The organism is Frondihabitans sp. 762G35, assembly GCF_002074055.1.
Classification (GTDB): Bacteria; Actinomycetota; Actinomycetes; order Actinomycetales; family Microbacteriaceae; genus Frondihabitans.
Map to the genome: position 1 here is coordinate 2,390,385 of NZ_CP014619.1, position 115,343 is coordinate 2,505,727.

A 115,343-nucleotide genomic window follows, 5' to 3' on the forward strand; every position below is an offset into this window, starting at 1 on the left:
ACCGGCTTCCAGACGACCTTCACCGGGATGCCGTCGGACGCGTCGAGGGCGTCGGCGATGGCGCGCGACTGCTCGGCGACCTGGCGGAGGGTCTCCTCGCCGTAGAGCCCCTGGGAGCCGGTGAGGAACCAGACCTCGTAGTGGTCGAGGGTCGTGTCGAGCGTGGTCACTTCTGGACTCCTTCTTCGGTCGGCGTCGGTGCCTGACCATAGACGTTCTGATAGCGGTCGAAGAGAGCGTCGATGCTCTCCTGCGGGATGGGGAGGGGTTCCCCGAGCTGCTTCGCGAGATGGACGGTGCGGGCGACGTCCTCGGCCATGACCGCGGCCTTCACGGCGTCCTTGGCGTCCTTCCCGATGGTGAAGACTCCGTGGTTCTGCATGAGCACGGCCCGCGAGCGGTGCCCCCGGAGGGTCGCGACGATGCCGCGACCGATTGAGTCGTCGCCGATGATGGCGAACGGCCCGACCGGGATCTCGCCGCCGAACTCGTCGGCCATCGCCGTGATGACGCAGGGGATGCTCTCGCCGCGCGCGGCCCACGCCGTGGCGTAGGTGGAGTGCGTGTGCACCACTCCCCCGACCTCGGGCATGTTCCGGTACACGAAGGCGTGGGCGGCTGTGTCGGACGACGGCGACCGCTCGCTGCCCGGCGTCCCCGCGACGACGGCGCCGTCGAGATCGCAGAGGATCTGGTTCTCGGGCGCCAGGTCGTCGTAGGAGACGCCGCTCGGCTTGATCACGAAGAGGTCGGCTCCGGGGACCCGGCCCGAGACGTTGCCGCCCGTCCAGACGACGAGGCCGTAGCGCGTCAGCTCGGCGTGGAGCCGGGCGACGTCGGCACGGGTGCGCTCGATGGCGCGCTCGACCTCCGGGGCGAACGTGGGGGGCGTCGTGCTCACGGTCGAGCTCCTTCTTCGGGGGTTGTGGTGGTGGAGGCCGTGGGAGTCGCCCCGGCGGCGGCCCGCTGGAGCGGAAGGGCCTCCCGGTACCGGTCGAGGTAGGCCGCGAACCCGTCGAGGTCGCGCGGGGTCGGCTCGGCGACGACGGGCGCCGCGGAGGTGAAGACCTCGGCGTCCAGGAACTCCGCGAGCGACAGGGTGTCGGCCCTCTCGAGGTAGGCGGCGAGGACGGCCGCACCCCAGGCTCCGCCCTCGGAGGCGGTGCTCTCGACGGCGACCGGCACGCGCAGCGCGGCGGCCAGGAGTTGCTGGGCGGCACCCGGGGTCCGGAACAGACCGCCGTGGGCCAGGATCCGCTCGACCCGGACGTCCTCGTCGGCGAGCGCCTCCATCCCGATGCTCAGGGTCGCGAACGCGGCGTAGAGCTCGGAGCGGATCAGGTTGCCGAGCGTGAAGCGGCTCTCGGGCGTGCGGATCAGCAGAGGACGACCGTCGTCGACCCCGGTGACGGTCTCCCCGGCCAGGTAGTTGTAGGCGACCAGTCCGCCGGCATCGGGCTCGCTCGCGAGCGCCTCGCCGAGGAGGGTGGCGTACACGTCGTCCATCGGGGTCTCGTTGCCGGAGGCCTCCGCGAAGCGTCCGAAGACGCGCGCCCAGGCGGCGAGCTCGCTCATGCCGTTGTTGCAGTGCACCATGGCGACCGCGTCGCCGGCGGGAGTCGCGACGACGTCGATCTCCGGGTGCAGCTTCTCGAGGGGCTTCTCGAGCACCACCATCGCGAAGATGCTCGTCCCGACGCTGACGTTGCCGGTGCGCTTCTCGGTCGACTTCGTCGCCACCATGCCGGTGCCGGCGTCGCCCTCCGGCGGGCAGAAGCGGGCTCCCGGACGCAGGGTGCCCGTCGGGTCGAGAAGCGCCGCACCCTCTGCGGTGAGGGTTCCGGCATCCTGCCCGGCCACGAGGACCTCGGGCAGGAGCTCGGCGAGCGCCGGGACCGACCCGCCGAGGAGACCCTGCGTGATCCCGAGGAGGCGGGCGTCGTAGTCGTGCGTCGCCGGATCGACGGGGAACATGCCCGACGCGTCGCCCACGCCGAGCACCGCGCGGCCCGTGAGCGCGTGGTGGACGTAGCCGGCGAGCGTGGTGAGCGACGCGATCTCGCGGACGTGGGGCTCCTCGTCGAGGACGGCCTGGGAGAGGTGCGCGATCGACCAGCGCAGCGGGACGGCGAAGTCGAGGGCGGCGCTGAGCCGCTCGGCCGCGGGACCCGTCGACGTGTTGCGCCAGGTGCGGAACGGAACGAGCAGCTCGCCGTCCGCGCCGAGGGCGAGGTAGCCGTGCATCATCGCCGAGATGCCGATCGCGGCGAACGTCTCGGGGACGACCCCGAACTCCGACTTCACGGCGCTCACGAGGTCGGCGTAGCAGGCCTGGAGGCCGGACCGGATCGCCTCGATCGAGTAGGTCCAGCGACCGTCGACGTACTCGTTCTCCCACTCGTGGCTGCCGGACGCGATCGTCGTCGCGCTCTCGTCGATCAGGCAGGCCTTGATGCGGGTCGAGCCGAACTCGATGCCGAGGATCGCGCGACCCTCCGCGATCGACCGACCGCGGTCGGCTCCTTGCGCGGGTGTGGTCATGATGACGTCCTTGTCGTGGCGGAACGGAACCCGCTCATTCTGTCATGTGAGCGCTCACTTCCGAAAGCGCGAATCGCCGCCTCGGTCTCGCGGAGAACGCCCCGGCGGTGACTCAATATCTCGACGACATATTGTGGACGTATGCATTCCGAGAACGCCCCCACGTCATCGATCGACCTGAATCGCCTCTTGGACACCTGCACGGCGAGACTCGACGATCCGTCCACGCGCGTCCGCGCGTTCGCAATCGAGACGGAGCGGGAGCGAGGGATCTGCGTCGACACGGATCGTTCCGAGGCGGTCGACGAGACGACGTTCGTGTGGGTCGGTCACGGATCTCACCCGGATCCCGAGAGGGCATTCGCCGACTTCGACGCGGTCGTCGCGAGTTGCGCGACCTTCGACCGCCGTCGATTCTTCGAACGACTCGCAATCGCGGACCGGGCGATCCCCACCCCGTCCGAGACGGAAGCCCCACTCCTCCGGGGTCGCGACGACATCGTCCCGATGGCGCTCCACGAGGTCCGAGGCGGTCACCCCGCCTGGGTGGGATCGACCGACGGCGCCGTCGTCGTCCTGCGCCTCCTCCGAGGTCCGGCGTCGCGATCGACCATCACCGTCTCGGAACTCGACGATCCGCTCGATCCGGTCCGCCTCTGGCGTCGACGAGTCCTCCGGAGCTGGAATCTATGACATATTGATGTTTCACGTGTTGATCTCGTCTGCCTTGGGAGCCTCCATTGCCTCTTTTCTCGTCCGTCGTCGCGACCACTGCCATCGCCGCGACATCGACGGTCTTCCCTGCGAACCACTCCGGACCGGACCTCGGCGCAACAGTCGTCGAACGTGCCGCGATCACAGTGCCCCTGGTCGCTGAGTGCGCGCGGGTGACCGCGGAAGGGCGCCGGCTCCTGCAGAGACAGGGCATCACGGCCTGCGAGCCCGACGCGCGCGGAGTGGTCAGTGGCAATTGCGGGACGTCGACTGTGTACGTCGACAAGCTCGCCAGCGGTCGCGGACGAGTCAGCTGGGCTTTGTTCGCAGGGGCGGGAAGCACGATGGTCGGCCGCAACATCACCATCACGTGGGGTCCGGCAGGAGGCGGTCAGTTCTGGGATCTCAGCCCCATGGGTTCCCTCTCCTACTCCAACAGCCGTCAGATCTATGGCTCGGGCCGATTCTCCGCGTCGATCCAGGGGTCCGTGACGATGGTCGGCAAGTACCTCTCCTGCAGCATCCCTCGTCACCAGACCAACACGGTCACCCTCTAGGTCACGTGTGTCAAAGGGGGGGGCGATGCAGGCCCGCGTCAGCGGGGGCGGGTCGAGTCGCGGACGACGAGCGTCGGGGCGAGCAGGGCACCCGAAGCGGCGCGATCGGGGGCGCCGAGCAGGCCCTCGAGCGTCGCCATGATCTGCCGGCCGAGGGCGGCGAAGTCCTGGCGCACGGTGGTGAGCGGCGGGATGAAGTGCGCCGCCTCCGGGATGTCGTCGAAGCCGACGACGCTCACCCGGTCGGGCACGGCGATCCCGCACTCGGCGAACGCGTGGAGCAGCCCGAGCGCCATCTGATCGTTCGCGCAGAACACCGCGGTCACGTCGTCGCGGGCGGCGAGCTCGAGCCCCACGCGGTAGCCACTGTCGGGCCGCCAGTCGCCGCGGAAGGGCTCGCGAACCTCGAACCCGCGACTCTCCAGCACGGAACGCCAGCCCCGCTCGCGCTCGCGCGCGTCGGTCCAGTCGACGGGACCGCCGACGTGGGCGATCTCCGTGTGGCCGAGCGCGACGAGATGCTCCGTCGCGAGGACCGCCCCCGCGAACTGGTCGAGGGAGACGGCGACGAGGCCGTCGTGCTCGCCGCTGTCCGCCGTGACGAGCGGCACGGAGATGTCGACCGTCTGCACGGCCTCGATCGCCGCGGAATCCGGGGCGATCAGCACGATCGCCTCGACGTTCTGACCGAGGAGCGCGTCGATCGCACGGCGCATGTCGGTCCGCAGGATCTCGCGGTTCGACTCCGGCAGGGTCGCGATCGACACCTGGTAGCCGGCCTGCCTCGCCGCCCCCTCGAACCCCTGCATGATGCTCGACGGGCCGAAGAGCGGTCCGCCGGCGGAGATCAGCCCGAGGGCCCGGGTCTTACGGCTGGCGAGAGCGCGGGCGGCGGCGCTCGGCCGGTAGTTCAGCTTGGCGATGGCGGCGTCGACGCGCGCTCTCGTGGCGGGGCGTACGTTCGTGTCGCCGTTGACGACGCGCGACACGGTCTGGTGAGACACGCCCGCCTCGGACGCGACGTCGAAGATGTTCGCCACAGGGGCTGAGTCTAGTGAGGCGACGGCCCGCGGTCAGCGCCCGAGGAGCGCGTCGATCTCGTCGCTCCGGGGCGATTCGGCCGGGCCGAGGCGTGTCACGGCGAGGGCCGCCGCGGCGTTCGCCCGCCGGGCGGCGGCGATCGGGTCGTCCCCGCGGGAGAGAGCGGCCGCGAGGACGCCGAGATGGGCGTCGCCGGCCCCGGTCGTGTCCACCGCCACGACGTCAAATCCCCGCACGTGCACCGCACGCCGCCCACCCGACGCGGAGCCCCGCGACGCGTCGACGACCCAGCAGCCGCGGGGCCCGTCGCGCACCACGACGACGGTCGAGCGTCGCGCCGCGATCGCCGTCGCGGCCAGCGCCTCGGAGGCTCGAGCGGGCGACTCCTGCCCCGTCATCAGGCGCGCCTCGCGAGCGTTCGCGGTGACGACGTCCGCGCGCGCCAGGATCGCCGCGAGGGTCCCCGACGGCAGGCTCGCCACGAGCGGCGACGGGTCGACGATCACGGTGACGCCCTCGGCGAGGGAGGCGACCCACCCCGGCAGTGCGAGCGCATTCGCAGGATGCCCGAGCGAGTACCCCGAGACGGCCACGACGTCGCCCCACCGCACCTCGACCCCGTCCAGCGCCGCCCGCGTCAGCCGCCCCTCGGCTCCGGGCACCGTGACGAAGGTCCGCTCCGCCCCGGCGTCGACCAGTCCGATGGCGTAGCCGGTGTCGACGCCCGGCACGGTCGGCCCGAGGCAGGGGATGCCGTGCCCGTCGAGGGCCGCCCGGACGACGTCGGCGACCGGTCCGGTTCCGAGGGCGCCCGCGTAGACGGCGGGGAGGCCGTCGCGCACGGCCGCCACGAGCGTGTTGACGGCGCCGCCGGCGAGGATCCGCGAGGACGACGCCAGGACGTCGCCTCCCCGTTCCGGGAGCGCGTCGATCTCGAGGACGAGGTCGGCGATGGCGTTGCCGACGTGGATCAGGCGGGCGGGACCCGTCACGCCTCGCCGCCCTCGCGGAGCCGGAGAGCCAGGAGCCCGTCGACGACGGGGCCGAGGTCGAGGCCGTTGACTCGGGTGACGGTGTAGACCGCGGCTCCCGGCCACGCGGCCTGCCCGTGGACGGCGCCGAGGACGGCACCGGCCATCGCCGCGATGGTGTCCGTGTCGCCGCCGACGGAGGCCGCGTCGCCGAGGGTGACCCACGGATCCTGCTCGAGGGCGGCGAGGCCCAGGGCGGCGACCACCGACTCCTGCGAGGCCACCGAAGTGCCGACGACCTCGAAGAGGGCGTCGAGCCGTTCGTCGGCGGGCACGCGCGGGAGCCACTCGCGCACCCAGACGAGTCGGGAGGCGATGTCGCCGCCCGAGACCCAGGTTCCGCGTCGGGCACCGAGCCGGGCCGCCTCGACGGCGAGGTCGAGAGCCTCGTCGACGGTGGCGCCGTCGAGGCCCGCGCTGATCGCCGCGGCGACGGCCGAGGCGCCCGCGATGCCGAGGCCGGTGTTGTGCGTGAGGGCGGACGCCGCCTCGACGGCGTCGACCAGGGCGTCGAGGTCACCGGAGGGGGTCGCGATGCCGACGGGGGCGATGCGCATGGCCGCCCCGTTCGTGGTCCCGCCGGAGCCCGCCTCCTCGACGGGGACGCCCTCGAGGAGCCGCTGCACGGCGGCCCGGGTGCTGGGACCGAGGAGGTCGAGGGAGCCGCGCTCGAGCATCCTGCGCTCCCACTCGACGAGCCGCCGGGCGAACACCTCGGGGTCGACCCGGCCGTCGCCCTCCAGCAGCACGTCGGCGAGGAGGAGCGCCTGCTCGGTGTCGTCGGTGACCGTGCCCGCGCGCATCCCGGCGGCGATCCGCTGGTGGGGCCCGGCGTCGAGGAAGGCGGTCACGCGCCCGTGGTCGCTCCGGATGGTGTCGAGCGACAGCGACTGCGTCGGCATCCCCAGGGCGTCACCGAGGGCGAGGCCCACGAGCGACGCCCGCGCCCGGTCGGAGAGCGACGTCGCACCGGTCATGGCCCCATCGTGGCATCGTTGTCCCCGGCGCGACAGGAGATGTCGGCTGGAGCGCCTGGATGCGCAGCCGAGCGCCCAGACCGATGCCGGGAGGCGACCGTGGAACGACCGCCGGACGCCGTCCCCGTCGACGACGTCGTCCGCGAGCTGCGCGCCGCCGGCTCCGTCTTCGCCGAGGAGGAGGCCGCGCTGCTGCTCGACGAAGCCCGGGACGACCGCGACCTGCGCAGGATGCTCGACCGCCGCGTCGCCGGAGTCCCGCTCGAGCACGTCCTCGGCTGGGCCGAGTTCCACGGCCAGCGCATCCGGGTGACCGACGGCGTGTTCGTGCCCCGCCGTCGCACCGCCCTCCTCGTGGAGACGGCGCTGGGCCTCGCCCCGAGGCGTGCGCTCGACCTCTGCTGCGGCTCCGGAGCGGTCGGCCGCGCCCTCGAGGTCGCGCTCCCGGGCTGCGAGGTCTGGGCCGCCGACCTCTCCCCCGCGGCCGTCGCCTGCGCCCGGACAAATCTCTCCCGTCCCGACCGCGTCGTCGCCGGCGACCTCTACGCGGCCCTGCCCGAGGCCCTCCGCGGCACGTTCGACGTCGTCGTCGCGAACGCCCCGTATGTCCCGACCGCGGAGCTCGACTTCCTCCCGCAGGATGCCCGGCTCCACGAACCCGCCTCGGCCCTCGACGGCGGCTCCGACGGGCTCGATCTCCAGCGCCGGGTGGCGTCGGGGGCCCGGGAGTGGCTCCGGCCCGGCGGGTCGCTCCTGGTGGAGACGAGCGTGCGGCAGGCGGAGGCGAGCCGGCAGGCGATGGAGGCGGCGGGGCTCCGGGCGGGCATCCTGCGGTCGGAGGAGCTCGACGCCACCGTCGCGGTCGGGGTATATCCGCTGTCCCCCTGATTGGGGGCATGTCGCATCGGCGTTACGCGGCTGTGCTGGCGTTCGAGCGGGAGGCGACTTGTAGGCTGGCCTGCGCGATTGTCTTTTCCCCAAACCCGAATGGTGGCCCATGGACCCGCACGACTACCTGCACGCTCTCAAGAAGAGTTGGATCGTCATCGTCGCCCTCGTCGTGGTGGGCTTCGTCGTCGGATTCGGCGCGTCGCACGCGCAGCCGGACAGCTACCGCGCGACCAGCAGCGTCTTCGTGTCGTCGTCTCAGGGGACGGCCTCCGACCAGCTGCTGCAGGGATCGTCGTTCAGCCTCGCCCAGGTCCAGTCGTACGCGCAGCTCGCCACCACCCCCGCGGTCCTCGAGCCCGTCATCGCCGACCTCGGCCTCGACGTGACGCCCGCCCAGCTGGCGACCCGCGTGACCGCGTCCGTGCCGCTCAACACCGTCATCATCGACATCACCGCGACCGACGCGTCGCCGAAGCAGGCCGCCGCCATCTCGAACGCGGTCAGCTCGTCGCTCCGCACGGTCACGACCGACCTCACCCCCCAGACCACCTCCGGCTCCGGCGTCGTGTCGCTGTCGATCGTCGCCCCCGCGACCACCCCGACCGTGCCGGCCGGCCCCAACCGCCACCTGATCGAGCTCCTCGCCGCACTCGTCGGCCTCGTCGTCGGCGTGATCTACGCGGTCACCCGCTTCACCCTCGACACGCGCCTGCGCAGCGCCTCGGACGTGGCGAAGCTCACCACCGCGCCGGTGCTCGGCACGGTCCAGCGCCTCGCCCACGGCGCCCCGTACGGCCTGGCCCTGCGCGACCAGCCCGAGTCCGCTTCCGCGGAGGACGTCCGCCGCATCCGCACCACCCTCCAGTTCGCGGTCGCAGGAGCCCCGGCGACCTCCCTCACGGTGGTCTCGGCGCGCCCCGGCGACGGCCGCACCGCGTTCGCCCTGGATCTCGCCCTCGCCGCGGCGGAGCGCTCCGCCCGGGTCCTCGTCATCGACGCCGACCTGCGCTCCGGCGGCCTCGCCGCCCTGGCCCGGACCGAGGGATCGGCCGGTCTCACGACCGTCCTCGACGGCACTCAGACCCTCGCCGACGCCGTGACCGAGGTGCAGCGGGGCGTCTTCGTCCTCCCCGCGGGCCAGCTGTCGCAGGCCCCGAGCCTCGCCCTCGGCTCCCCGGCGTTCGCGTCGCTCCTCGAGGACGCCCGCAAGCACTACGACCTCGTCATCGTCGACACCCCGGCCCTCCAGCCGTACGCCGACGCGCTGTCGGTCGTCGGACACACCGACGGCGCCGTCGTCGTCGCGGCCGCGAAGTCGACGAACCGGGCGCAGCTCTCCTCGACCCTCTCCGCTCTCGAGGGCGTCGCGGCCCCCGTGCTCGGCGTCGTCGTGACCAAGGGGGCACCCGAGGCCCACGCTCACGCACCGGCCCGCTCGCACGCGGCTGCGGCCGCGCCCGCCGCCGCCGGTGCGCAGGCGTCGGTCACGGCGCACGCGGCTCACGCCGCCGAGGCCGCCGCCGACGCCGCGGAGGCGCCGGGCGCGTCCGTCGCCGCGACGGACGAGGACGCCGACACGAACACGGACACGGACACGACGTCGACCGACGCCGACGACACCCCCACCGCCGCCGCCTCCGCGACGCCGCCCCGACGTCCCGGACAGCGACCGACCAGCGCCCGTCCCGCGGCGCGCGGCACCAAGCGCTAGCCGCTCTCTCGGGCCCGCCTCGACCGGCCGGTCGCCGTCGACGGCGTCAGGGGCGGGTCGACAAGCGTCAGCGCCGGTACTCCTGGTAGCGGTAGCCCCAGGCACCGGTGAGGAGCCCCGCTCCCCGCGCGAGGGTGCGCACGCCGCGGGCCCGCTGGCCGATGCGTCGGAGCGCCGTGCCCGCGACCAGGCGCGCCGCGCCTCCTGCGAGCCGGAGAGCTCCCTCGCCGCTGAGGCGGAGCCGGAGGCGCAGGCGCCCCGCCGCCCGGCCGTGCAGGATCAGCGACGTCATGGCCCAGCCGTTGCCGCTCGAGAACGCGCGCTGCACGACCCAGCGCCGCGTGACCCGCGCGGCGGGCACGACGTCGGTGACGACCGCGTCGGCGTGCCAGAGCATCCGGCCCCCGGCGCGCACGATCTGACGGGTGAAGAGGGTGTCCTCCCCGCCGAACGAGCCGAGGGAGACGTCGAAGCGGAGACCGGCGGAGCGCACGAAGCGGAGGTCGAGCAGCAGGTTATTGGTCGCTCCCACGTCGATCGCCGTGCCGGTGGGGAGCTGACGCCGGACGAAGAAGCGCCCCGCCTCGATCCACGCGTCGGGCGCGACCTGGTACTCGGAGACGACGGGCCCCACGACGGCCGCGGCCCGCTCGCGGTGCTGCAGGCCGACGAGGAGCGACAGCCAGCGGGCCGACGGGCGCTCGTCGTCGTCGATGAAGACGAGGAGGTCCTCGGTGGCGCTCTCGTCGAGGGCACGGTTGCGGGCCGCCGAGATCCCCGGCTCCGGTTCGTGCGCGTAGTCGATCTCGACGTCCTCCGACGCGGCGGCGGCCCGCTCGACGGTCTCCCGGGCGGACGCGTCCGGGTCGTTGTCGACGACGAGGACGCGCGTCGCGACGTCACCGGCCACGGCCGCGGCCTGCTCGACGAGCAGAGGCAGGATCGCCTCCAGGTCGTCCTTCCGGCGGAAGGTGAGGACGGCGATGGTGAGGGTCGTCATGACCCCATCCTGCCGTCTTCGACGAGTTCGTCGAGGCTGAGCCCGGCGACCGACAGGGCGAAGCCGGCGAGCCGGTCGACGAAGTGCCGCAGCGTGAGGTCCTCCTCGACGCTCCTGCGGGCCGCCTGGCCGAGGCGGACGGCGAGCGAGCGGTCCTCGAGCGTCCGCAGGAGGCGTTCGGCCAGGGCCTCCGCATCGCCGACCGGCACCAGGAACCCGGTCCGGCCGTCGTCGACGTAGTCCTCGATGCCGGGTGTCCGCGTCAGGACGACCGCGCGACCGACGGCCATGGCCTCGAGGGCGACGACGTGGCCCGAGGCGTGCAGGTTGTCGCCCGTCGCGTTCGCGAAGCACCAGGCGCGGGAGTGGAGGTCACGGAGCTCGTCCGGGTCGAGCCGGTCGAAGGTAGTGACACCCCGGGGCACGGCGGCGCCCGCGGAGCCCTCGTCCTGGACGACGAACTGCGCCCAGGGCATCCGGTCGCGCACGATCTCGACCGCAGCGTAGAGCGTCGCCAGGTCGCGGTGCCGATCGAGGCCCGCGCTGACGACCAGGGGCGCGTCGCCCGAGGGGAACGGTTCCGCGCGGAAGAAGTCGGAGTCGACCCCCGCCCGGAAGTACGCGATCCGCGGACCGTCGTCGCCGACGAACGCGCGGAGGGCGTCGACCTGGCCCCGGCTCGTCACCCAGAGGCCGTCGAGAGCCCGCAGGACCTCGCGCATCCGCCCGGGGTCGCGCCCCTCGCGGACGATGTCGGTGATCCACTGGACGCCCGTCACCATCGTCTGGCGCGGCTCCCTGAGTGCCAGACGCCGGCCCGCGTTCTCGTCCCAGGTGAGGCCGATGCCACCGCGCCGCGCACCGCCGGCGAGCAGAGGTCGGCGCCGGGGCAGGATCCGCCCGCGCACCTTCTCGCCGAGCGTCGGCTCCGAGAGCGAGCCCACGGTGGCGGCGGGGTCGACCTCGCGCAGGGCCTCCAGTCCGTGCGGCCACTCGCCGGGCGTCCTGCCGCGCTGGAACGCGTCGCGCCAGGCGTCCAGGTCGGTCTCGTGGGGGAAGAGGACGTCGAGCATCAGGCGGCCCTCCGCTCGGGGCGCGCGGGAGCGGCCGCAGGCCGACCGGATGCACGCGGGAAAGTAGGATGGGTGCCATCGCACGCCGGGCGCACGGGAGGGGACACCGCTTGGAAGGCCCCCGCAGCACCGCCGTGATCGTCGTCAACTACGGCTCCAGCGCTCTTCTCCGCTCGAACCTCGCGCCCCTGTCGCGGGCCCGTCCGGGCCTCCTCGTCGTGGTGGTCGACAACTTCACCGACGAGCGCGAGGCGGCGGCGCTCGGGGCGCTCGGTCGAGCGGAGGGCTGGGAGGTCGTCCTCTCCCCCGAGAACGTCGGCTTCGGGGCCGGCATGAACCTCGGAGCCGCTCGGGCGCTCGAACGCGGTGCCGGGACGCTCGTGCTCCTGAACCCCGACGCCCTGCTCTCGCCGGAGGCGTTGGACGCGCTCGCGGGCGAGGTCGAGCGGGAGCCCTCGGTGATGGTCGCCCCGCGCATCCTGCGACCCGACGGCTCGGTCTGGTTCGAGGGTTCCGACCTCTACCTCGACGACGGCCGCATCCGGTCCCGGCGCAGGCGCATCGAGGGAGCGCGCGTCGAGGAGTGGCTGAGCGGGGCCTGCGTGGCCCTCTCGGCCGAGCTGTGGAAGCGCTGCGGCGGATTCGACGAGGAGTACTTCCTCTACTGGGAGGACGTCGACCTCTCGCGCCGCGTGACCCGCGCCGGCGGCGCCCTCCGCGTGGCGAGCGACGTCGACGTCGTCCACGCCGAGGGCGGGACGCAGGGCGACGGCGCGGAGGAGACCGGCCAGGCGAAGTCGTCGACCTACTACTACTACAACATCCGCAACCGGATGCTCTTCGCCGCCCGCCACCTCGACGACGACGCCGTGCGGCGTTGGAGCCGTCAGGCGCTGCCGATCGCCTGGGAGGTGCTGCTGCAGGGCGGCCGGAGGCAGCTCGTCACGACGCCGTCGACCCTGCTCGTGGCTCTCCGGGCCGTCCGCGACGGTCGACGGATCGCTCGCGAGGGTCTCCGCCGGACGAACTGATCTCACTCCGCGTCGCTCGCGGAGGCGGGCGCCGCCGCGCGACGCTTCAGGTCGCGCGAGACGTACCAGAGGTCGGGCACGACCTGGCAGATCAGCACCGAGATCGCCGAACCCATGATGGGCCCCGCCGCACCGAAGGGGGCGATCAGGAACCACGACAGCCCGAGGTTCAGCGGCACCATGATGAGGATCGGGATCACCTGGAAGGTGAGCCCCGCCTTGTCGGTCATGTACATGCCGACCGGGTACTTCGCCGCCTGCATGGCCACGAACACGACGAACCAGACCAGGAGCCATGCGCTGAGCTGGATCCGGTCACCCGCGATGAAGTGCACGAGGAACGGCGACACCAGGGCCAGCGCCGTCCCGACCAGCACCGCCCCGAGCGTGAACCAGATCGTCGGCTTGGTCGGCGACTCGATGCGCCCCTGGGAGCGGGCCTTGGCGTAGTGCGGCCACAGGGCGATGCCGGAGGCCGCGATCGTCTGCAGGACGAGCCCGAAGAGCTGCGCGGCGAGGTTGTACTGCGCGAGGTCGTCCTGGGTGCCCGCGTGGCTGAGCAGGAGGCGGTCGGTCTGCAGCGTCAGCGGCATCGCGACGGTCTGGATGAGCATCGGCCACGCCAGGTGGATCGCCTTGACGCCCGGGTACGACCGGATGCGCGGTACGAGGCGGATCGCCTGGCCGACCTGCGGCGAGAGGGCGCGGGCGCCGATGGCGAGGCAGATGACCGACAGGAGGCTGTTCGCCACGTAGGAGACGACCGCGAGGTAGGTGCCTGCGGGCACGTTCAGCATGACGAAGGTGCCGATCACGAGCAGCATCGTGGGCGCGACGACGGCCTGGCTGGCCACCTGCACGTTCGTCTTCTTGAGACCGACCAGGATGCGCTGGCCGACGGTCATCGGGACGACGACCCCGTAGACGAAGAGGCAGAGCCCCGCCGCGATGTTGCCGCCGGGCAGAAGGCCCTTGCCTAGGAGGGCCGGCCACAGCCCCAGGACCGTGATGACGATCGACGCGACCACCATGATCCCGCCGGAGACGATCAGGATGCGGAAGGCGGTGACGATGGTCCGCTTGACCCGGTCGTCGGTGCGGGGCGACGAGGATCCTGCGACCGCGTTGATGACGACGGCCGCCATGCCGAGGTCGGCGAAGGGCAGGAGCGTCGGGAACGTCGAGAGGAGGCCGTACTGCACGTAGGCGCCCGTGCCGAAGTTCTGGAGGATGAGGCGGCTCGTGATGATCCCCAGGATGCCGGAGAGCGCCATCACGAACACCTTGACGGCAGCCGTCGACCCGACCGCGCCCATGGGGCCGCCGGCTCGGGGTCGGGTGGTCTCGGTGGAGGTCTTCGTGTCGGTCATGTTACCGGGGCCTCCACGGAGGAGCCGCGGTGGAGCGCCACGGCCCGGCGGTAGGCGCGGACGTGGTCGGCTCCCGCGACGTCCCACTCGCGGAGGGAGAGGTCGGGTCGGTCGGAGTCACCGAGAGCCGCCGCCCCGTCGAGGGCGGTCTCGATGTCGCGGGCGTCGAGGTCGCCGCGGAAGTGGTGGACCCACGACTCGCCGACCTCGTGGGCGAGGCGGCGCGTCACCTCGTTGTCCGGGACGAGCACGGGGCGGTCGAGGGAGAGGGCGGTCAGCGCCGTGCCCGAGTTGTGCATCTCGCGATAGGGCAGGACGACGAGCTGCGCGCTCGTCACGACGTCCACGAGCTCCGCGTCGTCGAGGAAGCGCGGCACGAGGGCGATCCGCTCGTCGAGGGACGCGAGCGCCGCGAGCTCGGCCTCGAGCTCCGGGGTGCTGGCCCGCCCCGCGGCCACCAGGCTGGCGTCGCTCCGGACACCGCGGAAGGCCTCGAGGAGTCCCTCGACCCCCTTGTAGCGGCGGATCAGACCGACGAACGCGGCCCGGCCCGGCACCCGGTCCTGCCGGGGGATCCCGGCGAACCAGTCGCGGTAGTGGCCGTGCGGGATGAGCTCGAAAGCCCGACCCTCGACCTCGGGAGTGTCGTCGTTGAGACGGATCCACAGCGCGGTGCGCCGTTCGATCAGGGACAGCAGGAGCCGCTCCCGCCGCGAGATCCCGGTGGGGAGCTCCAGGTTGTGCAGCGTCCGCACGATCGGGGTCCGTGTCGCCGCGAGCTTGGCGAGGAGCAGGAGGGTGAGCCCCTGCCGGGCGAGCTTCTTAGCAGGGCTGTGGCCCGAGACCAGGATTTCGGGCCAGTGCACGTGGAAGACGTCGGCGCGCTTCAGGAGCGCGGCGCGGAACGAGAACGTCCGGACGGCGACGCCGGGCTGCGCGGCGACCGCCCGGCCCAGCATCACCAGGTAGGGATTCGTGGTGGGCCGGGGCCGCGGGAAGGACTGCTGCACGATGAACGTGCGTCCTCCCGCGTCCCCGACCCGGCCGCGGATCCTCGTCACGGCTTGAAGGCGCTCAGCTGCGAGACACTCACGACCTGCGGGAGGTTCGTCGCGCTGCCGGAGAGGTAGCCGACCACGCCGACCCCGCCCGGATTCTGCAGGGCCGCGTAGCTGTCGGTGGCCGTCTCGGCCCAGGCCGTGGGCTCCGTGGTCCCGGTCGCCCAGATCTTCGCGCGGACCGTCGTCGGGGAGGTTCCCGTCGCCTGGACGCGGATCGTGAAGCTGGATCCGGCCGTGGCCGAGAGGCCGGCGATGTTCTTCTCCGCGACCAGGGTCGTGGCGGTTCCGCTGGCCTGGTACGAGAGCAGCGAGAGGCCGACGGCACCGTTCGACTGCAGGCGGGCCTGAGCGCGGTACTCGGTGTTCGTTCCCACCGTGCGGGCCACGGCGGAGACGTACGTGCCGCCACCGGTCGGAGCCTTGCTGGCCGCGAAGGTGAACGACAGGTCCGTGTTCGCCTGCGAGACGCCGTTCAGGTAGGCCGCGATCTGCGTCCCGCCGGTCGGCAGCGACAGCGCACCGGAGCCGTTGCTCACGGAGAGGTTCGACGCGCTGCCGACCCTCGTCCACGCGCCTCCGGCGTTCGCCGTCCCCCAGCCGCCCGTGACGGTCCGGGAGAACGCGTCGAGGGCGAAGGGGGTCCCGGCCGGGGCGGTGACGGTGACGGTCTGCGTGGCCTTGTTCGTGGCTCCGCCGTTGTCGGTCACCGTGAGCGTCACCGTGTAGGTGCCGGCCGCGGTGTAGGTGTGGCTGGTCGTCGCACCGGTCGCGGTCGCGCCGTCCCCGAAGGTCCAGGCGTACGAGGCCACGGTGCCGTCGGCGTCGGTGGAGCCCGTGCCGTCGGCGGTGATGGCCAGGTTCGACGCTGCCGTCGTGAACGACGCCACCGGCGGCTGGTTCGGCGCCGGAGCGACGGTGACCGTCTGCGAGGCGGTTCCGGTCGCGCCCTGGTTGTCCGTCACCGTGAGCTTCACGGTGTAGGTGCCCGCCGCGGCGTAGGTGTGGCTCGCCGTGGCTCCGGTGGCGGTCGCGCCGTCTCCGAAGGTCCAGGCGTAGCTCGCCACGGTGCCGTCCGGGTCGCTCGACGCGGTGGCGTCGACGGCCAGGGCCAGGTTGGTGGCGGTCGGCGTGAACGCGGCCGTCGGCGGGACGTTGGCCGGAGGCGCGACGGCCACCTGGGCGGACGAGGCGCCCGTGGCTCCCTGGTTGTCCGTCACGGTGAGCTTCACCGTGTAGGTGCCGGCCGCGGCGTAGGTGTGCGACGGCTTGACGCCGGTGCCGGTCGCGCCGTCACCGAAGTCCCAGGCGTACGAAGCCACGGTGCCGTCGGGATCCGACGACGCGGTCGCGTCGAACGCGGCCCCGAGGTTCGTCACGACGCTCGTGTACGAGGCGACCGGGGGCTGGTTGGCGGGCACGGTCACGGTGACCTGCTGCGTCGAGGAGCCGGTGGCTCCCTGGTTGTCCGTCACCGTGAGCTTGACCGTGTAGGTGCCGGCCGCGGCGTAGGTGTGCGACGGCTTGACGCCGGTGTCGGTCGTCCCGTCACCGAAGTCCCAGGCGTACGAGGCCACGGTCCCGTCGGAGTCGCTCGACGCGCTCCCGTCGAAGGCCACGGCCAGGTTGGTCGGCGTCGCGGTGAAGGTGGAGGTCGGCGCGGCGTTCGCCGGCGTCCCCCCGGCCCCGAGGGCGAAGTGCTGAGCCACCGTGGAGGCGTCGAGGGTGTGGTCGTAGACCGCGACCTCGTCGATCGTGCCCGGGAAGTAGGCGCTCGAGGAGCCCCACGTCGTGTCGCCGCCGACCTTCCAGTAGCCCTGGTAGGCCTGGGCCTGCGTCGTCGGGTTGGTGCCGATGAGGGCGCCGTCGACGTACAGCTTCAGACCGTCGGAACCCTGGGTGGCGACGACGTAGTGCCAGGTGCCGTCGTTGTAGCTGGCCGGGGTGGTGACGGTGTTCGTCTGGCCGGTGTACGTGCCGAAGACGAGCTGACCGTTGTCCTGCATGTAGACGTGGCGGTCGTAGGCGCTCGACTGACCGGTCTGGTTGTTGCCGAAGCCGATGATCTTTCCACCGGTCGTCGTCGTGGTCTTGAACCACGACTCCAGCGCGTACGTCTCCGGGTCGTTGTACGACTGCGAACTCACGACCTGGCCCGACGACCCGTCGAGGGTCGCCGCGTGGTTGGACGTGCCCGCGAGAGCGCCCGGAGCCTGCTGCGTCACGCCGCCGACGTAAAGGCCGTCGGACTGCGTGTTGCTGGCGTCCTTCGCCGTCGCGGAGCCCGCGGCGTCGTCGAGGCGCCAGTAGAGGCTCGGGTTGTCGGTGAAGACCCGGTTGCCGTAGGCGTCGGCCGGGGCCGTGGCGAGCGTCGTCGTGTTCCCGGCGGCGATCCACTGGGCGTCGACCTGGTTGCGCGAGAGCGCGGTCGGGTAGACGGACACGTCGTCGATGGCGCCGGCGAAGAAGTTCGCGCCGTTCCACGAGGAGTCGCCGCCGACCCGCCAGTAGCCCTGGTAGTTCTGCGCGGAGGAGTTCGAGCGCGAGCCGACCAGCTTGCCGTCGACGAAGAAGGTCTGACCGGCGGAGGAGAGCGTGCCGATCACCTGGTGCCAGGTGCCGTCGTTCAGGGCCTTGGGGCTCGTGATGATCTCGGTGTTGCCGTCGTAGACGCCGAAGTTCACCTTGCCGGACGGGTCCATGTAGATGTGACGGTCGTAGTTCGACGAGGTGCCGGTCTTCGTGTCGCCGAAGCCGACGATCTTGCCTCCGGCGGTCGTGGTGGTCTTGAACCAGGCCTCGACCGAGAAGGTCTGCGGTCCCTGGACGGCCGTCTGCGTGGCGGCGAGGCCCGAGGCGTCACCCGAGAACGTCGATCCGGTGCTGCCGTCCGTCGCCGACCCCGCGGTTCCGCGGCTCACGCCCGTTCCCGCGACCAGGTCGTTGTAGCCGACGTTGTCGTAGACCGCGGTGCCGGAGGCCTCGTTGAGGCGCCAGAGCGACGAGGCGCCCTGCGCCTGGACCGTCTTGGTGTAGTTCGACGGCTGCGCGCTGGTGACCGTCGCGAAGGCGGAGTCGCCCTTGACGGTGTTCCCGAAGGAGTCCGTCGCGCTGATCCGGTAGCTGTACTGGACGCCCGGCGTGAGGCCGGTGTCGACGAAACCGAGGTTCGGCCGCTGCCAGAAGTTCGACGTCGCGGTGGTCGTGTAGACGGGGGTGGCCCCGCCGTTGCGGTAGACCTTGTAGGTCAGGAGCGCGTTGTCGCGGTCCCAGTTCGCGGCCCAGCTCAGGCGCACGGTCCCGGAGGAGAGCGACACGGCCGACGGCACGAACGACGAGCCGGTGACCATCGGGCCCTGCTTGTTCGTCGACAGCGACGAGACCGCGAAGCGGGTCAGGCCCTGCTGCGCCGAGCCGTTGACGGTGGTGAACTCGCCGCCGTAGACGACGTACTGCGAGTTCGACGACGCCGCGACGCTCCAGGGGCCCTGCGACTGGCCGGTGAAAGTGCCCGTGTTGAAGTCCGGGTACCAGTTCAGGAGCGACGGGGTCGGGTTGCCGGCGTAGTCGTAGTAGCCGCCGTACGGGTTCGTCGTCGCGGTGCCGGTGGCCGCCTTGCTGAAGGCCAGCGCGCGGTGGAAGGTCCAGGTGGGCTCGGTCTGCGGGAAGCCGCCGACGTTGCCGCAGTAGTGCGGGTGGCCCGCGATGTACTCGGCGTTCGCCGTGGTGGCGACGGAGTACGTGTCACCGTGGCAGTCCTCGACCCAGGTCAGGGTCCCGGTCGCCCAGTCGGCACGGAACGAGCCCTCGAGGTTGCCGCCGGCTCCGAAGACGTAGCCCGAGCCGTAGAGGCCGTCGGCGTCCGAGGAGAGGCTCGTGATGCCGGCCTGCGTTCCGCCGTTGCGGATGAGGGTGTTGACGTTCCAGGGCAGGATCGCGGCCGAGGTCGGGTCGACCGCTGCCAGGCCGTAGCCGGGGTTGCTCGAGCCGTTGAGCGTCGTGAAGCTGCCGCCGACGACGACCTTCGACGAGTCGGGCGCCAGCGCGAGCGACGAGACGTCGCCGCCCTGGGCGTTGGGGTTCCAGGGCTGCAGCGCGCCGTTCGTCGCGGACAGCGCGGCGACCTTGTTGCGCACGCTGCTGCCGACGGAGCTGAAGGCGCCGCCCACGTAGACGGTCGACGCCGTCGCGACTACGGCGTTGACGGTCGCGTTCGGAGTCGGGGCGAAGGTCTTGATCAGGGCGCCGGTCGAGGGGTTGAGCGCGGCGACCCGGTAGGAGTTGGTGCCGTTGACGCTCGTGAAGGCGCCGCCCACGTAGAGCACGCTGCCGTCGGGCGAGGTCGTGATCGACTTGACCTGCGCGTTGAGGACCGGGTTGAACGTCGTGATGAGCGCGCCGGTCGTGAGGTTGTAGGCGAGCAGGTAGGCCTGGCTCGTCGTGTTCGTCCCGGCGGCGGAACCGGCGGGGCGGACCGTCGTCCAGTTACCACCCGCGTAGACGACGTTGCCGACGATCTTCTGCGACCAGACGACGCCGTTGATCTGCGGCGTGGGGAGGGCATCCGCCGTGACCGTGGTCGGCGTCGCCGGCGACGCCGGGTCGACGGGCGCGGAATCCGCCGAAGCGGGCTGAGCGATCAGAAGACTGCTCAGGACGATTGCTGCGGCGGAAACGGCTGCGATGCTCGGAAGGCGCAGGCGATTCGGCACGGATTTCCCCATGGGGTGCCTCATTCGGGTCGGGTAAGCCGTGATTTCGGGTCACGTCTGTGAAACACGTGAATTTCGGGTTCACGAACGCACGACAATTCGGGTATCGGGCGTTATGCCGACTATAACTGTCCCCCGGTCGGGTGCCATACCCCCCTAATGGGGCACGTTCACCCCCCGTTCACCCGCGCGACGGGGGGAGTCAGCGCGGAGCGGCCCCGCGGAACGCGGTGACCGGCGTCCCCGCCCGGTAGTCGACGGTGATCGTGACGTCGCTCCGGGCCGACTCGGCCAGCGTGAAGGTGAACGTCGCCGTCGCCGTCTTCCCGGCCGCGACCGACGCGGGGAACGCCTTGCGGACGCTGACGAGCTCGTTCGCAGGAGTCGCCTCGGGCCCCGAGGTCACGTTGACGACGACCGTGTCGAGCGCGAGCGCGGACGCCCCCTCGTTGCGGAGCTCCACCTGGAACCGGATGGCCGGCCCGGACACCTCGCCGATGCCGGAGGCCTTGCCCTGGACCGCGGCCAGCCCCGCGACCCGGACGACGATGCCCTTGGTCGGCGAAGCCGTCTGGCCGATCGGCGCGGGGGACGCCACGGTCCCGGGGCCCGCGGTCGGCAGCGGCGCAGCCGAAGCGGAGGGCGAGGATCCGGGTGCACCGGAGGCCCCGGGGCCGGCCGAGGCGGACGACCCGGGCTGGCCCTGGGACGACGCCCCGGCCGAGGACGACGGCGAGGTCGCGGGAGCCGGGGCTCCTGCGCCGCGGACGACGAGGACCACGACGAACGCGACGATCAGCGCGAGGACGATCCCCGTGACGACGAGGGCGACGAGTCGGCCCCGCCGGGGGTCGAGGGCGGGAGTGACGGCTTCGGGGCGCCCGTCGGCGCGGTCGTCGGGGTCGAGGTCGGCCATGACGGCTCCTTGGGGGCGAGGGGGCGGGCATCGCGCGGGGAGCCGCGGCGAGCGGTCACGAGCGGGATCGCGACGAGTCCGAGCGCGACGGCCATCGCCCGGTAGCTGGTGAGGAACGGGCCGAAGACGAGGAACCAGATGCTCAGGGCGACGAGGAACGCGCCGACAGCGCTGGTGGAGCGGTGCGCCACCTGGTGGACGAGGCCCCAGACGAGCAGCACCGCGACGACGACCGACAGCACGAGGCCCGCGATCCCGAAGGCCGCCCACAGGTCGCCGAAGACCGAGTGCAGCTCGACCTGCGAGCCGAAGAGGTAGCGCTCGACGTAGCCGTTGTTCGGGGCGTAGCCGATGTCGGCCATTCCGCTCTTCGCCTCGAGGATCTGGTTCGGCGTCAGGCCGACCCCGGCCCCGAACCCGGCGGGATGGTGCGACATCAGCGCGAGCGTGGCCGCGAGCTCCGGCCGTCCGCCGAGGATCAGGGAGCCGGACGTCTCGATCTGCGCGATCGACCTCGCCTGCGTGGCGGCACCGAGGAACCCGCCGAGGATGAGCGCCTGACCGACGTTGTAGACGACGACGGCGAGCACCGCGATGCCGATGAGGAGCCGGACGACGGAGCCGCGCGGGCTCCGGCGCCGGAGCGGGACCTGGACGGCGACGATCACGAGCGCGAAGAAGAGCTCGCCGAAGAGCGAGCGCGAGTCGTGGCCCGCCGAGTAGGCGGCGAGCGCGAGGAGCACCGCGATCTCGACCCACCAGCGCCGCAGCCGCTGGGCGAGAGCCAGGGCCAGCACCGTGAGGGGGAGGGCGAAGGAGAATTTCCACGGGTTGGACGAGAACTGCGCGTCGAGCGGGTAGATGCCGACGACGAGACCGATGCCGAAGGCGATGCCGATCGACGAGGGTCGCAGGATGCCCCGGGCCCAGAGCACCACGCCGATGGCCGTGACGAAGGAGACGAAGACGGCGATCGACGAGATGACGTCCCCGCTCGCGGCCGGGTTCGTCGACCGGTGCGCGAGGAGGAGGACGACGCCCGAGGCGAGGGTCGCGAGACCGAGCGCCACGAGGATCCTGCCGCCTCGGAAGCGGAGGAAGGCCGGAGCCCAGAGGGGCAGCAGCACGACGGCCACGAGCTCGCCCACGGTGACACCCTGCGGCAGCGGGATCCGCACGCCGATGGAGGCGACCGCGACGACGGCGAGGACCTTGACCCAGGTGCGCGTCTCACCCGTCGGCTCGTCGCCCGAGACGGCGGCGGCGAGCAGCCCGCGACGCCGCGGGGGCACCCCGGTCACGGCTCTCTCGGCGACGGTCATGGCGTCAACACTAAGGGTCGGAGGCGGAGAGGCCAGCCCGCGAGCGGGCGCCCCCCGAACGTGGGAGCCCCGAGTGGGGACTGCCGCTGACGCCGACCGCGCTGGAAAATTGCTGATGAACCCGCTTAGAATGCCTCCACTCGCAACAGGAACGAGTTCTCTCGATGCGCTCCACCACCGCACAGCACCGCTCCTCGCGCCGGTTCGCCGCGCTGATCCCCGCGAGTGGCCTGGTGCTCGGACTGGTGCTCGCCGCCGTCGTCCCGGCGCAGATCGCGCACGCCACGCCCTCGGTCGTCGCCTCCGACCAGTTCGGGCGCACGGTGTCGGGCAGCTGGGGCAGCGCCGAGCGCGGGGGCGCCTACTCGGTGATCAAGGACGCCTCGACGAAGCTTCAGGCCTCCAGCAACGTGGGCCGGATCATCAACCTCGGTCGGGCGCGCGCCGTGACGGCGACCCTCCGTCAGGTCCAGGCCCTCAACGTGGACGTCCAGGGCGTGCTCGGTCTCCCGGGCCGGGCGCCGCTCGTCTACCAGGGCTGGGAGATCCGCCGGCAGGCGAACGGCACGGCCTACCGCGGCCGCCTCGACGTGCTCAAGGGCGGCCAGGTCAACCTCACCGTCTCCCGCCTCGATCCCGGCAACGTCGAGCTGTCCATGGCCCGCGTCAAGCTCCCGTTCACGGCCACGACCGACACCCGCATCGCGGCCGAGTTCCAGGTCACCGGCACCAGCCCCGTCACGGTGACGGCGCGCGCGTGGCTCGTCGGCACGCCCCAGCCCGACTGGATGATCACGACCAAGGACTCGACGACCCGCCGGATCAACCACATCGGCAACGTCGGCATCTGGCAGTACGCGAGCGCCTCCAACCCCGGGCCCATCTCGACGACCAACGACTCCCTCGTCGTCACGCGCGACCCAGACGTCACCGTCACGTCGACCCCGACCGCTCCCCCGGTGACCCCGGCACCCTCGACGGCTCCCGCCCGCGGCTCCGTCGCGGTCGGAGCGGCCTCCTACCCCGTCCCCGACGGCTCCCTCTTCGTCTCCCCCTCGGGCGACGACCAGGCGGCAGGATCCGAGGGCGCCCCGCTCCGCACCCTCGCGGCGGCCATCTCCCGCGTCGTCTCCGGCCAGACCATCGTGCTCCGCCAGGGCGTCTACAACGAGCAGGTCAGCGTCCCCGAGTCCAAGCAGAACGTCACGATCGAGAACTACCCGAAGGAGGCCGTCTGGCTCGACGGCTCCGTGCCGATCACGAACTGGCAGCAGACCGGCTCCACCTGGACGACCCCGTGGAGCACGTTCTTCCCGAACACCCTCGACGGCGTGGCCGACAACCCCTACTTCGTGAACACCGGCTCCTACCCTCTCGCCGCCCGCGCCGACATGGTCTTCGTCGACGGAGCGCAGCTGAAGCAGGTCGCCTCGGCCTCGGCCGTCACGGCGGGCACCTTCGCCGTCGACCAGAACGCCAGGACGATCACCATCGGGTCGGATCCTGCGGGCCACGAGGTGAGGGCGAGCAACCTCCAGCAGGCGATCTACGCGAAGTCGACCGGCACGACCCTCCAGGGCTTCGGCGTGCGGCGCTACGCGACGCCCTACAACGTCCGGGGAGCCCTCCGGCTCGGCGGCAAGGGCGAGACCGCGCGGAACATCGTCATCCAGGACAGCGCCACGACGGGCATGAACTTCGAGAACGACGACATCACCCTCGACCACCTCACCGTGCAGCGGAGCGGGATGCAGGGCCTCGGCGGCAACGCGGCCTACAACCTCGAGCTGACGAACTCGATCGTGAGCCAGGCGAACCTCGAGCACTTCAACGAGGCGCCCGTCTCCGGCGGCGTGAAGATCACCCGGTCCCGCGACATCACGATCCGGAACAACGACTTCACGAAGAACTACAGCTTCGGGCTCTGGCTCGACGAGTCCTGCTACGACGCGACGATCGTCCACAACAGCATCACCGGCAACCAGGGACACGGCCTGGAGGTCGAGATCTCCGCCCACGCGCTGATCGCCGACAACGTCGCCACCGGGAACGGGAAGTCGGGCATCCGGCTGCTCGACACGAGCGACTCGCAGATCGTCAACAACGACATCGGCGGGAACGGCGTGTTCGGACTCCAGCTCTCGCAGGATCAGCGCCGCGAGGCCGATCTCACCGTGCCCGGCCACGACCCGAGGCGCCCCAAGCCCGACGCCTCGTTCACCTGGCTGACGCAGAACAACCTCGTCGCCAACAACCGGTTCGGCTCGGGCGGCCAGTTCCAGATCTACGCGCTCGACAACTGGACGGGCATCCCGGTCGACGACTGGAAGCTCACCGTGACCGGCAACCTCTTCACCTCGTCGCAGGCGACGCTGTTCGCCTGGGGCGGGTCCGACAAGGTCACGCTGACCCGGTTCAGCAGCCCCGGCGCCCTCGCCGCGGCCAAGGGATCGTCGTGGACGAACGCGCAGACGTCGACGTCGCAGCCCGTCGAGGCGATGGCGGTCGACATGTCGTCGACCATCGCCCTGCCGCTGCCCGCCGACATCGCAGCGGCCGTGGGACAGCCCACCGGCACGAAGCACATCGGGACGTTCTAGCGGGGCTGCGCTCCGCGCTGGGGCGTCTCACCCGCGAGACTCCACGACACGCCGCTGCCGCGCGAAAGTGAGCGGCGAGTCGTGGAGTCTCGGCGGGGCCGGGCGGACGCGGGCACGCGTCTCCCCCGCGAGACTCCACGACACGCCGCTGCCCCGCGAAAGTGAGTGGCAAGTCGTGGAGTCTCGGCGGGCCGGGCGGGGCGAACCGGGCCGGGGCGGGCCGGGCGGGACGCGTCAGCGGCCGGGCAGGAGCGCCGGGGTCGCTTCGATCGCGTCGGCCGTCCGGTCGAGCTCGCGCTCGGTGCGCTCGAGGAACGCCGTCATCGCGGCCGTGTCGAGATCGCCCGACGCGTCGAGCACCCGGGCCAGAGCGGCCGTGTACTGCTCGTAGATGACGGTGCAGGCGCGTGCGCCCTCGTCGCTGAGGTGCAGGAGGAGGCTCCTGCGGTCGTCGGGGTTCGGGCTGCGCTCGATGAGGCCGGCGCTCACGAGCCGGTCGGTCATGGCCGTCACGGCCCCGGTCGTGATGTCGAGGCTCTGCGCCAGGAGCTTCGGGGTCGTGTGCTCCCCCTGCTCGATGAGCATCACGGCGTTGAACTCCTGGCCGCTCAGACCGACGCTCGCGCTGAGGACGGCGCGCAGGCGACGGTGAGCCGTGTCGGCCCCGGCCATGGCGCGGGCGATGTCGAGGACGACGGGGCTGTCCGACGAGAGGCGGGGCGGCGCGTCGAGCGCCGCGGCCGTCTGGGCGGGGGCTTCGAGTGGCACGGGGTTCTCATCTCGGGAGGTCGGGGGTGATGACGGCGTCGCCCGGGGGGCGTGACTCCATGTTCGCAGCCGACGGGTGTTCGGTTCCGCCCCACTAGTGGGGGTTTCGGTCGATGCGCGAGTTTCCGCATCATTGAGTTGCTTGATCGACGAGTAATCAGTCTACCCCGACAAGCCACCCACAGAGCGGCTCATCGAGACCGACCACCTCACGATCAAGGGATACTCCGAATGTCCAGCACCCTCCACGCCGCGGCCAAGGCCAAGCGTCTCCGTTTCGCTCCCCTCGCCATCGCGACCGGTGTCCTCGGGGCCGTCCTGCTCTCGGTCTCGATGTCCGGCACCCTGTCGGGCTTCGTGGCCTCCATCACGAACTCGACGAACACGGCGGCGACCGGCGCCCTCGTCATGCAGGAGACCAACGCCGGTGCGACCGTCACCTGCACCTCCACCGACGGCGGCTCCGCCTCCACCAACGCGGCCACCTGCTCGACGATCAACAAGTTCGGCGGGTCGACCACGATGATCCCGGGCCAGACCGTCACCACCCCGATCTCCATCAAGAACACGGGCTCCGTCGCCGCGAACACCTTCACGCTCACCCCGGGCACGGCCTGCACGCAGTCGAACAGCGGCGCGATCAACGGCTCCGCCACCGACCTCTGCGCCAAGATGATCGTCGTCGTGACGAACACCACCGCCAACACGACCGTCTACTCCGGCACACTGGCCGGCCTCGCTTCCGCCGGCGCCCTCCCCCTCCCCGCCGCGGCCGCCGGCGCGTCGACCGGCTTCAGCTTCGCCGTGACGCTCCCCTCCACCGCAGGCAACACCTACCAGGGCCTCGCCGCCTCGCTGCCCCTCACCTGGACCTTCTCCAGCTAGCAGCACCGCCCCCAGCAGCCCACCCGGACGGCGAGAGAGTCGACACCATGACGGACGTCACGAGGATCGAAGCGGTCACCCCCACCGCCGAGATCTCAGGAGCCCCGGCTCCCCTGGACCACCCCACCAGGCTTCGTCGCACCGTCCGCCCGTCGACCGTCGCTCTCTGGGTGGGCACGTTGGTCGTCCTCGCGATCGTCGCCGCCGCCCTCGTCTTCCAGGCGCACGGCGGCCGATGGTTCGTCGTGCAGACCCCGTCCATGGGCACGGCCGCCCCGGTCGGGACGCTCGTCCTGACGGTTCCCACGCCGATCTCCGACATCCGCGTCGGCGACGTCGTCACGTTCCGCCCGCCGACCGAGCGCGGCGTCGTCTACACGCACCGCGTCGTGACGGCAGGAGCCCCGGGCCTCGGCACCCGCGGCGACATCAACGGCGCCACCGACCCGTGGACCCTCGCCCAGGGCGACCTCATCGGCCGCGTCTCCCTCGCACTCCCGGTCGCCGGCTGGGTCGCCCGGGCCTTCCCGATCCTCCTCGTGGGGACCGCCTTCGTCCTCTTCGCCACCCGCCTCATCGCGGCTCCGGCCCGCCGGGTGTCCTTCCGGATCCTCGGCTTCTCGATGCTGGCGTCGCTCACGGTCTACGTGCTCCGCCCGCTCGTCGGCCTCGTGGTGCTCACGACGTCGGTGTCGGGGGCAGGAGCCACGGCGCAGGTCGTCTCCACGGGCATCCTGCCCATCCGCGTCTCCGCGAAGGGCGGCTCCTCCGTCGACCTCGTCGCCGGGCAGGTCGGCAGCGTCACGGTGCCCTCCCTCGCCGATCTCGGGCACTACAGCCTCTCCTCGGCCCTGAACCTCACGGTGCCCGAGTGGTTCGTCTTCGCCGCCGTGTGCTCGATCCCCCTGCTCTGGTGCTTCGTCGTCGGGCTGCCCGCCACCCCGGGCCCCGTCGCCGACGAGGACCCGACCGCCTGAGCACCCGCGCCGGAGCGGCGGTGCGCCAGACCGGCGGTGCGCCAGACCGGCGGTGCGTCAGACCGGCGGTGCGTCAGAGCGCGGTGATCTCCCAGGACGCCGCGTGGCTCGCGCCGGGCTCCAGCCGCACGAGGTCAGTGCCCGACGAGAACGCGTCCGGCGGGCACGTCATCGGCTCGACGGCGAGGCCGAGGCGGCTGACGGCGGGGTCGGGACGGTCGGCCGTGTGGATCTGCACCCAGGGCAGCTCCTCCCCCCATGTCATCGACACGCCAGTGCCGGAGGGAGCGGTCACGATGACCGTGGCGTCCCCGCCGGATGTCCGCTCGAGGCCGGTGAACGCGTGGTCGACGAACACGTCGCCCAGCACCCGCGGGGAACGGAAATCGAACTCCACACGCGAGGCGACGTCGCCGAGCGCGGTCGGGATCAGGCGGTCCTCCGTCACGTCGAGGAACCTCGACGCGGGCAGCTCGAGGGTCCAGTCGTCGACGCGGCCCGGACCCGCGACGAGGTAGGGGTGCGGCGCCGTGCCGTAGGGAGCCGCCACGTCGCCCCGGTTGACGGTCTCGACCGTGGTCGAGAGGCCCGAGTCGGACAGCGCGTACGTCACCGTCACGTCGAGCGGGAACGGGTAGCCGTCGCTCGGGACGACCTCCGCCGTGAGCACCACCGACGACGCCGTCGCCTCCTGCACGTCGAACCGGCTCCACACGAGCAGGCCGTGGAGGGCGTGCCCCCGCTCCGGCTCCGTCAGCGGCAGCCGGTGCTCGACGCCGTCGAACGTGTACGTCCCGTCGACGATCCGGTTGGGCCACGGAACCAAGACGGCGCCCCGGTAGGCGGGACGCACCTCGTCCGCGTCGAAGGGCACCACGAGGTCGCGTCCGTCGTACGTCAGGGTGCGGAGCGTCGCCCCCACCGCGGCGATGGTGGCGCTGTAGGGCCCGTGGTCGATGGTGATCTGCCGGCCGCTGAGGGGCCGGGCATCCTGCGTGGTCATCGGAACTCGTCTTTCGTCTCGGGGCTGCCAGGATACGGGGCGCAGGATGCCCGGCCGATGCTCTCAGGCGCGGGCGAGCCGCACCACGTTCCACGACACCGGCGGGAGGACCACGGACAGCACGGTGCCGTCCCAGCTCGTGTCGGGATTCGCCAGGGGCGCGACGGAGTCGGCGGTGTCGACCGTGACCGTGAGGTAGGGATCGGGGTTGCTGAGCTGGGTGGCCTCGACCAGGCGGGACTCGCCGAACGCGCGGGTGTCGATGGCGATGGTGACCGGCTCCGTCAGCGAGCGGTTGACCGCGAAGACGGCGACCTCGCCCGTCTCGGGATCGTGGGTCGCGACCGCGTCGACGCCGGGGACGTCGCCGTACTTCGCGGTCTCGTGCACGGGAGCCGTCAGCTCGACGCGGAGGACGTCCCCGACGGCGAACCGCGAGGCCTGCGCGAACGGGTGGAAGGTCGTCTGCCGCCAGCTCCGCCCGCCCGTCTCGGTCATGATGGGCGCGATCACGTTGACGAGCTGCGCGAGCGAGGCGCTGGCGACCCGGTCGCTGTGCTTCAGCAGCGAGATGAGCAGGCTCCCGACCACGACGGCGTCGGCGACGCTGTACTGGTCCTCCAGAAGAGTCGGAGCGACCGGCCAGTCGTTCTTCGGGGCCTGGCTCGCATCCCCGTTGAGGTACCAAACGTTCCACTCGTCGAACGAGATGTTGATCCGCTTGCTGCGCTTCTTCGCTGCTCGGACGTGGTCGACGCTCGCCACCACGTCCTCGATGAAATGATCCATCTCGACGGCGGAGGCGAGGAAGCTGGCGAGGTCGCCGTTCTCCTCCCAGTAGTAGCCGTGGGCCGAGATGAGGTCGACCTCGTCGTAGGACTCCTCGAGCACCTCCCGCTCCCAGGTGCCGAAGGTCTCGATGGCGGAGCCCGAGCTGCCGCAGGCGACGAGGGTGAGCCGGTCGTCCATCATGCGCATCGCTCGCGCGGTCTCGGCCGCGAGGCGGCCGTATTCGCGCGCCGTCTTGTGGCCGATCTGCCACGGACCGTCCATCTCGTTGCCGAGGCACCAGAACGTGATGTCGTAGGGGTCCTCGGCACCGTTCCGCTTGCGGAGGTCGGAGTGGAACGAGCCCCCGGTGCCGTTGGCGTAGTCGAGGAGATCGACGGCGTCCTGGACGCCCCGCGTCCCCAGGTTGACGGCCATCATCGGCTCGACGCGGGCCTTGCGCGCCCAGCGGACGAACTCGTCGAGGCCGACGGTGTTGGGCTCGGTGGAGTGCCAGGCCAGATCGCGGCGGGCCGGACGCTGATCGACCGGGCCGATGCCGTCCTCCCAGCGGTAGCCGGAGACGAAGTTGCCACCGGGGTAGCGGACCGTGGAGATGCCGAGCTCGCGGACGAAGGCGAGGACGTCGCCACGGAAGCCGTCCTCGTCGGCCGTCGGGTGCCCCGGGTCGTGGATGCCGCCGTAGACGCAGCGCCCCAGGTGCTCCACGAAGGTGCCGAAGGTCTGGCGGGAGACGGGCGCGACCACGAAGGAGGGATCGAGGCTGAGACGGGCGTGGGGCATGGGGCTCCTGTCGGTACATCGTTGTAACGCGTGTGCGGACCAGTCTTCCGAACGCCGCCGCGGGCGTCAAGGCCGGTGCCGCGCGGGCGGCTCCGCCCGCACCGCGGGGGCGCGGGCTCGGAGAGCGGCCCGCCCCGGGGGCAACTCAGGCGTTCTGTCGCGGGACGGCCGCGGGGTCGGCCCACGGCTGCCGCCGCGCGACCGATCCCCTGAGAAGCCGACGCGGCGCACGGCGGCGCGCCCGCACGAACGACGGGAGGCCGACCCTCAGGTCGACCTCCCGTGCAGTGCGCGTGTACGACGCGTCAGACCGTGACGGCCCCGAGAACCTCGTCGAGCAGGGCCGAAGCCTCCTCGTCGGTGGACTTCTGCGCGAGCGCGAGCTCGGAGATGAGCACCTGGCGTGCCTTGAGGAGCATGCGCTTCTCCCCGGCGGACACGCCGCTGTCCTGGTCGCGGCGCCACAGGTCGCGAACGACCTCGCTGACGCTGTAGACGCTGCCGGAGCCCATCTTCTCGGTGTTGGCCTTGAAGCGACGCGACCAGTTGCCGGGCTCCTCGACGTGGTCGCTGCGGAGAACGTCGAAGACGGCCTCGACGCCCTTGGCGTCGATGACGTCACGGACGCCGACCAGATCGACGTTGTCGACCGGCAGCTCGATCATGAGATCGCTGGCGTGGACGTTCAGAGTGATGTATTTCTTCTCGACGCCTTTGATGGTGCGGGTCTTGACCGCGGTGATGGTTGCAGCGCCGTGGTGGGGATACACGACGGTCTCCCCTACTTCGAAAATCATCTAGTAGTGCCTCTGTCCTCATGTGGTGCTTCGACTCGGCCGGGCTGACTCGGGCGGGTCGAAACGTAGACCGTTGCCGGGCATCATCTCGGCAGTCTTACCATTCTACCCGATAAAGGCGTTGTATGATGCCGCGCCCGCGTCCGGGCGGGCGTCCCCCGGCGACGCCGCGGAGGCGAGCCTGCCAGAATGACGGGACCATGGCCATCAGTCGTCGACACCTTCTGGCGGGGTCCCTGTCGGGAGCGGGCATCCTGCTGCTCTCGGCCTGCACGGAGCCGAGCCCCGGGCCCACGGCGTCGCGCGCACCCCAGACCCCCACGCCCACCCCGACGACACCGCTGCCGGGCATCACCCCGACGGCCTTCCGGCGGAGCTCCTGGGGCACGGATCCCTACGCGTACGGCTCGGCGAGCCGCCTGACGGCCTCGTCGACCGACGCCGACCGCACCACTCTCCGCGGCTCCCTCGCCGACAAGCTCTTCTTCGCGGGCGAGGCCGTCGCGGCCACGGAGCCCGGCACGGTCATGGGTGCACGCTCCTCGGGCCTCCAGGCCGCCGCCGAGGTCGCGGCCGTCGCGCAGCCGGGCGAGCGCATCGCCGTGGTGGGGGCCGGCATGGCAGGAGCCACGGCCGCCCGCGACCTCGCCGACCGGGGCTTCGACGTGGTCGTGGTCGAGGCGCGCCACCGCATCGGCGGCCGCATCGCGTCGTACACCGGCGACGAGTGGCCGATCGAGGTGCAGCTCGGCGTCTCGACGCTCTTCGGCGACGGCGCTCGAGCACTCACGACCCTGCTCGAGGCGGGCGGTGTGACCCAGGTCCCGCTCACGGCGACGCAGACGGCACGCGCGGGGTCCACCACCTCCGCGGCTCCCGCCTCCGGATCGGTGCTGCGCGCCCTCGCCGAAGCGGAGTCGTGGGCCGCGAAACGGGGCGGCGTGACGGTGGCCGAGGCCCTGACGTCGTCAGGAGCCGCGGGTCGCCTCTCGAGCACGCCCGACGCCGCGGGTGTCTCCGACCGCGACCGGCTGGCGTTCGTCCTCGACGACCTCGTCCCGGCCCGCTTCGGCCTGCAGCCCGACGCCCTCTCGGGGTCGGTCCTCGACGAGACGCTCGTGCCGGGCGACGCGACCCTCGTCACGAAGGGCTTCGCCGACTACATCACCGCTCAGCTCCGCGATCTGGACGTCCTGCGCGGGAGCAACGTGACCCAGATCGACTACGGCAACGAGGGGGTCGGGCTGCGCCTCGTGACGGGCGAGTCGCTCTCGGCGGACCGCGTCGTGTCGACGATCCCGCTCGGCGTCCTGCAGAAGCGCAAGGTGGTCTTCCGGCCCGCCCTGCCCGACGACCACCTCGCGGCGATCGACGCGCTGGGCATGGGCGTGCAGGACGTCCTGTGGCTCCGCTTCGACCAGCGCTACTGGTCGACCGACGCGTCCGTGTGGGCCGTGCTCGACGAGTCGGCCACCTACCGGACCTGGCTCAATCTCGAGCCCGCCACGGGGTTCCCGATCCTGGTCGCCGTGACCGGGGGCGACTCCGCCGCCGAGACGGAGAAGCTCAGCGACACGGATGCCCGGAACGCCGCCCTCGGCAGCATCGTCGGCTACTTCGACCTGATGCCGGCGACCTCGTCGCCCACACCCGCCCCGACCCCCTCGGGCTGAGTCCCACCCCCGGGGCTCGCCGTCGGCGACGCCGTCCGATGGCGGAGCAGGTGCGACGGCCTCGCCCTGCTCAGCCCGATCAGGGCGGTCAGCACAGCGAGGAAGATGGCCAGGACGATCCCGTTGTAGAGCTCGAACTGCTGCGGGCTGACCTGGGCCGGATCCAGGAAGAAGTAGGGGTACCACCGCACCTGCCGACCCCGGACGACCGTGAAGACGCCCCAGACCACCGGGTAGATCAGGACGAGCCAGAGGGTCCGCCAGCGGACCGGGGTCCGGCCGGGGGCGAGCAACCAGTCGAGAAGGACGTATCCCGAGAGCCAGAAGTGGAGGACCTGGCTCGACGTGGGGAACGCCAGCGAGTAGTGGTGGCTGGCCGACTGGCTGACGATGACGGCGAAGACCACCCCGGAGACGACCACGTAGGTGGTCACGACGGCGTGGACGGCGGCGAACCAGCGCGGGTCGCTCCGGCCCCGGATCGTCAGGAGCCCCGACACGACGAGCACGACGACGTTGGCCATCGCACTCTGCTGGGTGAAGTAGCTGAAGTAGTTCGCCGTGGCGAAGGTGGAGAAGCCGAGGACGTACTGGAAGTTCGCCACGAGGGCGAGGACGGCGACCACGGCGGCCGCGAGCCGGAGCGACCCGAACACGCGGAACGACGCGGTGGACTGCACTCGCCACCTCTTCCGCTCTCGTCGTGTCTGCATCCGGGTCGCGCACCGAGACGACGACGGCCGCGACGACAACGACAGTAGCGAGAAGACCCGGGAGCGCGGTGGTGACGGCGGGTAGGTCCTCGCCGGCCGGGTCAGTCCTCGGCGGCGTTGAACCGCTCGAGCCCGCGGGCGAGGCGGTCGATCTCGTCGTCGGTCCAGTCGGCCAGGCGTCGCTCGAGCGCGTCGTGGTTCGCGCGCAGGGAGCGGTCGAGGAGGTCGCGGCCGCGCGGGGAGATCGCGAGGGCCTGTCCGCGGCCCGGAGCCGCGGCTCCTGCGCCGGGGGGTTCGATGAGGCCGAGTCCCTCGAGATCGGCGAGCTGGCGGGAGACGGTCGAGCGGTTGAGGCGGAGCGCTGCAGCGATGTCGATGGCGCGACAGTCGGGCGTCGCGTTGATGAACGTCAGGAGGGTGTGCTGCACCACGGTGAGCGGCTCGGAGGTCCGGCGGCTCCGCGCGACGGCGCGGCGCGAGATCGCCTCCATCTGGAGGTAGACGGCGCGCATGCGGTCGTCGCGTCGGGGGGCCATGTTCCCGATCGTACCGATCGGGTGTACAGTCGTTTTTTGTTGCATCATGCAACAGTAGCGCGTCGACGCCGACCGCCCCGAACCCACCACCGACAGAGAGGCACCAGGTGTCGACCGAGACCGCCCCCGCCCGCAGCACGCAGCAGCTGGAGCTGCACAGCACCCCGACGACCGACCCGCACGGGCATCCTGCGAGCCACCGCCTGACCTCCGCCTCGCGCCCGGCCGTCCGGACCGTGCTCGGGACCCCGCTCGGCGTCTTCAAGGCCTTCGGCGCCGCGGTGCTCGTGCCGCTCTTCCTGGCGGTCGGCATGTCGCTCGCCTACCTCGGGGCGTTCCACCAGCCGACGCCGCACGAGCTCCCCGTCGCGATCGTCGGCTCGTCGGCCGAGACGCAGGTGTTCGCGCAGACGCTCGCCGACAGGGACCCCGACGGCCTGAGCGTCCGGACCGTCGCGACCGACGCCGAAGCGCGCCGCCTCGTGGCGGATCGCACTCTGACCGCGGCGTACGAGCCGACGAGCGCCTCCGCCACCCTGCTCGTCTCCACCGCGGCCTCGGAGACGAGCGCCAACGTCGCGCAGAAGATCTTCCTCCCCGTGGCCTACTCGCAGAAGCTGCCGTTCACCGTGGTCGACGTCGTGCCGACGGCGACGCACGACTCGACCGGGCAGGGGCTGTTCTTCCTGCTCGTCGGCCTCAGCGTCGGCTCGTACGCCACCGCCGCCGCCGTGGCCGCGTTCGCCGCGCGCCTCGGGATCCGCTGGTCGCTCGTCGTCTCGGCCGTCCTGTCGGCCGTGGTCGCCGGCATCGCCCTGACGGTCGCCGGTCCGATCTACCAGGTCGTCGACGGGCACGTCTGGTCGACCTGGCTGCTCGGCTGGCTCTACTCGCTGGCCATCGTCCTCATCGGCGTGGGCCTCCACCCGGTGCTCCGGCACTGGACGACCGCGGCGCTCACGATGCTCTTCGTGATGCTGAACTTCACCTCGTCGGGCGGCATCTTCGCGGTGCACCTCATGCCGCCGTTCTTCGCCGCCCTCAACGGCTTCTGGAACGGGGCCGCCTGGCTCGACGCGGCGCAGACGCTGCAGTACTTCCCGGGTCGCGCCTTCGGTTTCGACGTGCTCCGCCTCGCGATCTGGGCCGCCGTCGGTCTCGCCCTGACGCTCCTCACGCACCTGCTCAGCCGCCGTCGCGTGCGCCTCGCGAACGAGCGCGTCGCCGTGCGCGAGGAGGAGAACGTGGTCGCCGCCTGACCCCGCTCCACCGAGCGGCGCGGGCCGCTCCGCACCAGTCCGGGAAGGTCTGTCTCGATCAGGATTTCGGGTCGCCGAACAGGCCCGGAACGCTGGCACCGCCGCTCTTCGGCTGACAGGTTGGAGGGGCAAAGCGCCTCTCGCGCGGCCGGATCACCCGCTCCCAGCAGGGCCCGCCGCGTCCGACCGAAGGACCCCCGTGCCCGCCTCTCTCGTCCGCCGATTCCTCCTGTGCCTCGGCCTCGCCGCTCCCGCCCTCGTCTTCCGCATCACGGGGTTCGCCCCGAATCCCGTCCTCGACCTCGTCGTCTTCGGCGTGGCCGTGGTCGCCGCGTCCTTCCTCCTCGCCTGGGCCGCCGAGGCCGCACAGAAGGACATCTCCGGCGCCCTGGCGATCGCGATCCTCGCCCTCATCGCGGTGCTGCCGGAGTACGCCGTCGACCTCTACTACGCGTTCCGCTCCGGCAGCGATCCGGCGTACGAGCAGTTCGCGGCGGCCAACATGACCGGCTCCAACAGGCTCCTCCTCGGCTTCGGCTGGCCGCTCGTCGTCTTCGTCGCCCTGTTCGTCGCCCGCCGCGCGGCCGCGGCTAGCGGCGCGTCCGGCCGGCAGCTCCCCCGCGTCCTGCGGCTGCCCGGCAGCTCGCGTCTCGACGTCGGGGTCCTCGCGATCGTCGCCGTCCTCGCCTTCGTGATCCCCCTCTCCGGCGAGATCGCGCTCTGGTTCGGCCTCGTGCTCATCGCGATCTTCGGCGCCTACCTCTGGAAGGCCGGTCGCGCCGCCGACGACTCGCACGACGAGGAGTTCGTCGGCGCGGCGGCCCTGATCGCCGGTCTCCCCGAGCGCCGTCGCAGGATCACGGTCGTCCTGACCTTCGTCGTGTCGGCGGGCATCATCCTGTCGTCGGCCGAGCCCTTCGCGGACGCGCTCGTCCAGTCGGGCGGGTCGCTCGGGATCGACAGCTACTTCCTCGTGCAGTGGCTCGCGCCGCTGGCGAGCGAGGCTCCGGAGTTCATCATCGCCGTGCTCTTCGCGCTGCGCGGCCAGGGCGCCGCGGCCATCAGCACCCTCATCGCCTCGAAGATCAACCAGTGGACGCTCCTCGTCGGTTCGCTCCCGATCGCTCACCTCCTGGGCGGCGGCGGTTCCGCGCTGCCCCTCGACGGCCGTCAGGTGGAGGAGTTCGTCCTGACCGCCAGTCAGACGGTCCTCGGCGTGGCCATCATCGTGGCGCTGCGCTTCCACCGCTGGGCCGCGATCGCGCTCGTGGCGCTGTTCGCGGTGCAGTTCGTCGTGCAGGGCGAGACGGGGCGCTACGTCCTGAGCGCGGTCCACCTCGTCCTCGCGGCCGCGGCGCTCTGGATCCACCGCCGCGACATCCTGCCGACGCTCCGGGCGCCGTTCGTCCGGTCGTCCCGCCTCGAGCCGGGGCCGGCCGACCGGGACGACGCCGACGCGTCGATGGGAGTGTCGAGCGCGACGCGCTGAGCCCGGCGAGCGCTCGGCTACGCCGGGTCGACCTCGACCCGGATCGCCGCCGCGGCCACGGTCGCGAGCTCCGTCGCGCCGGTCTCCTCCCCGGCCGGCCCGAGGAGGGCCAGCGTGAGGCTCCCGGCGAAGTCGTGGCGCTCGACGACGCGCAGGCGGGTCCCGACGCGGATCGACAGCGTGTCGAGGTAGCGCAGGAGCGCGGGGTCGCTGTCGTGGACGCGGACCACCCGGCCCGAGGCTCCTGCCGCCACCTCGCCGAGTCGGAGCCCGGTCTGGGGCGCGAGGCTTCCGTCGGGGCGCGGGATCGGGTCGCCGTGCGGGTCGCGCTCCGGGTGGCCGAGCTCCCGGTCGAGGAGCCCGAGGAGTCGTTCGGAGACGGCGTGCTCGAGACGGTCGGCCTCCTCGTGCACGTCGCTCCAGGAGTAGCCGTGGTGCTCGACCAGCCAGGTCTCGATGAGACGGTGTCGGCGCACCATCCGCAGGGCGAGCGCACGGCCCTCCGCGGTGAGGGCCGAGCGGCCGTAGGGCTCGTAGTCGATGTAGCCGTCGCGCTCGAGCTTCCGCAGGTTGCCGGAGACACTCGAGGCGGCGACCCCGAGCGTGGCCGCCAGCTCGTTCGTGGTCGGCCCGCGCCCCTCCCACTCGTGCGACTTGTAGATGACCTTGACGTAGTCCTCCGTCATGGTGCCCGCCGAGGGGAGCGCGCCGGGCAGGATCGACTCGCCCATCGGCTCAGTGCACCGCCACCTGGGCGGCGCCGGGCTGCGACACCGGCTTCCGGACGAAGAAGCTCGCCACGAGGGCGACGAGCGAGATGATCGCTCCGGCGAGGAAGGCGGCCTGCACACCGGAAGCCGTCGCCGCCGTCTCGGAGGCACCGCGGGTGAGCTGCGCGGCGGCACCGGTCGAGAGCAGCGTGACGAACAGGGCCGTCCCCACTCCGCCGGCCACCTGCTGGACGGTGCCGAGGATGGCGCTGCCGTGGGAGTAGAGCTCCGGACGAACCGAGCCGAGGGCCGCCGTGAACAGCGGTGTGAAGGTGAAGGCGAGGCCGATGCTCAGCACGACGTGGACCATCGGGATGACGTAGGCGGGCGTGCCCTCGTGGAGCACCATCGTCATCGTCCAGAGCGCGGCGCTGACGAGAGCCGACCCGATGACGAGGAGCACCGTCGGGCCGATGCGATCGTAGATCCGGCCCACGACCGGCGCCAGCACTCCCATGACGATGCCGCCGGGCAGGAGCAGGAGCCCCGTGCCGAGCGTGGTCAGACCGAGGACGCTCTGCATGTAGATCGGCAGGATGATGAGCGTGCCGAACAGGGCGACCATGCTGACCGCGATCATCGCGATGGAGATCGCGAAGGTGCGCGACCGGAAGGTGCGCAGGTCGAGGAGCGCGATGTCGCGGGGCGCGAGGCGCGTCTGCCGCAGGATGAACAGCCCCAGGGCCACCACGCCGACGACCACGGGGACGATCGGGCTGACGGGCTGCGGTGATCCGGACGCCGCCTCCCCGACGCTCGACAGGCCGTAGAGCAGGCCGGCGAACGCGAACGCGGACAGCACGACCGAGAGGACGTCGAGGGGCGTCTTCCGCGTGACGGTGACGTTCTTCAGCAGCACGGCGCCGAGCACGAGCGCGACGACGGCGATCGGGAAGACGATGATGAACATGAACCGCCAGGAGAGGGCCTGCAGGATCAGCCCCGAGATCGTCGGGCCGATGGCCGGCGCGACGGAGATGACGATCGAGATGTTGCCCATCGTCCGGCCCCGGGAGGCCTCGGGAACGAGCATCATGGCCGTCGTCATGAGCAGCGGCATCATGATCGCGGTGCCGCTGGCCTGGACGATCCGCCCCGCGAGAAGAATCGGGAACCCGGGGGCGACCGCCGCGAGGAGCGTGCCGGCGCTGAAGAGCGACATCGCCGCGATGAAGATCGGCCGCGTGTTGAATCGCTGGAGGAGGAACCCGGTGATCGGGATCACCACCGCCATCGTCAGCATGAAGCCCGTGGTGAGCCACTGACCGGTCGCCGCGGTGATCGAGAGATCGGCCATGAGGCGCGGCAGGGCGACGCCCATGATCGTCTCGTTGAGGATGACGACGAAGGCGGACACGAGGAGGAGACCGATGACGACGCGGTTGCGCTTGGCCTCGGCCTCGCTCTGCTGCGGCGCGACGCGATCACTCGCGGTCGAACGCGTCGAGGTGTCAGTCGGGGCCTCGGCCGTCGGCGCCGGCGCCGGCGGGGCCTGCACTGCCGGGGCCTGCACTGCCGGGGCCTGCGCCGTCGTGAGGGTGGTGTCGTTCGTCGTCAAGGTCGTCCTGTCGGTGATCGTCGTGGGCGGTCAGGTGTCCAAACGCTTCCGTTCGATCAGTATTCCCCGCGCCGCCGACATCCGACAGGTCCGGGTCGCGACCGCGCTGACGGCTCCTACCCCTCCACCGTGACGGTGGCGCCGAGCGGGGTCGACGTCACAGAGGTCCCGACGTGGACCTCGTAGGCCCCGGGCTCGGTCTGCCACCCGTCGGCCCAGTGGGCGAACGCCCGGGGCGCGATGCGGAGGGTCACCGTCTCCGTGGCTCCTGCGCCGACGGTCACGACGCCGAAGGCGGCGAGCCAGCGGACCGGACGGTCGACGACCGAGTCGGGACGCGACAGGTAGGCCTGCACGACCTGCTTGCCCTTGCGCTCGCCCGTGTTCGTCACCGAGACGCGCAGGAGGAGGTCGCTTCCGGCGGCCACCGACCCGGGCGCCTCGAGCGAGTCGACGAGCCAGGTCGTGTAGCCGAGTCCGTGCCCGAACTCGAAGGCCGGCCGCGTGCCCGACCGGAGCCAGGCCCGGTAACCGATGTGGATGCCCTCGTCGTAGCGGAGCACCCCGTCGATCGGCGTGACGTCGAGCACGGGCACGTCCGCCAGGGTCGCCGGCCACGTGGTGGGGAGGCGACCGCCCGGCTCGACGTCGCCGAGGAGGACGTCGGCGAGAGCGCTGCCGAACTCCTGACCGCCGAAGTAGCCGACGAGAACGGCCCGCACGTCGTCGCGCCAGGGCAGGAGCACCGGGGATCCGGCGTTCACGACGACGACGGTGTTCGGGTTGGCCCGGACGACGGCCCGCACCAGGTCGTCCTGGCGTCCCGGGAGATCGAGGTCCGCCCGGTCGAAGCCCTCGGACTCGACCCGCGAGTTCGTGCCGACGACGACCACGGCGACGTCCGCCGCCGCAGCGGCGGCAACCGCCTCCTCGATCAGGGCGTCCGGGTTCGACGCGTCGGCCTCGACGCCCATCGAGATCCCGAGGATCCCGGCCTTCGCCGAGTCGCTCGTCGAGAGGTCGAAGCGCACCGCGAGGTCGACGGCGCGCCCCGCCTCGACGTCGATCGGCGTCACGACGGAGGGTGGCGAGAGGAGGGCCGCGCCGAGATCCGGGACGCCTGTCGGCTTCGCCTCCTCCTCGTGCTCGACGCGTCCGTCGACGACGATCTGACCGACACCGATCGCGGCGAACCCGACGAGCACCTCGCCCGAGGCCGTCGGCGTCCAGCGGGTCGAGAGCTCGAGCGTGCGCGCCGACGCCACCGGGGCCTCGCCGCCGAAGTACACGAGCTGCGTGGAGAGGCGATCCTCGCGGAACAGCTCCTCCCCCGCCTCGTCGAGGAAGCGCACGAGGGTCCCCGGCTCGCCGGTCGCGGGGTTGAGCGTCTCGGCGAGCGGCAGTTCGGCGATCCCCTCCTGGACGACGGCGCCGAGCGACCAGGTGACCTCGGCCCCGGGAAGGGCCGCGCGGATGCCGTCGAGCGGCGAGACGACGCGCTCCGGCAGGACCGTCGCGCTGCCGCCGCCCTGCGTCCGCGCGTTCCGGGCGTTGTGGCCGATGACGGCCACGCGGTGGAGGTTCTCCTTCGCCAGCGGCAGGGTGCCGTCGACGTTCGTGAGCAGGACGCTCCCCGCGGCGGCCGCCTCCCGGGCGAACGCGACGCCGTCCTCGACGTCGAGGGGCTCGCTCGCCACCGGGGCGAATCCGTCGAGCGCGCCGACGCGGGCGGCGAGGCGCAGGAGGCGGAGCACCTTCCGATCCACCGCCTCCTCCGGCACGTCGCCCTCGCGCACCGCGGTCACGAGGGCGTCGCCCCAGGAGCCGTCCGGTCCGGGCATGACGAGATCCTGCGAGGCCTTCGCCGACTCGAGGGAGCGGACCGCCGTCCAGTCGCTGACCACGACTCCGTCGAAGCCCCACTCGTCGTTGAGGGGCGTCTCGAGGAGGTCGTTCTCGGTGGCCGTGACCCCGTTGATCCGGTTGTAGGACGACATGACGAGCCAGGCGCGCGACTCGACGACCGCCTTCTCGAACGCCGCCAGGTAGAGCTCGCGCAGGGCCCGCTCCGACACCTCGGTCGACGCGGTGAAGCGCTCGGTCTCGTAGTCGTTGGCGATGTAGTGCTTGGGCGTCGCGCCGACGCCGTTCTCCTGCACGCCGTCGACGTACGCGGCGGCCAGCTCCGCGGTCAGCAGCGGGTCTTCGGAGAACGCCTCGAAGTGGCGACCGCCGAGCGGGGATCGGTGGAGGTTGATGGTCGGGCCGAGGACGACGTCGACGCCCTTGCGGCGCGCCTCGACCGCGGAGGCGGCGCCGTAGCGCCGCGCGACGCCGAGATCCCACGACGACGAGAGCGCCGTCGCGGACGGCAGGTTGAGCGACGGAGAGCGTTCGTCCCAGACCTCGCCGCGGACGCCGGACGGACCGTCGGAGACGAGCATCCTGCGGAGTCCGATCGATTCGAGCGGCCAGGTCGTCCAGAAGTCGCGCCCGGTGAGCAGGAGCACCTTCTCCTCGAGCGTCAGCCGGGCGAGGAGCTCCTCGAGGCGGGCGGTCACCGTGACGTCGTCGTCCATGCTCACTGCTTTCTGTCGTTTCCCGCGACGCTAGCACCGCCGGTGGCACGACGAAGGGCACCGCGCGATCGCGCGGTGCCCTCTGTCGACGTCAGCCGATCAGCTGGGGATGTAGTTGAACTCGTCGGGGTTCGGGCCGGTGCGCTCGTCCTTGTTGAGACCGGAGATCGCGGCGATGTCGGCGTCGGTGAGCTCGAAGTCGAAGATGTCGAAGTTCTCGCGGACGCGCGCCTCCGTGACCGACTTCGGGAAGACGATGTCGCCGCGCTGGACGTGCCAGCGGAGGGTCACCTGCGCGGTCGACTTGCCGACGCGCTCGGCGATCTCCGTGATCGTCGGGTCGTCGAGCACCTTGCCCTGGGCGATGGGCGACCAGGCCTCGGTCGGGATGCCGTGCTCGGTGCCGAACGCCCGGAGCGGCTCCTGCGTGAGGTACGGGTGGACCTCGATCTGGTTGACGGCCGGGACGATGTCCGTCTCGTCGAAGAGGCGCTGGAGGTGGTGCTGCTGGAAGTTCGAGACGCCGATGGCCTTGACGCGACCCGACGCGGAGATCTCCTCGAGGGCCTTCCAGGTGTCGACGAAGTCGCCGACGGCGGGGAGCGGCCAGTGGATGAGGAAGAGGTCGAGGTAGTCGAAGCCGAGGGCCTCGAGCGTGCCGTCGAAGGCCTTCTTCGCGGCCGCGGGGTCGTGGAAGCCGTTGTTGAGCTTCGAGGTGACGAAGATCTCCTCGCGGGCGAGGCCGGAGTCGCGGACGGCCTCCCCGACCTCCTTCTCGTTGCCGTACATCTCGGCGGTGTCGATGTGGCGGTAGCCGACCTCGAGCGCCTTGAGCGTGGCCGCGCGGGTGTCGGCGGGATCGATCTGGAAGACACCGAATCCGAGCTGGGGGATCTCGATGCCGTTGTTCAGGGTGATGGACGGAACAGTCATGGTCTCATCGAACACCCCCAGTTGGAGTGGCATTCCAGATTTGACCTAGCAAAATGGTCGTGGTACCTTTACCGTTGGCGTTCTGAGCGAGACCATCTATCTCTCTCACGCCGACTCAGGAGTTCGTCGTCACAACGGCGATTCTGAACCCGACACGTACCACCCACCGATGTGGGTGCATTCCGAACGAGTCACGCTCCACACCGGAGCATCAGCACGCCGAATCACGGCGTGTGCGAACCGCTTCGCCGAGGCAGGCACTGCCGCCTCCGGCCCGCGAACTCGCCACACAGCATCGAAAGACAGCATCATGACCAACACCCTCTCCCTGATCAGCATCGAGGGGACCGTCGAGACGGCTCCCGTGCTGACGCACGACAACCTCGTGGAGTTCACCGTCTCCGACGACACCCTCCGCCAGTTCGCCGTCCGCCTCCCCCGCACCGAGCTCGGCTCCCACGTGACCCCCGGCGTCCGCGTCGTGGTGACCGGAGCCGAGGGCTGGGTCATCCCCGGCCGCGCCTGGCGCGACGAGCCCTCCCGCACGATCGTGCAGGCGCACGACGTGCAGCTGCGCGACCTCGCCTTCGCGGCCTAGCCCGCAGCAACCTGAAGCGCCGTCCGCCCTCCTGGGTGGGCGGCGCTTCGTCGTGCGGGGTCGGCGGCGCCGGCGGCTCCTCGCGGACGCGCGCACACGCCGGCAGCAGCAGCACCACGAAAAGGAAAATTTGCACAGTCGGCAATAGAGAGGACTAACAGGACACCGGGAATTTCATTAGGTTTCACCCAGAGGCCTTGACCCCCGAACGCGGGGCGCGGCCGACAACCCGTTGAAAGTGGAGGGACACCCGCATGTCACGAAGCACCACCACCTCACGTTCGATCAGAGCGGCCGTCGGCATCGTCGCCACGGCCGCTTCTGTGATCGGACTCTCGATGATCGGCGCCACCGGTGCCTCGGCGGCCACGCGCGTCGCCTACTCGGGCGCCGTCCCGAGCTGGGCGAAGTCGGCGAACGACGCCGGCGCCGCGGCGGCCGACACGAGCGTCGAGGGCGAGATCTACCTTCCCCTCCGCGACAAGGGCGGCGCCGTGGCGCTGGCCACCGCGGTCTCGACCCCGGGCAACCGCCAGTACCGTCACCCGCTGTCGCCCGCCACCTGGATCTCGCGCTACTCGCCGACGCAGGCGACGGTCACCACCGTCGTCGACTACCTCAAGGCGAGCGGGATCACCACGATCACCGTCCCGAAGAGCCGCCAGTACGTCGTCTTCCGCGGCCCCGCCGCCACCGTCGCCGCGGCGTTCCAGACGCAGCTGCACCACTACTCGATCAAGGGCGAGAAGCTCCTCGCGCCGTCGTCGAAGCCGTCGCTCCCGGCATCCATCGCCTCCCGGGTCCAGGGCGTGACCATCGATCAGGGCCGCACCCTGACGCACCCGGACTCCGTGAAGCAGAACTCCGCGACCACCGCGGCCCCGACGGCGCGTTCGCTCGCGACGCCTCTCATCCCGACGACGTGCTCGACCTATGCCGGTCAGTACAAGGTCACGATCCCCGCGGCGTACGGCAAGACGACGTCCGACACCTACCTCTGCGGCTACACCCCGAAGCAGCTCCGGAGCGCCTACGGCCTCGACAAGCTGACCAAGGCCGGTGTCGACGGTCGCGGCCAGACCGTGGCGATCATCGACGCGTACGCGTCGCCCTCGATCGTGCAGGATGCCAACACCTACGCCGCAGCCAACGGCGAGCCCCTGCTCACCGGCAAGACCTACCAGCAGATCGTCCCGACGCCGGCGCAGTTCACCGACCAGGAGCTCTGCGGCTTCCCCAGCGGCTGGCAGGGTGAGCAGACGCTCGACGTCGAGTCGGCGCACGCGATCGCCCCCGGAGCCAAGCTCCTCTACGTCGGCGGCACCAACTGCGGCGGCGGTCTCGACGTGGCCATGTCGAACATCCTCGACAACAAGCTCGCCAACATCGTGAGCAACAGCTACGGCAACACCGGCGAGAACGTCTCGGCGAACGCGCTCCAGGGCACCGTCAACCTGCACCTGCAGGCGGCCGGCGAGGGCATCGGCCTCTACTTCTCGAGCGGCGACTCGGGTGACGAGGTCGCGAACCTCGGCTACGCCTCCCCCGACTTCCCGGCCTCCTCGCCGTGGGTGACCTCGGTCGGCGGGACCAGCCTCGGCATCGACAAGAACGGCAAGAAGGCCTACGAGACCGGTTGGGGCTCGACGCTCGACAAGATCCAGAAGGGCTCGACCGGTGAGCTGTCCTACACGTCGCCCCTCCCGGGTGCCCTGTTCGGCGGCGGAGCGGGCGGCGGCGTGAGCGCCCAGTTCGCACAGCCGGCCTACCAGAAGGGCATCGTGCCGTCGTCGCTCGCCAACGGGCAGCGCGTCTCGCCCGACCTCGCGGCCCTGGCGGACCCCTACACCGGCTTCGCCATCGGGATCCGGCCGATCGTCGACGACACGACCCTCGAGACCGGCGACTACTCGCAGGAGACCTACGGCGGAACCTCGCTCGCGTCGCCGATCACCGCGGCCATGATGTCGGTCGTGCAGCAGTCGACCCGCTCGACGATCGGATTCGCGAACCCGACCGTGTACGGCCTCTACCGCGTGGCTCCGGCCCTCTTCGCGGACGTGCTCCCGGCCAACCCGCCGCGCACGCTGGCGTACACCAGCGCGACCTCGGGCAACAGCTACCTGATCACGCTCGACCGCGACAGCAGCCTCACGACGGCGAAGGGCTACGACGACGTCACCGGCCTCGGCTCGATCTCGTTCGGGCTCGCCACGTCGGTCGGACGCGGTCACAAGTAGTCACGGCGCCGCAGGCCGACGCCTGACATCACCTCACGGGCGGCGGCCCCCTCTTCGGAGGGGGCCGCCGCTCTCTGCCCAGTACGGGGGACTTTGCGGCGACCTCCCGCCCCTATAGATTTCGTGCGGGGACAAGCCCCGTTCGATCACGGGGAGGACCCACCCATGCCCACGACGTCCCTCGGCAGGCGACGGCTCCGTCGCGCAGCCGCCATCGCCGCCACCTGCGTCACCGTGGCCGGCCTGACGCTCGCAGGAGCCACGACCGCTCAGGCCGCCGCGCGCGTGTCCTTCACCGGGTCCGTCCCCTCCTGGGCCACGAAGGCCAACCTCGTCGCGCCTGCGGCGACGAACACGATGTACCAGGGCGAGCTCTTCCTCAGCATGCAGGATCGCCAGGGTGCCATCGACAAGGCCACCGCGGTCTCCACGCCGGGATCGCCCAGCTACCGGCAGTATGTCTCGCCGGCCGACTGGATCGCGACCTACGCCCCGACCCAGCAGGTGCTCGACGACGAGGTGGCCTACCTCAAGAGCAAGAACATCACGAACATCAGCTACCCCGCCAGCCGCCTGTACGTGACCTTCCGCGGCACGGCCGCGCAGCTCCAGAGCCTCTTCCAGACCCCGCTCGCGACTTACGACGTCGACGGAACGAAGGTCGTCGGCCCGTCGGGCACCCCGTCGCTCCCGGCCGACGTGGCCCGAGGCGTCTCGGGGATCAGCATCGACCAGGCCCGCCTCCTGACGCGTCCGAAGACGGTCACGCAGGCGGGCGCGGGCACGAAGGCCCTGTCCTCGGCGTCGTCGCTCCTCGCTCCTCGCGCCGTGCAGGTCAAGACGCCGTGCTCCGCCTACACGAACCAGGTCTGGGTCACGATCCCCTCCGCCTACGGCAGCACCAGGGCCGGAACCGCCAATTGCGGCTACTCCCCCGCTCAGCTCCGCTCCGCGTACAAGATGTCGGCCAAGGCCTCCGACGGCTCGGCCGCCGGCAGCGGTCAGACTGTCGCGATCGTCGACGCCTACGCATCGCCGACGATGGCCTCCGACCTCAACACCTGGGCCCGGAACGCCGGCGAGCCGACCTTCTCGGCCGGCCAGTACACCGACATCTCGCCCAGCAAGTCGACCTTCGCCGACAAGGCGGCCTGCCAGAACCCCAGCGGCTGGCAGGGCGAGCAGGCCCTCGACGTCGAGGCCGTCCGCGCCCTCGCCCCCGGAGCGAGCATCGTCTACTCCGGCGGCACGGACTGCGGCGCCGGCCTCGACATCGCGCTCTCGAAGATCCTGGACGGCAACACCGGCAGCGGTGCCGTCGGGACGGCCCCGCTGGCGAACATCGTGAGCAACAGCTACGGCGGGACGGGCGAACCCGACACGACGGACGCCTACACCGCGAGCTACGTGCAGGGCGAGGAGAACATCCAGCTGCAGGCCATCGCCGAGGGTGTCGGCCTCTACTTCGCCAGCGGCGACGCGGGCGACGAGTACGAGAACACCGGCGTCAAGTCCCCCGACTTCCCCGCGTCCTCGCCGTACGTCACGGGCGTCGGAGGCACGAGCCTCGGCATCTCCAAGACCGGCACCAAGGTCTACGAGACCTCCTGGGGCGACCAGCTCGACGAGATCGTGCCCGGAACCAAGAAGGGCACGAAGCGCTTCTCCGAGCGCCTTCCCGGCTCGATCTTCGCCGGTGGCGGCGGCGGCGGCAAGAGCGCGATCTACGCGCGTCCGAGCTATCAGTCCGGAGCCGTCGTCCCCGGGTCCCTCGGCGCCGGCAAGCGCCTGATCCCCGACATCAGCGCCCTCGCCGACCCGTACACCGGCTTCAAGATCGGCCTCCGCCCGATTACCAACAACACGACGCTCGCGACCGGCAGCTACACCACCGGCGTCTCGGGCGGGACCTCGCTCTCCACGCCGCTCGTCGCCGCGCAGATCGCCGTCGCCCAGCAGAAGACCGGGGCCGTCGTCGGTTTCGCCAACCCGGTCCTGTACTCGCTCGCGGCCACGGCGCCGTCGACGTTCACCGACGTCGTGACCCGCGCCGCCCCGGCCTCGGTCGCCTACTCGTCGTCGAACGCGTCGTACCTCGTGACGCTCGGTCACGACAGCAGCCTCGTGACCAGCCGCGGCTACGACACGGCCACCGGGCTCGGAAGCCTGACGATGGCGAACATCGGGAACCTGGCCACGCCCAAGGGCTAGCCGGCGGACCGCAGGAGCCGTCGCCGCGATTTGACATCGCCGGCGGCGGCTCCTAATATTTTTATACAACCGAACACGCTGAGACCTTCGGGTCGTCAGCTCCACTAGAGCTCAGAGAACAGTGGCCCCCGATGTCGAGGGGTCAGTGTTCTCTTTTTTGTGCCCGCAGTCCCTGATTCCGTGCCGCGGTTCCGGCGGGGAGATCCGCTCCACCCATCCATCCGCACCCACGAATCCGCACCCACGAAGAGGTGGCCTTGTCCGACATCCCCCGCCGAAGGTGGCTCACGTTCCTGCTCCTGTCCATGACGGGCGGCGTGATCTACCAGGTCGCCTACATCCGCTTCGTCTTCCTCGAAGACACCTACACGGCGCTCCGACTCACCGGGCAGGAGTACGGCGTCGTCATCTCCGTCTTCGGGGCCGTGGCCACGGTCATGTACTTCTTCGGGGGCTGGTTCAGCGACCGCTACTCGCCGAAGCTGCTCATCACCGTGGCACTCGTGGGCACCGGGGCGGCCGACTTCGTCCTGGCGTCGGTGCCGTCGTTCACGGGCATCCTGCTGGCCCACGTCGTCATGGCCGTGATGGGCATGGCCCTCTACTGGTCGGCCCTCGTCAAGGCGATCGGGATGCTCGGCTCGGCCTCCGAGCAGGGACGGCTCTTCGGCTTCCTCGAGGGTGCCCGCGGCATCACCTCCACGATCGTCGGCCTCGTCGGAGCGGGCATCGTCGCGGCCGCCGTCGTTCCGTCCGGCGGGGTGCTCACCCTCATCCGGATCTACGGCGCCCTCTGTTTCGTGTTCGCCGCCCTGGTGTGGCTCTTCGTCCGCGAGGACCGAGCCCGGATCGACGCTCTCGGCCGATCGACCGTGACGCTCGGGCAGCTCCTCGTTGCGGCACGCAACCCCTACACGTGGCTCATCGGCGGGACGATCGCGCTGGCGTTCTGCTTCTACACGACGCTCGGTTATTTCTCGCCGCTGCTCCAGAACGAGTTCGGGGTCGGCGCGGCCGCTCTCTCGATCATCGGCGTCGTGCGCAGCTACGTGTTCCAGTTCGTCGCAGGCCCCGTCGGCGGCGTGATCGTCGACACGGTGACGCACTCGACGTCGCGGTTCCTGCGGCTGATGTTCGCCGTCTCCCTCGTCTTCTCCGCCGCGTTCCTCCTCCTGCCGCGGTCACCGGAGCTCGTCGGGCTGGCCGTCGTGCTGCTTCTTCTCCTCTGCATCCCCGTCTTCATGAGCCGCGGGGTCTACTGGGCGACGGTCGGCGAGCTCGGCATCCCGGAGAACCAGCGCGGCGGCGTCATCGGGCTGGCGTCCGGTCTGGCGTACCTCCCCGACGCCTTCCTCCCCGCGCTCTGCGCCTGGTGGATCGGCGACCCCAACGCGGCGACACCCGTCCCCGAGCGGGGCGGCGGCTACAGCGCGCTGTTCGTCTTCCTGCTGGTGGCGGCGGCGCTGGGCATCCTGCTCACGAGCATCACGGCGCGACTGCACGAACGTCGCCGGCGGGAGGCCCTCGTGTCCGCCCCGCTGTAGCCACCGCTCCACCTTCGCTTCTTCTTCCTCACCAACGACCACAGAGAGGTCCCCATGGACATCCGCGAGTTCTCGCTCGACCGCTTCTCGCTCCGCGGCCGCAGCGCCATCGTCACCGGCGGCAACACCGGCCTCGGGCAGGCGTTCTCCCTCGCCCTCGCGAAAGCCGGCGCCGACGTCTTCGTGCCCAGCGTGCTCGACGACGGCGGCGAGACGCGCGCCCTCGTCGAGGCGGAGGGGGTGCGCTACGAGTTCGTCGGGGCCGACATCACCGAACCCGGCGCCCCGGCCCGCATCGTCGACGAGTGCGTCTCGCGCCTCGGCTCCGTCGACGTGCTCGTGAACTCCGCGGGCATCTGCAAGATCGCCTCCGTCGACGAGTTCGGCCGCGAGCAGTGGGACCCCATGATCGACGTCAACCTCACGGCCCCCTTCGAGCTCAGCAAGGAGGCCTCGCGCCACATGATCGCCCAGGGGCACGGGAAGATCGTCAACATCGCGTCGCTCTTCTCGTTCCTCGGCGGACAGTGGTCGCCCGCCTACGCCGCCACGAAGCACGGGATCGTCGGGTTCACCCGCGCCTACTGCGACGAGCTCGCCGGTCACGGCGTCCAGGTGAACGCGATCGCGCCCGGCTACTTCGCGACGGCGATCACCGAGAAGACCCGCGCCGACCCCGAGACGAACCGGCGCGTCCTCGACCACATCCCGGCCGGCCGGTGGGGCGAGGTCGCCGACCTCATGGGCGCCACCGTGTTCCTCGCCAGCGCCGCCTCGGACTACGTCAACGGCCACGTGCTCACCGTCGACGGCGGCTACCTCGTCCGCTGACGACCCCCTGCCACACCCCGCCTCTCCCCGCCCCAGAACCACGAAGGAACCCCATGATCGACTCCATCGCCCTCCTCGAACGCCAGCAGATCGTCGACGCCCTCACGGCGCTCGTCGGAGCCGCCAAGATCGACACCGACCCCGAGGCGCTCCGCGACGCGAGCATCGACCGCTTCAAGAAGTACCAGTCGGTGCACGGCATCTTCGACGGTCCGCTCCCCGCCGCCATCGTCTACGCGGACTCCACCGACGACGTCAGCCGTGTCCTCGCGTTCGCGAACGCGAACCTCGTCAACGTGGTGCCCCGCACGGGCCGGACGGGCACGGAGGGCGGCCTCGAGACGAGCGTGGAGAACACGATCGTGCTCGACGGATCGCGGATGGACCGCATCCTGCGGATCGACGAGGTCAACATGCAGGCCACCGTCGAGGCGGGGGTGCCGCTGCAGGTCCTCGAGGACAGCCTGCGCGAGCGCGGCCTCACGACCGGTCACTCGCCGCAGTCCAAGCCGCTCGCCCAGTACGGCGGGCTGGTCGCGACACGCTCGATCGGGCAGTTCTCCACCCTCTACGGCGCCATCGAAGACATGGTGACGGGGCTCGAGGCGGTCTTCCCGGACGGCTCCGTGTCGCGCGTGAAGAGTGTTCCCCGCCGGTCCGCCGGGCCCGACATCCGGCACGTCGTCATCGGCAACGAGGGCGCCCTCTGCTTCATCACCGAGGTCACGGTCAAGGTGTTCCGCTTCCAGCCGGAGAACAACCGCTTCCACGGAGCCCTCGTCGACAGCATGGACACCGGGCTCGCGATCCTGCGCGAGGTCGTGACGAACGGCTTCCACCCGTCGGTGGCCCGCCTCTACTCGCCGGAGGACGCCCGCCAGCACTTCGCGCACTTCTCCGACGGCCGCTGCGTCGTCGTCTTCGTCGCCGAGGGCCCCGCGGGGATCGTCGCCGCCACGAGCGCCGAGATCGAGCGGGTGATCGCGACGCACCCGCACGAGACCGTCGACCCCTCGCTCATCGAGGCCTGGTTCGACCAGCTCAACTGGGGGCAGGACAAGATCGACGCCGAGAAGAAGACGATGCTCGAGGAGCACCACCTCGGCTACACGACCGAGATCTCGGCCGACTGGTCGGAGGTGGGCAAGGTCTACGACGCGGTCATGCACCGGATCCGCACGGAGTTCCCGCACGCCGCCGACCTCACGATGCTGGGCGGCCACTCCTCTCACAGCTACCAGACCGGCACGAACATGTACTTCGTGTACGACTACGCCATCGACTGCGATCCGCGCGAGGAGATCGAGAAGTACCACGTGCCCCTCAACGCCATCATCGTCGAGGAGGCGTTGCGTTTCGGCGGCTCGATGGTGCACCACCACGGCATCGGCAAGTACCGCACCCCCTGGACCCTGGAGGAGCACGGCACGGCCTACCCGATCCTCGCGGCGCTGAAGTCGTCGCTCGACCCCCGCGGCATCATGAACAAGGGGACCATCTTCCCCGTCGAGGGCGCGGGGATCGCCCCGCGGAGCCGGGCGTGACCCGCTACCTCGTCGGCATCGACAACGGCTCGCAGAGCACCAAGGTCACCGTCTTCGACGAGGACGGCCGCGTCGTCTCGGAGGGGCGCCGACCCCTTCGACCGGCCGTCACACCCCGCCCCGGCGTCGTCGAGCACCCCGACGACGACCTCTGGTCGTCGGTCGGCGAGGCCGCGCAGGAGGCGCTGCGCGGCTTCCCGGGATCCCCGAGCGACATCGAGGCGGTCGGCCTCTGCACCATCCGGTTCTGCCGGGCGATGCTCCGGGCCGACGGATCGCTGGCCCATCCCGTCCTGAGCTGGATGGACGACCGGGTCTCCGCCCCCTACCGGCACCTCGACGACAGCGTGGCGCGGGTGACGACATCGTCCGGCTACCTCACCCACCGGCTCACCGGCGAGTTCCGCGACACGAACGCGAACTACCAGGGCCGGTGGCCGATCGACACGACGACCGGGCACTGGCTCGACGACGGCCCGGCGTTCGACGCCTTCGGGCTCCGACGCGACCAGCTCGTCGACCTGGTCGCGCCGGGCGAGGTCCTCGGCCGGGTGACGGCCGAGGCCGCCGAGCGCACCGGTCTGCCGCTCGGTCTCCCCGTCGTCGCGACCGCCAACGACAAAGCCGTCGAGGCGTTGGGCAGCGGCCTCCGCGCTCCCGACGAGGTGCTCCTCTCGCTCGGGACCTACATCGCGGCGATGGCCGTCGGCACCGACGACGTCCGCGAGGCCGACCACTTCTGGACGAACTCCGCGGCGGAACCCGGCGCCCACCTCTACGAGAGCGCCGGCATCCGGCGCGGGATGTGGACCGTCAGCTGGTTCCGCGACCTCTTCCCGGAGGCGGCCGACGAGGCCGCCCGCGCGGGGCGGAGCCTCGAGGACGTGCTCGGCGACGAGGCCGCGGCGGCCCCCGCCGGAGCGGGCGGGCTCCTCACCGTGCTCGACTGGCTCGCGCCGACCGAGCGGCCGCACCGACGGGGCGCGTTCCTCGGCTTCGACGGCCGACAGGGCCGCGGGCACCTCTACCGCTCGATCCTCGAGGGCATCGCCCTCACCATGGCCGATCGGAGCGCCGCCATGGCTGCCGAGCTCGGCCGGCGCACCGAGCGCGTCGTCGTCGCCGGCGGCGGCTCCCGCTCCGCGCTCATGATGCAGATCCTCGCCGACGTCACCGGCGTGGAGACCGTCCGCAACGCCGTCGGCGACGGCGCGGGCCTCGGGGCGGCCATCTGCGGAGCCGTGGCGACGGGCGTCCACCCGTCGTTCGCGGTGGCGCAGGAGGCGATGGTCCGGGAGCGGGATCGCTTCAGACCCGATCCTGCGGCCCACGCCCTCTACCGTCGGCTGCTCGACGTGCACCGCGACGCGGCCGCCGCGACCGACTCCCTCAACCGGAGGCTGCACGCGCTGGAGCTGTGAGGCGGGGGTCGCCGGTCACATCTCCCAGACGTCGGTGCTCGACGAGGCGACGGCCACGGCCCCGGCGCCCAGGGCCGCGACGACGTCCTCCTTGTCGCAGACGAGACCGCCCGCCACGATCGGCACGTCGACGTCGGCGAGCAGCCACGAGATGACCCGCGGCATGCAGCCGGGCAGGATCTCGACGGCGTCGGCGCGGGAGGCCGCGACCTGCTTCGGGAGGTTGCGGTACGAGAGGCTGTCGATCAGGAAGAACCGGTGGATCGCCCGGAGGCCGAGACCGTTCGCAGCCCTCACCAGCGGAGCCTTGGTGCTGAGGATGCCGTCGGCCTCCGTCCGCTCGCCGACGAACCTGACGACCACCTCCCGAGCCGCGAAGCCGTCGAGAAGGTCGACGTCGACGAAGACGGTCTTGCCGTGCGCCTTCAGCGTGGCGACGATCGACTCGATGGTGAGGACCGTGCCGTAGAGCAGGAACACCACCGCCCGGTCCGAGCGCAGGACGCGGCGGAGCCCCTCGTCGTCCTTGACGCTGGCGACGATCGGATCGTCGGCGAAGAGGTCGGCGACCGTGGGGGTCGGTCGTCGGACGGCGGTCGCGGCAGGCTGGCTCATGGTCGTCCAGTGTGGCGGACGAAGCCGAGGGCTCCCCGAGTCGGCCGCGACGGCCGCCGCCGCGCGTTGCGCCCCGCGCCCGCGCCCCGCGCCGGCCCGCCCGCCCGCCCGCTGCCGCACGGCCTCACCCGACCTCCCCCCGTCGGCAACTCAGGAGTCCTGCCGTCGCGGAGCGCCAGCCTCCCCCGGTCCGGCCCCGACGGCGACAGCCTGCCTGAGTTGCCGGCCGCGACGCCGCCGCCTCCCCCCCTGCCGAGGCCCCACGTCCCGATCCCGGGCCGGCCCGCTGGAGCGCGCGACGGCCCGCCGGCCGGCCGGCCGCCGGGCGCTACCCGCTCGCCGGCACAGCCGGTGCGCATCGGCAACTCAGGCATCCTGTCCCGAGCGGGGCCCGGGTCCGAGACATCGAGGCGGGAGCGACGCAGATGCCCTGAAATGCCGAGGTGCCCAGCCGCCCGGGGCGCATCGCAGCGCGCGGCGGAACCCCGCTCAGCGCCCGGGAGGCCCGGACGTGTCGCCGACCCGGAGGGTCACCGGCAGCACGACGTCCGCCGGCGTCCGCCCGGCCAGCAGGTCGCCCACCATGCGTCCCGCCACGAGTCCCCGGTCGTGGAGCGGCTGCTCCACGGTCGTGAGTCGTCGGTCGAGCCACGGCAGATCGGCGCCGTCGAAGCCCGTCACGGTGAGCCGTCCGGGGACCGGGATCGCCCGGACCGCCGCGGCCCTCAAGACACCGGCCGCGAGCATGTCGTTCTGGGCGAGGATCGCCGTGGGCGGCGCAGGGAGGTCGAGGAGCCGCCCGGCCGCGATCTCGCCCGCCTCGAGGTCGCGTCCGCCTGCCTCCACCCGCACCGCGTCGGGGAAGACCGCCGCCGTGGCGCGCAGCCGCTCCCGGATGGTGCGGTTGGCGATGGTCTCGAGCCCGTGCGCGACGGGCAGGACCTCTCCCGGCGGCAGGCTCTCGCCCAGGCGCGTCGTCCTCATGACGACGGCGACGCGCGCGTGACCGAGGCTCCGGACGTGTCGCGCGACGTCGCGCGTCCCCCGCGCGTCGTCGATGTCGACGAGGGCGATGCCCTCCTCGTGCGGTCCTTCGATGCCGACCAGCGGGATCCTGCGGGCGCGGAGCCCGGGCAGGAGCGAGTCGAACTCCTCGCCCCGGGTGAGGAAGACGACCGCGTCGACCGGCATGCCGTCGAGGAGCCGTGCGGACCTCCCGCTCTGCTCGGACCGGCCCGGCAGGAGCAGCTGCCCCACGTCGAGCGCGTCGAGAGCCTCGCTGAGGCCGTCCATGGTGGCGATCGTCACCGGGCTCTGGAAGGCACGCCGGATGCTCTCGGCCACGACGACTCCGACGATCCCGGAGCGGCCGCTCTTGAGGGAGCGCGCCGTGGGATTCGGTCCGGCGTAGTCGAGCTCGCGGGCAGCCGTCAGGATGCGCTGGCGCATCCGCTCCGTGATGGACCCCGTCGTGCGGAACGCGAGCGACGCGGTCGAGGTCGAGACGCCCGCGAGCGCGGCGACGTCGGCGAGGGTGACGGAGCTTCGCCCGCGGGTCGTCGTCATGAGCGTCACCCTACATATCGGCCGGACCGGAATGGCGCGTGTTCGCGCGTCCGGCATCGAATCGCAACGTTTCGTTAATCGAACCGCCACCGGGCCTGCCAACAATCGAAACGGTGCGATCGACGCCATTCCGACGCACCTCCCCCCAAGCACCTCCCCTCGAACCGAAGGACACGCTCCCCGTGATCTCACGCCGATCCCTCGTCGCCGTCGCGGCCGCCGCGACCGCCTCCCTGGCTCTCGCCGGCTGCGCCCCGACGGCCAGTTCCTCCGTCGGTGCCCAGCCGACCTCCCAGTCCGTCACCGGCACCAAGGGCACGCTGACCGTCTTCATCTCGGGCGACACGAACGTCCAGACGCTCTGGGACGACGCCCTCATCCCCGCCTTCGAGAAGGCCAACCCCGGCGCGACCGTCAAGACGACCCTCGACCTCCACGGCGAGCACGACGCGCAGACGCTCGCGAAGCTCACGAGTTCGGTGAAGTCCGGCGACGACCCGGGGTACGACCTCGTCGACGCCGGGTTCGTGCAGGCGGCAGGATCCGGGGGTCTCCTCGAGAAGACGTCCGCGGCGTCCATCTCGAACCTCGCCACCGTCCCGTCCGCGACCGTGAAGGCCGGCTCCGGCTTCGGGATCCCCTACCGAGCCTCGTCCGTGCTCCTGGCGTACGACTCCACCACGGTGAGCACCCCTCCGAAGACCCTCGACGCGCTCCTGACCTGGATCAAGGACAACCCGGGGCAGTTCGCCTACAACTCCCCCTCGACCGGCGGCTCCGGCCAGGCCTTCGTCACCACCGTGCTCGACAAGTACCTCTCCGACTCGACCCGGGAGAAGATGACGACCGGCTACGACCAGCCGCTCGAGTCGTCGTGGGACAAGGGCTTCGACGAGCTCAAGTCCCTGAATTCGTCGGTGTACCAGAAGGGCGTCTACCCCAACGGCAACAACCAGGTGCTCGAGCTCCTCGGGACCGGCAACATCGAGATGGCTCCCGTCTGGAGCGACCAGGTGATCACGGCGCAGGCGACGGGGACGCTCCCCAAGACCGTCAAGTACGCGCAGATCAGCGACCCGTCGTTCACCGGCAGCGCCTCGTACCTCGGCATCCCGAAGACGGCGGCCCACAAGACCGTCGCCGAGAAACTGGCGAACTACGTGCTCTCGGCCGAGGGCCAGGCTCTCATCGCCAAGACGATCGCGGGGTACCCCGTCATCTCGCTCGAGAACGTCTCGCAGGAGACGCGGGCGACGTTCTCGTCGGCCGACCCGTCGAACCTCCGCCCGGGCTACTACAGCGAGATGGCGTCCGACATGAACAACCTCTGGGACGCCAAGGTGCCCGGACAGTGACCGCCCTCCGATCCGGCACCTCGCCGCGGATCGGCACCGCGCGGCGGGTCTCCCCCGAGGCCCGCCGCGCCGGCGTCGGATTCGCGCTCGCCCTCCCGCCCGTCCTCCTGCTGGCCGTCTTCGTCGGGATCCCCGTCGTGCTCGCGATCGGGTTCAGCCTCGGTCACACGGGCGGCCTCAACGACACGATCGCGTCGATCGGGATCGGCACCCGGCGTTCGACGACCTGGTGGGGAACCCTCCAGGCCTACGGCGACGTCTTCGCCGACCCGAGGTTCCTCCGCGATCTCGGTGTCACGATCGTGGTCACCGTCGTCTCGACCGGGGCGACCCTGCTCCTGGCGGTCGGGATCGCCCTCAATCTCCGCCTCCGGGGCGGGAGGCTCGCGACCGTGTTCGCCGGACTCGCGGTCGTGCCGCTCTTCATCCCCGTCGTCATCGCGTCCTGGGCGATCCTGACGTTCTACGCGGGCGACGGCTTCGTCCGAACCCTTTTCGCGCTGGTCGGGCTCGAGGGCCCGACCTGGGGCTACACGACCGTCGCGGTCGTGATCGGCTCGGTCTGGACAAGCCTGCCGTTCGCGACGCTCATGGCGACGTCCGGAGTCCAGTCGGTCCCGGACGCCATGATCGAGGCGGCGAAGGACGCGGGGGCGGGGACACCGGCCATCATCCTGCGCATCCTCGTCCCGCTCGCCGGCGTCCCGCTCATCATCGCGACGACATTCACGGCCATCGGGATCCTCGGCTCGTTCACGGTCCCGTACTTCACGGGCCCGAACGCCCCCTCGATGCTGGGCGTCGACATCTCGAAGTACTTCCAGTCGTTCAACCACCCGCAGCAGGCGATCGTGATGGCCGTCGTGGTCTTCGTCCTCGCCTCCGGCATCGCCTTCTTCTACGTGTGGGCGAACTTCCGGTCGGCCAAGAAGGAGGGACGGATCTGATGCGCGGCGTCACCGTCTCGCGCGGTCTCGTGACCGCGATCCTGTTCGCCCTCGTGGCGGTCTTCATCCTGGGGCCCCTCGTCTGGCTGGCGGCGCACGCGTTCGCGACCTCGTGGACGTACCCGAACCTCCTCCCGGACGGGCTCACCCTCCACTGGTGGTCGGTCGTCTTCGGCGATGCCCAGCTCGGCGCGGCCGTCACGAACTCGCTCTACTTCGCCCCGCTCACGGTGGCCGTCTCGGCGGTCGTCTGCCTTCCGGCCGCGTACGCGTTCTCGCGGTTCGACTTCCCCGGGCGTCGCGTGTTCCTGATCGGGCTGTTCGCGACCAACGCGTTCCCCAAGATGGGGCTGTTCGTCGCCATGGCGTCGCTGTTCTACGGCCTGCACCTCATGAACACGGTGATCGGCATCGTCATCGTCCAGTTCATCGGGACCGTGGTCTTCATGACGTGGATCCCGGCGGCGGCCTTCTCGTCGGTGCCCCGCTCGCTGGAGGAGGCCGCGCAGGATGCGGGCGCCGGCCGGCTGCGCACCTTCCTCTCCGTGACCCTCCCGATGGCCCTCCCGGGGATCCTCGTCGCCGTGCTGATGTCGTTCCTCGCCTCGTTCGACGAGGCGCAGGGCACCTACCTCGTGGGCGCTCCCGTCTACATGACGATGCCCACCGAGATGTACACGCTGGTCCTCAACTACCCCAAGCAGGTCGCGGCCGTGTTCGCCATCCTGCTCTCGATCCCCTCCGTCGCCCTGCTGCTCGTCGCCCGGAAGTACATCATGGGCGGGCGACTCGCCGAGGGCTTCCAGATCCGATAGGCACGTCATGACCCTCTCCACTCCCGCTCGCGTCCGCCCGCGACCCGAGACCGGCGGCGCACCGGCCGGGCTGCCGGATCCTGCCCCCGGCCTCCGCATCTCCGGCCTGTCGAAGGTCCTCGGCGGACGCACCATCGTCGACTCGCTGGACCTCGACCTGGCCCGGGGCGAACTCGTGGCCCTGCTCGGCCCCTCGGGCTGCGGCAAGACGACGACGCTCCGCATGATCGCCGGCTTCCTCCGGCCCGACACCGGATCGGTCGCCATCGATGGGCGCGACGTCACGGAGCTCGGGCCGGAGAGGAGGCCGAGCGCGATGGTGTTCCAGAACTACGCGCTCTGGCCGCACCTCACCGTCTTCAAGAACGTGGCCTTCCCGCTCACCCTCCGGAAGATGCCTCGCGCGGAGATCAAGGACCGCGTCATGGCCGCCCTCGAGACCGTCAACCTCGCACACCACGCCCACTCGCGACCCGCGCACATCTCGGGTGGCGAGCAGCAGCGCGCGGCGCTCGCGCGCGCCATCGTGCAGGAGCCGGAGCTGCTGCTCCTCGACGAGCCCCTGTCGAACCTCGACGCGAAGCTCCGCGTGCGCGTCCGGGAGGAGATCCGCGACATCCAGCAGCGGCTCGGCATCACCACGGTGATGGTCACGCACGACCAGGAGGAGGCCCTCGCGATCTCGGATCGCGTCGCCGTGATGAACGGCGGACGGATCGAGCAGGTCTCGACGCCGACGGACCTCTACGCGTCGCCGCGAACGCTCTTCGTGGCCGGCTTCATCGGGAGCATGAACCTCCTCGCGGGCCCGCTCGGCACGTCGAGGCCCGTGGGCACGTCGATGCCCGCCGGCACGGCGATGCCCGTCGGCACAGCGGGTGGCACCTCGGCAACTCAGGAGAACGGCGTCTCCGACGACGAGACGTGGGCCGTCCGCCCGGAGGACGTCGTCTATTCGCCTGAAACGCCGACCGGGGCGGGCCGCGCCGAGGAGGCCGGGGCGACGTCGCACGCCGCGACCGTCCGCCGAGTGCTGCCGCACGGCCACTTCGCGGAGCTGGTGCTCGACGTGGACGGGATCGAGCTGCGCTCGATCGCCACGGGCCTCCTGCCGCGGCCCGGCGACCGGGGATCCGTCACGCTCCGGAACGTGCGCCTCTACCGCGACGGCCACCTGGTCGGAGACGACGCGTGAGCGCGATCGTCCGGGCCCGGGGCGTCGCCGCCGTCGCCCACCGAGGCGACTCCTCGCGCTGGCGGGAGAACACCCTGAGGGCCGTGCGATCCGCCCTCGCGGAAGGCGCGGACTCCGTCGAGATCGACGTGAGGCTCACTCGCGACGGCGACGTGGTCCTCCTGCACGATCCCACGCTGGAGCGCCTCTGGGGCGTGGAGCGGGCGGTGCGCGACGTCACGCTCGCCGAGCTCCGGGAGCTGGGCGGCGGCGAAGAGCGCATCCCCCTCCTCGCCGACGTCCTCCCGCTGTTCGACCGGGGCGACGCCCTGCTCCTCATCGACATGGAGACGGTCGAGCCGGCGGCCGCGGCGTACGACGTGGTCGCCCGCCACCGCGCCGCCCCGGCAGGAGCCGAGGCTCGCGTCGCCTGGTGCGGCGCGCTCGACGCACTGCGCACGATCCGCACCCTCGACGACGCCGCGGAGGTCTGGCTGCCCTGGGCGAGCGCCGTGCCGCCCCGCGCGGAGGACCTCGCCGACCTCCGGCCGGCCGTGGTCAACCTGCACCACCTCCTGGTCGGCCCCGGGATGGTCGAGGCGGTCCACGCGCTCGGGGCCCGCGTCTCCTGCTGGACCGTCGACGACCGGGACCAGATGGCCTGGCTCCAGCGGATCGGCGTCGACTCCATCACGTCCAACCGCCTGGCGGATCTCCTCGGGAGCCGCGCGGAGGCCTTCGGCGGGGACGATGCGTCCGCCGCCACGGCCGACGAGGCGGAGGCGCCCTCCGGACGGAGCGGGGAGGAACGACGTCGCGCCCGCCTCGTGGCCCGCGAACTCGCCGTGTGGGCGATGGACCACGTCCGCAGCAACCCCGTGGACCGCGTCGACACGAAGAAGAACCCCGCCGACCACGTGACCGAGGTCGACCGCGCCATCGAGCGAGGGGTTCGGGAGGTCGTCGACGCGCAGTTCCCCGGGCACCGGTTCGTGGGAGAGGAGTACGGAGGCGAACCGGAGGCGGGCTCCCCGTGCTGGTACCTGGACCCCGTGGACGGGACGGCCAACCTCGCCAACGGCGTGCCGTGGACGAGTTTCTCGCTCGCCCTCGTCGAGGACGGCTCGCCCGTCGTGGGCGTCGTCGCCGACCCGTGGCGGGGCCTCCTCGTCGAGGCGGCGGCGGGCGAGGGGGCGTGGGTCGACGGGCGGCGTCTGCGCCTGGCTCCTGCGGTCGCGGGAGGAGCCGACGACCCGCTCCGCGGTCGCATCGTCAGCACGGAGCTCGCCGGCCATCGCCCCTGGCCCGGCATGGTCGAGCTGGTCGACGGCCTGGCCGAGCGCTTCTGCACCACGCGGGTCATGGGGTCGGGCACGCTGACGATCGCAGGAGTCGCGCTCGGACACGGTTCGGGCGCCGTCATCGGGGCGTTCGGTCCCGTCGACCACCTGGCCGCCGCCCTGATCGTGCGGGAGGCGGGCGGCGTGGTGCTGGACGAGGCCGGACGCGACACGCTGTTCCCCGAGCGGGGCGGGATCCTGGCGGCGCGGGATCGCGAGACTGCGGACGCGCTCTTCGCTCTCTGGCGTGACGCGGTCGCGAAGGGCGCGTCTCGGGGCTGAAGAGCTGCCGATACTTCAGGAGATCGGCGGCTCCACGTCGGCCCCGCCCGGACGCCGCCCCGCCGGTGGCGCGGATCCCCTGAATTGCCGCCGGGGTGGGCCGGGGAACGCGAGGCGGCGCAACCCCGAGCGCCGCCTCGCCGAGTTTTTTGCAGAACTGCACGTTTGCACTTGCGTAATCTTGCAGTCATAGCAATAATCGGTGCATGACATCCGCACCCCTCGGCCTCCGCGATCGCAAACGCGAGGAGACCCGCTCCCGTCTCGAAGAGGCCGCCGTCACGCTCGTGCTGCACGACGGCCTCGAGCACGCGACGGTCGACTCGATCAGCGCGAAGGCCGACGTGTCGTCGCGCACGTTCTTCAACTACTTCGACACCAAAGAGGACGCGATCCTCGGCATCCGCGACATCGACCTGACGCCCGAGGTCGTCGCCGAGCACCTCGCGCGCACCGACGGCGCCGGGGTCGTCGAGTCGACGATCTCGCTCCTCCTGGCGGTCATCCGACCGTCGATCGAGGGTGCCGCGCTGCAGAAGTCGCGGATCGAGGTGCTGCGGCGCTATCCGCAGCTCTTCGGCCGGCACGTCGTGCAGATGACGCGCATGGTCGACGAGCTCGTCCGAGCCGTCACCGCGATCCTCGACCACGACTCGCGGTCGACGGCCCCCGCGTCGCGCGCGGAGGCCGAGGTGTTCCTCAGCCTCTGCGCCGGCGCCGTCCGGACCGCCGTCAAGCACTGGATCGAGGAGGGCACCGTCGAGCCCTCCGAGTCCCTCCATCCCAGGGCCACCGCCCTCGTCCACTCCCTCACCGAAAGAATCTGATGACCGAAACACTGCAGGCGCCGCCGCGTACGGCAGGCGCCCCCGAGTCGAGCGGTCCGACGACGAAGAGCATCCTGCTCGTCTTCGCCGGCCTCATGGTGACCATGCTGCTCGCCTCCCTCGACCAGACCATCTTCTCCACCGCCCTGCCGACCATCGTCGGCGAGCTCGACGGCGTCGACCACATGATCTGGGTCACGACCGCCTACATCCTCGCGTCGACCATCATGCTGCCCGTCTACGGCAAGCTCGGCGACCTGATCGGCCGCAAGGGCCTCTTCGTCGCGGCCATCGGCCTCTTCATCGTCGGTTCGATCGTCGGCGGGCTCTCCGGGAACATGACCGAGCTGATCACGGGTCGCGCGATCCAGGGTCTCGGCGGCGGCGGTCTGATGATCCTGTCGCAGGCGATCATCGCCGACGTGGTCCCGGCCCGTCAGCGCGGCAAATACATGGGCATCATGGGCGGCGTCTTCGCCCTGTCGAGCGTCGCGGGGCCCCTCCTCGGCGGCTTCTTCACCGACGGGATCGGCTGGCGCTGGGCGTTCTGGATGAACGTGCCGCTGGGCATCCTGGCCATCGCCTCGGCCGTGTTCTTCCTCCGCCTGCCGAAGGGCGCGCCGCGGAAGCCCCGCATCGACGGACTCGGCATGGCCCTCCTCGCCATCGCCAGCACCTGCCTCGTGCTCGTCACGACCTGGGGCGGCAACACCTACGACTGGAACTCGCCGCAGATCGTCGGCCTCATCGTCGGCCTCGCGATCTCGGGCACGGCCTTCGTGTTCGTCGAGCGCGGCGCCGCCGAGCCGATCATGCCGCTGCACCTGTTCCGTCAGCCGAACTTCGTCCTCACGACGCTGGCCGGTCTCATCACCGGGATCGCCATGTTCGGCGCCCTCGCCTACCTGCCGACGTACCTGCAGATGGTGACCGGTGCGGACGCCACGCAGGCCGGCTTCCTGATGATCCCGATGATGGCGGGCCTCCTGGTCACGAGCATCCTGACGGGGCAGCTCGTCAGCAGGACGGGCCGCTACAAGGTGTTTCCGATCGTCGGCACCGTGATCGTCGCCGGGGCCCTCGCCCTGATGTCGACCATGACGGCGACCATGCCGGTCTGGATCATCTGCGTCTACCTCGCCATCATGGGCATCGGCCTCGGCATGAGCATGCAGATCCTCATCCTGATCGTGCAGAACACGTTCTCGATCCGCGAGGTCGGCACCGCGACCGCATCGAACAACTACTTCCGTCAGATCGGCGCGTCGCTCGGCGCCTCGATCGTCGGCAGCCTGTTCGTCGCGAACCTGACCGACCTCATGGGGTCGCGCCTTCCGGCCGGATCGGCAGGAGCCACGGGTTCGACCAACTCGCTGACGCCCGCCGCCGTCAAGAACCTGCCGACGGCCATCCACGACGTCATCGTCGGCGCCTACAACGACGCGCTCACCCCGATCTTCCTGATCATGGTGCCGCTCGTCCTCGTAGCCGCGGTGCTCCTGCTCTTCGTCAAGGAAAAGCCGCTCGCCACCACGATCGAGCGCGACACCACCGCGGTCTCGCTCGAGACCGACGGCGCGACCCGCGTGCAGCTCGACCACGACGACGCGGCGCGCAGCGACGACGACGGCCCGCAGGAGCCCCGGGGCACCGGCACCCGGAAGGTCGACGTCCCCGCCTGACCGCCGACACCCGAGGCCCCGTCCCCGCGAGCGCTCGCCGCGCCGCCCGGGCGGGGCCTCCGTCGTACCTCCGTCGTGCGCGACGCTCCGCCGCGCGAGCGGCCCCTCGGAAGGGTCGGCTCAGCTCATCACGCGGCCGACGACCGGCGCCTTCTCGCGCCGACGCCGACGGGCCACACCGGGGTTCTGACCCACGGCGCGCCTCGGCTCCAGGTCGACCACCGCTCGGCGGCGGCCCTCGGCCCCGCGCCAGGTGAGGACGGCGCGCGCGCCTCCGACCCGCGCGGCGCGGTGCGACTCCAGCACGGCGTGCCACGACTTCTTCGGCGAGAAGACGGTGCTGCCCCGGGCCGGGAGGTCGGGGAGTTTCATCTCGCCGACGAAGTCGTCGCCATCGAGGAGCTCGACGTGCAGGCCCTTGATCGCGGTGGAGGTGCGGTTCTCGAGCCGGAAGTCGTACGCCACGTACCCGCGCTTGAGCGACTTTGGAGAGAGCATCTCGTGGTTGCGCTTGTCGAGGTACGTCATGAAGACGTCGAGGGAGACCGGGGCGTCGTCGACCGGGACGACCGGGACGGCGGCGTCCTCCCGTTTCCGCAGGGACCGGGCCGTGAGCCCGAGGACGACGGCGGCCGGGACGCCGACGACGACGGCGCCGAGCGCCTTCACGATCGGTGCGACCATCAGAGGGCTCCTCGCGTCGAGATGTTCATGTGTCGATCCTGCCCTGTCCGGCTTGTCGTTTCCTCCTCGATTCTGCCCCCCGGCGCAGCCCTCCGCCCCGCCGAGACCGCGGATGCGCACGCTCCTGTGTCCCGATCGACCCTCCGGGCGTGGGAACGGGTACAAATCGGCGCCGCGAATATTGGTCGAGTCCACCCCCGGGAGACGCGACGGGACAGTGTTGACTGTGGATGGCCAGTGACCCACGAGGAGAACCACCGCATGAAGCCCCTGCAGAATCGCCGCGTCGCCGTCACCGGGATCGGAGTCGTCACCCCCGGCGGCGTCGGAGTCGACGCCTTCTGGTCGAGCCTCTTCGAGGAGGCCGCTCCGCAGCAGGTCCGTCGCGTCGACGAGGGTGCGCTGGACGCGCGCCGGCTCATGAGCCACAAGGCGGCGAAGAACTCCGACATCGTCACCCGCATGGCGATCGTCGCCGCCGACGAGGCGCTGCGCGACGCCGGGCTCCTCGTGATCGACCCGGACGCGACCGAGCCCTCCACGTCCGACGAGGCCCAGCTCGTCCCCGGCATCGACCACGATCGCGCGGCCGTGTCGCTCGGGACCGGCATGGGTGGCGTCCAGACCCTCGCGACGCAGATCGGCATCCTGGCGGACCGCGGCGAGCGCCTGGTCTCGCCGCACGTCGTCCCGATGGTCATGCCGAACGCCCCCGCCGGGGCAATCAGCATCCGCTACGGCCTGCGCGGGCCTGCCACCACGATCTCGACCGCCTGCGCCGCCGGCACGGACGGCATCGCCGCCGGAGCCCGGATGGTCGCCCAGGGGACGGCCGACCTCGTCGTGGCGGGCGGCACCGACTCCAGCCTGACCGGCGTCTGCATCGCCGGATTCGCCAACATGCGCGCGCTGTCGCGCAGCGGATTCTCGCGCCCCTTCGACCGCGACCGCGACGGCCTCGCCGCGGCAGAGGCGTCCGGCATCCTCGTCCTCGAGGAGTACGAGGCTGCCGTCGCCCGCGGCGCCCACATCTACATGACGATCGAGGGGACGGCCTCGACCGCCGACGCCCACCACGTCACCGCGCCGGCCCCGCACGGCACGGGCGCCGAGCGGACGATGCGCCTCGCCCTCGACGACGCCGGGCTCACCCCCGACGACATCACGCACATCAATGCGCACGGGACCTCCACCGGCCTGAACGACGCCGCGGAGAGCGAGGCGGTCTCCCGGGTGTTCCCGACGAGCAACCCCGTCGTCACCAGCATCAAGGGCGTCACCGGCCACTCCTTCGGCGCCGCCGGGGCCGTCGAGGCGGTCGCCGTCGCCCTCACCATCAAGCACCGCACCGTCCCGCCCACGGCGGGCCTCGTCAACCAGGACGCCGAGATCCACCTCGACATCCCGACCGAGGCGCGGCCGTGGGAGCCGGGGCCGGTGCTCTCGAACAGCTTCGGCTTCGGGGGGCACAACGGCAGCCTGGTGTTCGTTCCGGTCGGGTAGCGCCGGGGCGGGCATCCTGCGCTTCCCGGTCGTTCCGGGAGTCTGACCGCCCGCGAGCCCCGGCCCTCCTACACTGACTCACCGTGGGGACCCCTAGACGACGCTCGCACTCGGAGCACCGGGCGCCGACCGTCGTGGCGCTGCTCGCGGCGCTCGCGCTCTACCTGACGCTGCCGCCGACGCTGCACCCGCGGCTCCGGCTCGTGGTGGCGGCGGTGGAGCTGCTCGCGCTGGTCCCGCTCCTGGTGCTCAACCCCGTGCGACTGCGGCAGGAGACGCGCCTCACGAAAGCGATCGGCTCCGGCCAGGCGATCCTCCTCGCCGGAGCAACCCTGTTCGCCCTCGCCGAGCTCGCGGCGCAGCTCATCGTGCTGCCGGCGGACGACGGGCCGAGGCTCCTGCTGGCCGCCCTCCAGGTGTGGCTCGCCGTCGTGATCGCCTTCTCGCTCCTCTACTGGGAGTTCGACCGAGGCGGAGCCGTCCGCCGACGCCACATCGACCTGCGTCGGCCGCGGACGATCGACTTCCGGTTCCCACAGGACGACGGCCCGCAGGATGCCCTGCTCGGCGCCCTCCCCGTCACGTGGTACCCCTCCTACGTCGACTACCTCGTGCTGTCGCTGACCAACGCGACGGCGTTCGCCCCGGGCCGCAGCGTGCCGCTCACCACGCGCGCGAAGCTCGTCCTCGCCGTGCAGTCGTTCGCGGGGTTCGCGCTCATCGGAGTGGTCGTCGTGCGGGCCGTCGTGCTGGTCGTCTGAACCTCGTGCGTCAGTCCCGGCGCGCGCGACGGGCGTCCCACAGCTCTTGGATCGCGGGGTAGAGCGTGGCGAGATCGTCGGGCAGCGCGGCCTTGACCGTGCGGCTCTGCTCGTCCACGAGGACCTCCTCGATCCCCTGCTCGACGGCGTCGAACGTGGCGACGGCCACCGACGCAGGACTGATCTTGACCTTGACCCGCGCCGCCATGTCGGTGTCGATGAAGCCGGCGTGGACGGCCGTGACGAGGGTCCCGGCATGACGGAGCTCGACGCGGGTGCCGTTCGTGAGGGCCCACGCCGCCGCCTTCGACGCTCCGTAGGAACCGCTCGCCGGCGGCGTGAACCAGCTCGCGACCGAGAGCATGTTCACGAGGGCGCCGCCGCCGTTCGCCTCGAGGACCGGGGCGAAGGCGCGGGTCATGGCGAGGGTTCCGAAGTAGTTGACGGCCATCTCGTGACGCGCACCGTCGAGGGACTCGCTGGCGACGAACGGGCTGAGCGTCATCACGCCGGCGTTGTTGACGAGGAGGTCGACGTCGGTGCAGGACGCGGCGGCCGCGTCGACCTGCTGCTGGTCGGTGACGTCCAGCAGGATCGGCACGAGCCGCGCGTCGCCGGTGTCGAACGGCTCGCGGGCGCCGCAGTAGACCTTCGCCGCGCCCCGGGCGAGGAGTTCGCGGGCGAACGCGACGCCGAGGCCGCGATTGGCGCCCGTGACCAGGGCGGTGCAGCCGTCGATGCGCATGGCCCCAGCCTGGCACGGGGCGGCGCGTGCGGCGCGTGCGGTGCGTGCGGTGCGGCGCCCCTGGCGGCAACTCAGGAGTTCGGTCCGCTGCGGCCCGGCTCGGGGGGCTTCCCCGCACGGTTGCCGACAGAAGACCTGAGTTGCCCGCGGGCGGGACGCGTTCGAGCCCCTGCGGCGGCGGGCGGCCGAGCGCACCCGGCCCGCCCTGCTCTGCGGGTGGGCGCGGGTTCGGGCCGCCGCTCCCCCAGCGGCAACTCAGGGATGTTGCACGGGGCGACGCCGGCCCGTGCCGCAGCCGGCGTGACCCGGCGCAGGACTCCTGAGTTGCCCGTGCGGGGCGGGCCGAGCGGAAGGTCGCCGCCGGGCGGCGGCGGAGTCGGCCCGCAACGCCGTGGATCCACCGGCCCACGGTCGTCGGGGTCGAGCGCCGCGGAGCGACCTCGGCAACTCAGGAACCCTGCGCTGCCGCGGCCGGAGGGCCGGGCCGCCGAGGAGTGGGCGACGCCGATCGCCTGAATTGCCGAGTGGGGGTGGGCGCGAAGTGCCGCGGCGAGGGCGGGCGGGCCCGGCGTCAGGCGGCGACTAGCGCGCCGGCGGCGAGCTCGACCGACCGCAGCCGGTCGGCCACGGTGGGCGACTGGTGCGCCAGGATCAGCTCGTCCGCCTGCGCCTCTGCGGCGAACGCGTCGAGCCCGGCGCGCACCTCGGCGGGGTCGCCGACCGCGGCGTACCGCATCATGTTCGCGATCTGCCGCCCGTTCGGCGTGGTGAGGAAGATGTCGATCTGCTCGTCCGTGTACTCGGGGGCGGCCGGGCCGCGCGCGATGAGCGAGCGGACCCGAGCCCGCCGCGTGACGGCGAACTGCCGCTGGGCGTGCTCCGAGGAGTCCGCTGCGACCACGTTGATCCCGGCGATGACGTGGGGTTCGGCCAGCTGCGCCGACGGAGTGAACTCGTTGCGGTAGAAGGCCACGGCGTCGTGCAGGAGGTCGGGCGCGAAGTGCGACGCGAACGCGTAGGGCAGGCCGTAGGCGGCCGCCAGCTGCGCCCCGAACATCGACGATCCGAGGATGTAGAGCGGCACGTCGACCGCGCCCGGCACCGCCTGCACCCCGGCGATCCGCGACTCCCCGCAGAGGTAGGCCTGCAGTTCGAGGACGTCCTCCGGGAAGGAGTCCGCCGACCCGGGGTCGCGCCGGAGCGCTCGCATCGTGGTCTGGTCGCTGCCGGGCGCGCGCCCGAGGCCGAGGTCGATCCGCCCGGGGTGGAGCGACGCGAGCGTCCCGAACTGCTCGGCGATGGTGAGGGGCGCGTGGTTCGGCAGCATGATCCCGCCCGCTCCCAGCCGGATCGTGGAGGTCTGCGACGCCACGTGGCCGATGAGCACGCTCGGCGCACTCGACGCGATGGTGGGCATGTTGTGGTGCTCGGCGTACCAGACGCGCCTGTATCCGCTCCGCTCGGCGGTCTGCGCCAGGGCGACGCTGTTCGCGAAGCTCTGGGCCACGGATTCTCCCGGGGCGATGGGGGCGAGGTCGAGGATGGAGAGCGGAACGGTCATGCTCGTGTCAACGCCCGAGGTACCGCAATCGTTCCCGATGCGCGAGGTCCGTCAGCGCCGGGCCTCGTACTCCCGCGACAGCCAGGCCCCTTCGGGGCGGTGGGCGCAGGAGCCGCTGCTCGCGCAGGTCTTGTAGTCGCTGCGCGCGTAGACGAAGAAGATCGCCTCCTTGGCCGCGGTCTCGTGAGGGGCGAGGTTCGCCGGTTCACCCTCGATCGGATAGCCGCGGTAGCCGGCGAAGGAGTGCGGGACGTCGTACACCCGGTCGACGCGTTCGGCGAGGTAGGCGACGGCGTGGTGGTCGGCGTGGTCGCCGTCGTCGAAGCCGCCGACGTGGTCGAGGGTCGTGATGCGGTCGGGGCGATGCGCTCGGAGGAGCTCGTGCAGGGCCTCCTGCAGGCTCGCGAGGGTGTGCGTCGCGGAGCCGTCGACGGCCGCGATGGTGTCGATCGTGCCGTCCCAGAGCTTCCGGAGGCTGGCGCCGCCGCTGCGGACGCCCCCGGAACCGTCCATGCCGCCGTCGGGGAGGCGGAAGAAGTAGAGGACGACGTGCGGCGCCGCGTCGAGGACCACGCGGGTGACGGAGCGTCCGCCGAGGGTCACGACGGACGTCGACCACGCGTCGGCGACGCCCAGCAGCGCGGCGTACGCCGCACGGGCGCCGGCCTCGCGGGCCTGCCAGTACCAGCTCTCGTCGTCGTCGTCACCCGCGGTCAGGTAGGCGTTGACGAGGGCCCGGCCCGCCGTCGCGTCGGCCTGGACGCTGCGGCTCTGGAACAGGAGGTCGTCGTCCTGGTGAGCGAGGATCGCGACGGTCCCGCCGAGAGCTGCGCCGCCGGAGAGGGCACCACCCGAGAGGTCGCCGCCGGCGGCAGCCCCGCCGGGTGAGGCCGGAGTCGCGGCCAGAGCCCCGCGCCGGACCGCCTGCCGCCACGCCCGGAGGCGGGCGACGACGCGACGGGGCCTGCGGAGGGCGAGCGCGAGGATCCTGCGCATCAGGACACCTCGTAGATGCGCACGCCGTCTCGGTCGTAGGCGAGAGTCGACCGGGAGGCCACGGTGTCCTCGAGCAGCTTCAGGTCGGCGGCGGAGAACGCCCCGCTCACGATCGCGGCACGCTCCTGGCTGTCGGAGAAGGCGACCCAGGTGCGCCCGCCGAAGGCCCGCTCGTCGATCAGGCCGAGGAGGGTCGCGTTGGTGACCTTCCCCGGGTCGAAGTTCTTGACGTCGGTCATGGCCGTGGCCTGCGCGTAGTGCACGAGGTACTTCGGGTAGTTCGGCCCGACGAGCAGCGGGAACGTGTCGGTGACGCTGAAGACGAGGTCGTCCCTCTGGAAGCGCCCGTCGAGCCACTCGGCGGCCTTCACGTCGCTGGCCGAGACGCGGAGGCTCGCCTCCGGCTGGAAGTACGTGCCAACGAAGAGGGACAGCAGGATGCACAGACTGGCGATCAGGCCGACCTTGCGGATCCGCGGCAGGCCCCGACCCGTCCAGAACAGCCAGCCCACGCCCATGGCGTAGAACGGCAGGCCGAACAGGAAGACGCGGAACTTGCCCTCGCCGCCGTAGGTCTGGCCGAAGAGGGTGAGCACGGGGGCGACGGCGAGCCAGGCGACGACGAGCGTCGTACGGATGTGGCCGTTGAGGATGCGCCGGACGAATCCGGCCAGGGCCAGGAGCACCGCGAGCCCGGTCAGGAGGACGACGCCGTGGCTCTGCAGCGTGCTCACCTCGGAGACGCCGACCTGCGAGACCGACTTCGTCGTCGCGTTGGCCACGGGGTCGAAGCTCGAGAAGAGGCCGAAGTGCTGCTCGACGTAGTCGAGGTTCGGCAGCAGGTAGAGCACCGGGAGGGCGGCGACGGCGATCCCGACCCAGAGCCGTCGGAGGTAGCCGGCGACGAAGAGCGGCAGGAAGGCCAGGATCGCGACGTAGGGCGTCAGCTGGTGGCTCGCCACGATGACGGCCTGGAGGACGATCACGGCGGCGATCGCGAGCACGCGCGCTCTCCTGGACCGCGTGATGCCGAGGACCTCGACGTTGACGGGGCGACCGCGCCTGCGGGCGGGCGTCGCCAGCAGGTTCTCGACCCGGCGCAGGAGCCGCCGGGGCTCGGAGCCGAGGGCGGCGACCGCCACGAGCGCGGCCGTGAGGTAGAGCGTGAAGGCGAAGGCCTGGGGCGAGTAGTAGTTCTGGCCGACCCAGTTGCCGATCGTGAACACGATGACGGCGGTCCAGGCCCAGCGGCGGTGGCGGCTGATGGTCCGGGCGATGGCGAGCACGAGGGCCGCGTCGACGAGGGCGAAGAGCACCTCCGCCCAGCTCGCGTAGGTCGTGGCGTCGCGGTGACCGATGGCCCCGCCGAGCGCGGCCGAGAACGAGAAGAATCCGGGCCAGCGGTTGTAGAGGTCGATGGTCGGATCGACGCTCCCCGAGGCCGTGATGTAGTTCGTGACCGCGATGTGCTTGTAGACCCAGGGTAGGCGCGGCGCGTTCTCGACGAGGTTCGCGGAGGCGTAGAGGACGACGATGAGCACGCCGATCGCGGCCGAGAGGAGCCCGTGGGAGCGCCGGCGCGTGAGGAGCGACACGACGACGACGGTGAAGACGACGGCGACCGAGAGGTACCAGACGACGGGGAACGCCGCCAGCAGCCCGAACTGGCCGAGGTCGGTCGAGTTCGTCGTCGCGACGCCGACCACCCAGAGGGCGAAGCCGAGGCCGAGGGAGACCCAGAGCCAGCGGGGCGACCGCGTGCGGACGGGGCGGGGCCGGAGCGGGGCGGCCGGCTGGACGTCGCGCGTCCGGGAGAACAGCGGTCCGCGGACCGGTCGCACGCCGACGAGCAGAGCGCCGGCGACGAGGATCACGACCGCGGCGGGACGCGGGTGCCAGAGTGTCGTCCAGACCATGGCGAGCGCCACGACGGTGAGCAGGACGACGCTGCCGACGACGGTGAAGACGAGCCGGGCGGCCGGTTCGATGGCGGGGAAGCGGCGGAGGACGCTCCAGCCGGGCACGAGGAGCAGCGCCGCGAGGACGACGACGGAGCGGACGGGGCCGGGGGCGTCGAGCTCGACGAGGAGGGCGGCCACGAGGGCGAGCGCGGTGAGCGCCAGCTCCGCCGCGCGGAGGGGGGTCGGGCGGCGGGACGACGCGGTGGCGCCCCGGACGTCGGGGTCGTCGAGGAGCACGGTCATCGATCCACCACGCCCGGCCGACGGACCCGTCCGACGAGCCTCCTGCGACTCCGGTGGGCCTCGAGGACCCGCGCGATCGCGTCCAGGTGCGCGCCGTGAGGGAAGTGCGTCTCGACGTGCTGGCGCAGCTTCGCGCCGAGGTCGGGCTCGGTGACGCGCCAGTCGAGCACGCCCCGGAGGGCGACCGCGAGGGCGGCGCTGTCGCGCGGCGGCACCAGGAAGCGGCGGAGGTCGCCGGTGAGCACCTCGACCATGCCGCCGACGGTCGCGCCGATCACCGGCACGCCGGCCGACATCGATTCGACGAGGACCCGACCGAAGGCCTCCTCCTCCCACGACGGCGCCATGACGACGTCGGCCGCGTGGAGGAGCGGCACCACGTCGTTCTGGTTGGGCAGGCGGAGGACGGTGCCCTCGTCGAGCACGTCCAAGGCGCTCTGGAGCTCCGCGTCGTCGACGACGTCGTCCCCGGCGATGACGAGCACGCCCTCCCCGGGTGCGAAGCCGAGCGAGCGCCAGGCCTCGACGACGCTGAGAACGCCTTTCGCGCGGGAGATGCGGCCGAAGTAGAGGCCGACCTTCGCCTTCTCGGGGAGGTCCAGGAGGCGGCGGGCGGCGCGGCGATCCCCGGGCGTCGCGACGGGGTACTTGTCGAGCGGGACGGCGTTGTGCACCACGGTGACGCGGTCGGCGGGGATCCCCGCGGCGACCCACACGGTCTTCATGTGCTCGGAGACCGCCATGAAGTGCGACACCCCGGTCGTGAGCAGCTTCTCGAGCCGGTAGTTCGGGGCGTGGTGCAGGTGGATCACGAGCGGGATGCCGGCGATCCGGGACACGACCTGCGCCCAGATGACGTTCTCCGGGCGGTTCAGCCAGAGCACGTCGGCGCGGAGCCGGCGGACCGTGCGGGCGGAGCGGACGAACGACGCCAGGTGCCGGAGGGCGCGGCGCGGCTCGAACCGGAACCGCACGGGTCCGGTCAGCGAGACGCCGAGCATCTCGAGATCGCCCCGCTGGATGCCCGACTCCGTGTAGAGCAGTTCGACGCGATGTCCCCGTCCGACGAGAGCCGTGGTGTCCTCGAAGACGCAGACCTCGACCCCGCCCACCGGCGCCAGGACGTCGGTGGCGGTCACGATCCGGAGCGGCTCCGCCGTGGGTTCGTGTCGGTCGATTCGGCATCTCTCGCCCACGTCGGGCACCTGAGTGCTCATGATCGCGTTCTCCCCCCGATGGTGGCGACGTTCCCGGGCGCCTCGTGCGTGCGCTCTACCCGCAGCCAGCTGCGCCGGCTCCGGAGGTACGCGGCGGGTCCGCTCGGGAACCCCTTCAGCTCGGTCGAGACGAGCGACTTCGGGTAGCCCCCGGAGAGGTCGGCCGTCTCCTGCGGTGCGTCCTTGGGCGAGCGCCCGCGGAGCCGGTCGACGGCGCGTCCGGCTAGGCGGCCGGCGGCCGACGGGACCTGCCATCCGAGCGCGACGAGGTGGCGCGGGTCGCCGAGCACGAGCGCGGTCAGCATGGCGGTGAACCCGAGACCGTAGCCGTGGAGCTGTTTCTCGAGCTCGGGCAGCGTCCGCCGGTGGCGGTGGTGCACGACGGCGGCGGGCTCGAAGGCGAGACGGCCCCCGGTCCAGAGGATCTGGACGATGGTCGCGAGGTCCTCGCCGCCGAGCGCCGGCGTGCCGGTGCCGAGGGCGGGGTCGAATCCGCGGACGCGCTGGAGGGCGGTGCGCCGGAAGGCCATGTTCGCGCCGGCGCCGTAGGCCCCCACGCCGTAGATCGGGAAGCGCTTGATCTCGGTGCCCCGCGGATCCTCGACCCGGATCTTCGAGCCGCGGAGCGCGCCCGGCAGGTCGCCGGCGGCCTCGAGGCGCACCGGGACGAACTGGCGCTCCCCCGCGAAGCCGCCGTAGTAGCCCTCGAACCAGATCTGCGCCGGCGTCTCGAGCTCGGCGGGCAGGATGAGGCCGGTCATCGCGTCGACATGGTCGGCCCGGGCGAAGCGGCGGCCGATGACTCGGAGCCAGTTCTCGTCGACGCGGACGTCGTCGTCGGTGAACGCGACGACGTCGCCGCGGGCCGCCTCGACGCCGGCGTTGCGGCCGGTGGAGACTCCGGGGCGCGACTCGCGGACGACCCGGACGTTCCGTCCGGCGACGATGCCCGGAAGGAGGTCGTCCGCGGGCAGCGTGACCCGGTTGTCGACGAGCACGTACTCGACGTCGGGGTAGTCGAGCCGTTCGAAGGCGTCGAGCAGGATCCGCAGGTCGGTCGGGCGCCCGACCACCGTGGACACCACGACGGTGATGCTCGGCAGATCGGCGTCGGCGACCGGCAGGTCGTCCGCGGCGCGCTCGGGGAGCTGCTGCGCGAAGAGGGGACGGAGGGCGGCGGCCGCATCGGCCGGGTCGTCGGTGAGCTCGATGTCGACGGCGCCCACGGGGATGTCCGAGCGGTAGCCGACGACCATGGCGGTCGAGTAGCGGTAGTCGGCGACGAGCTCGGGGACGTCCTGGTCGAGGTCGACGGAGATCACCCGGCGGGGGCCGGGAGCATCGGGGAGGACGTCGGGGGCGGTGTCGGTCACGGTGGTGCTCTCCTCGCCGGGGCGGATGGATCGGACGGCGCCCTCGCCGAACAGGGCTTCGAGGGCGTCGATGGTGGCGACGGCGCCGGTCGGCGCCCCGTCGGTCGGCACGGTTCCGGTCGGCGCGGTGTCGGACGGCACGGTTCCGGTCGGCGCGGTGTCGGACGGCACGGTCGCGGGCGGCACGTCATCGGTCGGCACGATGTCGGTCGGCACGTCGTCGGTCGGCACGATGTCGGTCGGCACGTCGTCGGTCGGCGCGATGTCGGTCGGCACGTCGTCGCCCGCCCCGCGGCGCGCGTCGCGCAGGCGGAGCAGGAACCACGGCAGGCAGGCGAGCGCGAGCACCGCGCGGGCCAGGTTCCAGGGCAGCGTCTCCGGGAGGAGCATCGACAGCGACGCCAGGGTGACGCTCCCGGCGATCGCCAGGAGCAGTCGCGGCGGGGCCGCGCGCCACGTCCGACGGTCGGGCAGGAGGCGGAGCTGCAGGGCGGCGAGCAGCGAGTACGACAGCAGGGTCGCGATGGCGGCTCCGGCGATCCCGAGCGGGACGACGAGCAGGACGTTGACGCCGACGTTGACCACCGCGGCGACCCCGGAGACGATTCCGAGCGTCTTGCCGCGGCGCTGCACGATGAGGAGGCGTCCGGTGGCGCCGCTCGCGGCGACCGGGAACGCCGTCAGGGCGACGAGCAGCACGACGATGGTGAGTCCCGCGGGGCGGAAGGTCGCGGGCGCCAGGATCCGCAGGGCGAGCGGCGCGACGAGGGTGACGGCCAGGACGATGGGCACGAGCAGCCGGTACAGCTCGTCGCGCGACCGGAGGGCCAGGGCGTAGCGGGCCGCGTCCGACTTGAGCGCCGCGAAGTGCGGGGTCCAGGCGCCGTTCGTGAAGTTGAGCAGCAGGATGACCGCCGAGCCGATCACGTAGGCGACCTGGTAGCGGCCGACCTCGGTCGCTCCGAGGTCGCGCTGGATGATGATGCGGTCGCCGGCGTTGAGGACGAAGTAGGCGAGGGCGCTGAGGGCGAGCGGCGTCCCCAGTCGGATGGCCCGACGGGTCACCTGCGCCTGTCGGAAGCCGCTCAGCAGCGGCTTCGTGACGACGACGCCGATGGCCATGGCGACGAACTGGCAGATGACGCCGCCCCAGGCGTAGGTCGTGGCGTCGCGACCCAGCGTCAGCATCAGCACGAGGCCCACGATCGAGCCGCCGACGGCCGACATGATGCTGACGGCCGTGAAGGCGCGCAGGCGGTCCTCGGCGACGAGGAGGGCGAGCATGACCGTGACGACGGCGGAGGGGGCCGTCCAGAGGATGATCGCGACGAGCAGGAGGCGGTAGCCCTCGAATCCGAGCGGCCCCGCCCAGAGCGGGATGGTGGCGAGGGCGGCCGCCGTCACGGTGAACGACAGCACGACGGCGACGGAGATGAGCCCGCGGGCCGCCCTGTCGTCGCGGTCCTCGGATCGCTGGAGGACGAGAGCCTGGTCGAGACCGAAGAGGGCCGCCACGCTGAGGACCTGGTAGACGGACATGCCGGACGCCAGGGCGCCGAACTGCGCCGGACCGACGAGGTGCGCGAGGACCGGCGAGATGAGCGTGGAGACGACGAGCTGGAGCGACCAGACGACGACGTAGAGGAGGCCGCGGCCGAAGAGCTTCGACGATCCCTCGCCGTCGGGCTCGGGGAGACGGACCGCACCCTCGGGAGCCCGGTCGACGACGGGGGCGCTCACGACGCGGCTCCTGCTCGGCCGTGGACGACGGCGTCGTCGATGCGGTCGAGGAGCGCGGAGCTCTCGGAGGTGGAGAACTTCCGGGCGAAGAAGTGGGGCAGATCCTGCTCGGCGGCGGACCGGCGGCTGAGCACCGCGTCGGTGTGCTCGAGGGTCAGCCACGGCGGGCTCTTGCGGCGGGTGCCGTCCCAGCCGATCCACCACAGGGTCGCCCGGACGTGCTCGGCGGCCCAGCCCGGGACGAAGCGGGGCGTGTGGAGGATCGACGGCACGAAGGTCTCGTCGGCGACCCAGCTGCGACGCCAGAACGCGACGAGCGCGGGGTTCGCGTCGACGGCCTCGAGCACCTGGGCCACGTGCTCCCGCGCGAGGACCTTCAGCTGGGATCCGCCCGCGAAGGTGACGTCGCGGGGCAGGCGGCGCGGCACGGGGAGTCGGATCATGCGCTTGCGCCAGGCCCAGTGCCGGAAGCGCAGGCGGTCGAAACCGCCGGAGCGCCCCCACTCGGGGTGCGGCATCGGGTCGAGCAGGGCGAAGGAGACGCCGCGGTGGTCGTCGAGGAGCGCGGCGATCTCCGCGGTGGACGCGAGCGGGTAGTCGGTGCCGGTCAGCACGGCGACGTGCGTCGCTTCGGTCGCGGCGAGCGCCGCCCGATAGCCCTGGAGCTCCGCCTCGACGTTCTCCCAGCGGGCCCAGCCCGTGCGGACGCGGGGCAGCACGACGACGCGCTCGGGGAGGTCCTCGGTCATCTCCCGGAACACGTCGTCGGGCGTCGACGGGTCGCAGTGGAGGAAGACGGGGAAGGGGTCGAGGGCCACGACGAGTCGCTTCACGTGCGTGGGATCCGTGTGCGCGAGGATGACGCACGCCAGGAGCGCAGGGGGACGCTGGGCTGACCGCATGGGCGAGGGGGTCCTGTCGGTTTCGGGTCCGAGTCGGGGGGCTGACCGACCCCCGGGAGAGGCCGGGAGGGACGGGCCGGGGCATCGGACCGTCTGTCGGGTGGATCCACGTCATCGGGGCAGTGCTCACGCTAGGGGATCGCCCCGGGGGCCACAATGACGCGTTGTGGTGACAGACAGGTGCGTCTGCTCTGTACCCCGGTCACGAGGCGCGCAGGATGCCCGGCGAGAGGCCCCCCCTGATGCGCCCGCTACCCTTGCCCCATGGCGCCGACCCTCACGATCCTCGACGACTACCAGAACGCCGCCCTCGACCTGGCGGACTGGTCGCCCCTCCGCGAGAGGTACGAGATCGACGTCGTCGACGAGCACCTGGAGGGCGACGCCCTCGTCGAGCGCCTCGCCGGCAGCCGCGTCGTCGTGGCCATGCGGGAGCGGACCGCGTTCCCCGAGGCGATCCTCCTGCGCCTGCCCGAGCTGCGGCTCCTGGTGACCACCGGGATGGCCAACGCGGCGATCGACCTCGAGGCCGCCGCGCGGCTCGGCATCGCCGTCTCCGGGACCACCGGCTCCGGCCGGGAGGTCGCCGAGCTGACCCTCGGCGTGATGATCTCGCTGGCGCGCCACATCACCGTCGAGGACCGCTCGATGCACGAGGGCGGCTGGCAGACCACGCTCGGCACCGCTCTCGCGGGCAAGACCCTCGGACTCGTCGGCCTCGGCAAGCAGGGGGCCCTCGTCGCGGAGCTCGCGCGGGCGTTCCGGATGCGGATCGTCGCCTGGAGCCCCCACCTCACGCCCGAGCGCGCGGCGGAGCACGGCGCCGAGGCCGTCACGAAGGAGGCGCTGTTCGAGACGAGCGACTTCGTCTCGATCCACGTGCCCCTCACCGAGTCGACCCGCTGGCTCGTCGGCGCGGAGGAGCTCGCCGTGATGAAGGAGAGCGCCTACCTCGTCAACACGTCGCGCGGCCCGGTCGTCGACACGGAGGCGCTGCTGATGGCGCTCATGGTCGACACCATCGCCGGCGCCGCCCTCGACGTCTACGACGTCGAACCGCTCCCGGCGGACGACCCGCTGCGCAAGCTCGACAACGTGCTCCTCATCCCCCACCTCGGCTACGTCACGCGAGAGGTCTACGCCGTGTTCTACGGCGAGGCGGTCGAGGACGTCCTCGCGTTCGACGCGGGCGAAGAGCTCCGGTCGCTCGTGCCCTCCGCCGGATGACCCGGCCCCGCCTGCGTCCGGTCAGCGGATGGTGGTGGTGACGTCCACGAGGCTCGGGGCGGCGGGGGCCGAACCGAAGCCGAAGCGGACCGGGGGCTCGAGGCGGGCGAGAGCGCCCAGATCCTGCTCGCCCCAGCGACCGCTCAGCGCGTCGATGTGCCGGGCGACCGTGACGCCGTAGTACTCGCGGCGGCCTCGGCCCGCTGTGCCCGCCGTCGCGGAGCCGGGCACGAGGATCCGGGCGACCGGGTCGATGAGGCGCAGCCACTCGGGCATCGTCGCGAAGGCGCGGGGCACGGCGCGGAGGAGCATGCCGAGCCCGGAGATGGCGCCGATCGTGAGGTCGAGGTGCAGGTCGCCGGCAGTCACGCCGATGCCGCCGTCGATCTTCTTCCACGCCACCGGGACGACGCGGACCTCGTCGAAGTCGTACGTCGCGGCGACGAAGTCGGCGACGTCGGAGGTCGGGGCCAGCAGGATCCGGTGGCCGTCGCCCTGCTCGATCATCACGTCGGCGAAGGCACCGAGGGGCGAGTCGTTCCACATCCCGACCACGATCCGGACGCCGGACGTGGTGCCCACGCCGGCTATCCGACCGACGAAGCGCAGGTCGGTCCGGGCTCGGCGGGAGACTCTCTGGGGCACGGCTCGACCCTACTCACGGTGGCTGAGTGTGGCTTTTTCTGTGTTTGTCTTGCTTTGCCTGCGTAATCGACCTATGCTCTCTCGAAAGCACAGCCGTTCCCACGGCACGACTAGCAGGCGACGCGGAGGTCACCGACATGTACGCACTGGAGCGACACGACTCGATCACCGACCTCCTGCGTGCCGAGGGCCGCGTCGTCGTCGCCGATCTCGCCGCCCGCTTCGACGTCACGACCGAGACGATCCGCCGCGACCTCGACGCTCTCGAGCAGGCCGGTCGTCTCCAGCGGGTTCACGGCGGGGCCGTCGCCTCCGGGCACACCAGCGTCGCGGAGCTGAGCTTCGCGGAGCGGCAGGAGCAGCAGACCCCCGGCAAGACCGCCATCGCGCGCGCTGCCGCCCGGCTCGTCCCCCCGACCTTCGTCGGCTCCGTCGCCCTCGACGCCGGCACCACCACCGCGGCCATCGCGCAGGAGCTCGCCTCGTGGGAGCCGGAGACCCCGGGCGGCCACCTCACCGTCATCACCAACGCCGTCCCGATCGCGGCGCTGCTCCAGCAGAGCCCGCACATCGAGCTGCACCTGCTGGGCGGGCGCGTCCGCGGCCTCACGAGCGCGGCCGTCGGCTCGGCCACCGTCGACCAGATCGCCGGCCTCCGCCCCGACATCGCCTTCGTGGGCGCCAACGGCGTCAGCGCCGGCTTCGGCCTCTCCACGCCCGACGAGCTCGAGGGCGCCGTCAAGGCGGCCTACCTGCGGGCGGCCCGCCGCGCCGTTGCCGTCGTCGACGCGACCAAGCACGGCGCCGAGGCCCTCGTGCGCTTCGGACGCCTCGACGAGATCGACACCGTCATCACCGACCAAGCCCCCGGCGCCGACCTCGCCCGGGCCCTCGCCGACTCCGATGTGGAGGTGATCGTCGCATGATCATCACGGTCACGCCCAACCCCTCGCTCGACCGTACGATCGAGCTCTCCGGCCCCCTGGCCCGCGGCGCCGTCCAGCGCTCGCTCTCCACCACCGACGAACCCGGCGGCAAGGGCGTCAACGTCTCGCGCGCGCTCGCGGCGTCGGGGGCCGACACGGTCGCGATCCTGCCCGGCGCCCTCGACGACCCCGTGCTCGTCGGGCTCCGCGCCCGCGGCGTCAGCACCGTCAACCTTCCGATCGACGGGCGACTGCGCGCCAACGTGACACTCACGGAGCCCGGCGGCACGACGACGAAGATCAACGAGCCCGGCCCCGACCTCCAGGGGCACGCCCTCGCCCTCCTCGACCTCGTCGTCGAGCACGCGGGTGCCGCGACCTGGCTCGTCCTCGCCGGCTCGCTCCCGCCCGGCCTCCCCGACGACTTCCACGCCGGCGTGGTCCACGCCGTGCGCGAGACCTACGGCTCGGCGTCCCCGCGCATCGCCGTCGACTCCTCGGGCGCCCCCTTCCGTGCCCTGATCGACTCCGGTGTCGTCGTCGACCTCGTGAAGCCGAACGCCGAGGAGCTCGCCGAGATCGTCGGCGGAGACCCGGCCGAGTACGAGAGCGACCCGGCGCGGGCCGTCGAGGGCGCCAGACTCCTGCTCGCGAGGGGGGTCGGCGCCGTCCTGCTCACCCTCGGCAGCGCCGGTGCCGTGCTCGTCGACCAGCAGGGCGCCTGGTTCGCCGCCGCCCCGAAGATCACCGCGCTCTCCACCGTCGGAGCCGGCGACTCGGCGCTCTCCGGCTACCTCCTCGCCGAGACGTCCGGCGCGACGGCCCCGCGTCGACTCGCGCAGGCCGTGGCCTCCGGCGCGGCCGCCGCGTCGCTGCCCGGCAGCATCGTGCCCACGCTCGACCAGACCCACCCGGAGCTCGTGACCGTCGACGCGGTCGCCCCCGCCGTCGCCGGTCGGCGCTGACGCTCCCCCGAACGTTCCCCCCTCAGACCCCGCAGCAAAGGAGCTCCCCACCATGTCCAGCCTCATCAGCACCGACCTCGTCGGGCTCGACGAGAACCTCGGAGACACGTCGTCCGACGTGATCCGGGCCCTCGCCCGCCGCGTCGCAGGAGTCGGGCGCGCCGGTTCCGCCGAGACGCTCGCCGACGACGCCATCAAGCGGGAGGCGTCCGTGGGAACGGGCGTGCCCGGCGGGATCGCCATCCCCCACGCCCGCTCCGCCTCCGTCACGGAGCCCACGCTCGCCATGACGCGTCTGGCGAAGAAGGTCCCCTTCGGCGCCCCCGACGGCGACGCCGACATCGTCTTCATGATCGCCGTGCCCGAGGGCGCCGACGCCGACCACATGACCGTGCTCTCGACGCTCGCGCGCGCCCTGATCCGCGACGACTTCACGGCCGCCCTCCGGGCCGCCCGCACCCCCGCCGACATCGTGAAGCTCGTCGACGACGAGGTGGGCGGAGAGGTCGACCAGGCGCGCGGGGTCACCGGCACCGCGGCTCCTGCCGGAGCCTCGCCCGACGCCGCCCCGCGCCTCCGGCTCGTCGGCGTCACGGCCTGCCCCACCGGCATCGCCCACACCTACATGGCGGCCGACGCCCTCGTCGCCGCCGCCAAGCGCGCCGGGGCCGACCTGCAGATCGAGACGCAGGGCTCCGGCCAGGTCGTCCCGCTCGACCCGTCGGTCATCCAGGCGGCCGACGCCGTCATCTTCGCCGTCGACGTCGACGTCCGCGACCGCTCCCGCTTCGCCGGCAAGCCGCTCGTGCAGGGCCCCGTCAAGCGCGGCGTCGACGAGCCCGACCAGATGGTCCGCGAGGCGATCGCCGCGGCGACCGATCCGAAGGCCAGCCGCGTCACCGGCAGCGCCGCCTCCGGCCCCGTCGTGAGCGGCGGGCGCCAGAACTTCGGTTCGTCGCTCAAGCGCTGGCTCCTCACGGGCGTGTCGTACATGATCCCGTTCGTGGCGGGCGGCGGTCTCCTCGTCGCGCTCGGCTTCCTCCTCTCCGGCTACGGCATCGCCCTCACGGCGGACGGCCACACCGTCAACAACGCCGTCTACGCGCTGACGAACTACTCGCTGACGAACCTGCCGCCCGAGGGCCTCGCCTACTACCTCGGCGCCGCCGCCTTCCAGATCGGCGGGGTGTCGCTCGGATTCCTCGTGGCGGCCCTGGCCGGCTACATCGCCTACGCGATCGCCGACCGCCCGGGCATCGCGCCCGGCTTCGTCGCCGGCTCCATCGCGGTGTTCATGAACGCCGGATTCCTCGGCGGCCTCATCGGCGGCCTGCTCGCCGGTGCCGCGGCCTACTGGATCGGCAAGCCCCGCGTGCCGCGCTGGCTCCGCGGCCTCATGCCCGTCGTCATCATCCCGCTGCTCGCCAGCATCGTCGCCTCCGGCCTTATGCTCCTCGTGCTCGGCGGCCCCATCGCGGCCCTGATGAAGGGCCTGACCGACTGGCTCAACTCGCTCAACGGCGCGTCCGCCATCCTGCTCGGCGTCATCCTCGGCCTGATGATGGCCTTCGACCTCGGCGGCCCGGTCAACAAGGTCGCGTACGCCTTCGCGGTCGCGGGGCTCTCCGCAGGATCCCTGGCCAACCCCGCCCCGCTCGAGATCATGGCCGCCGTCATGGGTGCCGGCATGGTGCCCCCGCTCGCGATGGCCCTCGCCTCCACCGTGCTCTACCGCAAGGGGTTCAGCGAGCCCGAGAGGGAGAACGGCAAGGCGGCGTGGCTGCTCGGAGCGTCGTTCATCTCCGAGGGCGCGATCCCCTTCGCCGCGGCCGACCCGCTGCGCGTGATCCCGGCGTCGATGGTCGGCGCGGCCGCCACCGGAGCGATCTCCATGGCCGCCGGAGTCACCTCCCGCGCCCCGCACGGCGGCATCTTCGTCTTCTTCGCCATCGGGGGCATCTGGATGTGGCTCCTGGCGATCGTCGTCGGAGCCGTCGTCTCGGCGCTCGTGCTCGTCGCGCTCAAGCGCTTCGTGCGCCGTCGCCCGGTCGGGGCCTCCGCGGCCGCGACGACCGAGGCCGACGCCCTCGTGGAGCAGCGTCGCCCCGTGCCCGCGAGCGCGTAGCGAGACCCGTCGAGATCGCACCCGACGTCGCCCGGCCCCGGCCGCGGCGACGTCGGGTGCGATCTCTTTCGTGCGGGGCGCAAGCGGCCGGGCTACCGGGCGAGTGCGCGGACGGCGTCGAGCGACTCGGCGAGAGACGCCGCGACTCCTGCCAACTGCTCCTCCGTGACGTCGGGCGACCAGGTGAAGCGGACCGCCGTCTGCGCGACGTCCGCCTCGACGCCGAGGGCCGTCAGGACGTGCGACGGCTCGTCGCTGCCCGCGGCGCACGCCGAACCGCTCGAGGACACGACGCCGCGTCGCTCCAGCTCGAGGAGGACCGACTCGCCGCTCGTCCCAGGGAAGACGAACGACGCGTGGGCGGGCAGGCGTCGATGAAGGGGGCCGGTGAGTCGGGCATCCTGCGCCAGGGAGAGGACCCGGTCGACGAACGCGTCGCGGACCGCTGCGGCGTCGGCCGCGCGACGCTCCCGCTCGGCCTCGGCCAGCGCGACGACGGCGCCGAGGGCCACGGCGCCGGCGACGTTCTCGGTGCCGGAGCGGCGGCCCCGCTCCTGACCGCCGCCGTGGACGAGGGGCTCGAGCGGGAGGCGGCCCGCGACGAAGAGCGCCCCGATCCCCTTGGGCGCACCGAGTTTGTGCCCGGACAGGGTCAGCGCCTGGACGCCGAGCCGGTCGACGCGGGTGTCGAGCCAGCCGGCCGACTGAACGGCGTCGGTGTGGAACGGCACGCCGGCCTCCCGCGCGAGAGCGGCGAGCTCGGCGATCGGCTGGACCGTGCCCACCTCGTTGTTCGCGTGGGCGATCGACACGAGGGTGGTGTCGGGCCGCAGTGCGCGCGCGAGAGCCGCGGGAGAGACGGTGCCGTCGGGGTCGAGGTCGACGAGGGTGACGTCGAAGCCGTGGCCCCTGCGGAGGAAGTCGACCGACTCGAGGACCGCCTCGTGCTCGATCGCCGTCGTCACGAGGTGCCGACCCCGCGGTGCCCCGAGGGCGATGCCCTTGACGGCGAGGTTGTCGGCCTCGGTCCCCGACCCGGTGAACACGACCTCGCCCGGCCGGCAGCCGAGCCAGCCGGCCACCTGCTCGCGGGCCCGGACGAGCCCCCGGGCGGCCGACTCCCCCACCGTGTGCCGGCTCGACGGATTGCCGAAGTCGCCGGTCAGGTAGGGCCACATCGCCTCGAGCGCCTCGCGGCGGACGGGTGACGTGGCGGCCGCGTCGAGGTAGAGCACGGGTCAGCGACCGACCGGGGTCGGCACGTCGACCGAGACGTCGAGACCGAGGTCGAGCGCCCGGACGCTGTGGGTCAGGGCCCCCACCGAGATGAGGTCGACGCCCGAGCGGGCGATCTCCGCGACGGTGGCGAGCGACACGCCGCCGCTCGCCTCGACGAGAGCCCGGCCCGCGACCAGCGCGACGCCGGCCATCAGGTCGTCGGGGGCGAAGTTGTCGAGCATGATCGTGTCGACGCCCGCCGCGAGGACCGCCTCGATCTGATCGAGCCGGTCCACCTCCACCTCGACGTGCGTCGTGTGCGAGAGCCGCGCCTTCATGGCCAGCAGCGCCTCGGTCACGGTGAGGCCCTGGGCGAGCAGGATCGCGAGGTGGTTGTCCTTCACGAGGACGGCGTCCGAGAGCGAGAAGCGGTGGTTCCGGCCGCCACCGGCGAGGACCGCGTCGCGCTCCAGGGCGCGGAGGCCGGGCGTGGTCTTGCGGGTGTCGACGATCCGGGCGCGGGTCCCCTCCGTGAGAGCCACGTACTCGGCGGTCAGCGTCGCGATCCCCGAGAGCCGCTGCACGAGGTTGAGCGCGATCCGCTCCGCCCGCAGGATGCTCCGGGCCGAGCCCCGCAGGCGGAACAGCTCGTCGCCCGGCGCGAAGCGCTCCCCGTCGTGGGCGAGCACGTCGACCCCGATTCCGGGATCGACCTCCCGGGCCGTGGCGAGCAGCACGCGGGTACCGCTGAGGACACCGCTCTCGCGCGCCACGACCGACGCGGTCGCCGTCGCCTCCACGGGGATCAGCGCCTCGCTCGTCACGTCGCCCCAGGGGGCGTCCTCGCGGAGGGCGCGGCGGACGACCTCGGTGATCGCGTCGTCAGTGAGCATGCTGGGGAACCTCTCGAGCCCACTCGAGCGAGTGCGCGTGGTCGTCGGACGGGTGGGGGAAATCGCTCCGGAAGTGCGCGCCACGGGACTCCTCGCGGGCGAGCGCCGCGCGGACGACGAGGCGGCCCACGTCGAGGAGGTTGGCCGTCTCGAGGGCGCCGCGGGTGGCGGCAGCGGAGCCCGTGTCGGATGCCTCGTCGGCAACGCAGGAGATCCGCGCGTCGACCGACGCCCTGGCCAGCACCTCCTGCGCCTGCCGCAGCGGATCGCCTGATCTCTCGACGCCGGCCGACTCCCAGAGGAGCCGCTGCAGCCCGTCGCGCGACAGGACCGCCCCGCTCGAGGCATCTCGCGGCACGACGGCACCACCCGACACGCCCTGTGGCGCGTCCACGGAGATCGCCTCGACGGCGCGCCACCCGAAGACGGCCGCCTCGAGCAGCGAGTTGGAGGCCAGCCGGTTCGCGCCGTGCACCCCGGTCGACGCGACCTCTCCGACGGCATAGAGCCCGTCGAGGCTCGACCGCCCGAAGAGGTCGGTGGAGACGCCGCCCATGAAGTAGTGCGCCGCCGGCGTGACCGGGATCGGCTCGCGGGTCCAGTCGAGGCCCGCCGCCCGCGTGGCCGCGGTGATCGTGGGGAACCGCGACACCAGACGGTCGGCGCCGATCCCGGTCGCATCGAGCAGCGCAGGATGCCCGGCCTGCCCCCGCATCATCGCGGCGATCCCGCGCGCCACGACGTCGCGCGGAGCGAGTTCCGCGCGCCGGTCCACGCCCGCCATGAACCGTCGCCCGCCGGCGTCGAGGAGCACCGCGCCCTCGCCCCGCACCGCCTCCGAGACCAGGAAGCTCCCGGGCAGCGCGAGGGCCGTCGGGTGGAACTGGTAGAACTCCACGTCGTCGACCCGTGCGCCCGCCCGCCAGGCGGCGGCCAGGCCGTCGCCGGTCGCGCCGGCGGGGTTGGTCGTGTGCGCGTAGAGCTGACCCGCGCCCCCCGTCGCCAGGACGACCGCGTCGGCCTCCACCTCGCGGCGGATGCCGTCGAGCAGGAGCTCCACGCCCGTCACGCGGGGCACGCGCCCCTCGACGACGAGGAGGTCGGCGACGAAGGCGTGCTCGAGGACCGTGACCCGCGACTCCCGGAGCCGCTCGATCAGGGCGCTGACGATCGCGAGTCCGGTGGCGTCGCCGCCCGCGTGCAGCACGCGCGCCCGACCGTGCGCGGCCTCGAGGCCGCGAGCCCAGTCGTCGCCGTCGCGGTCGAAGGCGACGCCCCAGCGGACGAGGTCGGCGATGCGATCGGGACCCTCCGTGCAGAGGACGTCGACGGCCTCGGCCGCCGAGAGTCCGGCGCCGGCCGACAGCGTGTCGGCGGCGTGCAGAGCCGGTGCGTCGTCGCTGAACACGGCCGCGGCGATGCCGCCCTGCGCCCAGCGCGAGTTGCTGTCGTCGAGACCGCCCTTGGCCACGAGGGTGACGTCGTGGCCGAGAGCCTCGGCCCGGAGCGCCGTCGTGAGGCCGGCCAGGCCGGATCCGGCGACGAGGATGCGCGTCACGGGGGCCTCAGACCGAGACCACGTGGCCGGGCTTCGCCGCGAGCATGCGCTCCAGCGCTACCCGGGCGGGCTCGGCGACGTCGCCGGCGACGGTGATCCGGTTGAGGACCTCGGAGGGTCGGTCGGCCGTGCCGACGAGAGCCTCGAGGGCCCAGGCGATGTAGCCGGGGTGGATGCGGTACATCGTCGAGCAGGGGCACACGACCGAGTCGAGGCAGAAGATCGTGTGCTGCGGATACTGCTGCGCGAGCCGCTGCACGAGGTTGATCTCGGTCCCGATGGCGAAGGTGGACCCCGCGGGCGCCGCCTCGATCGCCTTCACGATGAAGTCGGTCGAGCCGTAGGAGTCGGCCGCGTCGACGACGGGCAGGGGGCACTCGGGGTGGACGACGACGTGCACGCCGGGGTGCTCGCGCCGCGCGGCCTCGATCTGCGCGACCGTGAAGCGCTTGTGCACCGAGCAGAAGCCGTGCCAGAGGATCACGCGCGCGTCGTCGAGCTCCTCGGGCGTGGAGCCGCCGAGGGGCCGGCGGGGGTTCCAGAGCGGCATCCGGTCGAGGGGCACGCCCATCGCCTTGGCAGTGTTGCGGCCGAGGTGCTGATCCGGGAAGAAGAGCACGCGGCGCCCGCGCTCGAACGCCCAGGCGAGGACGGTCTCGGCGTTGGACGAGGTGCAGACGATGCCGCCGTGACGACCGCAGAAGCCCTTGAGCGCGGCGGAGGAGTTCATGTAGGTGACCGGGATCACCGGGACCCGGCCGTCGGCATCCTGCGCCTCGAGATCTCCGTAGAGACCCTCGAGCTGCTCCCACGCGGCCTCGACGCTGTCGATGTCGGCCATGTCGGCCATCGAGCAGCCCGCGGCGAGATTCGGCAGGATGACGGCCTGCTCCGGCGTCGAGAGCAGGTCGGCCGTCTCCGCCATGAAGTGCACGCCGCAGAAGACGATCGCCTCGGCCTCGGGCGACGCCTTCGCCTTGACGGCGAGCTGGAACGAGTCGCCCACGTAGTCGGCGTACTGCACGACCTCGTCGCGCTGGTAGAAGTGCCCGAGCATCAGCACGCGGTCGCCCAGGACGGCCTTGGCCCGCAGGATGCGCTCGTGCAGCTCGTCGGCGGACGCCTCGCGGTACGTCGCAGGGATCTCACCTTGGAGCGGCGACCCGGCGGGGACGACGTCGAACATCGACGAGCCGGGGCCGTAGGACGGGACGCCGGTGTCGAAGGCCCAGGGCTCCTCGCGGAGATCGGTCGTGCACACCTCCCCGGGCGCCTCGCCGTTCGTGATGCGACGGATGGTGGTGTCGACGGAGGTCATGCGAGCCGTTCTGCTGAAGTCGAGGTGGGGAGGGCGAGGAACGTCTCCGACGCGAGGGGGCTCGGGTCGGCGAGATCGCGCCGGGTGTCGTAGCGGTAGAGGCGCGGCGGCCGATGCGGTGTCCCGGTGAGGAACTCGCCCGTCGGCACGACGGCATCGGAGGCCTCCACCGTGCGCCGGAAGTTCGCCGGGTCGAGCTCCCGCGAGAGCACGGCCTCGTAGACCTCGCGGAGCTGCGTCAGCGTGAAGGTCTCGCCGATGAAGGCGTGGGCGATGCGGCTGTACTCCATCTTCGTGCGGAGCCGCCAGAGCGCGTACTCGACGATGGCCGCGTGGTCGAAGGCGAGGGCCGGGAGGTGGTCGGCGTCGAACCAGCAGACGTTCGGGTCGCCGGTGACGAGGCCCGCTGCGGGGGACGCGGCTCCTGCGGTCGGTCGCGCCACCAGCGCCCAGTAGACGATCGAGACGACGCGCTCGGCCAGGGAGCGGCCCCGCGCCCCGAACGCGTAGAGCTGCTCGAGGTAGGTCGGCGAGAGGGCCGTCGTCGCGAAGAGGTGGCGTCGGGCGGCGTCGGAGAGGTCTTCGTCGAGGCCGAGGGGGCCGCCCGGCAGCGCCCACAGACCGAGGTAGGGCTCCCGGATCCGGCGGACCAGGGGGATGTGCAGCGCGGTGCGCCCGGTCGTGTCGGAGGGCATCAGCGAGAAGATCACCGTGGAGACGGCGAGCGCAGGAGACGCGGTCTCGTCGGGTGCGCGATCGGGGGGAGCCATGGGCCGGCTTTCTCGGAGGTTAAGGTCGAGTTGACTCTAACCGAAAAAGTCATGGTGACAAGAACAAAAGCTTTAACTCGCAGCCGCCGCTGTTAGCGTCGCCTCCTAAGGCGCCCCACCCCTCGTCCCGCGGAGAGAAGTCAGCATGTACACCGTCCCCGACCAGACCGGCCGTCGCTTCGTCGTCACCGGCTCCAACAGCGGCACCGGCCGTGAGTTCGCGAAGCGCGTCGCGGCGGCGGGCGGCGAGGTCGTCCTCGCCGTCCGGACCCCCGAGAAGGGCGAGGAGGCGAAGCGCGAGATCCTCGACGCGAGCCCGGAGGCGCGGGTCGAGGTGCGGCGGATCGACCTGGCCGACCTGGCGTCCGTGCGGGAGTTCGCCGAGGGCATCCGGCGCGACGACCGCCCGCTCGACGTGCTCGTCAACAACGCCGGCGTCATGGCCCCGCCCAAGCGGATGACCACGAAGGACGGCTTCGAACTGCAGTTCGGCGGCAACCACCTCGGCCACTTCGCCCTGACCGAGCTGCTGCTGCCGGTGCTCCTCCGGGCCGAGGAGCCGGTCGTCGCAACGATGTCGAGCGCCGTGGCCAGCGTCGGCCGGATCCACTTCGCCGACCTCCAGCGGCGGCGCGGCTACGTCCCCATGCTCGCCTACGCGCAGTCGAAGCTGGCGAACCTGCTGATGTCGCAGCACCTCGCCCGCGTCGCCGCCGACCGCGGCTGGAACCTCACGAGCACCGCCGCCCACCCCGGCTTCACACGCACCAACCTGCAGTCGGCCGGCGCCAACCTCGGCCGGACGACGCCCCGGAAGGGCACGTTCTCCGAACCACGGCTCATCCCCACCCAGGACGTCAGCCAGGGCGCCGAACCGCTGCTCTACGCCGGGACGAGCCCCCGAGCCGTGTCGGGCGCCTACTACGGGCCGAGCGGGGCGCTCGCGCTCGTCGGTCCGGCGGAGACGGTCAGCCTGCCGAGGTCGGCCCACGGCGTCGACCTCGCGGCGTCGCTCTGGGCCGTCTCGGAGGCACTGACGGGCACGCGCCTCCCGGAGTGACGCCGCCCGCGCGCGCCGCTAGGGTCGTGTCATGTCCCTGTCGCTCCGCGTGACGCGGGAGCTCCTCCGCCTGCGCCCCTCCTCGACCCGCTCGGTCGACTCCCTCCGGAAGGCGATCCGGTCGCGGGGCGACGCCGCCCCCATCCCGCGAGCGCTCCACCGGGTCGCCCGGGTGCGCGAGACGCTCGTCAACGAGCAGAGGGTCGTCCACCTCGAGCCCCTCTCCGGCGCGGCGGGCTCGCACCTCATCTACACGCACGGGGGCTGCTACACGTTCCCCCTCCTCGGCGCGCACTGGGGCCTGCTCGCCTCGCTCGTCGCCCGGGCCGGCGTGAGCGTCACGGTGCCGCTCTACGGCCTCGCCCCGGAGCACACCGTCGACGAGGCGTACGAGCTCCTCGACCGGGTCTACCGCGAGGCCATCGTGGCGCACGGCGGGCCCGTGTTCCTCGGCGGCGACTCGGCGGGCGGTGGCCTCGCGCTGGGCCAGGCGCAGCGCTACCGCGACGCCGGCAAGGTGGCGCCCGCGGGCATCCTGCTGATCTCGCCCTGGGTGGACGCGACGATGGCCAACCCCGACATCGGCCCCCTGGAACGCCGCGACCGGATGCTGGGGCGGGCCGGGCTCGTGGAGGCGGGACGCCTCTGGGCCGGCCCCCGCGACACCCGCGACCCGCTCGTCAGCCCGCTGCTCGGCGACCTCTCGGGGCTGCCACCCGTGCACGTGTACCAGGGCGACCACGACCTCTTCCTCGCCGACGCCAAGCGGCTGGCCCGCGGGATCCACGACGCCGGAGGCCAGGTCGAGCTGCGGATCACGCGCGGCGGCTTCCACGACTTCCCCGCCGCACCGTGGCTGCCCGAGGCGCGCCGGGCCGTCGGGCGCATGGCGGAGGTGCTGCAGGGCTGACGGGGCTGCGCGGCTGACGGGGCTGCGCGGGGCGCTGCTGCCGGGCTGACGGCGTTGCGCGGGGCGCTGCGGGCCGACCGCGTGGCGCGGGCCTCCGTCAGCGAAGCGTCGCGGCGTAGGTGATGCCGACGGTCGAGTCGGGCAGCCAGACGACGCTCCCGGATCCCGCCGCCTCGCTCCAGTAGAGATTGAGACCCGTCGCGGGGAAGTAGCGCCCGGCGACGCAGTGCGCCGAGAACGCCTTGGTCGGCGTCACGACGGCGATACAGTCTTGCCCGGACGCGCTGCGGGCGTAGTAGACGGCGAGGCCGCTGGGGAGCGGCTCGGTGCCGTAGTTGCGGACCTGGCGGAAGGTGTCGGGGTCGAGATACGCCGGGATCGGGACCTCCGGGCGGTCGAACCGGCCCTGCGGCACCGAGAATTCAGGAGGATCGACGAACGTGACCCCGGCCAGGCCCCTGCCGGCGTCGGTGCTCGACGAGACGCCTGAGTTGCCGGCGGACGCGGTGCCCCCGGGGGCGCCCGAGTCGCCGGGCGGGACGACGCCCGCCGCCACCCAGCCGAGGGCGGCACCGACCACGAGCACCACGACCCCGAGGGCGGCCACGGTCGTGCGGCGGAGGGGCGCGCGGCGCGGCGCGGCGGCGCCGGGCGCGGCGGCGCCGGTGGCGGTGGCGGTGGCAGTGGGGGTGGGGGCGGGGGCGGCGGCCGCATCGTCCGCGGGTGCGACGTCGGCCGCAGCGGCCAGGGCGAGCGCCGCCGCCACGTCGCGGTCGTCCCGTGCGAGGTCCGCGTCGAGGCGGGCGAGATCGGCGGCCGCTGCGGCGGCGGCGCCGGCAGGGGCCTCGCGGGAGAACGCCGCCGCGAGGAGCGCCGGGCGCGCGCCCCGGGGTGCGTCGGCTCCGGACGGGCCGCGCCGGTCGGGGGACCCCGACCAGAACAGCGCGTCAGCCGGGTCGTGACGGCCGGCGTACGCGCGACGGAACGCGGCAGCGAACCGTGCATCCTGCCGGTACCGCTCGTAGGCCGCGTCGCCCATGACCACCTCCGACCTCAGCCTACGATCCCGCGCCGCTAGGGTGGTGGGGTGCCTCGCCTCGCCGTTCTCGGCTCCCCCATCGAGCACTCCCTCTCGCCGGTGCTGCAGAACACCGCCTTCCGCCTCCTCGGCGTGCCGTTCGAGTACGGCCGGGTCGAGGTCCGCGCCGGTGGGCTGCCCGATTTCCTCCGCTCCCTCGGCGACGACTGGGTCGGCCTCAGTCTCACCATGCCGCTGAAGCGCGAGGTGATCCCCCTGCTCGACGAGGCGTCGCCGCTCGTGACGAGTCTCGGGGTCGCCAACACGGTCGTGATCGCAGGAGCCACGGGCCCGGCCTCCCCCCGCCACCTCACCGGGTTCAACACCGACGTCGACGGCATCACCCGCGCCGTGCTCGCGCGGAGCGACGTCCGCCACCGCGAGGCGACGATCGTCGGCGGGGGTGCGACGGCCGTCTCGGCCCTCGCCGCCGCCCGCGAGCTCGGCGTCGAGCACGTCACGGTCCACCTCCGCGACCCGTCCAAGGCCGGCTCCCTCGCGGCTCTGGCCGAGCGACTCGGGGTGGTGCTCGCCACGGCGCCGCTCTCCGACCTGGGCGGGAGCGGGCCCGTCGGCTTCGTGCTGTCGACGCTCCCGGGCGGGGCGGAGGTCCCCGCCGTGCATCCTGCGGGCCCCGACTCGGTGCTGCTCGACGTGGCCTACGACCCCTGGCCGAGCCCCCTCGCGCGAGCCTGGGAAGAGCGCGGCGGCATCGCCGTCAGCGGCCTCGACATGCTCGTGGAGCAGGCCATCGGGCAGGTCCGGCTCTTCACCGGGCGCGCGCAGGATGCCCCGCTCCCCGACGAAGACCCCCTCCGCGTCGCCCTGCGCGAGGCCGTGGGCCTGCCGGGGCGGGTGTGACGGGCATCCTGCCCGCGGCCCTCGGCTAAGGTCGGTTCCGTGACTTCCCCGCTCGCGTCCGTGCGCCTCCGCGGCACCGAGCTCGGCCCCGGTCGCCCCCGGATCTGCGTGCCTCTCGTGGCCTCGACGCCCGACGCGCTGCGCGACGCCGTGGCCGCCCTGCCGACGGGCGACGTCGACCTCGTCGAACTGCGGGCCGACCACCTCGACTGCTTCACCGACGACCGGGGAGTCGACGACGAGGTTCTAGAGGCCGTCCTCCGGGCCGTGGAGACCGTCCGGTCCACGCTCGACGAGGGTGTGCCGCTCCTGTTCACGTTCCGCTCGGCACCCGAGGGCGGGCAGCGCGACATCGAGGCGGGCGACTACGAGCTCCTGCTGGCCTCCGCCTGCGCCTCCGGGCGGATCGACGCGGTCGACATCGAGATGTTCACCGAGCTGGCGCAGCTCGAACGGATCGTCAACTCCGCGCACTCGCAGGGCGTCGCCGTGGTGATGTCGTCGCACGACTTCGAGCGGACCCCCACCCGCGAGCAGATCGTGGCGCGGCTTCGACTCCAGCAGGATCTCGGGGCCGACGTCGTCAAGATCGCCGTCATGCCCCGGAGCGCCGCCGACGTGCTGACGCTGCTGGCCGCCACCGAGGAGTACGCGCGCGTCCCAGGCGCCCGGCCCGCCGTGACGATGGCGATGGGCGCGCTGGGCGTGACGAGCCGGCTGACCGGGGAGACGTTCGGATCCTGCCTGACCTTCGGATCGTCCGGAGCCGCCAGCGCACCCGGGCAGGTCGAGGTGGGCGAGCTGCGGATCGTGCTCGACCTGATCCACGCGGCGCAGACGGGCTGATGGCGCGGGGTCTTCGTCGCTGCGGCTTTGCGGTCGTCGGCCTTGCTGTGCCGCGGCGTTCGTGCAAGTATCTACGCATGCGCGAAGATACGAAGACGCTCGATCTCGACGACACCGACGAGATGTCCGTCGAGCTGGCCGTCGAGGTCTTCTCGATGCTCGCCGACGCGACGCGCGTGCGCCTCGTCATGGCTCTGGGCGACGGGGAGTCGTCGGTGAACGACCTCGCGCTCCGCGTCGCCAAGTCGCCCACGGCCGTCTCGCAGCACCTCGCCAAGCTCCGCATGGCGCGCATGGTGTCGACCCGGCAGCACGGCAACCGCGTCTTCTACCGGCTCGTCAACGACCACGCGTCGAAACTCGTGCAGGATGCGATCCACCAGGCCGAGCACAGCGTCGGCGGCGCGATCCGGCACCACCACGAGGAGTCCTGATGGCCCACGACCACGCGCCCGAGGGCGGCTCGCGCACGCGGCTGGCCATCGCTCTGGGGATCACGTCGCTCATCCTGATCGCCGAGGTGATCGGAGCCGTCGTCACCGACAGCCTCGCCCTCCTCGTCGACGCCGGCCACATGCTGACCGACGCCGGCGGGCTCACCGCGGCGCTCGTGGCGGCCTCCCTGATGACCCGACCCGCCACCGCCTCCCGCACCTGGGGCTACCGCCGAGCCGAGGTGCTGGCCGCGCTCGGACAGGCGACCGTGCTCCTCGCCGTCGGGATCTACGCGTTCGTCGAAGGTGTCCAGCGGCTCTTCGAACCCCCGGCCGTGGCCTCCGGCTCGCTGCTCGTCTTCGGCATCATCGGCCTCGTGGGGAACATCGCGTCGATCGCGGTCCTGACCACCCACCGGTCGGCGAACCTGAACATGCGGGCGGCGTTCCTCGAGGTCGTCAACGACGCGCTCGGATCGGTCGCCGTGATCGTCGCCGCCGTGGTCATCGCCCTCACAGGGTGGCTGCAGGCGGACGCCGTCGTCGGCATGCTCATCGCCGTCCTGATCGTGCCGCGGACCGTCGCGCTCCTCCGGGAGACGACCAGCGTCCTCCTCGAGTCCACGCCGAAGGGCCTCGACCTCGACAGCGTGCGCGTGCACCTGCTGGAACTCCCGCACGTGCGCGGCGTGCACGACCTCCACGCGTCGCAGATCGCGACCGGCCTGCCCATCATCTCGGCGCACGTCGTCGTCACGCAGGGGTGCTTCGAGGACGGGCACGCGCCGCGGATCCTGGACGACCTCCAGGCGTGCGTCGCGTCACACTTCTCGGTGGCGCTCGAGCACTCGACGTTCCAGCTGGAGCCGGAGACGCACGCCGCGCACGAGCACGCGGGGCACGTGTAGCGGGGCGCTTGGCGCGCGCTGCGGGGCGCGCGCAGCGGGGCGCGCGCAGCGGGGCGCTTGGCGCGCGCAGCGGGGCGGGCGCAGCGGGGCGCGCGGGCGTGCCCTCCCTGCTCCGGCTCCCGCTCCCGCACCCCTTCCCGCTCCTGGCACCCCGCCCCCTCCCGCTCCTGCTCCCGCTCCCGCTCCTGCCACCCCGCCTCCCCTCCTGCTCCTGCTCCCGCTCCTGCACCTGCTCCCGCTCCCGCTCCTGCCACCCCGTCTCCCCTCGGCAATTCAGGACATCGGCAGCACCACAGCCGCGCCGCCCCGACGGCGCGCTGCGTGCGACGCAGAACGCCTGAGTTGCCCGCGGGACAGAGCCGCACACGCCACTGGGCTCCGAACGAAGACCTCGCCCGCGATGAACAGTGGACGGCTCCCCCCGAGGGGAACGGTTTTGGCTGATGGAATTGTTTTCTGCCGCGCCCCCGCTGGCTTCTCAGGCGTTCTGCGACGATCAAGGCACCCCCGCAGACGCGACGGGCTCGGCGGGCAGCAGATGTCCTGAGTTGCCGAGGTGGGGCGGTGGTGTCGCCGGGCGGCGCCGCGGTGCAGGGCGATGCCGCGGCCCAGCGCGTCGCGAGGCGGTGCAGGGCGTCGCGAGGCGGTGCAGGGCGTCGCGAGGCGGCACAGGGCGGCGCAGGCCGCGTGAGCATCGGAGTCGCAGCAGCCGGGCTCGCAGGGCCTCCGGCCTGCGCGGCACCGGCCCGAGGCCGGGGAGACACCGATGCGACGCACCACGACTCCCCCACAGGCAACCCACCGGCGCGATTCGTCCACAGATCGCCACACGACCCTCCCGGGGCGGTCGCCATCGACCAGGCTCGATGCATGGCGACTATCGGGCAATGGGTGACAGAGGCGGGCGGTGTCCTGCACAAGCGAGACCTCGTGGCGCTCGGAGCGCGCGACCGCGACCTCACACGGGCGGTTCGCGAGCGCGAGGTGCAACGACCCAGGCGGGGGTGGTACGCCACGTTCGACCCGCGCGATCCACGATTCGTGGCGATCGCGGTCGGCGGCCGCCTGACGGGGCACTCGGCGCTCGCCGTCCTCGGCGGCTGGATCTGGTCGGCGCCCACGTCCATTCGCGTGTCGGTTCCGGGGAATGCCTCGCGGCTGCGGCGGCGGCCGGGTGCGACCGTCGTCTTCGACCGCGACGAGGTGTCGAACCGCGGTTCGCTCGCGATGGTCGATCCCCGCGACGCCCTGCTCAGGGCCGTCCTCGAGTCACCCTTCGAGGAGGCGGTCGCCCTGTGGGACTGGGCGCTGACAGGTGGGGCGTTCCGCGCGGTCGAGCTCGCCGAGGTCTACGAGATGCTCCCGCAGGATGCCCGGGGCATCGTCACCTGGGCCGACGAGAGGTCGCAGAGCATCCTGGAGAGCATCGCGCGAGTCCGGCTCCTGCAGCTGGGCCACGAGGTCACGAGTCAGGAGCCCGTGGGGCAGAATCAGTCGATCGACCTGGTGATCGACGGGCGTGTGGCCCTGGAGCTGGACGGGCGCGCGTTCCACGGGGAGTCGTTCGAGAGCGATCGGCAGAAGGACCTGACCATCGCGATCGATCGTCGATGGGTCTTCCGGGTGTCGTACGACATGGTGAGGCGGCACTGGCGCCGCGTGGTCACGGCCTTGCAGACGGCGCTCGGTCTTCACGTCGGGCGCGTGCGACGAGCCCGGGACAGACCCGTGCCAAGCGGCGTTCCGCGTCCCGTGACGACGAGCCGCTCCGCTCGGCTGTGGGTGTGCCGGGATCGGACGTCGCGGACGCGCCCGAGAACGTCAGAACGCCGTCGTGTCAGTGGGATCACCCGTGCGGTGTGACGACCGCGGGCGTCGCGGAGACGACTCGGAATCAGCGCGAGATGGGAGTCCACGCAGCGGCCGCGGAGCTCTCCAGAACGGCATCGATGATGTTGGCCGCGCGAAGACCGTCGGCGAAGGTCGGGAGCCCGTCGGGCGTCTCTCCCGCCACCGCGCGGTAGGTGTCCGCGAGGAAGGCGGCGAAAGCGTCGGGGTACCCCTGGGGATGACCCGAGGGCACGATATTCAGTCGCGCCTGATCCGCGGAGACGTCGCCCGCCCCGCGCGACAGGATCGTGGCGGAGTCCTCGCGGCCGAGCCAGACGGTCTCGGGGTTCTCCTGATCGAAGACGGCCGAGCCGCGGGAGCCGTCGATCTCGAGCCACAGGCGGTTCTTGCGGCCTGCCGACACCTGCGAGATGACGGTGTTGGCCGTCACGCCGGAGGCGGTCCGGAAGGTGGCCACGGCGGTGTCCTCGGTCGAGACCGAGATCGTCGGGGTGTCGCTGTCGGCGCCCGAGGCACCGAAAGAGGTGCCGGAGGGGGCCGGGCGCGTCGGATAGACGATCGACGTGGTCGCCGAGACCGACTCGAAACGCTCGCCCGACACGAACTCGGCGAGATCGCACCAGTGCGATCCGATGTCCGCGAACGCCCGCGACGGGCCGCCGGCCGCCGCGTCGACTCGCCAGCTCGAGGAGAAGGGGTCCAGCAGCCAGTCCTGGAGGTAAGAGCCGTGCACGAGCACCACGTCGCCGAATTCCCCGGCCAGGCGTCGGGCGCGCAGCTCTCGTACCAGCGGGTGATACCGGTACACGAACGGGACGGTGGCGACTACCCCGGCTCGATCGGCGGCGTCGACGAGCTCCCGCGCTTCAGCGGCGGAGACGGCCAGCGGCTTCTCGCAGACCACGTTCAGGCCGGCCTCCACGGCGGCGAGAGCGAAGCGGTGATGCGTCTCGTTGGGGGTGCAGATCTGCACGACGTCCGGTGCGTCGGCGACGAGCTCGTCGAAGGATCCGTACGCATGCTCGACACCCCACGCATCGGCGACGGCCTGAGACTTCGCGGCCGACGAGCCCAGAACTCCCACGACCTGAGCCCCGGCGTCGCGCGCAGCGCGGCGATGGACCGCTCCGATCATCCCCGTGCCGATGATCGCAACGCGGGGTTCGTGGTGGGTCATGACAATCCTTCGGGCCGGCGACACTGCTCTTCCCGATCTAACCAGACTTCTGACGACTGTCAATCAAAAGTACCCCGCGCCACGCCAGAAGTGATCCGGCTAGTGTCGGCCACGAACGAAGCGGACGAAGGAGTGCGACATGTCGATCACGGGTCTCGACGGGCTTGTCCAGGGAACCGCGGTGCTGGAGCGGCTCTCCGACATCTCCACCTGGGCCGAGGGCCCCGTGTGGCTTCCCGATCGGCGAGCGGTGCGCTGGAGCGACATCATCGGCAATCGGATCCTGGAGTGGTCATGGGACTCCGGCGAGACGACCGTTCACCGGTCCGACGTCGAGTTCACCAACGGCCGGATCCTCGACCGGGACGGCAGCGTGCTGCAGTGTTCGCACGGCCTTCGACGCGTGGAGCGGGAGCGCGATGGAGCGGTGTCCTCGGTCGTGGACACCTGGAACGGCGTCCGGTTCAATTCGCCGAACGACCTGGTGGTCGGGCCGGACGGCGCGATCTGGTTCACTGATCCCGACTACGGACTGACGCAGCCGGGCGAGGGGCACCCCGGCGACCTGGAGTACGACGACCACTACGTCTTCCGGTTCGATCCGGCGTCGGGAGATCTGCGACCGGTCGTCCTCGATGCGGGGCAGCCCAACGGGCTGGCGTTCTCGCCCGGAGGCGACGTCCTCTACGTGGCCGACTCCTCGGAGAATGCCGTCATCCGCGCCTACGACGTGACCCGGGGTCACCGCTGCAAGAACTTCCGGGTCTTCGTGAAGCCGGAACCGGGTGTCCCCGACGGCATCCGGGTCGACAAGCACTCGAACGTCTGGACGTCGAGCGACGCCGGCGTGATCGTCTACTCCGATCGCGGCGAAAGGCTCGGCGCGATCGACGTGCCCGAGCGGACGGCGAACCTCTGCTGGGGCGGCCCCGAGGGGCGCACCCTGTTCCTGACGGCGACCACCGGCCTGTACCGGATCGAGACCCTCACGAGAGACGCCCACCTCGCGCGGTGATCTCCGGCTCGGCCGGAGTCGGGCCTGAGACGACGGCGCGCCCGCTGCGAAGAGGCAGCGGGCGCGGAACGGCCGTCCGAAGACGACGCGTCGACTCACAGGTGTCAGAAGACGAGGAGTCCGTCGGTCTTGGTGGTGGCGGTGGTGTAGCGGGCCTGGACGTTCTCCCACGAGACGACGTTCCAGAACGCCTTCACGTAGTCGGCGCGCACGTTGCGGTAGTCGAGGTAGTAGGCGTGCTCCCACACGTCGAGCATCAGCAGCGGCACGATGCCCAGCGGCACGTTGCCCTGCTGGTCGAACAGCTGGAACACCAGCAGCTTCTTCCCGATGGTGTCGTACCCGAGGACGCTCCACCCCGATCCCTGCACGCCGAGCGCGGTCGCGGTGAAGTGCGACGTGAACTGATCGAACGACCCGAACTGGTCGTCGATGACCTGGGCGAGGTCGCCGGTGGGCTTGTCGCCACCGTCGGGCGACATGTTCGTCCAGAAGATCGAGTGGTTCACGTGACCGCCGAGGTTGAACGCGAGGTCCTTCTCCAGCTTGTTCACGTTCGCGAGGTTCCCGCTCTCGCGGGCCTCCGCGAGCTGCGCCACGGCCGTGTTCGCACCCGTGACGTATGTCTGGTGGTGCTTGGAGTGGTGCAGCTCCATGATCGTGCCCGAGATGCTCGGCGCCAGAGCCGAGTAGTCGTACGCGAGGTCGGGAAGGGTGTATTCAGCCACTTTTTGCCACTTTCTCTTGTTGTTTCTCTCAGCCTAGGAGCCCCCGTGCACGGGAGATCGAGGTTTCGCACAGGAAGCGATCGCGGAGCGACCGCCGACGTCCGAGGCACTCCTCCGTCATACCCTCCGTCGCCGCCTGATGGTGCACGGAGGCGGTCACCGTCGCCGACAGGGGTCCTGACAGCCGGCGGCGCTAGCGTGCTGGTGGGGCTCCCCTGGGGCGACCGAGCATCTCCGAACACGCGAGCATGTCCGAATACGCGAGCATCTCCGAACACGAAGGAAAGACACCATGTCCGTCGTCAAGATCAATGCCATCCATGTCCCCGAGGGCCGGGGGCCCGAGCTCGAGAAGCGATTCGCCGCGCGAAAGCACTCGGTCGACGGCTCGAAGGGCTTCGAGGGGTTCCAGCTCCTGCGACCTGTCAAGGGCGACGACCGGTACTTCGTCGTGACGACGTGGGACTCCGAGGAGAGCTTCGCCGAGTGGGCGGCGAACGGTGCGAAAGCGGCGCACGCGGCACCGGAGGGTGCCGCACCGACGGGCCACGGCGCGCCCGCCCACGCCGGTTCCGAGACCGCCAGCGGCGCGACGGGGCACGGCTCCGACGCACAGCACGGTGCGACCGGCTCCCCGCAGGGCCCCAAGCCCGTCGCGACGGGCGCCGACCTCCTCGAATTCGAGGTCGTCGAGCTCTAGCCGACCGAAGCGGCTTCGAGCCCTCGCGCGCTACCATCAGGCGTGAGCGCTCGTCAGCCGTTTCTGACCGCCCTGACGGCTCTCGCATCGGCCTCGGGGCCGTCCGACGACCTGTGCGGTCCGTTCCTCCTGGCGTTGCCCATCCGAGGCGCCGCACTGTCCACACTCGGCGATCCCCTGGGCAGCGCCACGGTGTGCTCCTCCGACCCTCGGGCGGCCGAGCTGGACGAGATCCAGCTCGACCTCGGGGAAGGACCGTGCTGGGACGCCCTGGCGACGGACTCCCCCATCCTGCTGTCGGACATCCAGACGTCCGCCGACGACCGCTGGACCTTCGCGTCCCCGGCCCTCCGCGAGACGGGACTCGAGGCGGTCTTCGCGTTCCCGCTCCGGTACGGGCGGCTCGGCCTCGGTGCGGTCGACCTCTACTCCGACGATCCGGTGCCGCTGAGCGACGACGACGTGGCCGACGCGGCCACCCTCGCCGGGGTCGCGGCCCGCCAGGTCCTCCAGCGGGCGCTGCAGCGGCTCGACACGGTCGGCCAGGAGGCGGGAGCGGAGGGCGAGGACGCCGTCGACGGATTCGCCCGACGGGAGATCCACCAGGCGACCGGCATGGTCTCGGCCCAGCTCGACATCTCGGTGCAGGATGCCCTGCTCGTCCTGCGCGGACACGCCTACGCCACCTCGGCCACCCTCCGCGAGGTCGCGGCCGACGTCGTGGCGCGGCGGCTCGACCTCGGCGACTGAGGCGCGGCGAGACCGACCGTGCGACGACAACGGCGAGAACCCGCCCCGCCACCGCCGCGACCAGCCTCTTAGGATGGGCGCATGACGGACACGACGCGAGAAACCGAGCTGCTCGAGACGTTCGTCACGATGGCGGACTCTCTCGTGGTCGGCTTCGACATCCTCGATCTCCTCCAGACGCTGGTGGAGAAGACGACGAAGCTGTTCGACGCGGCCGACGCGGGCATCATCCTCGCCAACACGCGCGGCGAGCTCGAGGTCATCGCCTCCACCAGCGAACGCAGCCGCCTGATCGGCCTGCTGCAGCTCGGGTCGGGCGCCGGTCCGTGCCTGGAGGCGTTCCAGACGGGCAGGGTCGTGTCGGCGACGTCCGTCGACCAGATGACGTCGAGGTGGTCGGTCTTCGCCGACGCCGCGCAGGAGTCCGGCTACCGCTCGGTCCACGCCATCCCGCTCCGGCTCCGCACCACGTCGCTCGGATCGCTCAACCTCTTCCGCGAGACCGAGGGCGTGCTCAACGAGTCCGACGCCGCGGCCGCGCAGGCTCTCGCGGACGTCGCGACCATCAGCCTCCTGCAGGAGCGCACGCTCCGCGAGACCGATGTCGCCCGCGCGCAGCTGCAGCGCGCCCTCGACAGCCGCGTGGTGATCGAACAGGCCAAGGGCGTCATCTCGCAGCAGCATGGGATCGACATGGACGAGGCCTTCCGCCGGATCCGCGAGCACGCTCGGGCCTCGCGGACGCGCCTGGTGATCGTCGCGCAGGAGATCGTGGCGAGGCAGCTCACCCTCTGACCGGGCGCACGGCGACCGCACGGCAGCACTCGACCGCCCCGCAGCACCCGGCCCGCACGCCACGCCGTCGCACCTCGCCCCGTTGCACACCACCGCGTCTCGCCGTACCGTTGAGACGGCTCCCCTGCCCCCGGCGCCCCCGCTCGACCGATCCGTTTCCCCGCGGTCAGCGCGCGACGACAGCGCCCCGACGGCCCGACGGAGGAATCCATGATCGTCCCCACCGACCCTCCCGACCTCACGTCGATCGAGCCCGTCGAGCCGATGCCGAGCCTCGACGGCGACGACTACCTCGACTGACGAGGGCACCCCCGGTCCCCGCACCACCCGGCACTCCCGCACCCCGGCGGACCCGGCACCCCCGACCGACGGGCGCCGCAGGGCCCTAGGGTGGAACCATGAGCACCGCTGCCGCCGACACCCGCGCGGGGTCGGGGGTCCTCGGTCGCGGCTATCTCCTCACGACCATCGGCATGTGCGCGCTGATCGCCATCGCCGCGTTCGAATCGCTGGCCGTCACGACCGTGATGCCCACCGTCTCCCGCGAACTCGACGGCCGGTCCCTCTACTCGCTGGCGTTCGCCGCCCCCCTCGCCTCCAGCCTCGTGGGGATGGTCATCGCCGGGAACTGGGCCGATCGGAGCGGCCCCCGCATCGTGGTCGTCGTGACGATGGTCTTCTTCGGCGCGGGGCTCCTCGTGGTCGGGACGGCGCCGTCGATGACGGTCTTCCTGCTCGGTCGGCTCCTGCAGGGGCTGGGGTCGGGCGGTGTGATCGTCGGCCTCTACGTCATGGTGTCGCGCGTCTATCCGCCTGCGCTCCACCCCTCGGTCTTCGCCGGTTTCGCGGCGGCGTGGGTCATCCCCGGGCTCGTCGGGCCGGTCGTGGCCGGCCGGGTGACCGAGACGGTCGGCTGGCACTGGGTCTTCCTCGGAGCGCTGATCGCGTGCGTGCCCATCTTGGCCATGGTCGCGCCGAGCCTGGCGAAGCTCCGACCGGGCCCCGTCGACCAGGACGCACCCCGAGTCCCGTGGGACCTCGGCCGCATCGCCTGGTCGGTGGGGGCTGCCGCGGCCGTGGTCGCGCTCAACCTCCTCTCCGAGCTGTCCCCGGGCGTGTCGGCGGTCGTGATCGTCGCGGCCGTCGTGCTCCTCGCGTTCGCCCTGCGACCGCTGGTGCCGCGCGGCACCTTCCGGGCGGCGAGCGGGGTGCCGACGCTGGTGCTCCTGCGCGGTCTCGTCAGCGGCGCCTTCACGGCCGGCGACGTCTACATCCCCTTCCTGTTCACGGCGCAGTACGGCTTCTCACCCGCAGCCTCGGGCGTGACCCTGACCCTCGGCGCGGTCAGCTGGGCGCTGGCGAGCTGGATCCAGGGCCGCCTCGGCGGGCGCGTCTCGCAACTGGCCGGGATCCGGGCCGGCGTCGTCATGGTGCTTGTCGGAGTGCTGGCGGCGGTCGCGACGGCGCTGTTCCACCTGCATCCTGCGGTGATCATCGTGGGCTGGACGATCACCGGCTTCGGAATGGGCTTCATGTACCCGCGCTTCTCCGTCCTGACGCTGCGCTGGTCGGACGACGACGAGCGGGGCTTCAACAGCTCGGCGCTGACGATCTCGGAGGCCGCCAGCAACGCGGTCGTCCTCGCGCTGACGGGCATCGCGCTCGGGGTCCTCGGCGGGGCGGCCTCGTCGGGCTCGTTCGTCGCCTGCTTCGCCGTCGGGGCGGCAGCAGCACTCGTCGCTCTCGTCGTCAGCCGGCGGGCCGTCCCGCGCGGGACCGCGCGCGCCTGACCACAGCGACCCGCGCCGCCGCCGCGCGACCCGCCGCGAGACGGGGTCACGGGCAGGCAGACGGGCTCCCGGGGAGGACAACCCGACGGCTCCGGTAGGAACCCCGGCCTCACGCCCTCAGGCCGCGCGCCAGTCGAGCGACCCCTGCATGCTCGACGGGTAGGCGGAGGCGATGCGGTCGACGGCCTCCCGGAGCGTCTCGGGGGCGCAGGCGAGGTTCAGGCGGGCGAATCCCCGGCCCTGGGAGCCGAAGGCGAGCCCGGAGTTGAGGGCGACGTACGCGTGCTCGCGGAGCGCGGTGGCCGGGTCGTCGCCCAGGCCGATCCCGCGGAAGTCGAGCCAGGCCAGGTAGCCGGCGCGCGGACGGTGGTACACGACTCCGGGGAGGTGCTCTTTCAGGAGCCGGTCGAGCAGTCGGTCGTTCGCGACGATCTTGGCGACGGCGTCGTCGAGCCAGTCGGTACAGGAGAGCGCGGCTCGATTGGCGTGGAGCCCGAGGATGCTCGTGCGACAGGCGACCTCGTCGTTGAAGCGGTCGAGGAGCGCCGCCGTACGCTCGTCTCCGGCCACGACGACGGAGCACTTCACGCCGGCGAGGTTCCAGCCCTTGCTCGCGGACGTGACGACCACCGATCGGGCTCCCGCCGCCTCGGCGATGGGCGCGAAGGGCGAGAAGACGGCGCCGGGGTGCGTCAGCGGTCCGTGGATCTCGTCGCTGATGACGAGCACGTCGTGGCGGGCCGCGAGCTCCGCGAGGGCCAGCAGGGTGTCGCGGTCGTGGACCAGTCCGAGCGGGTTGTGCGGGTTGCAGAGGAGGAACACGCCGACGCCCTCGGCGAAGGCACGCTCGAGGCCCTCCAGTTCGAGCGACCAGACGCCCCAGGTCTCCCGGAGCGGCACCTCGACGACAGCGGAGCGGGCCTCCTCGATCAGTTCGAAGAACGGCGGGTAGACGGGCGGGGTGATCGCGACGCGGCCGCCGTCGGGCAGCGCGAGGCGGAGTGTCTCGACGATGCCGACGCTGACGTCCGTGGCGATGTGCACGCGGGCGGGGTCGACCTGCCAGCCCCAGCGCGCCGAGGCGAACTCCGCGAAGGCGGGGGCGAGGGGGCCCGGGCCGTCGAGGTAGCCGAGGTCGGAGCTGCGGATCCGGGCGACGAGCTCATCGGCGATCGGCTGGGCGATGCCGTAGTCCATCTCCGCGACGAAGAGGGGCAGCACCTCCGGGGCGTAGCGCGTCCATTTGATCGAGGTGCGCTCCCCGCGGATGCTCTCGACCTCGTCGCTCGTGAACTCGGACATGAGACGACGATGCCGCCTTTCTCCGCCGAGCGCCACTCCCCGCCCGCGGTGTGACACCGCGTGACGACCGACGCCGCTCACCGTGTGACACCGCGTGACGCGGCACCGCCCGACCCAACGCCCTCCCACGGCTCAGCCCGCGTGCACCCGCGCCAGGAACTCCCGGGTCGCAGGATGCACGGGCGAGCCCAGCACCTGCTCCGGCGTCCCCTGCTCGGCGATCACGCCGCCGTGCAGGAAGATCACGCGGTCGGCGACCCGGCGGGCGAAGGACATCTCGTGCGTCGTCATGAGGATCGTGGATCCGGCCGCCTTGAGGTCGGCGACGAGATCGAGCACCTCGCCGACGAGCTGCGGGTCGAGCGCGCTCGTGATCTCGTCGAGGAGCAGCAGCTCGGGGTCGCTCGCGATGGCGCGGACGATCGCGACACGCTGCTGCTGCCCGCCGGAGAGCCGGTCGGGGAACGCGGCTGTCTTGTCGCCCAGGCCGATCCGCTCGAGCCACCGCCGGGCGGTCGCCTCCGCCTCGGCGCGGGGCGTGCGGTGCACCTTGCGCGCCGCGAGGGTGACGTTGTCGAGGACCGACAGGTGCGGGAACAGGTTGAACTGCTGGAAGACGACGCCGATCCGGGCCCGCACCGCATCGACCGGGAGGCGCGGATCGGTGATGTCCTCGCCCTGCAGCAGGATCCTGCCGTCGTCGATCTGCTCGAGGAGGTTGACCGACTTCAGCAGCGTCGACTTGCCGGAGCCGCTCGCCCCGATCACGACGACGCACTCGTGGCGGCGGATCTCCAGGTCGATGCCGCCGAGCACGACGGTGTCGCCGTAGTACTTGACCAGGTTCTCGACGCGGAGGACGGCGGGCCGGGGCTCCTGCGCTCCGCTGCCTGCCGCAGAGGACCCGCCCGTCGGAGTCGACCCGCCCGTCGGAGTGGACCCGCTCACACCGTGCCCCCGATCTGCTCGCGGAGCCGCGCTCGGGCCTCGAGCCAGTCGGTGAGGCGGATGAGCGGCAGGCTGATCACGACGAAGAGCAGACCCGCGACGACGTAGGGCGTGAAGTTGTACGACGACGCGACGTCGATCTGCGCGCTGCGGACCGCGTCGACCGCTCCGAGGATCGAGATGAGCCCGACGTCCTTCTGCATCGAGACGAAGTCGTTCACGAGCGCCGGAGTCACCTTCCGCACGCCCTGGGGCAGGACGATCAGCCGCAGCGTCTGCGCGTGGCTGAGGCCGAGCGAGCGGGCGGCCAGCCGCTGCGAGGGGTGCACGGCCTCCATCCCGGCGCGCAGCACCTCGGACACGTACGCCGAGTAGGTGAGGATCAGCGCGAGCGTGCCCCAGACCTCGGCGGGAACGCGCGGGAAGACGCCGAGTCCCGGCACGCCGAAGCCGACGAGGTAGAGCACGATGATGACCGGAAGACCTCGGAAGAGATCGGTGTAGGCGGCCGCGAGGAGCCGGAGCGGCGCGAAGACGGCGCCCCGGAGCGTCCGCACGACGGCGAGGAGCGTCGCGAACACGGCGACGCCGATCCCCGCGAAGAAGAGCACGCGGACGTTCAGCCAGAGCCCGACGAGGACGTCGGGGAACACCGTGACGGCCGTCTTCGGATCGAAGAACGACTGCTGCACGGCCGCCCAGCCGGGCGTGTTGACGACCGTCAGCCACACTACGACCGCGACGACGAGCGTGCTGGCGACGCTCACGAGGGCCGACCGCCGGGAGCGCGAGCGACGGTACGCGCGGCGCTCGAGTTCGATCGCGCTGGGGCTCAGCGACGAGGCCGCGGGGGCAGGAGCGGGGGTGGGCCGGATCGAGGTCACGCTTCGGGCTGTGTCACTTCAGGACGGGCACGTCGACGCTGGTCGACAGCCACTTCTTCGTGAGCGCCTCGAGGTCGCCGTCGGCGCGGACGGCGTCGACCGCCGCCGAGACCTTCGTCGTCAGAGCGGAGCCCTTCGGCAGGACGAAGGCGAACTGGTCGCCCCCCGCGGTGTCGGGGAACTGGCCGATCACCTTGCCGCCGTCGAGCTCGGCGCCGGCGAGGTAGAACGCGGTCGGGAGGTCGACGGCGAGCGCGTCCACCTGCCCGCTCTTGAGCGCCAGGACGGCGTCGTCGTTCGAGTTGAAGATCTTGGGGGTGACCCCCACGTCTTTCTTGACGACGTCGAGGCTCGTGGTTCCGGCGGCGACCCCGAGGGTGAGCTTCTTGAGCCCGGCGATCGTGGTGACTCCGATGGCGGACGACTTCGCGTCGGTGACGATCGCCTGCGTGGTCGTGTAGTACGGCGACGAGAAGTCGACGGCCTTCTTGCGGTCGGTCGTGACGCTGAACTGCTGGAGGTTGACGTCGAAGTCCTTCGGGCCGGGCGCGATGGCGGCGTCGAAGGTGGTGCGCGTCCACACGACGTCCTCCTTGGCGAAGCCCAGCTTCGCGGCGACGGCGTACGCGACGGCCGCTTCGAAGCCCTGGCCCGACTGCGGCTTGTCGTCGATCACCCACGGCGAATAGGCGGGCTGGCCCGTGGCCACCGTGAACTTGCCCGGCGTGACGGTGTCGAGGCCGCCCGACGACGACGAGGCGGCGGGCGCGGCGGAGCTGCAGGCGCTGAGCGCGAGCAGGGCCGCGGCGGCGGCGAGCGCAGCGGCGGTGCGCAGGATGCGGGGGCGGGGCAGCGACACGGGAGCACCTTCCAGGGGAGTGGACCCTTGGATCCTAGGAGACCGGCGCACCGGTCGCGAACCCGGCCGCAATGTGACGCCGCGAGTCGGCGGGATTCGCGACCCCGCCCTCGCCCCGGCACGCTGGAAGGCAACCGAAGCCATCGCCGATCCGCCGCCACCGCGGATCCGCAGCCACCACAGAACCGCAGCCACCGGGCCGCCACCGAGCGGCCACCGGGCCGCCACCGACGAAAGGGACACACCCATGTCCACCACCACCCCGGGCGGAACCGCGCCCCAGCTCCCGCCCCGCGCGACGAACCGTCGCCCCCTCGTCATCGGGATCGTCGTCGCCGTCGTGATCATCGCCGTCGTCGCGGTGTTCCTCGTCGTCAACCGCAGCTCCGCCTCCACCGCCCAGGGCGCGGGCAAGACCGTCTCGATCGGCGTCGCCGACGCGTCGGAGCCCTACTGGAAGACGTACCAGGCCCTCGCGAAGGAGAAGCTCGGCGTGACGGTCAAGCTCGTCAACTTCTCCGACTACAGCCAGCCGAACCCGGCGCTCAGCCAGGGCCAGACCGACCTCAACGAGTTCCAGCACATCCAGTACCTGGCCAACTACAACGTCACCTCGAGCGACGACCTGCAGCCGATCGGCGCCACCGCCGTCTACCCGCTCCCCCTCTACTCGACGAAGTACAAGGAGGCGTCGGCCCTCCCCGAGGGCGCCAAGGTCGCCGTTCCGAACGACGCCGTCAACGAGGCGCGCGGGCTCCTGGTCCTCCAGTCGGCCGGTCTCCTGAAGCTGAAGGACGGCGGCACCGCCTTCTCGACGGTGACCGACATCGTCAGCGAGAAGATCGCCGTCACGACGCTCGACGCCTCACAGACGGCCGGGGCCCTTCAGGCCGGCTCGGTCGACGCCGCGATCGTCAACCAGAACTACGCCACCCAGGCGGGCCTCGCGAAGACCGACGCGATCTTCAAGGACGACCCCGCGTCGTCGAGCGCCGCCCCCTACGTCAACGTCTTCGTGGCCCAGAAGAAGGACGCCACGAACGAGCTCTACCTGAAGCTCGCCGACCTCTACCACACCGCCAGCGTCGAGAAGGGCGTGCAGGAGGCCAACGCCGGCACCGCGGTCTTCCGGAGCACCTCGGCCGCCGACCTCCAGAAGGAGCTCGCCACCGTCGAGGCGGACGCCAAGGCGGCCGCGAAGTAGTGGCGGAGAAGCCCGCCCTCGTCCGTCTGGACGGCGTCACCAAGGCGTACGACACCCCGGCCGGGCGCCGGGTGGCCGTCGACGACGTGACCCTGGAGGTCCGGGAGGGCGAGATCCTCGGTGTCATCGGCTACTCCGGCGCCGGGAAGTCGACCCTCGTGCGGCTCATCAACGCCCTGGAGCTCCCCACCTCCGGGCGCGTGTTCGTCGGCGACAGCGAGCTGACGGCGCTACCGGAGCGGAAGCTCCGCGAGGTGCGCCAGGGCATCGGCATGATCTTCCAGCAGTTCAACCTGTTCCGCTCCCGGACGGTGGCCGGGAACGTCGCCTACCCGCTGCGGGTCGCCGGCGTGCCGAAGGCCGAGCGGGACGCGCGGACGGCCGAGCTGCTCGACTTCGTCGGGCTGCTCGACCGGGCGCACAGCTACCCGGAGCAGCTGTCGGGGGGCCAGAAGCAGCGCGTCGGGATCGCGCGGGCGCTCGCGACCAGCCCGCGGCTCCTGCTGGCCGACGAGGCCACGAGTGCCCTCGACCCGGAGACCACCGGCGACGTGCTGGCCCTGCTCCGCCGCGTCAACCGCGACCTCGGTGTGACCGTCGTCGTCATCACGCACGAGATGGACGCGATCCGGGCCATCGCCGACCGCGTGGCCGTCATGGACGAGGGGCGCGTCGTCGAGCACGGCCCCGTCTACGACGTCTTCTCGAAGCCGTCGACCGCGGCGGCGGGCCGGTTCGTGCGGTCGGTCCTGCAGGATCGGCCCTCCCGCGACACCGTGGATCGCCTGCGCCGGTCCCACAACGGCCGCATCGCCACGATCCAGGTCGCGGAGATCAAGGGCTTCATCGGGGTCCTGTCCGAGATCTTCACCCGCCACGGCGTCACGACGGAGCTCGTCTTCGGCGGCATCAGCGAGCTGCAGGAGCGGCCCATCGGCGCCCTGACCTACGAGCTCACGGGGCCCGACGACCGCATCGACAGCGCCCTCGCCGACCTCACCGCCCGATCGATCACCTGGACCGAGGAGCACTGAGATGGACTTCTTCCTGAGCAACGTCGACGTGTTCGTCCGGGCCATCTTCGAGACGCTCTTCATGGTCTTCGTCTCGATGATCGCGGCCGGGATCCTCGGGCTCGCCCTGGGCATCGGGCTCTACGTCACCCGGCCGGGCAACCTCCTGTCGAACCGCGGGCTGTTCACGACGCTCAACGTCGTCGTCAACATCATCCGGCCGATCCCGTTCGTGATCTTCCTCGCGGCCATCCAGCCGCTCACCAGCTCGGTGATCGGCACCACCATCGGCCCGAGCGCCGCGGCGTTCGCCCTCTCGCTGGCGGCCGCGTTCGCCGTCTCGCGCATCGTGGAGCAGAGCCTCGTGGGAGTCGACCCGGGGGTCATCGAGGCGGCCCGCGCGGTCGGGGCGAGCCCCGTGCGGATCATCTTCACGGTCTTGATCCCCGAGGGACTCGGGCCGCTGATCCTGGGTTACTCGTTCATCTTCGTCGGCATCGTCGACATGTCCGCCCAGGCGGGCATCATCGGCGGCGGCGGCCTCGGCGACTTCGCCATCGCGTACGGCTCGCAGCGCTACAACTACACGGTGGTCTACATCACGGTCGCCGTCATCGTGGTGCTGGTGCAGCTCGGGCAGTTCTTCGGCAACTACCTGGCGCGCAAGGCGCTGCGCCGCTGAGTCGCGGGGTCGAACTCCGCCGCAGGGACGACCCCGTCTCCCTCTCCGGAGGGGCGACGGGTCGTCCTTCGTCTCCGTACCGTGAGGGCATGACCGCGATCCCGACGAAGACGACGACGCCCCGCTGGTACTCGGAGACTCCGCGGGGCGCCCTGCGGGCGATCGTGGTCGTCCTCGTCGGAAGCGCCCTGATCGGCGGGCTGACCAGCCCGGCCCAGCAGTACCTGCCCGAGGCCGTCCGCTCCCTCGCGAACTCCGCCGGGGGGTGGAGCATGTTCGCGTTCCTCCTCGTCTGGGCGTCGCGGGCCCGACCGCTGCTGGGCGCCGTCCTCGGGGCGGTCTCCTTCCTGCTGATGGTGGAGGCCTACGGCGTCGTCAGCCTCTGGCGCGGTTTCTTCTTCGCCGAGCCGTTCTCCTCCTCCTGGACGCCCATCGCGCTGGTCGCCGGCCCGGTGTTCGGTCTCGCGGCGGCGTTCGTCCGGCACTCCGACCATCGGTGGCTGCGGGTCGCGGGCGTCGCGGTGCTGAGCCTCGCGCTCGTCGCCGAGGCGGCCTTCGGCCTGACGGTGGTCCGCGACACGACGAGCCCCGTCTACTGGCTCCTGGAGCTCGCCGCCGCGATCGCCTTCGTCGCCCTGGCTCTCCTCCGCCCTCGTCCCTAGCCCGTAGCCCGCTCCCGCTCCCGCGCCCGCGCCCGCGAGTGGACAGGTGTCGACGCTCCCGGGCGCAGAAACGTCACCAAGTGTCCACTCGGGGTGGGGGGGTGGGGCGCGGGAGCCGCGCGGGCCGTGGCCGGGGCTCCTGCGCCCCGCGCGAGTGGACAGGTGCCGACGCTCCCCGGCGCAGAAACGTCGCTGAGCGTCCACTCGGGGTGGGGGTGGGGGGTGGGGCGCCGGAGCCGCGCGGGCCGTGGCCGTGGCTCCTGCGCCCCGCGCGAGTGGACAGGTGTCGACGCTCCCGGGCGCGGAAACGTCGACGAACGTCCACTCGCGGTGGGGGTGCCGGAGCCGAGGGCGCGAGTGGACAGGTGTCGACGGTCCGGGGCGTGGAGACGTCGACGAGCGTCCACTCGGGGAGGGGGACGGCGGGGGCGGGGACGGGGCGAGGCGGGGGGGTCGCGTCAGGAGGCGAAGCCGTCGGAGAGCACGGGCTCGCCCGCGCGCTGCCGCTCCAGGAAGAGCACGATCGACGCGGCCACGGTCCGGCGGGAGTCGCCGTTCAGCACGCGGTGGTCGCCCCGCTGCACCACGCGCACGGCGCCGAAGGGGAGCTGCGTCGCCCAGCTCGCCGCGTCCGCGACGTCGGTGACGTCGTCGGTGTTCCCGTGGAAGACGAGGCTGGGCAGGAGGATCGTGCGCGGCTGGGGCAGGACCACCCCGTCGGGCAGGCGCCCGCCGGCACCCACGCCGGCACGACCGCCGGCACCAACGCCAGCACCTCCGACCGCACCACCGCGCAGCCCGCCGACGACGGCCGCGTCCGCGGCGCGCGACGCCGACGTGACGAGCCCGGCCAGCACGAGCGCCACGAGTCCCACCGGTCGCGCCGCCGCGATCTGTGCGGCGAGGGTGGCTCCGACGTCCGATCCGACGAGGACGTGGGGGTGCCTCGTCGTGGTGCTCGACACGGCCCGCAGCACGCCGATCCGCGCGGACTCCGGGTCGAGCGAGACGTCGTCGAAGGCCTCCACGCGGAACCCCGCGAGGGTGAGCTGGTCGATCAGGAGGCCGAAGTCGGCGGCCGACTCCCCCGATCCTGCGAGCAGGACGACGGTGCCGCGCTCCTCCCCGCGCGGTCGACCGACGTGGTCGGGCAGCGAGCCGGTGCGGAGAAAGGTCACCCCCCGATCCTGCGACCTCGACGGCCGCCGGGAAAGGTCGTGACGCTTCGTGACCCCGCGGGTCGGAATGTGTCGCGCCGGGTCACTGCCAGTGCAGCGAGTCGCCCATCGTCCCGGGGGTGTCGAGGCGCGCGAGGTCGAGGGCGACCCCCTCCGGCGAGAGCGCCAGGGCGGTCACCGACAGCGAGGCGTAGTGGTGCCCGTCGATGACGTCGCTACGGAACAGCGCCTCGTCGTCGTCCGTCGACAGGGCCGACGAGCGTCGGAGCACCTCGAGCCAGCCGTCCCAGGTGCCCGAGTCGATGCCCCCGGCGGGCCGGGTCGCCTCGCGGAACTCGGGTCGCCAGCGCGTCTCCCGGGGCACCGAGGCCACGTCGGGCCCCTCGTGCGTGATCACGTGCACGCCGGGCGGGAGCTCCGTCGTGACGAGGTCGGTGCCGTCCCAGGTGGTGAAGCGCACCCCGTCGACGTCGGCGTCGACCAGGTTGAAGGTCCGGGTCGCAGGATGCTCGGGGAGAGGCCCCGCGGAGGTCACCGCGTCGAGCGGCAGGACCCCGCGCGACACGTAGCCTCCGAACGGCACGGGGACGTCCTCGTGCCGGTTGAGCACGACCGACGCGCGACTCGGGTGGAGGTTCGTCGCGAGCCACGCTCCCCCGGCCTCGCGGTCGTGGACGCCGACGACGTCCGGGCCGCGGTCGGGCCACCAGGCGGCGGGGGGATCCCACGGGCGGTCGACCGCCTCGTCGCGGAGCCCCAGGAGGACGACGGGCCAGCGGGCGCTGGGGTCGAAACTGACGATCACGGTGCACACGAAGGCCAGGATAGAGGGGCGGAGCCGAACCCTTCGCAGGAACGGACGGCATCACCGTGGGCGATCGACTCAACATCGTGGTCGGGATCACCGGCGGCATCGCCGCCTACAAGGCGGCCACCGTGGTGCGGCTCCTCGTGAAGGCCGGGCACGACGTGCACGTCGTGCCGACCGAGAGCGCGCTGCGGTTCGTCGGGGCCCCGACGCTGGAGGCCCTCAGTCGCAACCCCGTGACGACGTCGATCTTCGACGACGTGGCCGCGGTGCGCCACGTCGCACTCGGCCAGGCGGCCGATCTCGTCGTCATCGCGCCGGCGACCGCCAACTCCCTCGCCAAGCTCGCCGCCGGGATGGCGGACGACCTGCTCGGCACCACCGTCCTGGCCTCCCGGGCACCGCTCGTCGTGGCACCGGCGATGCACACCGAGATGTGGTCGAACCCGGCCACGGTGGCGAACGTCGCGACGCTCCGCTCCCGCGGGGTGGTCGTCGTGGGCCCCGCGTCGGGCGAGCTCACCGGCGGCGACAGAGGCCCGGGGCGTCTGAGCGAGCCGGAGGAGATCGTCGCGGCCGCCCTCGCCGCCGTCGTCCCCGCCCGGGGCGACCTGCCCGGCCGAGACCTTGCCGGCCACGACCTGCCCGGCCGAGACCTGGCCGGGCGGCACGTCGTCGTCACGGCGGGCGGCACGCGGGAGCCGCTCGACCCGGTGCGATTCCTCGGCAACCGGTCGAGCGGGCGCCAGGGTGTGGCGCTCGCGAGGGCAGCGGCCGACCGCGGCGCGCGCGTGACCCTCGTCGCCGCCCACCTCGACGCCGACGTCGCGCAGCAGGCGCCCGGCACGGGTATCACCGTCGTCGAGGCGTCGACGACGAGGTCGCTGCAGGAGGCGGTGACCGCGGCCGCACGCGACGCCGACGTGGTCGTGATGGCCGCCGCTGTCGCCGACTACCGGCCCGAGCGGGTCGCCGACGCGAAGATCAAGAAGGCGGGCGACGGGGCCGACCTGACGCTCCGGCTCGTCGAGAACCCGGACGTCCTCCGCGGGCTCGTCGAGACGCGGCGCCCCGGGCAGATCGTCGTCGGCTTCGCGGCGGAGACCGCCGAGTCGCGCGACGAACTTCTCGCGCTCGGCCGCGCGAAGGCCGAGCGGAAGGGCGCCGACCTCCTCGTGCTGAACACCGTGGGCTGGTCCGCGGGCTTCGGCACCGCGGACAACGACGTCGTCGTGCTCGACGCCTCGGGCACCGAGGTCGCTGCCGCCCGCGGTTCGAAGCGCGAGGTCGCCGAGGCCGTCCTCGACGAGATCGTCGGCCGCCTCCTGCGCTGAGGCACGCTAGAGCCAGGCCTCCGCGAGCAGCTCGTACGACCGCACCCGGTCGGCGTGCGCGTGCGCGAGGGTCGTGACGAGGAGTTCGTCCGCACCGGTGACGCGCTGCAGGGTCTCGAGGCGCTCGACGACGGTGGTGGCGGAGCCGACGAAGCGGGTGTCGACGCGGTCGCGCACGTTCTCCTCGGCGGCGGCGTCGAGTGGCGCCGCGAGCGCCTCCTCGGGCGACGGGTAGGCGATCGTGCCCTCGCCGGTGCGGATCGAGCGCACCCACTGCGGGAACCCCAGCCCGAGCCGAGCCGCCTCGGCGTCCGTCCCGGCGACGAGCGCATCGGCGGACACGATCACGTGGGGCCGGGGCAGCACGCCCGGGACGAACGCCGTCCGGTAGGCGGCGACCGCGTCGAGCACGCTCGTCGGGGTCGAGTGGTAGTTCGCGCCGAAGGGCAGGCCGAGCCGCCCCGCGAGCCGGGCGCTCTCCCCGCCGCTCGAGCCGTGGATCCAGACCTCCGCCCCGCTCCCCTCGGCGGGCAGGATGGGGACGATGTCGCCGGCGGGCCCGCGGAAGGTCCCGTCGAGGGCCCGCAGGATGCCCGTCACGACCTCCTCGAACGGGACGCTCGTCCCCCGGTCCACCAGTTCGGCGAGCAGGCCGAAGCGCCCGCGCGAGGGCGAGACGCGCACCGGCTGCGGCAGGAGGAGCCCGTCGACGACGCGCGCCGCCGGCGGGGACGGGAGCGCGGCCGGCGGGGACGCGGCCGAGGCCGTTCCGGCCGACGTGACGGACCGCCCCAGTCCGAGGTCGACGCGACCGTCGAACAGCGAGGCGACGAGACCCGCCGCCTCGGCGAGCTGCAGCCCGGCGTGGTGGCCGGACAGGACCGCGGCGGTTCCCACGCGGATCCTGCTGGTCTCGCGCGCGAGGAGGCCGAGGAACGCCAGCGGCGCCGAGCCGGCGAGGCCCGGGTTGAGGTGGTGCTCGGCCAGCCAGAAGCGCCGGTAGCCGAGCTCCTCGGCGCGTCTCGCGAGGTCGAGGGAGTCGCGGAGCGCTTCGGTCGCCGTCCGCCCGGTCGACACGGGGGTGAGATCGAGCACGGAGAGGGGCACGCGCGGGGTCATGCCACCAGCCTGCCCCGGCCGGGGCCCGCGCGCACGCCGCGTGACCCCGCGAGACGTGCATCCGGGC

96 protein-coding genes (1 of these 96 only partly in view) are annotated in these 115,343 nt (G+C 72.0%); 48 read left to right on the forward strand and 48 right to left on the reverse strand.

The features are described from left to right. The 3 genes in view from araA to AS850_RS11395 are tightly spaced (each overlapping or abutting the next) and all read right to left on the reverse strand, a layout consistent with a single transcriptional unit that may run on beyond the window. Positions 1 to 170 carry the beginning of an L-arabinose isomerase gene (araA, locus tag AS850_RS11385; protein WP_119869226.1) on the reverse strand. Its footprint begins 1,348 nt before the window's first position, so the window shows 170 of its 1,518 coding nt (coding positions 1-170); it begins with the start codon at positions 168 to 170; its stop codon lies off the left edge, out of view. Next, positions 167 to 901, reverse strand: a complete 735-nt coding sequence (locus AS850_RS11390; protein ID WP_119869227.1) for an L-ribulose-5-phosphate 4-epimerase — start codon at positions 899 to 901, stop codon at positions 167 to 169. Before AS850_RS11390 ends, araA begins: the two co-directional genes overlap by 4 nt. Continuing rightward, positions 898 to 2,541 carry an FGGY-family carbohydrate kinase gene (locus AS850_RS11395; protein WP_119869228.1) on the reverse strand — a complete coding sequence of 548 codons (1,644 nt, stop codon included), beginning with the start codon at positions 2,539 to 2,541 and terminating at the stop codon, positions 898 to 900. The genes AS850_RS11390 and AS850_RS11395 overlap by 4 nt, the downstream gene beginning before the upstream one ends. Before the next feature lie 141 nt (positions 2,542 to 2,682). Between AS850_RS11395 and AS850_RS11400 the strand changes: the two genes are divergently transcribed. Together AS850_RS11400 and AS850_RS11405 are read left to right on the forward strand one after the other, a co-directional pair. Further along, complete coding sequence (locus AS850_RS11400) at positions 2,683 to 3,234, forward strand: hypothetical protein (RefSeq protein ID WP_119869229.1); 552 nt, start codon at positions 2,683 to 2,685, stop codon at positions 3,232 to 3,234. A 293-nt stretch (positions 3,235 to 3,527) separates the two neighbouring features. Beyond that, a complete protein-coding gene (locus tag AS850_RS11405) occupies positions 3,528 to 3,812 on the forward strand; it encodes a hypothetical protein (protein ID WP_123955495.1) in 285 nt (94 codons plus the stop codon). Positions 3,813 to 3,850: 38 nt separating this feature from the next. On the opposite strand, the gene AS850_RS11410 is transcribed toward AS850_RS11405, so the two are convergent. The 3 genes from AS850_RS11410 to AS850_RS11420 are packed head-to-tail and all read right to left on the reverse strand — an operon-like array spanning position 3,851 to position 6,861. Further along, the gene (locus AS850_RS11410; RefSeq protein WP_119869231.1) at positions 3,851 to 4,852 is read right to left on the reverse strand and encodes a LacI family DNA-binding transcriptional regulator; all 1,002 of its coding nucleotides are present in this window, start codon (positions 4,850 to 4,852) and stop codon (positions 3,851 to 3,853) included. A 33-nt stretch (positions 4,853 to 4,885) separates the two neighbouring features. Further along, the gene (locus AS850_RS11415; RefSeq protein ID WP_119869232.1) at positions 4,886 to 5,845 is read right to left on the reverse strand and encodes a PfkB family carbohydrate kinase; all 960 of its coding nucleotides are present in this window, start codon (positions 5,843 to 5,845) and stop codon (positions 4,886 to 4,888) included. Next, positions 5,842 to 6,861 (reverse strand): ADP-ribosylglycohydrolase family protein, encoded by a 1,020-nt coding sequence (locus AS850_RS11420; protein WP_119869233.1) that lies wholly within the window; start codon positions 6,859 to 6,861, stop codon positions 5,842 to 5,844. Before AS850_RS11420 ends, AS850_RS11415 begins: the two co-directional genes overlap by 4 nt. Positions 6,862 to 6,960: 99 nt before the next feature. Here AS850_RS11420 and AS850_RS11425 point away from each other — a divergent pair, with 99 nt between their 5' ends. Next, positions 6,961 to 7,749 (forward strand): putative protein N(5)-glutamine methyltransferase, encoded by a 789-nt coding sequence (locus AS850_RS11425; RefSeq protein ID WP_236940693.1) that lies wholly within the window; start codon positions 6,961 to 6,963, stop codon positions 7,747 to 7,749. Positions 7,750 to 7,858: 109 nt separating this feature from the next. After that, a complete protein-coding gene (locus AS850_RS11430) occupies positions 7,859 to 9,463 on the forward strand; it encodes a polysaccharide biosynthesis tyrosine autokinase (protein ID WP_119869235.1) in 1,605 nt (534 codons plus the stop codon). A 67-nt stretch (positions 9,464 to 9,530) separates the two neighbouring features. Here the strand turns inward: AS850_RS11430 and AS850_RS11435 are convergent, their stop codons facing one another. Then, positions 9,531 to 10,463 carry a glycosyltransferase family 2 protein gene (locus tag AS850_RS11435; RefSeq protein WP_119869236.1) on the reverse strand — a complete coding sequence of 311 codons (933 nt, stop codon included), beginning with the start codon at positions 10,461 to 10,463 and terminating at the stop codon, positions 9,531 to 9,533. Continuing rightward, positions 10,460 to 11,536 carry a glycosyltransferase family 4 protein gene (locus AS850_RS11440; protein WP_119869237.1) on the reverse strand — a complete coding sequence of 359 codons (1,077 nt, stop codon included), beginning with the start codon at positions 11,534 to 11,536 and terminating at the stop codon, positions 10,460 to 10,462. Before AS850_RS11440 ends, AS850_RS11435 begins: the two co-directional genes overlap by 4 nt. 110 nt (positions 11,537 to 11,646) lie before the next feature. Here AS850_RS11440 and AS850_RS11445 point away from each other — a divergent pair, with 110 nt between their 5' ends. After that, positions 11,647 to 12,567, forward strand: coding sequence for a glycosyltransferase family 2 protein (locus AS850_RS11445; protein ID WP_236940694.1), 921 nt, complete (start codon positions 11,647 to 11,649; stop codon positions 12,565 to 12,567). A gap of 2 nt (positions 12,568 to 12,569) precedes the next feature. Here AS850_RS11445 and AS850_RS11450 read toward each other — a convergent pair whose 3' ends face one another. The 4 genes from AS850_RS11450 to AS850_RS11465 form a co-directional block, all read right to left on the reverse strand. Then, entirely contained in the window at positions 12,570 to 13,937 is a 1,368-nt protein-coding gene (locus AS850_RS11450; RefSeq protein WP_119869239.1) for a lipopolysaccharide biosynthesis protein, read from the reverse strand. Next, a complete protein-coding gene (locus tag AS850_RS11455) occupies positions 13,934 to 14,998 on the reverse strand; it encodes a glycosyltransferase (RefSeq protein ID WP_236940695.1) in 1,065 nt (354 codons plus the stop codon). Before AS850_RS11455 ends, AS850_RS11450 begins: the two co-directional genes overlap by 4 nt. Next, positions 14,995 to 19,719, reverse strand: coding sequence for a PKD domain-containing protein (locus AS850_RS11460; protein WP_119869240.1), 4,725 nt, complete (start codon positions 19,717 to 19,719; stop codon positions 14,995 to 14,997). The genes AS850_RS11455 and AS850_RS11460 overlap by 4 nt, the downstream gene beginning before the upstream one ends. A 783-nt stretch (positions 19,720 to 20,502) precedes the next feature. Then, a complete protein-coding gene (locus AS850_RS11465) occupies positions 20,503 to 21,945 on the reverse strand; it encodes a hypothetical protein (protein ID WP_119869241.1) in 1,443 nt (480 codons plus the stop codon). Positions 21,946 to 22,109: 164 nt separating this feature from the next. Here AS850_RS11465 and AS850_RS11470 point away from each other — a divergent pair, with 164 nt between their 5' ends. Beyond that, positions 22,110 to 24,545: a right-handed parallel beta-helix repeat-containing protein gene (locus AS850_RS11470; RefSeq protein ID WP_119869242.1), complete on the forward strand. Its 2,436-nt coding sequence runs from the start codon at positions 22,110 to 22,112 to the stop codon at positions 24,543 to 24,545. Between the two features lie 234 nt (positions 24,546 to 24,779). Here the strand turns inward: AS850_RS11470 and AS850_RS11475 are convergent, their stop codons facing one another. After that, entirely contained in the window at positions 24,780 to 25,313 is a 534-nt protein-coding gene (locus AS850_RS11475; protein ID WP_119869243.1) for a MarR family transcriptional regulator, read from the reverse strand. A 231-nt stretch (positions 25,314 to 25,544) separates the two neighbouring features. Between AS850_RS11475 and AS850_RS11480 the strand changes: the two genes are divergently transcribed. Together AS850_RS11480 and AS850_RS11485 are read left to right on the forward strand one after the other, a co-directional pair. Continuing rightward, entirely contained in the window at positions 25,545 to 26,198 is a 654-nt protein-coding gene (locus AS850_RS11480) for a hypothetical protein (protein ID WP_119869244.1), read from the forward strand. A gap of 47 nt (positions 26,199 to 26,245) precedes the next feature. Beyond that, the gene (locus AS850_RS11485) at positions 26,246 to 27,175 is read left to right on the forward strand and encodes a signal peptidase I (protein WP_119869245.1); all 930 of its coding nucleotides are present in this window, start codon (positions 26,246 to 26,248) and stop codon (positions 27,173 to 27,175) included. 73 nt (positions 27,176 to 27,248) lie between these two features. On the opposite strand, the gene AS850_RS11490 is transcribed toward AS850_RS11485, so the two are convergent. The 3 genes from AS850_RS11490 to AS850_RS11500 all read right to left on the reverse strand — a co-directional run bounded on the left by AS850_RS11490 (position 27,249) and on the right by AS850_RS11500 (position 30,547). Further along, a complete protein-coding gene (locus AS850_RS11490; protein WP_119869246.1) occupies positions 27,249 to 28,178 on the reverse strand; it encodes an aldose 1-epimerase family protein in 930 nt (309 codons plus the stop codon). A gap of 63 nt (positions 28,179 to 28,241) precedes the next feature. After that, a complete protein-coding gene (gene arfA / locus AS850_RS11495; RefSeq protein WP_119869247.1) occupies positions 28,242 to 29,750 on the reverse strand; it encodes an arabinosylfuranosidase ArfA in 1,509 nt (502 codons plus the stop codon). Between the two features lie 305 nt (positions 29,751 to 30,055). Then, on the reverse strand, positions 30,056 to 30,547 hold the full coding sequence (locus tag AS850_RS11500; RefSeq protein ID WP_119869248.1) for a CarD family transcriptional regulator: 492 nt from the start codon (positions 30,545 to 30,547) through the stop codon (positions 30,056 to 30,058). A 200-nt stretch (positions 30,548 to 30,747) separates the two neighbouring features. Between AS850_RS11500 and AS850_RS11505 the strand changes: the two genes are divergently transcribed. Further along, positions 30,748 to 32,220, forward strand: a complete 1,473-nt coding sequence (locus AS850_RS11505) for a flavin monoamine oxidase family protein (RefSeq protein WP_164088440.1) — start codon at positions 30,748 to 30,750, stop codon at positions 32,218 to 32,220. On the opposite strand, the gene AS850_RS11510 is transcribed toward AS850_RS11505, so the two are convergent. Both AS850_RS11510 and AS850_RS11515 read right to left on the reverse strand, forming a co-directional pair. Beyond that, positions 32,160 to 32,900: a Pr6Pr family membrane protein gene (locus tag AS850_RS11510; RefSeq protein WP_119869250.1), complete on the reverse strand. Its 741-nt coding sequence runs from the start codon at positions 32,898 to 32,900 to the stop codon at positions 32,160 to 32,162. The two genes, AS850_RS11505 and AS850_RS11510, sit on opposite strands and share 61 nt — an antisense overlap. A 134-nt stretch (positions 32,901 to 33,034) precedes the next feature. After that, positions 33,035 to 33,469: a MarR family winged helix-turn-helix transcriptional regulator gene (locus AS850_RS11515; protein WP_164088441.1), complete on the reverse strand. Its 435-nt coding sequence runs from the start codon at positions 33,467 to 33,469 to the stop codon at positions 33,035 to 33,037. Positions 33,470 to 33,576: 107 nt separating this feature from the next. Between AS850_RS11515 and AS850_RS11520 the strand changes: the two genes are divergently transcribed. Beyond that, positions 33,577 to 34,728 carry a hypothetical protein gene (locus tag AS850_RS11520; RefSeq protein WP_119869252.1) on the forward strand — a complete coding sequence of 384 codons (1,152 nt, stop codon included), beginning with the start codon at positions 33,577 to 33,579 and terminating at the stop codon, positions 34,726 to 34,728. A 199-nt stretch (positions 34,729 to 34,927) separates the two neighbouring features. After that, positions 34,928 to 36,217, forward strand: a complete 1,290-nt coding sequence (locus AS850_RS11525; protein ID WP_119869253.1) for a sodium:proton exchanger — start codon at positions 34,928 to 34,930, stop codon at positions 36,215 to 36,217. A 17-nt stretch (positions 36,218 to 36,234) separates the two neighbouring features. Here the strand turns inward: AS850_RS11525 and AS850_RS11530 are convergent, their stop codons facing one another. From AS850_RS11530 to AS850_RS11545, 4 genes are all read right to left on the reverse strand, one after another. Further along, entirely contained in the window at positions 36,235 to 36,948 is a 714-nt protein-coding gene (locus AS850_RS11530) for a metal-dependent transcriptional regulator (RefSeq protein ID WP_119869254.1), read from the reverse strand. Positions 36,949 to 36,952: 4 nt separating this feature from the next. Next, on the reverse strand, positions 36,953 to 38,485 hold the full coding sequence (locus AS850_RS11535) for a DHA2 family efflux MFS transporter permease subunit (RefSeq protein ID WP_173795235.1): 1,533 nt from the start codon (positions 38,483 to 38,485) through the stop codon (positions 36,953 to 36,955). Positions 38,486 to 38,661: 176 nt separating this feature from the next. After that, the gene (locus AS850_RS11540; protein WP_119869256.1) at positions 38,662 to 41,124 is read right to left on the reverse strand and encodes a beta-glucosidase family protein; all 2,463 of its coding nucleotides are present in this window, start codon (positions 41,122 to 41,124) and stop codon (positions 38,662 to 38,664) included. A gap of 99 nt (positions 41,125 to 41,223) precedes the next feature. Continuing rightward, positions 41,224 to 42,057 carry an aldo/keto reductase gene (locus AS850_RS11545; RefSeq protein ID WP_119869257.1) on the reverse strand — a complete coding sequence of 278 codons (834 nt, stop codon included), beginning with the start codon at positions 42,055 to 42,057 and terminating at the stop codon, positions 41,224 to 41,226. A 310-nt stretch (positions 42,058 to 42,367) separates the two neighbouring features. Between AS850_RS11545 and AS850_RS11550 the strand changes: the two genes are divergently transcribed. The 7 genes from AS850_RS11550 (at position 42,368) to AS850_RS11580 (ending at position 52,446) form a co-directional block, all read left to right on the forward strand. Next, positions 42,368 to 42,655 (forward strand): hypothetical protein, encoded by a 288-nt coding sequence (locus AS850_RS11550; RefSeq protein WP_119869258.1) that lies wholly within the window; start codon positions 42,368 to 42,370, stop codon positions 42,653 to 42,655. 254 nt (positions 42,656 to 42,909) lie between these two features. Then, positions 42,910 to 44,895: a S53 family peptidase gene (locus AS850_RS11555; RefSeq protein WP_236940696.1), complete on the forward strand. Its 1,986-nt coding sequence runs from the start codon at positions 42,910 to 42,912 to the stop codon at positions 44,893 to 44,895. Between the two features lie 165 nt (positions 44,896 to 45,060). After that, positions 45,061 to 47,106 carry a S53 family peptidase gene (locus AS850_RS11560; RefSeq protein ID WP_236940697.1) on the forward strand — a complete coding sequence of 682 codons (2,046 nt, stop codon included), beginning with the start codon at positions 45,061 to 45,063 and terminating at the stop codon, positions 47,104 to 47,106. 257 nt (positions 47,107 to 47,363) lie between these two features. Further along, positions 47,364 to 48,650, forward strand: a complete 1,287-nt coding sequence (locus AS850_RS11565) for an MFS transporter (protein WP_119869259.1) — start codon at positions 47,364 to 47,366, stop codon at positions 48,648 to 48,650. 54 nt (positions 48,651 to 48,704) lie between these two features. Beyond that, on the forward strand, positions 48,705 to 49,481 hold the full coding sequence (locus AS850_RS11570; protein ID WP_119869260.1) for an SDR family oxidoreductase: 777 nt from the start codon (positions 48,705 to 48,707) through the stop codon (positions 49,479 to 49,481). Between the two features lie 53 nt (positions 49,482 to 49,534). Further along, positions 49,535 to 51,025 (forward strand): FAD-binding oxidoreductase, encoded by a 1,491-nt coding sequence (locus AS850_RS11575; RefSeq protein ID WP_119869261.1) that lies wholly within the window; start codon positions 49,535 to 49,537, stop codon positions 51,023 to 51,025. After that, complete coding sequence (locus tag AS850_RS11580; RefSeq protein WP_119869262.1) at positions 51,022 to 52,446, forward strand: FGGY-family carbohydrate kinase; 1,425 nt, start codon at positions 51,022 to 51,024, stop codon at positions 52,444 to 52,446. Before AS850_RS11575 ends, AS850_RS11580 begins: the two co-directional genes overlap by 4 nt. Before the next feature lie 15 nt (positions 52,447 to 52,461). Here AS850_RS11580 and AS850_RS11585 read toward each other — a convergent pair whose 3' ends face one another. Then, complete coding sequence (locus tag AS850_RS11585) at positions 52,462 to 53,061, reverse strand: glycerol-3-phosphate responsive antiterminator (RefSeq protein WP_119869263.1); 600 nt, start codon at positions 53,059 to 53,061, stop codon at positions 52,462 to 52,464. Positions 53,062 to 53,550: 489 nt separating this feature from the next. Beyond that, positions 53,551 to 54,627 (reverse strand): LacI family DNA-binding transcriptional regulator, encoded by a 1,077-nt coding sequence (locus AS850_RS11590; RefSeq protein ID WP_119870279.1) that lies wholly within the window; start codon positions 54,625 to 54,627, stop codon positions 53,551 to 53,553. 182 nt (positions 54,628 to 54,809) lie between these two features. On the opposite strand from AS850_RS11590, the gene AS850_RS11595 reads away from it, so the two are divergent. The 7 genes from AS850_RS11595 (at position 54,810) to AS850_RS11625 (ending at position 63,049) form a co-directional block, all read left to right on the forward strand. Beyond that, positions 54,810 to 55,982, forward strand: coding sequence for an extracellular solute-binding protein (locus tag AS850_RS11595; protein ID WP_119869264.1), 1,173 nt, complete (start codon positions 54,810 to 54,812; stop codon positions 55,980 to 55,982). Then, the gene (locus AS850_RS11600) at positions 55,979 to 56,929 is read left to right on the forward strand and encodes an ABC transporter permease (RefSeq protein ID WP_119869265.1); all 951 of its coding nucleotides are present in this window, start codon (positions 55,979 to 55,981) and stop codon (positions 56,927 to 56,929) included. Before AS850_RS11595 ends, AS850_RS11600 begins: the two co-directional genes overlap by 4 nt. Beyond that, positions 56,929 to 57,744 (forward strand): ABC transporter permease, encoded by an 816-nt coding sequence (locus AS850_RS11605; protein WP_119869266.1) that lies wholly within the window; start codon positions 56,929 to 56,931, stop codon positions 57,742 to 57,744. Before AS850_RS11600 ends, AS850_RS11605 begins: the two co-directional genes overlap by 1 nt. A gap of 7 nt (positions 57,745 to 57,751) precedes the next feature. Further along, positions 57,752 to 58,939 carry an ABC transporter ATP-binding protein gene (locus AS850_RS11610; RefSeq protein WP_119869267.1) on the forward strand — a complete coding sequence of 396 codons (1,188 nt, stop codon included), beginning with the start codon at positions 57,752 to 57,754 and terminating at the stop codon, positions 58,937 to 58,939. Further along, positions 58,936 to 60,540, forward strand: coding sequence for an inositol monophosphatase family protein (locus AS850_RS11615; RefSeq protein ID WP_236940698.1), 1,605 nt, complete (start codon positions 58,936 to 58,938; stop codon positions 60,538 to 60,540). The genes AS850_RS11610 and AS850_RS11615 overlap by 4 nt, the downstream gene beginning before the upstream one ends. Before the next feature lie 206 nt (positions 60,541 to 60,746). Then, positions 60,747 to 61,367, forward strand: a complete 621-nt coding sequence (locus AS850_RS11620; protein ID WP_119869268.1) for a TetR/AcrR family transcriptional regulator — start codon at positions 60,747 to 60,749, stop codon at positions 61,365 to 61,367. Next, positions 61,367 to 63,049: an MDR family MFS transporter gene (locus tag AS850_RS11625; RefSeq protein ID WP_119869269.1), complete on the forward strand. Its 1,683-nt coding sequence runs from the start codon at positions 61,367 to 61,369 to the stop codon at positions 63,047 to 63,049. Before AS850_RS11620 ends, AS850_RS11625 begins: the two co-directional genes overlap by 1 nt. Before the next feature lie 120 nt (positions 63,050 to 63,169). Here AS850_RS11625 and AS850_RS11630 read toward each other — a convergent pair whose 3' ends face one another. Further along, entirely contained in the window at positions 63,170 to 63,733 is a 564-nt protein-coding gene (locus tag AS850_RS11630) for a hypothetical protein (protein ID WP_119869270.1), read from the reverse strand. Between the two features lie 261 nt (positions 63,734 to 63,994). Between AS850_RS11630 and AS850_RS11635 the strand changes: the two genes are divergently transcribed. After that, positions 63,995 to 65,236, forward strand: a complete 1,242-nt coding sequence (locus tag AS850_RS11635) for a beta-ketoacyl-[acyl-carrier-protein] synthase family protein (protein ID WP_119870281.1) — start codon at positions 63,995 to 63,997, stop codon at positions 65,234 to 65,236. 83 nt (positions 65,237 to 65,319) lie between these two features. Beyond that, positions 65,320 to 65,997, forward strand: coding sequence for a hypothetical protein (locus AS850_RS11640; protein WP_123955496.1), 678 nt, complete (start codon positions 65,320 to 65,322; stop codon positions 65,995 to 65,997). A 10-nt stretch (positions 65,998 to 66,007) separates the two neighbouring features. On the opposite strand, the gene AS850_RS11645 is transcribed toward AS850_RS11640, so the two are convergent. The 7 genes from AS850_RS11645 to AS850_RS11675 all read right to left on the reverse strand — a co-directional run bounded on the left by AS850_RS11645 (position 66,008) and on the right by AS850_RS11675 (position 76,735). Further along, entirely contained in the window at positions 66,008 to 66,742 is a 735-nt protein-coding gene (locus AS850_RS11645) for an SDR family oxidoreductase (RefSeq protein WP_119869272.1), read from the reverse strand. Positions 66,743 to 67,313: 571 nt separating this feature from the next. Next, positions 67,314 to 68,303: an LLM class flavin-dependent oxidoreductase gene (locus tag AS850_RS11650; protein WP_119869273.1), complete on the reverse strand. Its 990-nt coding sequence runs from the start codon at positions 68,301 to 68,303 to the stop codon at positions 67,314 to 67,316. Positions 68,304 to 68,354: 51 nt separating this feature from the next. Then, entirely contained in the window at positions 68,355 to 69,299 is a 945-nt protein-coding gene (locus AS850_RS11655; protein WP_119869274.1) for a PIG-L family deacetylase, read from the reverse strand. Then, positions 69,299 to 71,503, reverse strand: coding sequence for a hypothetical protein (locus AS850_RS11660; protein ID WP_119869275.1), 2,205 nt, complete (start codon positions 71,501 to 71,503; stop codon positions 69,299 to 69,301). The genes AS850_RS11655 and AS850_RS11660 overlap by 1 nt, the downstream gene beginning before the upstream one ends. Continuing rightward, positions 71,500 to 72,720, reverse strand: a complete 1,221-nt coding sequence (locus AS850_RS11665) for a glycosyltransferase family 4 protein (RefSeq protein ID WP_164088442.1) — start codon at positions 72,718 to 72,720, stop codon at positions 71,500 to 71,502. Before AS850_RS11665 ends, AS850_RS11660 begins: the two co-directional genes overlap by 4 nt. Further along, entirely contained in the window at positions 72,717 to 75,833 is a 3,117-nt protein-coding gene (locus AS850_RS11670) for an oligosaccharide flippase family protein (protein WP_164088443.1), read from the reverse strand. The genes AS850_RS11665 and AS850_RS11670 overlap by 4 nt, the downstream gene beginning before the upstream one ends. Continuing rightward, complete coding sequence (locus tag AS850_RS11675) at positions 75,830 to 76,735, reverse strand: beta-1,6-N-acetylglucosaminyltransferase (protein ID WP_119869278.1); 906 nt, start codon at positions 76,733 to 76,735, stop codon at positions 75,830 to 75,832. Before AS850_RS11675 ends, AS850_RS11670 begins: the two co-directional genes overlap by 4 nt. 264 nt (positions 76,736 to 76,999) lie before the next feature. Here AS850_RS11675 and AS850_RS11680 point away from each other — a divergent pair, with 264 nt between their 5' ends. Further along, positions 77,000 to 77,962: a D-2-hydroxyacid dehydrogenase family protein gene (locus tag AS850_RS11680; protein WP_119869279.1), complete on the forward strand. Its 963-nt coding sequence runs from the start codon at positions 77,000 to 77,002 to the stop codon at positions 77,960 to 77,962. A 21-nt stretch (positions 77,963 to 77,983) separates the two neighbouring features. Here AS850_RS11680 and AS850_RS11685 read toward each other — a convergent pair whose 3' ends face one another. Next, positions 77,984 to 78,607 carry a hypothetical protein gene (locus AS850_RS11685; protein WP_216819736.1) on the reverse strand — a complete coding sequence of 208 codons (624 nt, stop codon included), beginning with the start codon at positions 78,605 to 78,607 and terminating at the stop codon, positions 77,984 to 77,986. 137 nt (positions 78,608 to 78,744) lie between these two features. Here AS850_RS11685 and AS850_RS11690 point away from each other — a divergent pair, with 137 nt between their 5' ends. Genes AS850_RS11690 through AS850_RS11700 form a run of 3 tightly spaced genes read left to right on the forward strand, consistent with a single transcriptional unit; the run spans position 78,745 to position 82,623 of the window. Continuing rightward, positions 78,745 to 79,533 (forward strand): DeoR/GlpR family DNA-binding transcription regulator, encoded by a 789-nt coding sequence (locus AS850_RS11690; protein WP_119869280.1) that lies wholly within the window; start codon positions 78,745 to 78,747, stop codon positions 79,531 to 79,533. Then, positions 79,530 to 80,498 carry a 1-phosphofructokinase family hexose kinase gene (locus tag AS850_RS11695; RefSeq protein WP_119869281.1) on the forward strand — a complete coding sequence of 323 codons (969 nt, stop codon included), beginning with the start codon at positions 79,530 to 79,532 and terminating at the stop codon, positions 80,496 to 80,498. The genes AS850_RS11690 and AS850_RS11695 overlap by 4 nt, the downstream gene beginning before the upstream one ends. A 52-nt stretch (positions 80,499 to 80,550) precedes the next feature. Beyond that, the gene (locus AS850_RS11700) at positions 80,551 to 82,623 is read left to right on the forward strand and encodes a PTS fructose transporter subunit IIABC (RefSeq protein WP_119869282.1); all 2,073 of its coding nucleotides are present in this window, start codon (positions 80,551 to 80,553) and stop codon (positions 82,621 to 82,623) included. 92 nt (positions 82,624 to 82,715) lie between these two features. Here AS850_RS11700 and AS850_RS11705 read toward each other — a convergent pair whose 3' ends face one another. From AS850_RS11705 to AS850_RS11725, 5 genes are read right to left on the reverse strand one after another with little or no spacing between them, the layout of a single operon-like run. Further along, positions 82,716 to 83,858 carry a cysteine desulfurase family protein gene (locus tag AS850_RS11705; protein ID WP_119869283.1) on the reverse strand — a complete coding sequence of 381 codons (1,143 nt, stop codon included), beginning with the start codon at positions 83,856 to 83,858 and terminating at the stop codon, positions 82,716 to 82,718. 3 nt (positions 83,859 to 83,861) lie between these two features. Further along, the gene (nadC, locus tag AS850_RS11710) at positions 83,862 to 84,734 is read right to left on the reverse strand and encodes a carboxylating nicotinate-nucleotide diphosphorylase (RefSeq protein WP_119869284.1); all 873 of its coding nucleotides are present in this window, start codon (positions 84,732 to 84,734) and stop codon (positions 83,862 to 83,864) included. After that, positions 84,724 to 86,292: an L-aspartate oxidase gene (gene nadB, locus AS850_RS11715; protein ID WP_119869285.1), complete on the reverse strand. Its 1,569-nt coding sequence runs from the start codon at positions 86,290 to 86,292 to the stop codon at positions 84,724 to 84,726. The genes nadC and nadB overlap by 11 nt, the downstream gene beginning before the upstream one ends. A gap of 7 nt (positions 86,293 to 86,299) precedes the next feature. Next, the gene (gene nadA / locus AS850_RS11720) at positions 86,300 to 87,610 is read right to left on the reverse strand and encodes a quinolinate synthase NadA (RefSeq protein ID WP_119869286.1); all 1,311 of its coding nucleotides are present in this window, start codon (positions 87,608 to 87,610) and stop codon (positions 86,300 to 86,302) included. After that, positions 87,607 to 88,380, reverse strand: a complete 774-nt coding sequence (locus AS850_RS11725) for an NUDIX hydrolase (protein ID WP_119869287.1) — start codon at positions 88,378 to 88,380, stop codon at positions 87,607 to 87,609. Before AS850_RS11725 ends, nadA begins: the two co-directional genes overlap by 4 nt. Before the next feature lie 145 nt (positions 88,381 to 88,525). Between AS850_RS11725 and AS850_RS11730 the strand changes: the two genes are divergently transcribed. Further along, positions 88,526 to 89,440, forward strand: coding sequence for an SDR family oxidoreductase (locus tag AS850_RS11730; RefSeq protein WP_119869288.1), 915 nt, complete (start codon positions 88,526 to 88,528; stop codon positions 89,438 to 89,440). Between the two features lie 31 nt (positions 89,441 to 89,471). Continuing rightward, positions 89,472 to 90,350, forward strand: a complete 879-nt coding sequence (locus AS850_RS11735; RefSeq protein ID WP_119869289.1) for an alpha/beta hydrolase — start codon at positions 89,472 to 89,474, stop codon at positions 90,348 to 90,350. Positions 90,351 to 90,447: 97 nt separating this feature from the next. Here AS850_RS11735 and AS850_RS11740 read toward each other — a convergent pair whose 3' ends face one another. Continuing rightward, entirely contained in the window at positions 90,448 to 91,389 is a 942-nt protein-coding gene (locus tag AS850_RS11740) for a hypothetical protein (protein WP_119869290.1), read from the reverse strand. Between the two features lie 48 nt (positions 91,390 to 91,437). On the opposite strand from AS850_RS11740, the gene AS850_RS11745 reads away from it, so the two are divergent. From AS850_RS11745 to AS850_RS11765, 5 genes are all read left to right on the forward strand, one after another. Beyond that, entirely contained in the window at positions 91,438 to 92,289 is an 852-nt protein-coding gene (locus AS850_RS11745) for a shikimate dehydrogenase family protein (RefSeq protein WP_119869291.1), read from the forward strand. A gap of 39 nt (positions 92,290 to 92,328) precedes the next feature. Then, a complete protein-coding gene (gene aroD, locus AS850_RS11750) occupies positions 92,329 to 93,135 on the forward strand; it encodes a type I 3-dehydroquinate dehydratase (protein WP_119869292.1) in 807 nt (268 codons plus the stop codon). A 77-nt stretch (positions 93,136 to 93,212) separates the two neighbouring features. Further along, the gene (locus tag AS850_RS11755; protein WP_119869293.1) at positions 93,213 to 93,569 is read left to right on the forward strand and encodes an ArsR/SmtB family transcription factor; all 357 of its coding nucleotides are present in this window, start codon (positions 93,213 to 93,215) and stop codon (positions 93,567 to 93,569) included. Then, a complete protein-coding gene (locus tag AS850_RS11760; RefSeq protein ID WP_119869294.1) occupies positions 93,569 to 94,477 on the forward strand; it encodes a cation diffusion facilitator family transporter in 909 nt (302 codons plus the stop codon). Before AS850_RS11755 ends, AS850_RS11760 begins: the two co-directional genes overlap by 1 nt. A gap of 891 nt (positions 94,478 to 95,368) precedes the next feature. After that, positions 95,369 to 96,340, forward strand: coding sequence for a glycyl-tRNA synthetase (locus tag AS850_RS11765; RefSeq protein ID WP_119869295.1), 972 nt, complete (start codon positions 95,369 to 95,371; stop codon positions 96,338 to 96,340). A 31-nt stretch (positions 96,341 to 96,371) separates the two neighbouring features. Here the strand turns inward: AS850_RS11765 and AS850_RS11770 are convergent, their stop codons facing one another. Next, positions 96,372 to 97,505, reverse strand: a complete 1,134-nt coding sequence (locus tag AS850_RS11770; protein WP_119869296.1) for a Gfo/Idh/MocA family protein — start codon at positions 97,503 to 97,505, stop codon at positions 96,372 to 96,374. A 139-nt stretch (positions 97,506 to 97,644) separates the two neighbouring features. Between AS850_RS11770 and AS850_RS11775 the strand changes: the two genes are divergently transcribed. Then, on the forward strand, positions 97,645 to 98,520 hold the full coding sequence (locus tag AS850_RS11775) for an SMP-30/gluconolactonase/LRE family protein (RefSeq protein WP_119869297.1): 876 nt from the start codon (positions 97,645 to 97,647) through the stop codon (positions 98,518 to 98,520). Positions 98,521 to 98,624: 104 nt separating this feature from the next. On the opposite strand, the gene AS850_RS11780 is transcribed toward AS850_RS11775, so the two are convergent. Next, the gene (locus tag AS850_RS11780) at positions 98,625 to 99,248 is read right to left on the reverse strand and encodes a superoxide dismutase (protein WP_119869298.1); all 624 of its coding nucleotides are present in this window, start codon (positions 99,246 to 99,248) and stop codon (positions 98,625 to 98,627) included. Positions 99,249 to 99,540: 292 nt separating this feature from the next. Between AS850_RS11780 and AS850_RS17065 the strand changes: the two genes are divergently transcribed. From AS850_RS17065 to AS850_RS11800, 4 genes are all read left to right on the forward strand, one after another. Further along, positions 99,541 to 99,948: an antibiotic biosynthesis monooxygenase family protein gene (locus AS850_RS17065; RefSeq protein WP_119869299.1), complete on the forward strand. Its 408-nt coding sequence runs from the start codon at positions 99,541 to 99,543 to the stop codon at positions 99,946 to 99,948. Positions 99,949 to 99,990: 42 nt separating this feature from the next. Continuing rightward, positions 99,991 to 100,698 carry a GAF and ANTAR domain-containing protein gene (locus tag AS850_RS11790; protein ID WP_236940699.1) on the forward strand — a complete coding sequence of 236 codons (708 nt, stop codon included), beginning with the start codon at positions 99,991 to 99,993 and terminating at the stop codon, positions 100,696 to 100,698. Between the two features lie 81 nt (positions 100,699 to 100,779). Continuing rightward, positions 100,780 to 101,493, forward strand: coding sequence for a GAF and ANTAR domain-containing protein (locus AS850_RS11795; protein ID WP_119869300.1), 714 nt, complete (start codon positions 100,780 to 100,782; stop codon positions 101,491 to 101,493). Between the two features lie 398 nt (positions 101,494 to 101,891). Beyond that, the gene (locus tag AS850_RS11800) at positions 101,892 to 103,283 is read left to right on the forward strand and encodes an MFS transporter (RefSeq protein WP_119869301.1); all 1,392 of its coding nucleotides are present in this window, start codon (positions 101,892 to 101,894) and stop codon (positions 103,281 to 103,283) included. A 117-nt stretch (positions 103,284 to 103,400) separates the two neighbouring features. Here the strand turns inward: AS850_RS11800 and AS850_RS11805 are convergent, their stop codons facing one another. From AS850_RS11805 to AS850_RS11820, 4 genes are all read right to left on the reverse strand, one after another. Beyond that, positions 103,401 to 104,585 carry a MalY/PatB family protein gene (locus tag AS850_RS11805; protein ID WP_119869302.1) on the reverse strand — a complete coding sequence of 395 codons (1,185 nt, stop codon included), beginning with the start codon at positions 104,583 to 104,585 and terminating at the stop codon, positions 103,401 to 103,403. A 132-nt stretch (positions 104,586 to 104,717) separates the two neighbouring features. Further along, entirely contained in the window at positions 104,718 to 105,428 is a 711-nt protein-coding gene (locus AS850_RS11810; RefSeq protein WP_236940929.1) for an amino acid ABC transporter ATP-binding protein, read from the reverse strand. 101 nt (positions 105,429 to 105,529) lie between these two features. Further along, positions 105,530 to 106,417, reverse strand: coding sequence for an amino acid ABC transporter permease (locus AS850_RS11815; protein ID WP_236940700.1), 888 nt, complete (start codon positions 106,415 to 106,417; stop codon positions 105,530 to 105,532). Positions 106,418 to 106,430: 13 nt separating this feature from the next. Then, on the reverse strand, positions 106,431 to 107,276 hold the full coding sequence (locus AS850_RS11820) for an ABC transporter substrate-binding protein (protein ID WP_335589173.1): 846 nt from the start codon (positions 107,274 to 107,276) through the stop codon (positions 106,431 to 106,433). 247 nt (positions 107,277 to 107,523) lie between these two features. On the opposite strand from AS850_RS11820, the gene AS850_RS11825 reads away from it, so the two are divergent. From AS850_RS11825 to AS850_RS11840, 4 genes are all read left to right on the forward strand, one after another. Further along, positions 107,524 to 108,480, forward strand: coding sequence for a MetQ/NlpA family ABC transporter substrate-binding protein (locus tag AS850_RS11825; protein WP_119869305.1), 957 nt, complete (start codon positions 107,524 to 107,526; stop codon positions 108,478 to 108,480). Next, positions 108,480 to 109,514, forward strand: coding sequence for a methionine ABC transporter ATP-binding protein (locus AS850_RS11830; RefSeq protein ID WP_119869306.1), 1,035 nt, complete (start codon positions 108,480 to 108,482; stop codon positions 109,512 to 109,514). Before AS850_RS11825 ends, AS850_RS11830 begins: the two co-directional genes overlap by 1 nt. A gap of 1 nt (position 109,515) precedes the next feature. Continuing rightward, positions 109,516 to 110,175 (forward strand): methionine ABC transporter permease, encoded by a 660-nt coding sequence (locus tag AS850_RS11835; protein WP_119869307.1) that lies wholly within the window; start codon positions 109,516 to 109,518, stop codon positions 110,173 to 110,175. A gap of 89 nt (positions 110,176 to 110,264) precedes the next feature. Beyond that, the gene (locus tag AS850_RS11840) at positions 110,265 to 110,837 is read left to right on the forward strand and encodes a DUF6518 family protein (protein WP_216819737.1); all 573 of its coding nucleotides are present in this window, start codon (positions 110,265 to 110,267) and stop codon (positions 110,835 to 110,837) included. A gap of 458 nt (positions 110,838 to 111,295) precedes the next feature. Here the strand turns inward: AS850_RS11840 and AS850_RS11845 are convergent, their stop codons facing one another. Next, a complete protein-coding gene (locus AS850_RS11845; RefSeq protein ID WP_119869308.1) occupies positions 111,296 to 112,015 on the reverse strand; it encodes an alpha/beta hydrolase in 720 nt (239 codons plus the stop codon). Between the two features lie 82 nt (positions 112,016 to 112,097). Beyond that, positions 112,098 to 112,829: an NRDE family protein gene (locus AS850_RS11850; protein WP_164088444.1), complete on the reverse strand. Its 732-nt coding sequence runs from the start codon at positions 112,827 to 112,829 to the stop codon at positions 112,098 to 112,100. A gap of 56 nt (positions 112,830 to 112,885) precedes the next feature. Between AS850_RS11850 and coaBC the strand changes: the two genes are divergently transcribed. Beyond that, positions 112,886 to 114,157 (forward strand): bifunctional phosphopantothenoylcysteine decarboxylase/phosphopantothenate--cysteine ligase CoaBC, encoded by a 1,272-nt coding sequence (gene coaBC, locus AS850_RS11855; protein WP_119869310.1) that lies wholly within the window; start codon positions 112,886 to 112,888, stop codon positions 114,155 to 114,157. A 6-nt stretch (positions 114,158 to 114,163) separates the two neighbouring features. Here the strand turns inward: coaBC and AS850_RS11860 are convergent, their stop codons facing one another. After that, complete coding sequence (locus tag AS850_RS11860; RefSeq protein WP_119869311.1) at positions 114,164 to 115,276, reverse strand: LLM class flavin-dependent oxidoreductase; 1,113 nt, start codon at positions 115,274 to 115,276, stop codon at positions 114,164 to 114,166. Positions 115,277 to 115,343 lie beyond the last annotated feature (67 nt).

What these genes read in the sequence shown, in the direction of transcription:
- AS850_RS11395 (WP_119869228.1), bottom strand. Translation starts at nt 2,541, where the DNA reads ATGACCACACCCGCGCAAGGAGCCGACCGCGGTCGGTCGATCGCGGAG.
- AS850_RS11400 (WP_119869229.1), top strand. Translation starts at nt 2,683, where the DNA reads ATGCATTCCGAGAACGCCCCCACGTCATCGATCGACCTGAATCGCCTC.
- AS850_RS11420 (WP_119869233.1), bottom strand. Translation starts at nt 6,861, where the DNA reads ATGACCGGTGCGACGTCGCTCTCCGACCGGGCGCGGGCGTCGCTCGTG.
- AS850_RS11430 (WP_119869235.1), top strand. Translation starts at nt 7,859, where the DNA reads ATGGACCCGCACGACTACCTGCACGCTCTCAAGAAGAGTTGGATCGTC.
- AS850_RS11435 (WP_119869236.1), bottom strand. Translation starts at nt 10,463, where the DNA reads ATGACGACCCTCACCATCGCCGTCCTCACCTTCCGCCGGAAGGACGAC.
- AS850_RS11440 (WP_119869237.1), bottom strand. Translation starts at nt 11,536, where the DNA reads ATGCTCGACGTCCTCTTCCCCCACGAGACCGACCTGGACGCCTGGCGC.
- AS850_RS11450 (WP_119869239.1), bottom strand. Translation starts at nt 13,937, where the DNA reads ATGACCGACACGAAGACCTCCACCGAGACCACCCGACCCCGAGCCGGC.
- AS850_RS11460 (WP_119869240.1), bottom strand. Translation starts at nt 19,719, where the DNA reads ATGGGGAAATCCGTGCCGAATCGCCTGCGCCTTCCGAGCATCGCAGCC.
- AS850_RS11465 (WP_119869241.1), bottom strand. Translation starts at nt 21,945, where the DNA reads ATGACCGTCGCCGAGAGAGCCGTGACCGGGGTGCCCCCGCGGCGTCGC.
- AS850_RS11470 (WP_119869242.1), top strand. Translation starts at nt 22,110, where the DNA reads ATGCGCTCCACCACCGCACAGCACCGCTCCTCGCGCCGGTTCGCCGCG.
- AS850_RS11480 (WP_119869244.1), top strand. Translation starts at nt 25,545, where the DNA reads ATGTCCAGCACCCTCCACGCCGCGGCCAAGGCCAAGCGTCTCCGTTTC.
- AS850_RS11485 (WP_119869245.1), top strand. Translation starts at nt 26,246, where the DNA reads ATGACGGACGTCACGAGGATCGAAGCGGTCACCCCCACCGCCGAGATC.
- AS850_RS11490 (WP_119869246.1), bottom strand. Translation starts at nt 28,178, where the DNA reads ATGACCACGCAGGATGCCCGGCCCCTCAGCGGCCGGCAGATCACCATC.
- arfA (WP_119869247.1), bottom strand. Translation starts at nt 29,750, where the DNA reads ATGCCCCACGCCCGTCTCAGCCTCGATCCCTCCTTCGTGGTCGCGCCC.
- AS850_RS11500 (WP_119869248.1), bottom strand. Translation starts at nt 30,547, where the DNA reads ATGATTTTCGAAGTAGGGGAGACCGTCGTGTATCCCCACCACGGCGCT.
- AS850_RS11505 (WP_164088440.1), top strand. Translation starts at nt 30,748, where the DNA reads ATGGCCATCAGTCGTCGACACCTTCTGGCGGGGTCCCTGTCGGGAGCG.
- AS850_RS11515 (WP_164088441.1), bottom strand. Translation starts at nt 33,469, where the DNA reads ATGGCCCCCCGACGCGACGACCGCATGCGCGCCGTCTACCTCCAGATG.
- AS850_RS11530 (WP_119869254.1), bottom strand. Translation starts at nt 36,948, where the DNA reads ATGGGCGAGTCGATCCTGCCCGGCGCGCTCCCCTCGGCGGGCACCATG.
- AS850_RS11540 (WP_119869256.1), bottom strand. Translation starts at nt 41,124, where the DNA reads ATGGACGACGACGTCACGGTGACCGCCCGCCTCGAGGAGCTCCTCGCC.
- AS850_RS11545 (WP_119869257.1), bottom strand. Translation starts at nt 42,057, where the DNA reads ATGACTGTTCCGTCCATCACCCTGAACAACGGCATCGAGATCCCCCAG.
- AS850_RS11550 (WP_119869258.1), top strand. Translation starts at nt 42,368, where the DNA reads ATGACCAACACCCTCTCCCTGATCAGCATCGAGGGGACCGTCGAGACG.
- AS850_RS11555 (WP_236940696.1), top strand. Translation starts at nt 42,910, where the DNA reads ATGTCACGAAGCACCACCACCTCACGTTCGATCAGAGCGGCCGTCGGC.
- AS850_RS11560 (WP_236940697.1), top strand. Translation starts at nt 45,061, where the DNA reads ATGCCCACGACGTCCCTCGGCAGGCGACGGCTCCGTCGCGCAGCCGCC.
- AS850_RS11570 (WP_119869260.1), top strand. Translation starts at nt 48,705, where the DNA reads ATGGACATCCGCGAGTTCTCGCTCGACCGCTTCTCGCTCCGCGGCCGC.
- AS850_RS11575 (WP_119869261.1), top strand. Translation starts at nt 49,535, where the DNA reads ATGATCGACTCCATCGCCCTCCTCGAACGCCAGCAGATCGTCGACGCC.
- AS850_RS11585 (WP_119869263.1), bottom strand. Translation starts at nt 53,061, where the DNA reads ATGAGCCAGCCTGCCGCGACCGCCGTCCGACGACCGACCCCCACGGTC.
- AS850_RS11590 (WP_119870279.1), bottom strand. Translation starts at nt 54,627, where the DNA reads ATGACGACGACCCGCGGGCGAAGCTCCGTCACCCTCGCCGACGTCGCC.
- AS850_RS11605 (WP_119869266.1), top strand. Translation starts at nt 56,929, where the DNA reads ATGCGCGGCGTCACCGTCTCGCGCGGTCTCGTGACCGCGATCCTGTTC.
- AS850_RS11610 (WP_119869267.1), top strand. Translation starts at nt 57,752, where the DNA reads ATGACCCTCTCCACTCCCGCTCGCGTCCGCCCGCGACCCGAGACCGGC.
- AS850_RS11620 (WP_119869268.1), top strand. Translation starts at nt 60,747, where the DNA reads ATGACATCCGCACCCCTCGGCCTCCGCGATCGCAAACGCGAGGAGACC.
- AS850_RS11625 (WP_119869269.1), top strand. Translation starts at nt 61,367, where the DNA reads ATGACCGAAACACTGCAGGCGCCGCCGCGTACGGCAGGCGCCCCCGAG.
- AS850_RS11630 (WP_119869270.1), bottom strand. Translation starts at nt 63,733, where the DNA reads ATGGTCGCACCGATCGTGAAGGCGCTCGGCGCCGTCGTCGTCGGCGTC.
- AS850_RS11635 (WP_119870281.1), top strand. Translation starts at nt 63,995, where the DNA reads ATGAAGCCCCTGCAGAATCGCCGCGTCGCCGTCACCGGGATCGGAGTC.
- AS850_RS11645 (WP_119869272.1), bottom strand. Translation starts at nt 66,742, where the DNA reads ATGCGCATCGACGGCTGCACCGCCCTGGTCACGGGCGCCAATCGCGGC.
- AS850_RS11650 (WP_119869273.1), bottom strand. Translation starts at nt 68,303, where the DNA reads ATGACCGTTCCGCTCTCCATCCTCGACCTCGCCCCCATCGCCCCGGGA.
- AS850_RS11655 (WP_119869274.1), bottom strand. Translation starts at nt 69,299, where the DNA reads ATGCGCAGGATCCTCGCGCTCGCCCTCCGCAGGCCCCGTCGCGTCGTC.
- AS850_RS11660 (WP_119869275.1), bottom strand. Translation starts at nt 71,503, where the DNA reads ATGACCGTGCTCCTCGACGACCCCGACGTCCGGGGCGCCACCGCGTCG.
- AS850_RS11665 (WP_164088442.1), bottom strand. Translation starts at nt 72,720, where the DNA reads ATGAGCACTCAGGTGCCCGACGTGGGCGAGAGATGCCGAATCGACCGA.
- AS850_RS11675 (WP_119869278.1), bottom strand. Translation starts at nt 76,735, where the DNA reads ATGCGGTCAGCCCAGCGTCCCCCTGCGCTCCTGGCGTGCGTCATCCTC.
- AS850_RS11680 (WP_119869279.1), top strand. Translation starts at nt 77,000, where the DNA reads ATGGCGCCGACCCTCACGATCCTCGACGACTACCAGAACGCCGCCCTC.
- AS850_RS11690 (WP_119869280.1), top strand. Translation starts at nt 78,745, where the DNA reads ATGTACGCACTGGAGCGACACGACTCGATCACCGACCTCCTGCGTGCC.
- AS850_RS11695 (WP_119869281.1), top strand. Translation starts at nt 79,530, where the DNA reads ATGATCATCACGGTCACGCCCAACCCCTCGCTCGACCGTACGATCGAG.
- AS850_RS11700 (WP_119869282.1), top strand. Translation starts at nt 80,551, where the DNA reads ATGTCCAGCCTCATCAGCACCGACCTCGTCGGGCTCGACGAGAACCTC.
- nadC (WP_119869284.1), bottom strand. Translation starts at nt 84,734, where the DNA reads ATGCTCACTGACGACGCGATCACCGAGGTCGTCCGCCGCGCCCTCCGC.
- nadA (WP_119869286.1), bottom strand. Translation starts at nt 87,610, where the DNA reads ATGACCTCCGTCGACACCACCATCCGTCGCATCACGAACGGCGAGGCG.
- AS850_RS11725 (WP_119869287.1), bottom strand. Translation starts at nt 88,380, where the DNA reads ATGGCTCCCCCCGATCGCGCACCCGACGAGACCGCGTCTCCTGCGCTC.
- AS850_RS11730 (WP_119869288.1), top strand. Translation starts at nt 88,526, where the DNA reads ATGTACACCGTCCCCGACCAGACCGGCCGTCGCTTCGTCGTCACCGGC.
- AS850_RS11735 (WP_119869289.1), top strand. Translation starts at nt 89,472, where the DNA reads ATGTCCCTGTCGCTCCGCGTGACGCGGGAGCTCCTCCGCCTGCGCCCC.
- AS850_RS11740 (WP_119869290.1), bottom strand. Translation starts at nt 91,389, where the DNA reads ATGGGCGACGCGGCCTACGAGCGGTACCGGCAGGATGCACGGTTCGCT.
- AS850_RS11755 (WP_119869293.1), top strand. Translation starts at nt 93,213, where the DNA reads ATGCGCGAAGATACGAAGACGCTCGATCTCGACGACACCGACGAGATG.
- AS850_RS11760 (WP_119869294.1), top strand. Translation starts at nt 93,569, where the DNA reads ATGGCCCACGACCACGCGCCCGAGGGCGGCTCGCGCACGCGGCTGGCC.
- AS850_RS11770 (WP_119869296.1), bottom strand. Translation starts at nt 97,505, where the DNA reads ATGACCCACCACGAACCCCGCGTTGCGATCATCGGCACGGGGATGATC.
- AS850_RS11775 (WP_119869297.1), top strand. Translation starts at nt 97,645, where the DNA reads ATGTCGATCACGGGTCTCGACGGGCTTGTCCAGGGAACCGCGGTGCTG.
- AS850_RS17065 (WP_119869299.1), top strand. Translation starts at nt 99,541, where the DNA reads ATGTCCGTCGTCAAGATCAATGCCATCCATGTCCCCGAGGGCCGGGGG.
- AS850_RS11795 (WP_119869300.1), top strand. Translation starts at nt 100,780, where the DNA reads ATGACGGACACGACGCGAGAAACCGAGCTGCTCGAGACGTTCGTCACG.
- AS850_RS11800 (WP_119869301.1), top strand. Translation starts at nt 101,892, where the DNA reads ATGAGCACCGCTGCCGCCGACACCCGCGCGGGGTCGGGGGTCCTCGGT.
- AS850_RS11805 (WP_119869302.1), bottom strand. Translation starts at nt 104,585, where the DNA reads ATGTCCGAGTTCACGAGCGACGAGGTCGAGAGCATCCGCGGGGAGCGC.
- AS850_RS11825 (WP_119869305.1), top strand. Translation starts at nt 107,524, where the DNA reads ATGTCCACCACCACCCCGGGCGGAACCGCGCCCCAGCTCCCGCCCCGC.
- AS850_RS11835 (WP_119869307.1), top strand. Translation starts at nt 109,516, where the DNA reads ATGGACTTCTTCCTGAGCAACGTCGACGTGTTCGTCCGGGCCATCTTC.
- AS850_RS11840 (WP_216819737.1), top strand. Translation starts at nt 110,265, where the DNA reads ATGACCGCGATCCCGACGAAGACGACGACGCCCCGCTGGTACTCGGAG.
- AS850_RS11860 (WP_119869311.1), bottom strand. Translation starts at nt 115,276, where the DNA reads ATGACCCCGCGCGTGCCCCTCTCCGTGCTCGATCTCACCCCCGTGTCG.